This window comes from Pseudomonas sp. NPDC087358 (assembly GCF_044900785.1).
Classification (GTDB): domain Bacteria; phylum Pseudomonadota; class Gammaproteobacteria; order Pseudomonadales; family Pseudomonadaceae; genus Aquipseudomonas.
This window is the reverse complement of sequence record NZ_JBJDOA010000005.1, coordinates 115520-227137: the sequence shown is the minus strand read 5'-3', so window position 1 is coordinate 227137 and position 111618 is coordinate 115520. Positions and strand designations below refer to the sequence as shown.

At 59.1% G+C, this 111618-nt stretch carries 113 protein-coding genes, 1 tRNA gene and 1 pseudogene (1 of these 115 running past the window's edge); 44 read left to right on the top strand and 71 right to left on the bottom strand.

Annotated elements, in window-relative coordinates; all coding sequences use genetic code 11:
- The 3 genes from ACI2KS_RS13980 to ACI2KS_RS13970 form a co-directional block, all read left to right on the top strand.
- A protein-coding gene (locus ACI2KS_RS13980) for a GNAT family N-acetyltransferase (protein ID WP_404621124.1) crosses the window boundary here: on the top strand, window positions 1-415 show its 3' portion. Its footprint begins 191 nt before the window's first position; the window shows 415 of its 606 coding nt (coding positions 192-606); its start codon lies beyond the left edge, outside the window; it ends in the stop codon at window positions 413-415.
- A 105-nt stretch (window positions 416-520) separates the two neighbouring features.
- Window positions 521-1735, top strand: coding sequence for an MFS transporter (locus ACI2KS_RS13975; RefSeq protein WP_404621122.1), 1215 nt, complete (start codon window positions 521-523; stop codon window positions 1733-1735).
- A gap of 30 nt (window positions 1736-1765) precedes the next feature.
- On the top strand, window positions 1766-2347 hold the full coding sequence (locus tag ACI2KS_RS13970; protein ID WP_404621120.1) for a MarR family winged helix-turn-helix transcriptional regulator: 582 nt from the start codon (window positions 1766-1768) through the stop codon (window positions 2345-2347).
- Window positions 2348-2388: 41 nt separating this feature from the next.
- Here the strand turns inward: ACI2KS_RS13970 and ACI2KS_RS13965 are convergent, their stop codons facing one another.
- Together ACI2KS_RS13965 and ACI2KS_RS13960 are read right to left on the bottom strand one after the other, a co-directional pair.
- Window positions 2389-2595: a DUF2934 domain-containing protein gene (locus ACI2KS_RS13965; protein ID WP_404621118.1), complete on the bottom strand. Its 207-nt coding sequence runs from the start codon at window positions 2593-2595 to the stop codon at window positions 2389-2391.
- 220 nt (window positions 2596-2815) lie between these two features.
- Entirely contained in the window at window positions 2816-3205 is a 390-nt protein-coding gene (locus ACI2KS_RS13960) for a hypothetical protein (RefSeq protein ID WP_404621116.1), read from the bottom strand.
- A 117-nt stretch (window positions 3206-3322) separates the two neighbouring features.
- On the opposite strand from ACI2KS_RS13960, the gene pseH reads away from it, so the two are divergent.
- Window positions 3323-3886, top strand: a complete 564-nt coding sequence (gene pseH, locus ACI2KS_RS13955) for a UDP-4-amino-4,6-dideoxy-N-acetyl-beta-L-altrosamine N-acetyltransferase (protein ID WP_404621114.1) — start codon at window positions 3323-3325, stop codon at window positions 3884-3886.
- 18 nt (window positions 3887-3904) lie between these two features.
- On the opposite strand, the gene ACI2KS_RS13950 is transcribed toward pseH, so the two are convergent.
- Together ACI2KS_RS13950 and ACI2KS_RS13945 are read right to left on the bottom strand one after the other, a co-directional pair.
- Window positions 3905-4429, bottom strand: coding sequence for a sugar O-acetyltransferase (locus ACI2KS_RS13950; protein WP_404621112.1), 525 nt, complete (start codon window positions 4427-4429; stop codon window positions 3905-3907).
- 198 nt (window positions 4430-4627) lie between these two features.
- Window positions 4628-4942 (bottom strand): DUF6021 family protein, encoded by a 315-nt coding sequence (locus ACI2KS_RS13945; RefSeq protein ID WP_404621110.1) that lies wholly within the window; start codon window positions 4940-4942, stop codon window positions 4628-4630.
- A 424-nt stretch (window positions 4943-5366) separates the two neighbouring features.
- Here ACI2KS_RS13945 and ACI2KS_RS13940 point away from each other — a divergent pair, with 424 nt between their 5' ends.
- Window positions 5367-5615 (top strand): hypothetical protein, encoded by a 249-nt coding sequence (locus tag ACI2KS_RS13940; RefSeq protein ID WP_404621108.1) that lies wholly within the window; start codon window positions 5367-5369, stop codon window positions 5613-5615.
- On the opposite strand, the gene ACI2KS_RS13935 is transcribed toward ACI2KS_RS13940, so the two are convergent.
- Window positions 5605-6060, bottom strand: coding sequence for a hypothetical protein (locus ACI2KS_RS13935; protein ID WP_404621106.1), 456 nt, complete (start codon window positions 6058-6060; stop codon window positions 5605-5607). The genes ACI2KS_RS13940 and ACI2KS_RS13935 overlap by 11 nt on opposite strands.
- 283 nt (window positions 6061-6343) lie before the next feature.
- Between ACI2KS_RS13935 and ACI2KS_RS13930 the strand changes: the two genes are divergently transcribed.
- A complete protein-coding gene (locus ACI2KS_RS13930; RefSeq protein ID WP_404621104.1) occupies window positions 6344-7306 on the top strand; it encodes an AraC family transcriptional regulator in 963 nt (320 codons plus the stop codon).
- Window positions 7307-7397: 91 nt separating this feature from the next.
- Here ACI2KS_RS13930 and ACI2KS_RS13925 read toward each other — a convergent pair whose 3' ends face one another.
- The 3 genes from ACI2KS_RS13925 to ACI2KS_RS13915 form a co-directional block, all read right to left on the bottom strand.
- Complete coding sequence (locus tag ACI2KS_RS13925; RefSeq protein ID WP_404621102.1) at window positions 7398-7937, bottom strand: carbonic anhydrase; 540 nt, start codon at window positions 7935-7937, stop codon at window positions 7398-7400.
- A gap of 26 nt (window positions 7938-7963) precedes the next feature.
- Complete coding sequence (locus ACI2KS_RS13920) at window positions 7964-8707, bottom strand: SDR family NAD(P)-dependent oxidoreductase (RefSeq protein ID WP_404621100.1); 744 nt, start codon at window positions 8705-8707, stop codon at window positions 7964-7966.
- Window positions 8708-9174: 467 nt separating this feature from the next.
- Window positions 9175-9612, bottom strand: coding sequence for a winged helix-turn-helix transcriptional regulator (locus ACI2KS_RS13915; RefSeq protein WP_404621098.1), 438 nt, complete (start codon window positions 9610-9612; stop codon window positions 9175-9177).
- A 127-nt stretch (window positions 9613-9739) separates the two neighbouring features.
- On the opposite strand from ACI2KS_RS13915, the gene ACI2KS_RS13910 reads away from it, so the two are divergent.
- On the top strand, window positions 9740-10498 hold the full coding sequence (locus tag ACI2KS_RS13910; protein WP_404621611.1) for an SDR family oxidoreductase: 759 nt from the start codon (window positions 9740-9742) through the stop codon (window positions 10496-10498).
- Between the two features lie 91 nt (window positions 10499-10589).
- Here the strand turns inward: ACI2KS_RS13910 and ACI2KS_RS13905 are convergent, their stop codons facing one another.
- On the bottom strand, window positions 10590-11411 hold the full coding sequence (locus ACI2KS_RS13905; RefSeq protein ID WP_404621097.1) for a helix-turn-helix domain-containing protein: 822 nt from the start codon (window positions 11409-11411) through the stop codon (window positions 10590-10592).
- A gap of 140 nt (window positions 11412-11551) precedes the next feature.
- Between ACI2KS_RS13905 and ACI2KS_RS13900 the strand changes: the two genes are divergently transcribed.
- Window positions 11552-12280: a cysteine hydrolase family protein gene (locus ACI2KS_RS13900; protein ID WP_404621095.1), complete on the top strand. Its 729-nt coding sequence runs from the start codon at window positions 11552-11554 to the stop codon at window positions 12278-12280.
- Between the two features lie 197 nt (window positions 12281-12477).
- Here ACI2KS_RS13900 and ACI2KS_RS13895 read toward each other — a convergent pair whose 3' ends face one another.
- Window positions 12478-13413: a GlxA family transcriptional regulator gene (locus ACI2KS_RS13895; RefSeq protein ID WP_404621093.1), complete on the bottom strand. Its 936-nt coding sequence runs from the start codon at window positions 13411-13413 to the stop codon at window positions 12478-12480.
- Between the two features lie 102 nt (window positions 13414-13515).
- Here ACI2KS_RS13895 and ACI2KS_RS13890 point away from each other — a divergent pair, with 102 nt between their 5' ends.
- The gene (locus ACI2KS_RS13890) at window positions 13516-15051 is read left to right on the top strand and encodes an MFS transporter (RefSeq protein WP_404621091.1); all 1536 of its coding nucleotides are present in this window, start codon (window positions 13516-13518) and stop codon (window positions 15049-15051) included.
- Between the two features lie 544 nt (window positions 15052-15595).
- On the opposite strand, the gene ACI2KS_RS13885 is transcribed toward ACI2KS_RS13890, so the two are convergent.
- From ACI2KS_RS13885 to ACI2KS_RS13875, 3 genes are all read right to left on the bottom strand, one after another.
- On the bottom strand, window positions 15596-16528 hold the full coding sequence (locus ACI2KS_RS13885) for a GlxA family transcriptional regulator (protein ID WP_404621089.1): 933 nt from the start codon (window positions 16526-16528) through the stop codon (window positions 15596-15598).
- Window positions 16529-16602: 74 nt separating this feature from the next.
- On the bottom strand, window positions 16603-16890 hold the full coding sequence (locus ACI2KS_RS13880; protein WP_404621087.1) for a LysR family transcriptional regulator: 288 nt from the start codon (window positions 16888-16890) through the stop codon (window positions 16603-16605).
- A gap of 153 nt (window positions 16891-17043) precedes the next feature.
- Window positions 17044-18021 carry a nitrilase-related carbon-nitrogen hydrolase gene (locus ACI2KS_RS13875; protein WP_404621085.1) on the bottom strand — a complete coding sequence of 326 codons (978 nt, stop codon included), beginning with the start codon at window positions 18019-18021 and terminating at the stop codon, window positions 17044-17046.
- 235 nt (window positions 18022-18256) lie between these two features.
- On the opposite strand from ACI2KS_RS13875, the gene ACI2KS_RS13870 reads away from it, so the two are divergent.
- Together ACI2KS_RS13870 and ACI2KS_RS13865 are read left to right on the top strand one after the other, a co-directional pair.
- Entirely contained in the window at window positions 18257-18541 is a 285-nt protein-coding gene (locus ACI2KS_RS13870; RefSeq protein ID WP_404621083.1) for a PhzF family phenazine biosynthesis protein, read from the top strand.
- A gap of 88 nt (window positions 18542-18629) precedes the next feature.
- The gene (locus tag ACI2KS_RS13865) at window positions 18630-19175 is read left to right on the top strand and encodes an RBBP9/YdeN family alpha/beta hydrolase (RefSeq protein WP_404621081.1); all 546 of its coding nucleotides are present in this window, start codon (window positions 18630-18632) and stop codon (window positions 19173-19175) included.
- Between the two features lie 83 nt (window positions 19176-19258).
- Here ACI2KS_RS13865 and ACI2KS_RS13860 read toward each other — a convergent pair whose 3' ends face one another.
- Window positions 19259-19480: a hypothetical protein gene (locus tag ACI2KS_RS13860; RefSeq protein ID WP_404621079.1), complete on the bottom strand. Its 222-nt coding sequence runs from the start codon at window positions 19478-19480 to the stop codon at window positions 19259-19261.
- Window positions 19481-20071: 591 nt separating this feature from the next.
- Here ACI2KS_RS13860 and ACI2KS_RS13855 point away from each other — a divergent pair.
- Window positions 20072-20980 (top strand): NAD(P)H-binding protein, encoded by a 909-nt coding sequence (locus tag ACI2KS_RS13855; protein WP_404621077.1) that lies wholly within the window; start codon window positions 20072-20074, stop codon window positions 20978-20980.
- Between the two features lie 62 nt (window positions 20981-21042).
- Here ACI2KS_RS13855 and ACI2KS_RS13850 read toward each other — a convergent pair whose 3' ends face one another.
- The 3 genes from ACI2KS_RS13850 to ACI2KS_RS13840 all read right to left on the bottom strand — a co-directional run bounded on the left by ACI2KS_RS13850 (window position 21043) and on the right by ACI2KS_RS13840 (window position 23308).
- Window positions 21043-21552 (bottom strand): DUF1993 family protein, encoded by a 510-nt coding sequence (locus ACI2KS_RS13850; RefSeq protein WP_404621076.1) that lies wholly within the window; start codon window positions 21550-21552, stop codon window positions 21043-21045.
- A gap of 155 nt (window positions 21553-21707) precedes the next feature.
- The gene (locus ACI2KS_RS13845) at window positions 21708-22226 is read right to left on the bottom strand and encodes a carboxymuconolactone decarboxylase family protein (protein ID WP_404621074.1); all 519 of its coding nucleotides are present in this window, start codon (window positions 22224-22226) and stop codon (window positions 21708-21710) included.
- Between the two features lie 95 nt (window positions 22227-22321).
- Complete coding sequence (locus ACI2KS_RS13840; RefSeq protein WP_404621073.1) at window positions 22322-23308, bottom strand: nitrilase-related carbon-nitrogen hydrolase; 987 nt, start codon at window positions 23306-23308, stop codon at window positions 22322-22324.
- Between the two features lie 1452 nt (window positions 23309-24760).
- Between ACI2KS_RS13840 and ACI2KS_RS13835 the strand changes: the two genes are divergently transcribed.
- The 4 genes from ACI2KS_RS13835 to ACI2KS_RS13820 all read left to right on the top strand — a co-directional run bounded on the left by ACI2KS_RS13835 (window position 24761) and on the right by ACI2KS_RS13820 (window position 28720).
- Window positions 24761-25690 carry an AraC family transcriptional regulator gene (locus tag ACI2KS_RS13835; protein ID WP_404621071.1) on the top strand — a complete coding sequence of 310 codons (930 nt, stop codon included), beginning with the start codon at window positions 24761-24763 and terminating at the stop codon, window positions 25688-25690.
- Between the two features lie 167 nt (window positions 25691-25857).
- Window positions 25858-26169: a hypothetical protein gene (locus ACI2KS_RS13830; RefSeq protein WP_404621069.1), complete on the top strand. Its 312-nt coding sequence runs from the start codon at window positions 25858-25860 to the stop codon at window positions 26167-26169.
- A 173-nt stretch (window positions 26170-26342) separates the two neighbouring features.
- Window positions 26343-27437 (top strand): M10 family metallopeptidase C-terminal domain-containing protein, encoded by a 1095-nt coding sequence (locus tag ACI2KS_RS13825; RefSeq protein ID WP_404621067.1) that lies wholly within the window; start codon window positions 26343-26345, stop codon window positions 27435-27437.
- Window positions 27438-27622: 185 nt separating this feature from the next.
- Window positions 27623-28720 carry a lysozyme inhibitor LprI family protein gene (locus tag ACI2KS_RS13820; RefSeq protein WP_404621065.1) on the top strand — a complete coding sequence of 366 codons (1098 nt, stop codon included), beginning with the start codon at window positions 27623-27625 and terminating at the stop codon, window positions 28718-28720.
- 278 nt (window positions 28721-28998) lie between these two features.
- Here ACI2KS_RS13820 and ACI2KS_RS13815 read toward each other — a convergent pair whose 3' ends face one another.
- Window positions 28999-29256, bottom strand: coding sequence for a DUF1353 domain-containing protein (locus ACI2KS_RS13815; RefSeq protein WP_404621063.1), 258 nt, complete (start codon window positions 29254-29256; stop codon window positions 28999-29001).
- 56 nt (window positions 29257-29312) lie between these two features.
- On the opposite strand from ACI2KS_RS13815, the pseudogene ACI2KS_RS13810 reads away from it, so the two are divergent.
- Window positions 29313-29558, top strand: a pseudogene (locus tag ACI2KS_RS13810) (integrase); the annotation flags it as partial.
- Window positions 29559-29646: 88 nt separating this feature from the next.
- On the opposite strand, the gene ACI2KS_RS13805 reads toward ACI2KS_RS13810, so the two are convergent.
- The 9 genes from ACI2KS_RS13805 to thrS all read right to left on the bottom strand — a co-directional run bounded on the left by ACI2KS_RS13805 (window position 29647) and on the right by thrS (window position 37150).
- A tRNA-Pro gene (locus tag ACI2KS_RS13805) sits at window positions 29647-29723 on the bottom strand.
- Between the two features lie 84 nt (window positions 29724-29807).
- Window positions 29808-30164, bottom strand: a complete 357-nt coding sequence (locus ACI2KS_RS13800; RefSeq protein ID WP_404621061.1) for a MerR family transcriptional regulator — start codon at window positions 30162-30164, stop codon at window positions 29808-29810.
- Window positions 30145-30447, bottom strand: a complete 303-nt coding sequence (gene ihfA / locus ACI2KS_RS13795; protein WP_002553164.1) for an integration host factor subunit alpha — start codon at window positions 30445-30447, stop codon at window positions 30145-30147. The genes ACI2KS_RS13800 and ihfA overlap by 20 nt, the downstream gene beginning before the upstream one ends.
- Before the next feature lie 3 nt (window positions 30448-30450).
- Window positions 30451-32832: a phenylalanine--tRNA ligase subunit beta gene (pheT, locus tag ACI2KS_RS13790; protein WP_404621058.1), complete on the bottom strand. Its 2382-nt coding sequence runs from the start codon at window positions 32830-32832 to the stop codon at window positions 30451-30453.
- 83 nt (window positions 32833-32915) lie between these two features.
- Window positions 32916-33932 (bottom strand): phenylalanine--tRNA ligase subunit alpha, encoded by a 1017-nt coding sequence (pheS, locus tag ACI2KS_RS13785; RefSeq protein WP_404621056.1) that lies wholly within the window; start codon window positions 33930-33932, stop codon window positions 32916-32918.
- Between the two features lie 104 nt (window positions 33933-34036).
- Window positions 34037-34393, bottom strand: a complete 357-nt coding sequence (gene rplT / locus ACI2KS_RS13780; RefSeq protein WP_404621054.1) for a 50S ribosomal protein L20 — start codon at window positions 34391-34393, stop codon at window positions 34037-34039.
- A gap of 28 nt (window positions 34394-34421) precedes the next feature.
- Window positions 34422-34616: a 50S ribosomal protein L35 gene (gene rpmI / locus ACI2KS_RS13775; RefSeq protein WP_002553160.1), complete on the bottom strand. Its 195-nt coding sequence runs from the start codon at window positions 34614-34616 to the stop codon at window positions 34422-34424.
- Window positions 34617-34676: 60 nt separating this feature from the next.
- A complete protein-coding gene (gene infC / locus ACI2KS_RS13770; protein ID WP_404621609.1) occupies window positions 34677-35228 on the bottom strand; it encodes a translation initiation factor IF-3 in 552 nt (183 codons plus the stop codon).
- The gene (gene thrS, locus ACI2KS_RS13765; protein WP_404621052.1) at window positions 35228-37150 is read right to left on the bottom strand and encodes a threonine--tRNA ligase; all 1923 of its coding nucleotides are present in this window, start codon (window positions 37148-37150) and stop codon (window positions 35228-35230) included. Before thrS ends, infC begins: the two co-directional genes overlap by 1 nt.
- A gap of 396 nt (window positions 37151-37546) precedes the next feature.
- On the opposite strand from thrS, the gene ACI2KS_RS13760 reads away from it, so the two are divergent.
- Window positions 37547-37861, top strand: coding sequence for a hypothetical protein (locus ACI2KS_RS13760; RefSeq protein WP_404621050.1), 315 nt, complete (start codon window positions 37547-37549; stop codon window positions 37859-37861).
- A gap of 297 nt (window positions 37862-38158) precedes the next feature.
- Window positions 38159-38371 carry a cold-shock protein gene (locus ACI2KS_RS13755; protein WP_007905882.1) on the top strand — a complete coding sequence of 71 codons (213 nt, stop codon included), beginning with the start codon at window positions 38159-38161 and terminating at the stop codon, window positions 38369-38371.
- 61 nt (window positions 38372-38432) lie between these two features.
- Here the strand turns inward: ACI2KS_RS13755 and ACI2KS_RS13750 are convergent, their stop codons facing one another.
- Together ACI2KS_RS13750 and ACI2KS_RS13745 are read right to left on the bottom strand one after the other, a co-directional pair.
- Complete coding sequence (locus ACI2KS_RS13750; RefSeq protein ID WP_404621048.1) at window positions 38433-38756, bottom strand: I78 family peptidase inhibitor; 324 nt, start codon at window positions 38754-38756, stop codon at window positions 38433-38435.
- Window positions 38757-38944: 188 nt separating this feature from the next.
- Complete coding sequence (locus ACI2KS_RS13745; RefSeq protein WP_404621046.1) at window positions 38945-39250, bottom strand: hypothetical protein; 306 nt, start codon at window positions 39248-39250, stop codon at window positions 38945-38947.
- A 164-nt stretch (window positions 39251-39414) separates the two neighbouring features.
- On the opposite strand from ACI2KS_RS13745, the gene ACI2KS_RS13740 reads away from it, so the two are divergent.
- Window positions 39415-39612, top strand: coding sequence for a hypothetical protein (locus ACI2KS_RS13740; RefSeq protein WP_404621044.1), 198 nt, complete (start codon window positions 39415-39417; stop codon window positions 39610-39612).
- 6 nt (window positions 39613-39618) lie between these two features.
- On the opposite strand, the gene ACI2KS_RS13735 is transcribed toward ACI2KS_RS13740, so the two are convergent.
- The 8 genes from ACI2KS_RS13735 to ACI2KS_RS13700 all read right to left on the bottom strand — a co-directional run bounded on the left by ACI2KS_RS13735 (window position 39619) and on the right by ACI2KS_RS13700 (window position 47131).
- A complete protein-coding gene (locus tag ACI2KS_RS13735; protein ID WP_404621042.1) occupies window positions 39619-40647 on the bottom strand; it encodes a nucleoside hydrolase in 1029 nt (342 codons plus the stop codon).
- Between the two features lie 37 nt (window positions 40648-40684).
- Window positions 40685-41089 (bottom strand): D-ribose pyranase, encoded by a 405-nt coding sequence (rbsD, locus tag ACI2KS_RS13730; protein WP_404621040.1) that lies wholly within the window; start codon window positions 41087-41089, stop codon window positions 40685-40687.
- On the bottom strand, window positions 41086-42003 hold the full coding sequence (gene rbsK / locus ACI2KS_RS13725) for a ribokinase (RefSeq protein WP_404621038.1): 918 nt from the start codon (window positions 42001-42003) through the stop codon (window positions 41086-41088). Before rbsK ends, rbsD begins: the two co-directional genes overlap by 4 nt.
- Before the next feature lie 37 nt (window positions 42004-42040).
- Window positions 42041-43063 carry a LacI family DNA-binding transcriptional regulator gene (locus tag ACI2KS_RS13720; protein WP_404621036.1) on the bottom strand — a complete coding sequence of 341 codons (1023 nt, stop codon included), beginning with the start codon at window positions 43061-43063 and terminating at the stop codon, window positions 42041-42043.
- Window position 43064: 1 nt separating this feature from the next.
- Entirely contained in the window at window positions 43065-44060 is a 996-nt protein-coding gene (locus ACI2KS_RS13715) for an ABC transporter permease (protein ID WP_404621034.1), read from the bottom strand.
- Window positions 44057-45610, bottom strand: coding sequence for a sugar ABC transporter ATP-binding protein (locus tag ACI2KS_RS13710; RefSeq protein WP_404621032.1), 1554 nt, complete (start codon window positions 45608-45610; stop codon window positions 44057-44059). The genes ACI2KS_RS13715 and ACI2KS_RS13710 overlap by 4 nt, the downstream gene beginning before the upstream one ends.
- A gap of 63 nt (window positions 45611-45673) precedes the next feature.
- The gene (locus ACI2KS_RS13705) at window positions 45674-46633 is read right to left on the bottom strand and encodes a sugar ABC transporter substrate-binding protein (RefSeq protein ID WP_404621031.1); all 960 of its coding nucleotides are present in this window, start codon (window positions 46631-46633) and stop codon (window positions 45674-45676) included.
- Between the two features lie 273 nt (window positions 46634-46906).
- Complete coding sequence (locus ACI2KS_RS13700) at window positions 46907-47131, bottom strand: YgdI/YgdR family lipoprotein (RefSeq protein ID WP_404621029.1); 225 nt, start codon at window positions 47129-47131, stop codon at window positions 46907-46909.
- A gap of 171 nt (window positions 47132-47302) precedes the next feature.
- Between ACI2KS_RS13700 and ACI2KS_RS13695 the strand changes: the two genes are divergently transcribed.
- Complete coding sequence (locus ACI2KS_RS13695) at window positions 47303-47587, top strand: DUF1654 domain-containing protein (protein ID WP_404621607.1); 285 nt, start codon at window positions 47303-47305, stop codon at window positions 47585-47587.
- Between the two features lie 114 nt (window positions 47588-47701).
- The gene (locus ACI2KS_RS13690) at window positions 47702-48766 is read left to right on the top strand and encodes an endonuclease/exonuclease/phosphatase family protein (RefSeq protein ID WP_404621027.1); all 1065 of its coding nucleotides are present in this window, start codon (window positions 47702-47704) and stop codon (window positions 48764-48766) included.
- Between the two features lie 104 nt (window positions 48767-48870).
- Here ACI2KS_RS13690 and ACI2KS_RS13685 read toward each other — a convergent pair whose 3' ends face one another.
- The gene (locus ACI2KS_RS13685) at window positions 48871-49200 is read right to left on the bottom strand and encodes a hypothetical protein (protein WP_404621025.1); all 330 of its coding nucleotides are present in this window, start codon (window positions 49198-49200) and stop codon (window positions 48871-48873) included.
- A gap of 484 nt (window positions 49201-49684) precedes the next feature.
- Between ACI2KS_RS13685 and ACI2KS_RS13680 the strand changes: the two genes are divergently transcribed.
- Both ACI2KS_RS13680 and ACI2KS_RS13675 read left to right on the top strand, forming a co-directional pair.
- Window positions 49685-49909, top strand: a complete 225-nt coding sequence (locus ACI2KS_RS13680) for a DUF6555 family protein (RefSeq protein ID WP_404621023.1) — start codon at window positions 49685-49687, stop codon at window positions 49907-49909.
- Between the two features lie 81 nt (window positions 49910-49990).
- Window positions 49991-50245 (top strand): hypothetical protein, encoded by a 255-nt coding sequence (locus tag ACI2KS_RS13675; protein ID WP_404621021.1) that lies wholly within the window; start codon window positions 49991-49993, stop codon window positions 50243-50245.
- Window positions 50246-50440: 195 nt separating this feature from the next.
- Here ACI2KS_RS13675 and map read toward each other — a convergent pair whose 3' ends face one another.
- The 3 genes from map to ACI2KS_RS13660 all read right to left on the bottom strand — a co-directional run bounded on the left by map (window position 50441) and on the right by ACI2KS_RS13660 (window position 51902).
- The gene (gene map, locus ACI2KS_RS13670) at window positions 50441-51226 is read right to left on the bottom strand and encodes a type I methionyl aminopeptidase (protein WP_404621019.1); all 786 of its coding nucleotides are present in this window, start codon (window positions 51224-51226) and stop codon (window positions 50441-50443) included.
- Window positions 51223-51477 carry a ParD-like family protein gene (locus ACI2KS_RS13665; RefSeq protein ID WP_404621017.1) on the bottom strand — a complete coding sequence of 85 codons (255 nt, stop codon included), beginning with the start codon at window positions 51475-51477 and terminating at the stop codon, window positions 51223-51225. Before ACI2KS_RS13665 ends, map begins: the two co-directional genes overlap by 4 nt.
- Window positions 51478-51551: 74 nt before the next feature.
- Window positions 51552-51902, bottom strand: coding sequence for a helix-turn-helix domain-containing protein (locus ACI2KS_RS13660; RefSeq protein ID WP_404621015.1), 351 nt, complete (start codon window positions 51900-51902; stop codon window positions 51552-51554).
- Window positions 51903-52036: 134 nt separating this feature from the next.
- Between ACI2KS_RS13660 and ACI2KS_RS13655 the strand changes: the two genes are divergently transcribed.
- Complete coding sequence (locus ACI2KS_RS13655) at window positions 52037-52249, top strand: hypothetical protein (RefSeq protein ID WP_404621013.1); 213 nt, start codon at window positions 52037-52039, stop codon at window positions 52247-52249.
- Between the two features lie 72 nt (window positions 52250-52321).
- Here ACI2KS_RS13655 and ACI2KS_RS13650 read toward each other — a convergent pair whose 3' ends face one another.
- Window positions 52322-52519, bottom strand: coding sequence for a hypothetical protein (locus ACI2KS_RS13650; RefSeq protein WP_404621011.1), 198 nt, complete (start codon window positions 52517-52519; stop codon window positions 52322-52324).
- Window positions 52520-52700: 181 nt separating this feature from the next.
- Window positions 52701-53732 carry an Ldh family oxidoreductase gene (locus tag ACI2KS_RS13645; RefSeq protein WP_404621009.1) on the bottom strand — a complete coding sequence of 344 codons (1032 nt, stop codon included), beginning with the start codon at window positions 53730-53732 and terminating at the stop codon, window positions 52701-52703.
- A 130-nt stretch (window positions 53733-53862) separates the two neighbouring features.
- Between ACI2KS_RS13645 and ACI2KS_RS13640 the strand changes: the two genes are divergently transcribed.
- On the top strand, window positions 53863-55101 hold the full coding sequence (locus ACI2KS_RS13640) for an NAD(P)/FAD-dependent oxidoreductase (RefSeq protein ID WP_404621007.1): 1239 nt from the start codon (window positions 53863-53865) through the stop codon (window positions 55099-55101).
- A gap of 36 nt (window positions 55102-55137) precedes the next feature.
- Here ACI2KS_RS13640 and ACI2KS_RS13635 read toward each other — a convergent pair whose 3' ends face one another.
- From ACI2KS_RS13635 to ACI2KS_RS13625, 3 genes are all read right to left on the bottom strand, one after another.
- Complete coding sequence (locus ACI2KS_RS13635; protein WP_404621005.1) at window positions 55138-55575, bottom strand: GNAT family N-acetyltransferase; 438 nt, start codon at window positions 55573-55575, stop codon at window positions 55138-55140.
- Window positions 55576-55713: 138 nt separating this feature from the next.
- The gene (locus tag ACI2KS_RS13630) at window positions 55714-55980 is read right to left on the bottom strand and encodes a PepSY domain-containing protein (protein WP_404621003.1); all 267 of its coding nucleotides are present in this window, start codon (window positions 55978-55980) and stop codon (window positions 55714-55716) included.
- Between the two features lie 201 nt (window positions 55981-56181).
- A complete protein-coding gene (locus ACI2KS_RS13625; RefSeq protein ID WP_404621001.1) occupies window positions 56182-56370 on the bottom strand; it encodes a hypothetical protein in 189 nt (62 codons plus the stop codon).
- A gap of 209 nt (window positions 56371-56579) precedes the next feature.
- On the opposite strand from ACI2KS_RS13625, the gene ACI2KS_RS13620 reads away from it, so the two are divergent.
- Complete coding sequence (locus ACI2KS_RS13620) at window positions 56580-58397, top strand: monovalent cation:proton antiporter-2 (CPA2) family protein (protein ID WP_404620999.1); 1818 nt, start codon at window positions 56580-56582, stop codon at window positions 58395-58397.
- Here the strand turns inward: ACI2KS_RS13620 and ACI2KS_RS13615 are convergent, their stop codons facing one another.
- Window positions 58398-59273 carry a LysR family transcriptional regulator gene (locus ACI2KS_RS13615; RefSeq protein WP_404620997.1) on the bottom strand — a complete coding sequence of 292 codons (876 nt, stop codon included), beginning with the start codon at window positions 59271-59273 and terminating at the stop codon, window positions 58398-58400.
- A gap of 238 nt (window positions 59274-59511) precedes the next feature.
- Between ACI2KS_RS13615 and ACI2KS_RS13610 the strand changes: the two genes are divergently transcribed.
- The gene (locus ACI2KS_RS13610; RefSeq protein ID WP_404620995.1) at window positions 59512-61041 is read left to right on the top strand and encodes an MFS transporter; all 1530 of its coding nucleotides are present in this window, start codon (window positions 59512-59514) and stop codon (window positions 61039-61041) included.
- Here ACI2KS_RS13610 and ACI2KS_RS13605 read toward each other — a convergent pair whose 3' ends face one another.
- Window positions 61042-63936: an EAL domain-containing protein gene (locus ACI2KS_RS13605; protein ID WP_404620993.1), complete on the bottom strand. Its 2895-nt coding sequence runs from the start codon at window positions 63934-63936 to the stop codon at window positions 61042-61044.
- A gap of 296 nt (window positions 63937-64232) precedes the next feature.
- Between ACI2KS_RS13605 and ACI2KS_RS13600 the strand changes: the two genes are divergently transcribed.
- From ACI2KS_RS13600 to ACI2KS_RS13585, 4 genes are all read left to right on the top strand, one after another.
- Window positions 64233-65297 (top strand): NAD(P)-dependent alcohol dehydrogenase, encoded by a 1065-nt coding sequence (locus ACI2KS_RS13600; protein ID WP_404620991.1) that lies wholly within the window; start codon window positions 64233-64235, stop codon window positions 65295-65297.
- A gap of 360 nt (window positions 65298-65657) precedes the next feature.
- Window positions 65658-66320, top strand: coding sequence for a 2Fe-2S iron-sulfur cluster-binding protein (locus tag ACI2KS_RS13595; protein ID WP_404620989.1), 663 nt, complete (start codon window positions 65658-65660; stop codon window positions 66318-66320).
- Window positions 66320-67315 carry an FAD binding domain-containing protein gene (locus ACI2KS_RS13590; RefSeq protein ID WP_404620987.1) on the top strand — a complete coding sequence of 332 codons (996 nt, stop codon included), beginning with the start codon at window positions 66320-66322 and terminating at the stop codon, window positions 67313-67315. Before ACI2KS_RS13595 ends, ACI2KS_RS13590 begins: the two co-directional genes overlap by 1 nt.
- Window positions 67316-67330: 15 nt before the next feature.
- Window positions 67331-69565, top strand: a complete 2235-nt coding sequence (locus ACI2KS_RS13585) for a xanthine dehydrogenase family protein molybdopterin-binding subunit (protein ID WP_404620985.1) — start codon at window positions 67331-67333, stop codon at window positions 69563-69565.
- A gap of 556 nt (window positions 69566-70121) precedes the next feature.
- Here the strand turns inward: ACI2KS_RS13585 and ACI2KS_RS13580 are convergent.
- On the bottom strand, window positions 70122-72131 hold the full coding sequence (locus ACI2KS_RS13580; protein WP_404620983.1) for a diguanylate cyclase: 2010 nt from the start codon (window positions 72129-72131) through the stop codon (window positions 70122-70124).
- A gap of 159 nt (window positions 72132-72290) precedes the next feature.
- Entirely contained in the window at window positions 72291-74561 is a 2271-nt protein-coding gene (gene rlmKL / locus ACI2KS_RS13575) for a bifunctional 23S rRNA (guanine(2069)-N(7))-methyltransferase RlmK/23S rRNA (guanine(2445)-N(2))-methyltransferase RlmL (protein ID WP_404620981.1), read from the bottom strand.
- Window positions 74562-75135: 574 nt separating this feature from the next.
- On the opposite strand from rlmKL, the gene rmf reads away from it, so the two are divergent.
- On the top strand, window positions 75136-75351 hold the full coding sequence (gene rmf, locus ACI2KS_RS13570) for a ribosome modulation factor (protein ID WP_404620979.1): 216 nt from the start codon (window positions 75136-75138) through the stop codon (window positions 75349-75351).
- 145 nt (window positions 75352-75496) lie between these two features.
- Here the strand turns inward: rmf and ACI2KS_RS13565 are convergent, their stop codons facing one another.
- Window positions 75497-76519: a quinone-dependent dihydroorotate dehydrogenase gene (locus ACI2KS_RS13565; RefSeq protein ID WP_404620977.1), complete on the bottom strand. Its 1023-nt coding sequence runs from the start codon at window positions 76517-76519 to the stop codon at window positions 75497-75499.
- 272 nt (window positions 76520-76791) lie between these two features.
- Between ACI2KS_RS13565 and ACI2KS_RS13560 the strand changes: the two genes are divergently transcribed.
- From ACI2KS_RS13560 to ACI2KS_RS13545, 4 genes are all read left to right on the top strand, one after another.
- The gene (locus ACI2KS_RS13560; RefSeq protein ID WP_404620975.1) at window positions 76792-78000 is read left to right on the top strand and encodes a CmpA/NrtA family ABC transporter substrate-binding protein; all 1209 of its coding nucleotides are present in this window, start codon (window positions 76792-76794) and stop codon (window positions 77998-78000) included.
- Between the two features lie 11 nt (window positions 78001-78011).
- On the top strand, window positions 78012-78587 hold the full coding sequence (locus ACI2KS_RS13555; protein WP_404620973.1) for an ANTAR domain-containing response regulator: 576 nt from the start codon (window positions 78012-78014) through the stop codon (window positions 78585-78587).
- Between the two features lie 385 nt (window positions 78588-78972).
- Entirely contained in the window at window positions 78973-80184 is a 1212-nt protein-coding gene (locus tag ACI2KS_RS13550) for a nitrate/nitrite transporter (protein WP_404620971.1), read from the top strand.
- A 7-nt stretch (window positions 80185-80191) separates the two neighbouring features.
- Window positions 80192-81886 (top strand): protein kinase, encoded by a 1695-nt coding sequence (locus tag ACI2KS_RS13545; protein ID WP_404620969.1) that lies wholly within the window; start codon window positions 80192-80194, stop codon window positions 81884-81886.
- Between the two features lie 180 nt (window positions 81887-82066).
- Here the strand turns inward: ACI2KS_RS13545 and ACI2KS_RS13540 are convergent, their stop codons facing one another.
- The 8 genes from ACI2KS_RS13540 to ppsA all read right to left on the bottom strand — a co-directional run bounded on the left by ACI2KS_RS13540 (window position 82067) and on the right by ppsA (window position 90357).
- On the bottom strand, window positions 82067-83101 hold the full coding sequence (locus ACI2KS_RS13540; protein ID WP_404620967.1) for an OmpA family protein: 1035 nt from the start codon (window positions 83099-83101) through the stop codon (window positions 82067-82069).
- 107 nt (window positions 83102-83208) lie between these two features.
- Window positions 83209-83799: an RNA polymerase sigma factor SigX gene (sigX, locus tag ACI2KS_RS13535; RefSeq protein WP_404620965.1), complete on the bottom strand. Its 591-nt coding sequence runs from the start codon at window positions 83797-83799 to the stop codon at window positions 83209-83211.
- Window positions 83800-83888: 89 nt separating this feature from the next.
- Window positions 83889-84713: a mechanosensitive ion channel domain-containing protein gene (locus ACI2KS_RS13530; RefSeq protein ID WP_404620963.1), complete on the bottom strand. Its 825-nt coding sequence runs from the start codon at window positions 84711-84713 to the stop codon at window positions 83889-83891.
- A 2-nt stretch (window positions 84714-84715) separates the two neighbouring features.
- Entirely contained in the window at window positions 84716-84979 is a 264-nt protein-coding gene (locus ACI2KS_RS13525; RefSeq protein WP_404620961.1) for a CrfX protein, read from the bottom strand.
- Between the two features lie 87 nt (window positions 84980-85066).
- Window positions 85067-86062, bottom strand: a complete 996-nt coding sequence (locus ACI2KS_RS13520) for a zinc transporter ZntB (RefSeq protein WP_404620959.1) — start codon at window positions 86060-86062, stop codon at window positions 85067-85069.
- A 43-nt stretch (window positions 86063-86105) separates the two neighbouring features.
- A complete protein-coding gene (gene rraA / locus ACI2KS_RS13515; protein WP_404620957.1) occupies window positions 86106-86594 on the bottom strand; it encodes a ribonuclease E activity regulator RraA in 489 nt (162 codons plus the stop codon).
- Window positions 86595-86816: 222 nt separating this feature from the next.
- Complete coding sequence (locus ACI2KS_RS13510) at window positions 86817-87809, bottom strand: alpha/beta fold hydrolase (RefSeq protein ID WP_404620955.1); 993 nt, start codon at window positions 87807-87809, stop codon at window positions 86817-86819.
- A 172-nt stretch (window positions 87810-87981) separates the two neighbouring features.
- On the bottom strand, window positions 87982-90357 hold the full coding sequence (gene ppsA / locus ACI2KS_RS13505; RefSeq protein WP_404620953.1) for a phosphoenolpyruvate synthase: 2376 nt from the start codon (window positions 90355-90357) through the stop codon (window positions 87982-87984).
- A 196-nt stretch (window positions 90358-90553) separates the two neighbouring features.
- Between ppsA and ACI2KS_RS13500 the strand changes: the two genes are divergently transcribed.
- Complete coding sequence (locus ACI2KS_RS13500) at window positions 90554-91372, top strand: pyruvate, water dikinase regulatory protein (protein ID WP_404620951.1); 819 nt, start codon at window positions 90554-90556, stop codon at window positions 91370-91372.
- A 114-nt stretch (window positions 91373-91486) separates the two neighbouring features.
- Here ACI2KS_RS13500 and prpF read toward each other — a convergent pair whose 3' ends face one another.
- From prpF to ACI2KS_RS13475, 5 genes are all read right to left on the bottom strand, one after another.
- A complete protein-coding gene (gene prpF, locus ACI2KS_RS13495; RefSeq protein WP_404620949.1) occupies window positions 91487-92677 on the bottom strand; it encodes a 2-methylaconitate cis-trans isomerase PrpF in 1191 nt (396 codons plus the stop codon).
- A gap of 165 nt (window positions 92678-92842) precedes the next feature.
- The gene (gene acnD / locus ACI2KS_RS13490; RefSeq protein WP_404621605.1) at window positions 92843-95434 is read right to left on the bottom strand and encodes a Fe/S-dependent 2-methylisocitrate dehydratase AcnD; all 2592 of its coding nucleotides are present in this window, start codon (window positions 95432-95434) and stop codon (window positions 92843-92845) included.
- Window positions 95435-95641: 207 nt separating this feature from the next.
- A complete protein-coding gene (gene prpC, locus ACI2KS_RS13485; RefSeq protein WP_404620947.1) occupies window positions 95642-96769 on the bottom strand; it encodes a 2-methylcitrate synthase in 1128 nt (375 codons plus the stop codon).
- Window positions 96770-96938: 169 nt separating this feature from the next.
- Window positions 96939-97829, bottom strand: a complete 891-nt coding sequence (gene prpB, locus ACI2KS_RS13480; protein WP_404620945.1) for a methylisocitrate lyase — start codon at window positions 97827-97829, stop codon at window positions 96939-96941.
- Complete coding sequence (locus tag ACI2KS_RS13475) at window positions 97826-98548, bottom strand: GntR family transcriptional regulator (RefSeq protein ID WP_404620943.1); 723 nt, start codon at window positions 98546-98548, stop codon at window positions 97826-97828. Before ACI2KS_RS13475 ends, prpB begins: the two co-directional genes overlap by 4 nt.
- A 297-nt stretch (window positions 98549-98845) precedes the next feature.
- Here ACI2KS_RS13475 and ACI2KS_RS13470 point away from each other — a divergent pair, with 297 nt between their 5' ends.
- The 4 genes from ACI2KS_RS13470 to pabB all read left to right on the top strand — a co-directional run bounded on the left by ACI2KS_RS13470 (window position 98846) and on the right by pabB (window position 103379).
- A complete protein-coding gene (locus ACI2KS_RS13470; RefSeq protein ID WP_404620941.1) occupies window positions 98846-99391 on the top strand; it encodes an ATP-dependent zinc protease in 546 nt (181 codons plus the stop codon).
- A gap of 4 nt (window positions 99392-99395) precedes the next feature.
- The gene (locus tag ACI2KS_RS13465) at window positions 99396-100946 is read left to right on the top strand and encodes an inactive transglutaminase family protein (RefSeq protein WP_404620939.1); all 1551 of its coding nucleotides are present in this window, start codon (window positions 99396-99398) and stop codon (window positions 100944-100946) included.
- A complete protein-coding gene (locus ACI2KS_RS13460; protein WP_404621603.1) occupies window positions 100946-101914 on the top strand; it encodes an alpha-L-glutamate ligase-like protein in 969 nt (322 codons plus the stop codon). Before ACI2KS_RS13465 ends, ACI2KS_RS13460 begins: the two co-directional genes overlap by 1 nt.
- Window positions 101915-102035: 121 nt before the next feature.
- Entirely contained in the window at window positions 102036-103379 is a 1344-nt protein-coding gene (gene pabB / locus ACI2KS_RS13455; RefSeq protein ID WP_404620937.1) for an aminodeoxychorismate synthase component I, read from the top strand.
- A 121-nt stretch (window positions 103380-103500) separates the two neighbouring features.
- Here the strand turns inward: pabB and thrH are convergent, their stop codons facing one another.
- Window positions 103501-104118, bottom strand: a complete 618-nt coding sequence (gene thrH / locus ACI2KS_RS13450) for a bifunctional phosphoserine phosphatase/homoserine phosphotransferase ThrH (protein WP_404620935.1) — start codon at window positions 104116-104118, stop codon at window positions 103501-103503.
- 216 nt (window positions 104119-104334) lie between these two features.
- Between thrH and ACI2KS_RS13445 the strand changes: the two genes are divergently transcribed.
- On the top strand, window positions 104335-105069 hold the full coding sequence (locus tag ACI2KS_RS13445; protein WP_404620933.1) for a phosphoadenylyl-sulfate reductase: 735 nt from the start codon (window positions 104335-104337) through the stop codon (window positions 105067-105069).
- Window positions 105070-105481: 412 nt separating this feature from the next.
- Here the strand turns inward: ACI2KS_RS13445 and cysB are convergent, their stop codons facing one another.
- From cysB to ACI2KS_RS13420, 5 genes are all read right to left on the bottom strand, one after another.
- Window positions 105482-106456 (bottom strand): HTH-type transcriptional regulator CysB, encoded by a 975-nt coding sequence (gene cysB, locus ACI2KS_RS13440; protein WP_404620931.1) that lies wholly within the window; start codon window positions 106454-106456, stop codon window positions 105482-105484.
- 151 nt (window positions 106457-106607) lie between these two features.
- On the bottom strand, window positions 106608-107102 hold the full coding sequence (locus ACI2KS_RS13435; RefSeq protein WP_404620929.1) for a universal stress protein: 495 nt from the start codon (window positions 107100-107102) through the stop codon (window positions 106608-106610).
- A 96-nt stretch (window positions 107103-107198) separates the two neighbouring features.
- Complete coding sequence (locus ACI2KS_RS13430; protein ID WP_404621601.1) at window positions 107199-108101, bottom strand: 5'-nucleotidase; 903 nt, start codon at window positions 108099-108101, stop codon at window positions 107199-107201.
- A gap of 93 nt (window positions 108102-108194) precedes the next feature.
- Entirely contained in the window at window positions 108195-109151 is a 957-nt protein-coding gene (locus ACI2KS_RS13425; protein WP_404620927.1) for a putative 2-dehydropantoate 2-reductase, read from the bottom strand.
- 26 nt (window positions 109152-109177) lie between these two features.
- Window positions 109178-109513: a thioredoxin family protein gene (locus ACI2KS_RS13420; protein WP_404620925.1), complete on the bottom strand. Its 336-nt coding sequence runs from the start codon at window positions 109511-109513 to the stop codon at window positions 109178-109180.
- A gap of 257 nt (window positions 109514-109770) precedes the next feature.
- On the opposite strand from ACI2KS_RS13420, the gene ACI2KS_RS13415 reads away from it, so the two are divergent.
- Complete coding sequence (locus tag ACI2KS_RS13415; RefSeq protein WP_404620923.1) at window positions 109771-110847, top strand: 3-deoxy-7-phosphoheptulonate synthase; 1077 nt, start codon at window positions 109771-109773, stop codon at window positions 110845-110847.
- Window positions 110848-110927: 80 nt separating this feature from the next.
- Here the strand turns inward: ACI2KS_RS13415 and ACI2KS_RS13410 are convergent, their stop codons facing one another.
- Complete coding sequence (locus ACI2KS_RS13410; protein WP_404620921.1) at window positions 110928-111209, bottom strand: GNAT family N-acetyltransferase; 282 nt, start codon at window positions 111207-111209, stop codon at window positions 110928-110930.
- Window positions 111210-111618: the final 409 nt, after the last annotated feature.

The window sequence follows — 111618 nt, the reverse complement described above, 5'->3', positions numbered from 1 at the left end:
CCGACTGTCGGGCAGCATGCTGCCCTTTGCCATCGTGCGGCGCGACACCGGTCAGATCGTCGGTAGCACGCGGTTCTGGAAGATCGATCGCAAGAACCGCAAGCTGGAAATCGGCCACACCTGGCTGAGCCAGTCGGTCCAGCGCTCCGGCCTGAACACCGAAATGAAGTACCTGCTGCTGTGCCACGCCTTTGAGGTGATGCAGTGCGTGCGGGTGCAGTTCACCACTGATGAACTCAATGAAAAGTCCCGCGCAGCGATCCTGCGTATCGGTGCGAAACAGGAAGGCATCGTGCGCCACGAGCGGATCATGCCCGACGGGCGTAAACGCAATTCGGTGCGATTCAGCATCATTGATGATGAGTGGCCACAGGTGAAGGCCATGCTGGTGGAGAAACTGGCTCGCACAGATTGAGCAATACGACGTCGGGCGATCTCTGATTCCGGTTTCGGGTTGATCTGAAACCGGTTTCAGGTATAACAGGAGGCTTGTCCTCAAAAGCGCCTTTGTACCTCTGTGATGAATACCACTTGCGATACTTCCCACGATTTCCACATGGGCTGGCTGCTGTTTGCGCTGGCCATGGGCGCGTTTGCCATCGGCACCACCGAGTTCGCCTCGATGACCCTGCTGCCGTTCATCGCCAGTGACTTTCACAGTACCCAGCCGTTGGCCGGGCATGCCATCAGCGCCTATGCGCTAGGGGTGGTAGTCGGCTCCCCGGTGATCATGGTGCTGGGTGTCAGGCTGCCGCGCCGGGCGCTGCTGGTGGGGCTGGCAGCCTTCATCGGTATCGCCAACGCCCTGAGCGCCGTCGCGCCAAGCCTGCCGTGGCTGGTGTTCTTTCGCTTTCTCAGCGGCTTTCCTCACGGTGCCTACTTTGGCGTCGCCATGCTACTGGCAGCCTCCCTTGTGCCGAAAAACCAGCGTGCCCAGGCGATTTCCCGGGTGTTCATGGGGCTGACCATCGCCACCATCATCGGCGTGCCGTTTGCCACCTGGATCGGGCAAACCATTGGCTGGCGGTGGGGCATGGCCATCGTCGCGGTATTGGCTGCCATCACTGCCGTGTTGATTCGCCTGCTGGCCCCGGCCTCCCCTGCACAGGCGGATGCCAGCCCGCTGCGCGAACTTGGGGCGCTGCGATCGCGTCAGGTGTGGCTGACCCTGGGCATTGCCGGCATCGGTTTTGGCGGTATTTTCTGCGTCTACACCTATCTGGCCGCAACGCTGATCGAGGTCACTCGTGCATCGGACTTCATGATCCCGGTGATCATGGCGGTCTTTGGCCTGGGCACCACGGTGGGCAATCTGGTGTGCGGCTGGGCGGCAGATCGCGCGACCATGCGCGCCGCTGGCATCTCACTGGGCTTCAGTGCACTCATGCTGGCGCTGTATCCGTCTGCCACGCAGAATTTATGGTTGCTGGCGCCGCTGGTGTTTTTCATTGGTTGCGGCGTCGGGCTCGCGTCGATCCTGCAAACGCGCCTGATGGACGTCGCACCGCACGCACAGTCATTGGCCGGAGCCTTGGTGCAGAGCGCGTTCAACCTGGCAAACGCCATCGGTCCCTGGGTCGGCGGGATGGTGATTGCCGCAGGCCTGGGCTTGCCGGCCACAGGCTATGCGGCCGCAGTCCTGACCCTGGGCGGCCTTGGCATGTGGTATTGGGCGATCACCGATGCTCGTCGCGCCGAGCAGCGCTTTGCCGGACAGTCCACCGGCCAGGCCTGATTGAGCGGGCCTACGCCGGCCTGCGTCACCGTGTCACCGCACAGACAGGCCGAAAAGCCTTGTCCGAACTGCTCGGGCAGGCATAATCGGCCCTGTCTTTTGCCAGCAGTGAGCCTTGCGGCTGTGAAACATGCAACGTCCTGCGCGGATCCGGCCGTGCCCAGCAGCTGCGCCAACGGGTCTGTGCGCCGCGCGTCCCGTCGCCTGGGGCAGATCTACGATGAAGCTTTCGTCACCTGCGGCCTCAAAGCCACCCAGTACTCGTTGCTTTCGCAAATCGCCCGCAGCGGTCAGCCCAAGATGCGCGACCTGGCCCAGGCATTGGTCATGGACCTCTCCGCTTTGGGGCACACCCTCAAACCGCTGGTGCGTGACGGACTGGTCGAATTGCAGGTGGATGAATCGGATCGCCGCAGCCGACGCGTATTGCTCACAGAGGCCGGCCAGCAAAAATATCAGCAGGCGCGCAAAATTTCTGAACGCGTCTCCCAGGTGTTCGACAAAACCTTCGGCGCGCAGGAGACGCTGAAGCTGCGTCAGGCGCTGGATTTCATCGCTTCAGAAGGCTTTGCCCGGTCGCTGCTTGAAGAGTTGAAGTCCAGCCAGTCGTGAGCCCAACAGGCCGCAACCGAAGTCGATCTCACCTGAAACGGCTATCTATCCTCGGATTTTTCATCAGGTGCGGGAAACAGCGTGCTGGTTGTTCTATGCCGGTGTGAGGTCCGCACCGGCGCCATGGCCGCAGACTCCGCAAGTTTGGTCGCCATTTCCCAGTGCCGCGCCTCTTGCCCTTCGGGCTGGCCTTCGGTTTCCCAAATCAGTTGCGCAAGTTGACGAACTGCTTCTTCGTCCACATTCATGCATGCCCCCCTTCCATATCTCTGCAGAACGGCAGCGGGTGTCAGATAGACACTCAGACCACCGTCCGTAGCGATGCCCGGTAAGCCGCCTATCAGACGGTACCGAATATCGGACACGCGCATGGACCCGCAACGCTTATGCGTACTCGACAGCGAGAAACGCCCCCCCGGGCCCCTGCGCATCATTGCAATACCGCGACCGCGCACCACGACGCCAGCCTCAGCGCCGGTTGCGAGCGACCAGCAAGCTGACCGCAAGGCCCAGGCTTGCCGCCGCCCCAACCGCTGCCCAAGGATGGGCGGTGACGTAACCCTTCGCTGTCGCCAGCGCGCGAGTCACAGGCGGCACGTCGGGTGCCCTCTCCACCCGGACCGCTGCGACCGCCGCTCCTTTCAAGAACTCCGTCAGCCGCTCACGCGCCAGGCCGGTCCGGTCTTCATGCAAGGCGTCACCTGCAGCAAGCAAGGCGTTGGTTTCGTCGATGAAAGTGTTCAATTGCGCACGGGTTCTCTCGTACAGATCATCGCTCAAGGTTTCGGCGACGTCGCTGATGGTCTGGCTCATATGAAATACCGTGATCGGGTTGTCGAAACCGGTTGACCAACCCATGCGTCAATTCGTTCCGGACAACCGAGCAACGGCTGAGAAAGTCAGCCATGGCGCTCGATCAAGGCGCCAGGTACCGCTAGGATGGAGGCATGCCTCAACCATCCTTCAGGGACCTGCATGAAATTCGTGCCCATTCTCGAGCTGCCCCCCGCCACCCAGGCTGCGGTTCGGCACCTGCGCAATCAACCGGATGTGCGCAAATTCATGTACACCTCCCACCCAATCAGTGAAGCCGAACATGCACAATGGCTGCAATCGCTGGCCGGCAATCCACGGCAATCGGTCTACGTTGTGCTGGAGGGAGAAACAGCTGTCGGCGTGGTTTCCCTGAGCGCCATCAACAGGGCGCAACAAACCGCGGACTGGGCGTTTTATCTCGATTCGGCGCAACAAGGCAAGGGGTTGGGCAGCCGCGTCGAGTGCTGGCTGCTCGACCGCGCTTTCGGTGCCGAACAGCTGCAAAAGCTCAACTGCGAAGTGCTGCAGAGCAACCAGGCAGTGATCAAAATGCATCAGAAGTTCGGTTTTGTCATCGAAGGTGTCCGCCGCCAGAACATTCTCAAGGACGGCGAGCGGATCGATGTAGTGCTGTTGGGTATCACCCATGATGAATGGCAGGCACAGCGCCCCAGGATGATCGGCATCATCGAACGGCTCGGCGGAGTAAAACCGCCTGTTTGAGCGGCAATCCGCGACAATTCATTCGACCGCTGCGCGCCCGTCCAGCCACTTTTTGAAACGCGCCGGCGTGCCCGCATAAACCGCGTTGGCCGGAACATCGGCGGTCACCACGCTGTTGGCGCCAATCACGCTGTTTTCACCGATCGTGACCCCCGGCAACACCACGGCGCCCGCGCCGATCCAGGCGTTGGCACCAATGGTTATCGGCATTGATCGGGTATGGCTATGGCGTTTCTCAGGGTCCAGGTCGTGGGTCGTGGTGCAGAGACGGACCTGCGGGCCCAGCAGGGCGCCGTCGCCGATGGTGATTGCGGCTTGATCCAGGAAGATGCATCCCGAATTGATCAGGACATTGCGGCCCAATGTCATTCGCCCCCGCTCAAAGTAAAACGGCGGCCGAATCACAGCGTTACCCTCGGTCACCACACCGGTCTTGCGCAGCAACCGATTGCTCTTTTTCTTGCCCAGATCAAATGTATCCAGCAGGCGTATGTACTCGGCAGGTTTTATGGTTTTTTTCAGTTCATACAACCACAGCATCATAGATCAGTCGCTTTTGAGGGGTGAACGGGGCAAGCCGCAGTTTGCCTGATTTCACCGGGCGCCACGTGGCTGGATCAAACGGGCGCGTCAAGGCTGCTGCCTGCTTCTTGTCGGCGCTGAAGATGCCAAACCTTCACCTGCAGCAGGCGCAATAAAAAACCCGACTCAATGGCCGGGTTCATGCAGTCCTGCAATCGGCTAAATGCCGGTGCCTCCAGACGATGGCAGCCCGTCATCATCAACCGTGCGCTTGCCCTTCGGGATCGGATCATTCTCGGTCCGGGCCGGATGCAGCGGATCGACCTGCGGGTCGCTAACATCCGGCGAGTCCGGATCAAACCCCAGTTCCTTATCCACACCACCCTGCTCCGCAGCCCCGCCACTCGCGACCGGTTGTGCTTGTTTCGCACGCTCTTGCGCGCCGGTGGCGTGGGAATCAAACCCGGTCTCGTTGTCCGTCTGGCTATTGACGCCTTTCTGTGAAATGTTCCCTGGTGCGTTGGGATTTTCCATCTCGATACTCCCTCCTCGTTGCGTGGGGTATCCACACATAGAATTGGGATGCCCCAACCGATCAGGAGTGCCCGGCGGTTGACGAGCGGTTGTTGAGCGACTGCTTGCTGGGATAGTTGTGCGCAGGGAATAGCCCGAGTTGAGGGTTGGGCTATGGGCACGCCAAACCCAACGAAGCTGCCCTGCGCCCCGCAAGCGCTAACCTAAGAAATGACGCCGCTCGCAGCCCAAGTGGCAAATAAACGGCAAGATGCAAGACCCCGGATCGGTCGTTGGACTCAACAACGGACGTCAGCCAGAGCAAGCGTTAACTCTGCACCGCGATTATGCTGCCAAGAGCGCTGCTGAATTAGCAGACCCTTTGCTAGAGCAGTGAGCCAAGCACTGACCCAAAGCCAAGAAAGCATCCACGAGGTAAAGAACAATGAAACACAACTATCGTTTCCTGCTAGATACCGAGCGCGAAGTCGCCAGCATCGAGACCGAAGGTGCAATGCCTCACATCGCTGTTGGAGTACATATCGACCTGATCGCCGAGGGTTATCAGCAACCTCCACAAACTCACCTCTTGGTTGAAGAGATCACAGTCATCCTGCATCAGATGAGCGGGCAGGTCGTGAGAAACGACGTCATGGTGAAGTGCTCGGAAGCCCCTGGTCGAGCTAGCTGGTAACAATCGGGCTGTCGCTCCGGAATGTGGGGGAAACTTCGACGCTGCTTTTCAGACTAGCCGACAAGCCGGTAGCCCTTACGCTCAGCCTTCGCATGGAGCAGCACATGAAAAACCCAGGATTTGCGGTTATTGCAACCATCAGCATCGCCGCGCTATCGGGATGTACCACAGCACAGAAGATCAGCCGCCCCATGGCACGACTGAATATCAAATCGCCTGCGGGGCGGCGGTGGGCTGGGGTGTGTGCTACAGCCGCGCAGAAGAGCTCTGCCCAGACGGTTATCAAACCGTGAACGAAGATCAGGGTTTCAATAGGAAAGAGCTTCGAATCAGTTGCGGCAAAGCTAAACAGTGAGCCAGTGAGCGAAGTCGCCGGATAGTTTTGCGGCAGTTTGTGAGCAGGTGTGATGTCTGGCACCACAAGGTGCGGGCTGTGCGTATCCATCCTGGGATCCACCACTCTCCTCACAACCAATACAGGTGCATTTACCGTTTGCAAACGCAGCCGCCAGCAATTCATTGAAAGCAGCTACCGGCCTCAAAGTCAGCCGCTTGTCATCGTCGAACAGATCCATCTTCTATCCCTTTGCTACCGTTCGTGGAATCGCAAGCTAAGCTGGGCGTGCATTCTGCCTCTAACGATGCTAAGCCTGATGCAGCACCGCGAACGAACGGCCACCGCCATCCCGTAACTCGCTACCGCGCATTTCCCGTCAACTGGAAACGCTATGAACGACGCTGATCATTGGTTGAATTACCTGGTTTCGGAAGACGTCGTGCTTGCCCGGTCAAGGGTCAAGGGCAATTGGGGCATACGGCTAGAACAGACAGCAGGTGCGTACTTCCATTTCATCGGTGAAGGCACCGCTTACGTCCAAATCGACGGAGGTCCGGAAATCTCGCTCGGGCCAGGTGACATCGTGGTTTTTCCTCAGGGGTCGTCACACCATCTACGCGGTACATTGACCAGCGAGGTTGTACCGCTCAGCCAATTCCTTCGGGACAGCGAGACGCGAAGCAATCCTGATGCAGGCGCAACGACTTTACTCTGCGGCTCGTTTGGCATTGCGCGGTATCTGATCATGTCGGCAATCAAGTCACTGCCCAAACTCATGCATTTAAAGGCACCAGTCAATGGTTCCAATTCCCCTTTTGCCGAGACCCTGCGACAGCTTTGTATTGAAGTCGAAAACGTAAAAATGGGTAGCGACACTGTGGTCAGGCACCTCCTTTCCACCCTTTTCATATACGTCCTCCGTCAATGGTCGCAAAGCCAGCACACACAGGCAGGTACATGGTTCTCCTCGCTCCAGAATCAGCACGTTGCCAAGGCACTGGCATGCATTCATAACTTTCCCACAACTAATTGGACTATCGAAACGCTGGCGCACGAAGCCGGCCTATCCCGATCCCTGTTCGCCAAGCAGTTCCACGAAGCAGTCGGCGAGACACCACATCTGTATTTGACACGGTGGCGACTCGGTATTGCTGATCAGTTACTGAGCCAGACAGACATCAGCGTCGGCGAGCTTGCTATGAAGATCGGGTACAACTCCGAGTACTCATTTGCCCGCGCCTTCAAGCAATCGCGAGGGACGACGCCAAACCAGCACAGACTCGCAAGACGCAAAGCCGAGATTAGCCAAGGGGAGGCATGTGGATTGACAGGCCAACTGCTGGCTAATTTGTGAAGACGCCGAACCGTTGCTCCAACCATTGTTGGGTTGAGACTTGGTTGGGGTTGGGAGTGGATGAGCGAAGGAATTTGCCCAGCGGGTACTTCTACTCCGGCCGTAACAGGCTGGTAGGTACAACAGTTTCGATAAGGCCGGTTGCCATGTCGTAAACGAGCCCGGTCACTGTAAAGCCCGCCGAGATATCTGGATTGGCTCGCAGCGCCATTACATCAATTGCCACAGCTTCATAAGGATCGTTGATTGCCAATGCGTCCAGATCTTCGGTCGGCACACCCAGGTATTTTGCCAACAACCCTGGATCATTGTGGTAGCAGCCTCTGATTCCGCATTCGGTGTGCTGCAACACCACCAGGTTCCATCCTTGACCAAGCTCCGAACCACCCAAGCGAGAAACGGTGCGAAGTACTGCCAGCGTTTCAAACAGCGCGGGATTCACGCGGCCACCAACGTTGCGGATGATCGCGGCCTCACCTGGCTCAAGCTTGAGCACATCCATAGGGTCGACCCGAGGGTCGACACAACCGATGATCATCGTTTTGCGTGAAGGAATGATTTTCAGCTCAGCCGAATACCCGTCCTTCGCGAACTCCGCGTTGCGCTGAGTCAGCGTCTCGATAAAGTTCATGATTACCTCAATCGTCAGGTTGGATATCAAGCGCGTTTTGGCAGACGGGTCAGCATCATCGCCTGGATTTTCTGAGGGTCAGCAGTGAACGCCTGGTAGATGCCACGCGACTGGCCACCTGCAACGACTTCGTCGTTGGTCCCCGCTTCCAGCGCGTCCAACGTGTCGGTCACAACTTCAACCGGGCTGAGGCGTGGTTCTGGCAGCTTGGCGCCCATGGCGGTGTCGGTCTGGACGGCGAGTACACCGATGACCTGAGTACCCTGTGCACCCAGCTCGGCACGAATGCTGCGATTGAGCGAAAGGCCAGCTGCTTTCGATGCGGCGTAGGTGCCCGCCATCGGGAGACTGATTAAGGAGAGCATCGACAGCATGTTGATGATGCCGCCACCGGTTTTAGCGAGGATTGGGGCGAAGGTCCGAGTCAGGGCCAATGGACCGAAGTAGTTCACTTCCATCTCAGTGCGTGCGTCGTCCATCGTTGGAGCGGAGATCGCACCGTCGAACGCGGCAAAACCAGCGTTATTGATCAGCAGAGTGACATCAGTAGCGACAGTCGCAGCCGCTGCAACCTGGTAGGGGTCGGTAACGTCCAACGGCAGGGGAACCAGACGGCGATCACCACTTTTCAGCAGGTCAGCCACAGCGGCGGTGTCACGAGCAGCAACGTAGATTTTTGCAGCGCCACGCTTTAGCAGCTCTTCGACGAAGGTACGGCCGATACCACGGTTAGCGCCGGTCACCAGTACTACAGAGTTTTCGATTTTCATGGGGGATTGCTCAAGGGGATTAGAAATTGATATCTGTCAGGAGAAGCGGCTGCCTCGCCTTCGATGGATCAAATATCTGCCCTTTCAAATTCACCCGGTAGTCGTCCAAACCGTCTAAGATTTATAACAAATCTGCATAGACACTTAGCACGGCACCTGTCTCGCCAGCTCAACCTGGCAAATCCCCATCACGCGACTTACGGCAAGATGTCGGCCGAGGCTCTTGAAATTCGACACGCTCACCTGAGAAACGACCTCTCGTGCGCTTACTCTCGCAGGCTGGTTTTCACTTCCCTCAAGAGGCGCAACCATGGCGCTTTTACACCCATAAGGTAATCGCCCACATGGGCTGATGGCTAAACGTGAGGTGAATCCTAAAGCATGCGCTACAGGCTAAATGTGACGGGAATTTCGTTCCGCCCTCTTAGCTCACCTGGGCACCACCGATGGCCCGCCCTCGCTGCTCGTCACGCCGGTTCGATAGCAACCACGTCATCAGGACGCAATATGCGACCGTCCTGGGACATCAGCTCTACTCGCCGCAAAGGCTGAAGATTTTTTGCGTCCAAAAGCTTTGTACCTTCCGCGTCCCAGACGGTGTGCTCCTCCCCCCACTGAGCCAAAGTGACCAGCACTGGTAGCAATGCCTTGCCCTTTGCCGTCAGAAAATACTGGCCATGCCCGCCCTCAGCCTCAGAAACCACGGTGAAGATCCTCTGTTCAACGAGAGCTTTGAGACGGGTGGCGAGGATATTTTTGGCGATGTCCAAGTGTTTTTGGAATTCACCGAATCGCGTTGCTCCTCCCACCGCATCCCGAATGATCAGCAAGGTCCACCAATCCCCGACCACGTCCAACGAACGCGCAATCGGGCATTGGTCCTCATCCAGACATTTACGTTTCACGGTGCACTCTCCAGGCGATACGGAAAAATATTTAATTTCTAGGTTGCATCATAAAACCAAAACACCTAATCTGACCACGGTTTAATCATGCAACCAAAAAATCATCCATCATTTCGAACGTCCCTTGATGCTGAGCACATGCGCACCGCGACGAGAACTTCGGACAACCATGCTAGGAAAAATTATGAATATTCGTGGAAAGGTCGTACTGGTCACCGGTGCAAATCGCGGTCTTGGCAAAGCATTTGTTGCCGCTCTTCTGGAGGGTGGCGCAGCCAAGGTTTATGCCGCTGCTCGTGACGTTTCGAAACTGAGCATCCCTGGCGCCATTGCAGTCGAGCTGGATATCACCAACCTCGCCAGCGTTCAGAAGGCAGCAGGCCAGTGCTCCGACGTCGAGATCCTGATCAACAACGCCGGCTTCATGCACACCAGCCCCCTTCTGTCGGAAGGCAGCGTTGACAGCCTGCGTGAGCACTTCGAAATCAATACCGTTGGTACTCTGCTGATGACCCGTGCCTTTGCACCGGTTCTGCAAAAACAAGGCGGCGGCGCGATCGTCAATATCGTCTCCGTACTGAGCTGGTTGAACATTCCCGAGTCGGGCGCCTACAGCGCTTCGAAAGCTGCCCAATGGTCCCTGACCAACGGCCTGCGCAACGAACTGGTTGGCCAGAATACTTTCGTGATGGCTGTGCACCCAGGCTATATCGACACCGACATGGCTGCCGGCGTTGAGACGGCAAAAACCAGCCCACAGGACGTGGTTAAAATCACGTTGAACGCGCTGTTGGAAGGCCAGAAAGAAGTGACTCTGGATGACGCTGGTCGCTGGGTTAAATCGACTCTCTCCAACGTCGACGCTGCTTACCTGTCGCCACTGTAAAGATCATTGATTGAAGGCCCCAAGCGGCATAAACCGCCGCTTGGACGTCTTCCTTGCGTGTATTCAAACTGATATCCCAGGCCTCAGATCACTAGTCCTGTCGCTTCAACCATTCCCCCGGTGGCAAGCCCATCTCCTGAACAAACGCCCGCGTTAGGGCGGCCTGCGAGCTGTAGCCTACGGACGCCGCGACGATCTTCAGCTTCACGCCCTGCTTCATCAAATCCCGCGCCAGCTTTAAACGCCAGGCTGCGAGATAAGCGATTGGCGATACCCCCACCACTTTAAGAAATTGCGCAGAAAATTTAGAGCGCGACATGCAAGCCAGGTCTGCCAGTTGCTTAACGCTCCAGTCCTGCTCAGGCTTGAGATGAATTTGGCTAATGGCCTTTCCCAGGTGTGGATCGAGGATCGCGGACAGCCCACCTCTAGCAATCATCCCTTCACTGATTGCCCTGCGGACCAGCACTATCAGGATGTATTCGAAAAGGACGCTAAGGCCCTTGCGATGCCCCGCTTCCCGCCCCCGATACTCCGCTAGAAGAGCCTCTATCACCGGTACCACTGGATCGATATTTTCGAATGGGAAAACCAAAGTATCGGTCACGCCCAACGGAAACGAGCGCCCCATGCTCACGCCGAACTCGAAGGTGGCACAGATGATGTCCGCACCCGTTTCCGTGGTCGGCTCCAGCTTGTAACGGCAGGTACTTGGGCAAAGCAGAACCGTTGGTCCATCAAGCACGATGCGAGGATGACCTGGACGAATGAGGTCCAGGCCACCCTTCTCGACAATATGAACAAAAGCAGTGCCATCGGGCTTGTTGATATCGAGCGTGTCGTACACCTTCCCCGCATAGAACAAGCGGCCAGTCATCTGGATGCGTTCGAAAAACTCGGATAAAGCGTCCATTAGGTCTCTCGGCTAAAGAAGTAGGACGCCGGGGAAAAACTGTTGCGGCGTTAAGGGGGAAGATAGCCCTACTTGCAGGCCACTCCGGCGCCGTGTCGACAGCGCCCGCAAGAGGTTATTCCAATCTGAGGAGCCTCACAATGAGCACTGAATCAAGCAAGACCGGCAACACGAATCCGAAGTATCAAGATCCTGCGAACCCCGCCCTGCCAAATACTGGCTTTAAGCTGGACCTTGCACGCGCAGCACTGGTTGTCATCGATCCTCAAGTAGATTTCTTGAGCGAGAAAGGCGTCTCCTGGTCGCTAGTGGGCGACAGCGTGACTGAAAACGGTGTGGTCGATCACCTTGGGCAACTGTTCGAAGCCGCGAAGAATGCCGGCATCGAAGTCGCTGTTTCGCCGCATTACTACTACCCATGCGACCACAGTTGGGAGCACGGTGGTCCGCTCGAAAAAATGATGCATGACATCGGCATGTTCGACCGTAATTCACCTTTGGACCTGAGCGGCTTTGATGGTTCCGGCGCCGACTTCATGCCGCAATTCAAGCCTTACATTTTGGACGGCAAAACCATCATCTGTTCGCCCCACAAGGTATACGGCCCGCAGACCAACGATCTCACCCTGCAACTGCGCAAGAAAGGCGTGTCTCAGGTGATCCTTGCAGGCATGGCAGCCAACCTTTGTGTCGAGTCACACCTGCGTGACTTGGTCGAGCAAGGCTTTGAAGTGGTCGTCGTACGTGACGCAACCGCAGCGCCTCAGATCCCTGAAGGTGACGGCTATCATGCGGCGTTGATCAACTATCGTTTCATCGCTAATGCGTTGTGGACTACTGAGCAAGTGCTGGAACAACTGGGGCAGTAAGTTCTGCCGGGTACCAACACCTCAGCCGGGACGTTCGGTACCGAAATGGTCTGGCAGCAAATGTTATGTGCACAGGGCCGCCTTGCAGGAAATTGCAGGGCGGCTTTCGCGTTGAGGCACAAGTAATCGGCTCTGAAAACGCATGCCACAGTGCGTGACGCTGGTTGGACGGGGCGCGTTCGGACGTGGAGAAACTGTTAGCTACTACGCAATGACCTTCGAAAAGCCTGCGGCGGCTGCCCGGTAATTCGGATGAATGCACGACGCATACGCTCCTGATCACCGAAGCCAGTTTCCGTTGAGACGGTATCGATAGAATGATTGGCCGTTTCCATCATTAGCCTTGCTGATTCAACCCGAAGACGCTCGATTGCTTTGGCAGGTGACTCTCCAGTCTCTGACTGAAAAACGCGACTGAACTGCCTGGCGCTCATGTTCGCGACAAAGGCCAGGCTCTCTACATTAAGGTCAGTTTTCAAATGCTGGCGAGCAAACGTCAAAGCGGCCTGGATACGATCTGTTTTGGGATCCAGGTCATTCATGACCGAGAACTGAGACTGCCCCCCTGCCCGCCTGTGATAGACCACGAGATGTCTTGATACCTTCCGAGCCAGCTCATGACCGAGATCGTTCTCGACCAATGCGAGGGAAAGATCGAGACATGCACTCATGCCCGCAGCGGTCCAGATAGGGCCGTCATTAATGAAAATTCGATCCGAATCCACCCTGAGACTGGGATAGGTCGCCTGCAAATCCGGCGCATGCTCCCAATGGGTCGTTACTCGTCGATTGTCGAGCAAACCCGCTTGCGCTAAAGCGGCAGAACCGGTGCAAATCGAACAGACACGCCTCGTCATCGAGCTTGATTCGACAAGGTAATCAACCAGTCCTGCCGATGCCGGGCGAACGACGTTGTCACCAAGAACCATCAGCGTGTCGAAACGACGATCATCGAACGCCTCAGTCTCCACACAGAACCCAGCTGAGGTCTTAACCATGCCGCCATGCTCAGATAGCAGCGTGATGCCGTACACATCCTTCCCAGCGAATTGATTGGCGACTTCGAACGTAGCCGACATGGACAGGCCCAACACCTGGAAACCGGGGTAGAGGATCATTCCAACATTCAACATCGCTTTAACACCTGACTTTAAAGGAGGGGTATACGACATACGGGTCTCTGATTTCGGTTGTACGCTCATCCTCAATCCAATGCACCTACAGGATGACCCTTCATGCAATCCTCAGACGCCTCTCCCAGTGGCATGCATCGACTGCTAATTCTGCTATGCGTTTCTATCCCATCATTCATGATCAACCTGGACTCGAATATCGTCGCGGTCTCGTTGCCATCGATTGCTCATTCGATGGACGCAAACTTTGCTGACATCGAATGGGTGATTAGCGCTTATACCTTAAGTTTCGCGTCATTTCTGCTACCGGCAGGCGCACTCGCCGACAGGTTCGGCCGCAAAAAAATGCTGGCTTGGGGCCTGGCGATCTTCACCCTCGCGTCTCTGATCTGCGGGGCCGCGCCTAACGTCGACGTGCTGAATCTTGCACGGGGTCTTCAGGGTATCGGCGCCGCTCTTCAACTGAGCGCGGCGCTTGCAACATTGTCCCAAGTATTCAGGGGAGCGGCCCGAGCAAGTGCCTTCGCATTCTGGGGCGCAGTGATTGGTATCGCGGTCTCCCTCGGCCCGGTGATCGGCGGATTCATCACTGAACACTTTGGCTGGGAGTGGGCTTTCTACATTAATATTCCCATCGGCGTGGTGATGGTTGCTACGGTGCTGAAGACGCTTGATGAGTCCAGTGATCCAGACGCTCGCAAGCTCGACATCCTCGGTGCAGTCACATTCAGCAGCAGCCTCTTTCTCGTCACACTCGCGCTCATTTCCGGCAATCACGAAGGTTGGGGAAGTCTGCCTGTTATCGTGGAGTTTGCGGCGTCTGCGGTATTGTTCATCGTGTTTCTGCTCGCGGAGATTTACCAAAAACGGCCGATGCTGGACCTGAGCTTTTTTCGCAGTTCAACGTATGTCGGTGCCAGCATCGCGACCTTGGTTTTTGCAGGAGCGCTTCTGACCATGCTCAGCTACCTGCCCATTTTCTTTCAGAGCGGCCTCGGCTACAGCCCACAAGGCGCCGGCTTGCTCATGCTGCCAATAGCTGTCCCTTTGTTCATCGTGCCACGCTTGGTAGCAGCGCATCTGATCCACCGCTACAGCGGCCGCGCACTGCTGGTTCTCGGGCTCTTGATCGTGAGCGCAGGCCTGTTGTGGGTCGGTGCCGAGATCACCGACTTGAGTTTTACGAAGCTGCTGGGAGGCATGCTGCTGATGGGTATCGGCGCTGGCATCCTCAATGGAGAAACGGCAAAGGTCAGCATGTCGGCTATCCCCCCGGAGCGTGCGGGGATGGCTTCGGGTGTGTCAGGCACCATCCGGTTCAGCGGCATCGTTTTGGGCTTCGCCGTACTCGGGGCGCTGTTGGTGAATCGCATTGGGTCCTACGTTGCAGCCAACCTGCCCGGCTCTGCCGAAGACGTAAACACCCTGGTGCGTGCGATAGCTTCGGGTGACCTTTCTGGCGGCGGATCAGCCTCGGTCCGCGAGATAGCTCTGCAAAGCTTCAGCCACGGCTATCAACTGATTCTGCTCGGTGCCGGGGGCTTCGCTCTACTCGCCGCTTTACTAACTTGGGTACTGGTCCGATCCGAAGATACAGCACCAAGCAGCGCCCATGCGGCGCATGCGCCGGTAGAGTAAAACTCGCCACACTGAGCCCGAAACCTTGCCTACCTACAACACCCGGCCGTGCGTTTGGATTGGCTATAAATGGTCAAGCCAATAAACTATTCCGACCCTTTCGGCGCCTCTTCTGTTCGCTCCACAAAGCGCCACCTGAAGTGGTCAGATATCATGCGCGAGGCCACACTTTCGGGGGGCTATGGCTCGTGAATGTTCAAGAACTTACGATAGGTTGGATGTACTCTTTCACCAAATCGTCTCCAGCCAAACTGAGGTATCGCTGTTGGACTCTTGATATCGCTTAAGTGACGCCTCACTATCAGCAGGAATGAAGGCCTTAAGTTCAACCCCTACAGTAGGAATTTTACCTAATACACGGGAAAGCAATCCTCCCATGAGGTTCCTGTTCTTTATCCGTTCAAGCTCCGCAGGTTCAACCATTGACATTTCTTCGCTTGACCACGCTAAGCTTAAACGAGAGCCAATCTCCATGATTATTCGCTTACAGGTTATTTTCTTCCAATAGTTCTCTAGACAGGAATGATCGCTACCAGAGTGGTAGCTAGACCCGGTTTGCTCTGCGAATGGTTTGTGGCGGGTGACCGAATGCTCGTATAAACGCCCTTCGCATTCTCTCGCTATCACCAAAGCCTGCGTCTATCGCCACACTGTCGACAGACACTCGTCCCTCTTCCATCATGATTCGCGCGGCTTCAACCCTCAGGTTTTCAATCGCTTTCGCCGGAGACTGACCCGTTTCCATCTGAAAGACCCGGCTGAATTGGCGAGGACTCAAATTCGCGATATCAGCAAGGCTGTTGACGGACAAATTAGCCTTTAAATTCTCTTTTGCGTAAACCAGTGCTGCGTGAATACGATCAGACTGGGGCTCCAGGTCTTGCATGACAGAAAACTGTGATTGCCCGCCTGCTCGTCGGTGGTAAATAACCAACTGCTTCGCGACCAACCGTGCAACCTCAATGCCTAAGTCTTTTTCCACCAGTGCGAGAGCCAGGTCCACGCAGGCGCTCATACCGGCCGAGGTCCAGACTTTCCCGTCGTTGATGAAGATCCTGTCTTCTTCGACTTTGACGTTCGGAAACGCCCGCTGGAAATCACGTGCTCGGTACCAATGCGTGGTCGCGCGCTTCCCGTCCAGGAGCCCCGCCTCTGCTAGTACGTAGGCACCGGTGCAGATCGAGCCAATTCGACGCGTTGTCGCATCCGCCTGTTTTACAAACTCTACAAGCGCGGGTGACGTCTGGGTCACAGTGTTGTCGCCCATCACGATCAACGTATCAAACTGGCGCTCGTTCAAAGCTTCGGTTTGCACGCTGAACCCGGCTGACGCTTTAACAAACCCGCCGTTCTCTGAGAGCAAGCTGATCGTGTAGACGTCTCTGCCGACAACCACGTTTGCCAGTTCAAAGGCCGTACTCATCGACAAACCGAGAACCTGAAATTCCGGATATAAGATCAAACCTATATGTTGCATTTTAAAACACCGTCAGTGAGGCGCTCCCGTTGACGGGCGAGCCAAAAATAAATGAGCCAGCTGCGGTAAAACGATCAGATTACTTTCCAATCAATGACTTGTTGGATGGTGCTCATCGCCGGTAAAAGCATCTGCGCGATCCTTCTCGCCTTCGGCGTAGGTCGCACACCCTTACTGCCTGCGCTAACAAAAAGTCGGTCTTCAAACTGCTTCCTCAAACGCACCAGCGAACCACTGATTGCAGGTTGCTGTACGGTGAGGCAGGCAGCGGCCTTCGAGAGACTTTGCTCTCTGTACACCACCATAAAAACCAAGAGCAAATTGAGATTTGCCCCGATGAACTTACGTTCGTCGATATTCATTATAAAAACCGTCAACCCAGTGGCTGCTGACACGAGCGTTATCTGTCAGAACATTCCAGATCGCCATATCACGATATGTTACTAATAAGCGAAGCTTAGGATTAATCTCACTCCCGAAACTGTCCGAGAGTGAGATTCACAAGCTGAGTTGCCTTACTTAGCGCTTGCGTCTTCCTGCACTTCGCGGGCTTCAACGACTGGACGGTCGTTGCGCTCGTAGACGTGACGGTGAGGCGTACGGTCGATGTTCAGGCTCAGCAGTTCTGGACGGCTGTAGTGACCACGGGAATCCATCTGACGCTTGCGGATCTCGATCTGGAACAGGTCGATATCAACAATCACTTCGCCCTCGCCCTCAGTCAGCTCGCCCAAGACTTCGCCCTGTGGATCGATGATCGCGGTGTAGCAGCCACCCGAGATCGGGCCGATGTCGCAGCCGGTGTCGGCCATGATTTGCGCTTGCTGCTCTGGGTACAGCCAGGCGGTGGAGTTGACCACGAAGCAAGCCGATTCCAGCGCGTGCATGCGGATGCTCACTTCCATCTGACGAGTGAACAGGTCACCAGCGAACGAGCCTGGGTACATCGAAGCATGGATCTGCTCACCATCTTCGATCAGCGCATAGCGGATCAGCGGGTTGTAGTGTTCCCAGCAGGCCAGTTGGCCGATGCGGCCGACTTTACTGTCAATAGCGCGCAGGCCGGACGCATCGCCCATGCCCCAGATCATGCGTTCGTGATAAGTCGGGTTCAGCTTGCGGCGGGCCTGGATCAGGGTGCCGTCGGCATCGAACAGCAGCTGCGTGTTGTACAAGGTGCTGCCATCGCGTTCGTTGACGCCGATGGAGACAACCATGTTTGCAGCCTTGGCGGCCTTGCCGATTTCATCAGTGGTGGCCGATGGCACAACTACGGCGTTTTCCAACAATTTGTAGTGCTCGCTGCCCATTTCGAACGGGGTCTGCACGAACGAGAAGTAGGGGTAGTACGGAACGATGGTTTCCGGAAAAACAGCAAACTCAACGCCCTTCTCACCGAGTTCCTTGATCTTGTCGACGATCTTGGCAACGGTGCCTTCACGGCTGTAGAGCACTGGGGCGATCTGCACAGCGGCTGCTTTAACAATGGTCATTTCTAGTTCCTCACTGATGGTGGGTTGTTGATTCAGTGAGATTCAGATTACAGACCAAATCCTATGGCGGTATGTCGAAGCTCCCTCCTTTTCGGTCATTTTGGTGCTTTTTGATGCTTGATTTCCCCATATTCAGGGCCTGAAGACCCTCCTCCGCTATTGCCCGGCAATCTACTCCAACCATAGGATTAATATCGAAATATTAATGAAGACAAGGGCCTGGAATGAGACGTCAATGCGTCACGGCAGACGTGTTACGAGCAGTCGTTTTGAAGGTCACCCTGTCGCTGTAGTGCTCGAAGCTGATGAGCTTTCGACACAACAAATGCAGAACGTCGCGAATGAGTTCTCGTACGCCGGTACTGCTTTGGTAATTTCGACAACAGCACCCGAAGCCTCTGTTCAGATCCGCATCTTCACCCCCACCTGCGATTTCCCAAAGAACAAACCGCAAGAAAGCATGAAGCTATCCTCGTTGAGGCAGGCCGGCTTTTTCGCGAAAACGGTTTCCACGGCGTAAGCGCCAGCGAGATCCTGGATCACGTCAAGTCAGCGTACCAATAACGTCAGCGACAGAGTCGTGACAACCCAAAGGTTCAGGAGATGCGATGACTGAAACTATTCTGATACTGCCAGGCTATGGCAATTCTGGTCCTGGCCACTGGCAATCACTTTGGCAAAACGCCGATCCTTCGATGGTACGCATTGAGGGCCAGGATTGGGAAAACGCGGTCTGCGAAGAATGGGTTTTGAATCTGGAAGCCACCCTCAGACAATTGGGCCCAGAAACCATCATCGTCGCCCATAGCCTGGGCTGCTTGCAGGTCGCGCACTGGGCACTTGGCAGCAGTACACCGATCAGAGCCGCGCTGCTGGTCGCCGTGCCCGAACCGGGGGTTGTCGAGGTACCAGGAATGGCCACAGGATTTGATCCGCTTGCGCTTCAGCGCTTTGCATTTCCCAGCATTGTAGTTGCCAGCACCGATGACCCATACGGCAGGTCCTCCTATGCAAAGCGATGCGCCGATGCATGGGGAAGCCAGTTCGTGGACATCGGTAATAGGGGGCACATCAACGGTAATAGCGGTTTGTCCAGCTGGGACGAAGGTCGTCAGTTACTGGAGCAACTCAAGAACCAAAAAAGCACTGGCTGAGATCAACTCGTTTCTCCAAACGCCGAACCGAGCTCTGCACTCGGCCGGCCTCTGCGTGACTCAAACCATCATCCGCGCTCGAATCAATTCAAGACACTGCGGGGCTTGATCACATACGCTTCCATAGTCATCAACGGTCGACCGATGATCGAGGTTCTGTTGTTGTCCTGTCCGCAGAGCAACCCCTCACGCTGATCGATCATCACTGACTGGAAATGATCGCGTCTTTCCACGTGCCCAGGAATCCCAAGCGACGCCAGGAACTCGTTGACGCTGACATTTTCGAATTTCAGCTCTTTGCCCAACGTGTTCCCGATCAATGCCGCTAGCTCAGTGTGACTGTATTCAACGGGACCATGGATTGGATAAGCAAGACCGCCGTGCACGCCAGGATTCAGGAGGATCCCAGCGATAATCGCTCCAATGTCACTGCTCGCGATTGGCGCAAAGCGACTGTCTCCATCCACTGTTCATTGGGTAGCAGAAATAAGCCAGGCTACCTGTCAATCAGCAGCGTGAGCTGGATGCGAGATCGATCTATCCAAGCTACAGGACGTGCGATATAGAGCCTTAAACCGAGGACTACCCGGCGCAACCCTTGCGCGGCGACATAAACGCGGACCTTGTTGAGGAAAAGGCTGTCCCCCGTTTCATGGGTTAACCAACTGAGGAAAAGAAGGATTTACCAAGAAGGCGAGACAGATTCTCCGTTTCCCACCTTCTAGGCCATTGCGGGAGGATGTGAACGGTTTCACTGGATTCCTGATGCAGGCTTCACGGCTTCCCCTAACCTTGTTAGCGAAAAACCATTGCAACGAACCAATAGTATTACGGTCGAAATCCATTGCTGCCGGATTGGTTAATTCGCGCGTAAACCATCAAACGGAGAATGAATCATGAGCACCGAAAAGCCCATTCTTGTAACAGGCGCAGGCGGCAGCATTGGCGCAGTCGGCAACACGATCACATCACTGCTGCTCAAGAAAGGGCACATGGTCCGGGCGATGGTTCACCGAGAAGATGAGCGCGCTCAAGCGCTTCGGGACAAAGGCGCTGAGGTGGTAGTCGGCGATCTCTTGGATCTCGACGACATGCATCGGATCATCGAAGGCTGCGGTACGGTCTACTTCGGCATGTCAGTGTCCGACGACTATCTGGCCGCAACCGTAAATGTTGCAGCAGTGGCGAAGCATCACAACGTCGACGCCTTTGTGAACATGTCCCAGATGACTGTTTCCCAGATGAGCATTACCGAGACCACTACCAGCCCGCAGCAGAAGTTTCACTGGCTCGGCGAGCAGGTGCTCAACTGGTCTGGCTTGCCCGTGATTCATGTCCGGCCAACTGTTTTCATGGATGGTTTCTTTCTTAAATTTTCAGCAGCGTCCATCAAGCAGCACAGCGAAATTCGAGTACCTTTTGGCAAAGGCGAAACCTCGCCAATCGCCGCCACAGATGTGGCCCGGGCCGTTGCAGCCATCCTTTCTGATCCTGCCCCACACATCGGTGCTGTTTATCATCTGACAGGACCTGAATGTAAAGACATGGACCACTTTGCTCAGGAATTTACCGAAGCCCTCGGCAGGCCCATCGGTTATGTAGACGTTACGGTCGACAAGTGGAGGGAGGCGATGGCAAATGTGGGGCTTTCAAAACACTTACTCGACCACCTGTCCACCATGGGCGATCTACACCGTGCTGGACGATACGCGCGCATGACCCATGACTTTGCCAAGCTAACCGGTACCCAGCCAATTACCGCCAGGGAATTCATCAAGAAGCACGCGGCAGCATTTCAAAAATAGCGAAGTTTGCCGGAGGAGTCAGGGTATCCAGCTTGATCGCTGAATACTCTGAAACCCAGTCATCAGTCTTGTGTGTCCAGGACTCCGAGGTAGTCCATCTTACCTAGGGGCACGCCTTTGTGACGCAGAATGTCGTACGCCGTGGTCAGGTGAAAGTAGAAATTCGGCAACGCAAATTGAGTTAAGAATTCGAGAGTCGAGAATCTCAGTACTCCCTGCTTCAGGACAACCGTGATTTCGGCGTTGGCGTTTGCCTCGAACTGCTCGGCCGTTAATGAATTCAAGAACTCCACTGTTTTTGTGATCCTCAGCCTTAGGTCCGAGAACGTTACTTCGTCATCTTCAAAGCGGGGTGCGCCCGCCCCACTTAGACGTGCAGCACAGGACTTAGCCATGTCGCTAGCGACCTGAATTTGCCCAGCCAGGTTGAACATGTCAGGAGCTAAGCTCGCCTCAACCAAATTCGGAACATCGGGGTTGGATGCCGCAAACTCTTGAGCCTTGTCCAGCCACTTGGTCAGGTTTTTGAAGCCCTTTAAGAATACCGGGACCGAAACATCGTAATTATTCATGCGGTGGTTTCCGATGATGTGCGCAGACAGCACAAGCCTTTTTTAGGCGTTTCGAAAGTCGCCTCAACTGCTTGGGAGCGCCAGAAAGACGTGGTTGGAAGCACGTGATCGACACGGTCGTGGTGTCTCGATCACGGTGTGTGTCGCGTCGTCGCTTACATCTTGACTGGCGGGAAATCCACAGTGGTCTTCGCGACATTGTTCAGCAGGTTGGTGAAGGTCAACAGAGTTACCTGGGTGATGACGTCCACAATCGCAGCATCGGACAGACCGTCTGCACGGGCAGTGGCGATTACAGCATCGCTCACTTGGCCGCGGGTTGCAGTGACTTCACGAGCAAATCTTGCATAAGCATCGAGGCTGCCATCGCGAGCAGCATGGACCTGCTCAGGTGTCAGGCCAACTTTTCCACCGATCATGGAGTGGACGGCGGTGCAGTACTCACAAGCGTTGAACTGCGAGGTAGCCAGTGCCACAACCTCGCGTTGCTGCGCGGTCAGCGAGCTGGCCTCGTTGGCTTGGTTGAACTGCAAATAGGTGTTCAACGACGCTGGCGAGTGAGCCAGCACCTTGAAGACGTTAGGCACCATGCCAAAAGCTTTTTTCACACGATCAAGCATTGGGCGCGAGGCTTCTGGAGTCTTTTCATCGGTAAGCACTTCAATACGAGACATGCATACGTTTCCTAATTGGGGCGGCAAGGGCATCGGAACAGCTCCTCGATGAATAATTTCACGTGGAGCAGTTGCGACGGTGGTGCTGACTGGCGTCAGGCCTCAGAGGCGGACTTCTTGTCGGCGAGTTTCGCGGCTTCAGCCACTTTCGGATGCGAAGTGCGCTCGTGGACGTGACGGTGAGGCGTACGGTCGATGTTCAGGCTCAGCAGTTCTGGACGGCTGTAGTGATCACGGGAATCCATCTGACGCTTGCGGATCTCGATCTGGAACAGGTCGATATCAACAATCACTTCGCCCTCGCCCTCAGTCAGCTCGCCCAGGACTTCGCCCTGAGGGTCGATGATCGCCGTGTAGCAGCCGCCGGAGATCGGGCCGATGTCACAGCCAGTGTCGGCGATGATCTGTGCTTGTTGCTCGGGGTACAGCCAGGCGGTGGAGTTGACCACGAAGCAAGCCGACTCCAGCGCGTGCATGCGGATGCTCACTTCCATCTGGCGGGTGAACAGGTCACCAGCGAACGAGCCTGGGTACATCGAAGCGTGGATCTGCTCGCCATCTTCAATCAGCGCATAGCGGATCAGCGGGTTGTAGTGTTCCCAGCAGGCCAGTTGGCCAATGCGGCCGACTTTACTGTCGACAGCGCGCAGGCCGGACGCATCGCCCATGCCCCAGATCATGCGTTCGTGGTAAGTCGGGTTCAGCTTGCGGCGGGCCTGAATCAGGGTGCCGTCGGCATCGAACAGCAGCTGCGTGTTGTACAAGGTGCTGCCATCACGTTCGTTGACGCCGATGGAGACAACCATGTTTGCAGCCTTGGCGGCCTTGCCGATTTCATCAGTGGTGGCCGATGGCACAACGACCGCATTTTCCAGCAATTTGTAGTGCTCGCTGCCCATTTCGAACGGGGTCTGCACGAACGAGAAGTAGGGGTAGTACGGAACGATGGTTTCCGGAAAAACAGCAAACTCAACGCCCTTCTCACCGAGTTCCTTGATCTTGTCGACGATCTTGGCAACGGTGCCTTCACGGCTGTAGAGCACGGGAGCAATTTGGACGGCGGCAGCTTTGACGATAGTCATTTTGGATGTTCCTCAAAGGTGTTTATGCGGTTGACGAGAAAAGATTACATTTCTAACTCTCCGGCCATATGTCGAAGTTCCCTCCTTTTCGGTCATTTTGAATTTTTACGAGATTCTCTAAACCACGAGCAAATGACGCCGCCCCGTCGTTTGCATGCGAGGAGCGATCTTCTCCATTGAGTGCTCACCCAAATCTGCGGATCGACTCGATCACCCCACCTATAAATTTACATCTACCGTTGTCAGTGATAACTGAATAAGCCTGGTACTTTTACGAAACACATCAGTGTTGATCTGTTCAGGAAGAAGCCATAGGATCCCGCCGAACATTACTCGTCGAAAAAGCCAGGATGAATCGCAACTATCTGACAACTGGCGTATTTACCAGCACGCCATTCGAAGGCGAAGACTTAACTCTCCTGATCGCACAGAGAGTGATATCGGCCGTCCAGGTTTACTGAAGACAGCAGTACAGACCGCCCCAGCGGGAATTTGTAAAGCTGGGAGGTCATTGTGTGAGCATGATGGAAGGCTGATTCGACCAAGCCAACGAGGATGAATAATTTCCCAGAGGTTTGAAGGCGGCCCGTGTGTTATTGCGGCCTTTAGTTGCTCTGGATGGCGTGGACTTTCCTGTTTTGGCAAGAATAATCGAGAGCATCTATTGGACTGTCTGAACATCGGGTTCGGCATGCTACCGCCAATGCGCTACGGATATTCGCAGCACAACGTTTTCTGTTATTAGCAGCTACGTGGATGAAACCGCGGGGCTGCTGAGGGTAAAATGCCAAATCTAACTCCTGGTTTTTTAACGTCGACCAGCAGACCTAAACGCCGTCGGAGAAACGTTAAACAAGATCGTGGGCTGAGACAATTCATTGAAGACCATATTCGAGCCAGAATATCTTCTTTAGCTTACCGTGTAGCTATACATAAGCACTTGTGCGAGTTTTTACTGGTTGAACTTGGAACACTCTCGGGGGTGATACCAACATGACTGTCCCTGAGAGCCGCCAGACAAGAAACTCGAAGCGAAAGCGCAAACAACCGAGACCCCACGGGAATTATGCGATCAACGGCTAGCCCGATAGACGTGCCCATTAGTTTGCATACCGAACTCTGTGAAGTTTCGCCCAGTACAGTACCACCGTTTAAATTGGATTTTACGTGGGCGCCGGTGCTGGGCAAGGCGCAACGTCTCATGTGCACACGCATGCGCCTGTCGGAACAGAACTGAGCTTCCACTGCCACATACATCGTGCAGCAGCTGGATGACCAAGTCCTGGGACGATCCGCGTATCGACGGATCGCGACCACGCTTTTTCGTAAGCTAAGGGCAGCGTAAGCTCGCAAGGACTGAGCTGACTGACCTTGAGCCTAGACGCGCCCAGAAGGCAGAGCAATGCCAAAAAATCCTTAAATAAGGGCGATTCGTCTTCACCGGAGATGTCTATGAAGGCCGACCAATGGTTGGATTACATCGTCGCAGAAGGCCAAGTGGTATCCCATATTCATGTGAAGGGTGACTGGGGTATTCAAATGGAGGGCGCCAACTCCACCTACTTCCATTTCGTTGCCCAGGGAGAGGTCTGCTTCTCCGTGGATGGGCTGAATGAGGTGCAGCTCGCACCAGGCGACATCATCGTTTTGCCTCATGGAAACTCACATAAGCTCAAGCGTTTTTCAGACAGTGAAGCCGTTTCACTCGGTCAGCTCCTCAAGAAAGCAGGCGGCACGCTGGGCCGATCCCCCGACGAGACAAGCGTGGTGTGCGGGTCTTTTGGGATCAACCAAAATATGTGTCTACCCGCGCTAAAAGCCCTTCCCAAATCGCTGCATCTGAAAGCCGATTCTGGAGGCATTCCAACGGTCATATCGGAGACGCTTAAGCAACTCCGTGTGGAAGTCGAGGACATGAAAATTGGCAGTCAGATTGTCATCCGACACCTGCTCTCAACCCTCTTTATCTACGTCTTGAGAGAGTGGTCCGAAAACGAGTCAGCCGAAGCAGGTAATTGGTTTTCCGCAATGCAAAGCCCTCACGTTGCCCGGGCGCTTGCATGCATACATGAGAAGCCCACACAGAACTGGACCGTTGACGATTTGGCGCAGGAGGCTGGCTTGTCCCGCTCCGCGTTCGCCCGGCAGTTTCGCGAATCGGTCGGCGAAACGCCGCATTCGTACTTGAACAAATGGCGGCTTGGCACCGCCGCAAAACTACTCACCCAGACAAACTTGAGCATCAACGTAATTGCCCACAAGGTGGGCTACACATCTGAGCACTCTTTCAATAGAGCCTTCAAAGCTGTGAGAGGAATCACCGCGACGAAGGAACGCGAAAAAAAGCAGCCTTCCCCGCTCCCTCAAACCGATCCGCTTTAACCTTCCTCATTCAGGCCTCTTCCTCGCTGCGCGCAGAAAACCGGTTCAGCCGACTGCTTCACCGATCCCACATGCACCTATGCCTTACTCGACGCCGGCTGGCAGGTGAATTCACCTGGGAGGAAATGCTCGAGCAGCAGTCTCCTCTGCTCACTGAGGAATGCCACATGCTCCAGAAGGAGCTGAGCCGGTATCGCAAGAATATGGCCAAGCTCATTGATATGCACAACGATGCAGCCGCTGAGCGTGACGAGCTGCGCATAGAATTGAAGCGAACGGCAGCAAGGCTATCCAGCACCCTCGTGGAAAATACTGCCTTGGGCAACCGCAACCGAGGCCTTGAAACCTGTCGTGAGCAACTCGAGGCGATTAACAAACCCGGCGAGAGCGCTCGGCTATCTCCCCTTCCGCTGCTCAGGACTGACCGATGTTCAAGAACGAATCGACACACTGGGGCTACCGAAGGCGCTGTACAGTGAACTGAATGATTTGAGCGACAGGCGGCAGTCCTCGCGCTTGCGCATGATGCTATTTCAACCAGACTGCTGGCAGCACCCACGCAGTCTGTTCGCTAAACCGACACGCGCCCGCAGTTGCTAACCGGTAAGTTGGTGAATGAGAAACCTCACACAGCCTCGACCGGAGCTATCCCATGACCTCAGTCCACAGCGTATCCGCCCATGAGCCACAAGTTACATCGATCCATACCCCATTCACTCCGTATGGTCCCATAGTCTACGGCTCTCGCTTTTCTGACGTACTCACCGGCGGCAAGGGTGACGACAGCATTTTCGGCGGTGCCGGGAACGACACATTGAACGGTAAGGCAGGTGATGATGCGCTGGTAGGAGGCCACGGTATAGATACGCTTACCGGTGGTGCCGGAAACGACATTTTCCGATTCGCCGAAGTAACTGACAGCTATCGGACGTCAACCCAATCATTCGCGGATGTCATCACCGATTTTGATGTTTCCAGAGACAAGATCGACGTTGTGTCGAGTAGGTCACTGCTATCCGGGGTTCTTGGCGACGGACACGACGGTACATTGTTGCTTGCCTATAACTCGGCAAAGAACCTGACGTATCTTAAAAATCTCGACTATGACGACCAAGGCAACCGGTTCGAGGTGGTACTGAAAGGCAACTACCTTCATACGTTCACCAACGCGAACCTGATGCATTGCATAAGCGGTACCGACGGAAACGATGTATTAAGCGGCACCAGAGCCAGCGAGACAATCCTGGGCGGGCCGGGACAGGACAAACTGAACGGCGGTGCCGGCGACGACCGCTTGAATGGCGGACCAGGCGGGGACGTGCTGACTGGCGGAACGGGAGCGGACACTTTCGTTTTTGGCAACTCTCGCGACAGTGCTCAGTACTCTGGGCCCGCGCTGCGCGATACCATTACTGATTTCAGTGAGCAACAGCACGACAGAATTGATCTGTCGGGTATCGGTTTTTCGGGCTTGGGCAACGGGTTAAATGGCACATTGAAGATCGTCCTGGACTCAACGGGCACGAAGACCGCCATCAAATCATTGAGTCTTGAGCAAGACGGCTCGCACTTTGAAATCTTGGTGCTGGGAAATCACCTGCACACGCTCACTATGGAGAACGTGATCTTCAATCATTTTTCGGGTACCACGCCAGTCGGACAAGCTCAGGATTCCACGGTGACTGCTATTTCCTTAGCGGGCATTCAGACTGATGCGCCCGAGCTAACTCTAACTGGCTCCGTCTGATATAGCGGGTCTCTGCGAAGCTGCGAGGGTACCGCCGGCTGCCTGTATACCGCGCCAGTAGATCCTCTAGTGTGTGCTCGCGCTGGTCTTGGGCCGGAACGATGTTTCCAAAGACATCTTAAAGTTAACCCTGCAGAGGCCGAAAACCTTGAAATCGCTATTCACGGTTTCACGGAGATCTACCGATGCTAGGGCGTTTTCTTTTTCTGGGCCTGCTTCTCGTTTCGGCTGCAGTGCCTGCGGCGAGCTTCGATTGCACCAAAGCCACAACTTTCGCGGAAAAAGAAATCTGTCGGGATGGGTATCTGTCCGGAATGGACAAGATTCTGTCTGATGAGTACAAGAAGGCGATGAACGACGCTGAAGACAAACCGGCCTTGAAAGCATCGCAACTGGAATGGATTCAAACGCGCGACGCTTGCACGGTTCAAAAATGCGTCGACAGAGCTATGTCGGAACGAATCGCGCTGTTAAGAAACTATCCGCAAAACGAACCTAGAGCGGCCACGGTCGTCGCGCTCCCGGCGGCGACTGCATCGACACCCCAGCCGGCTGTCCGCCCCCATAGCAACCAGATTGAGGCGGCGCCTACCACCCCGGTTGCCCAGGTGCCCCGTCCCTCCGTCCCCCCAACCAAGCCAGTTCCCACTTCCAATAGCTATTCGAAAGAATTTACTGGCCCCAGCGCCAGCCTGCCTGCCACTAAGGCCCAAGTGAAGGCCCCAGGGTTTTGGGACGGACCGCTATGGAAATACATCGCCATAGGACTGTTGTGTGTAACCGGTGCCTCAATGGTTCTTCACCACAAAGGACAGCTCTCGATCTACACGAACTATACCGATGCCTTGATCACAAACTCACTGCCGCTTGCTGCAGGTGCCGCTTATGGACTCATGGCTTGGCTAGAACTGCCCGATGCCCTGACTATCTCGGTCGTGCTCGGGCTAGGCATCGTGTGGGTAGCATTCTCAGGCTTCACAGCTTTTGTAATAAACGATTCGGCGTGGAAAGTCCTCATTTCCATGATCTCCAAGCTCGTATTGGTCAGCCTTTTCTACGTAGTTGTCGCCGTTCTAATCGCTTCTTTGGTCTCCACAAAATACAAAGATGAGACACGAGCTCAGGCCGCAGCCCGAAATAAACGCGGAAACCGAGAAACAGTTGCTTATCTTGCAGGATTTGCGACCGGTTATTCTTTCATGACGAGATGGCTCTGCCGGGACGGACGGTTCACGTCTGTCGCCGAATGCCTTGGGATAGCGCAGCTGTCGTCGGATCATTAGTTTCTCAGCCTGCCAGTCGCCAGTTCGTCGAGCACCTAATGCGTGGCAACTTCGACTTGGCCAAGGCCGCCGCTGATGGCTTTTCTACTATCGCTCATGCCTGACTGCCGCCAGCCGCCCGGTCGCGCGCCAGCAGATCGTCGAGCTTGTGCTCGCGCTGCCCATAACCAGCACCTGGCAAACTCGGCCAAATGTTCAAAACCTTGTCAACGCGGTGGCAACGCGGCCGACGATGATGTCCGCCAGCGCGCCGCGCTCACGGATCTGCTGGATGGCGACTATGTCCTGACTGATCGGTGAGAAGTCTCTAAGAGCCAGGCCCGCCATCGGGCAACGCTCTCAGCGCGCAGCGCGCGGTACAACACGGCATCGGCATCCTTTGGGCTTACCCCGCCAGTCGTGTACAGCCAGTCGTGCACGGTCGCCGCGTAGTTGCCGTAGCCAGACACCAGCGCGAACAGCACGAACACCACGAACAGGAAGGCGTTGTGCAGCACCTTGATGCTGGCAAAGTCGGTGGTGAAACCGGCAGGCACGATGATCGTCGTCGGCCATCACCAGGTCAGCCAGTAGGACGTGGGTCCACTTGCCGACCAAAGCGTTCAAGGAGGCCAAAGAGGCGGCGGATTGTTACAAGGGCTGGAAGGAAGAAGAGATGCCGGGCTTCCACGAAGTCAGGGCGCTGTCGTTGCACCTGTACAAGAAAGCCGGAAAAGATGGGCAAAAGATCGCCGGGCACGCCAGCGAGGAGATGACGAAAAACTATCAGAAGGAGCATGCGGAGGTGGTCTGGTCAGACGCCGTTCCGGACCTCGATATCAGCGAAATCGCCGGTTAGTTTTGCGCCAGTTTTGCGCGGCTGTTGCGCAAGCCGGAAATGAAAAAGGGAATCAAACCTGTAAGTGGCTGATTCCCTTTACAAAATATGGTCGGGACGGAGTGATTCGAACACTCGACCCCTAGCACCCCATGCTAGTGCGCTACCGGACTGCGCTACGCCCCGACTAGGCGTGATCTGCTTCTTGTGAAAGCGTCGAGAAATATACCCTAAGCGTTTGAATGATGGAAGTATTTTGATTGAGATGCGTTATTTGCGCAGCACAATCAGCACGTCTTCCAGCTCGGCAATCATCTGCCGGATCAGCTGCTTGTATTGCAGGGAATCGTCCTTGACCTCATCGCTGGACATGCGCAATCGCGCGCCACCGATGGTGAAGCCTTGGTCGTACAGCAGCGCGCGGATCTGTCGGATCATCAGCACGTCCTGGCGCTGATAATATCGACGGTTTCCGCGGCGCTTGACCGGGTTGAGTTGAGGAAATTCCTGTTCCCAATAACGCAGAACGTGCGGTTTGACCGCGCAGAGCTCGCTGACTTCACCAATGGTGAAGTAGCGTTTGCCGGGAATGGGCGGTAGCTCGTCGTTATGACTTGGTTCCAGCATAAGCCTCAACTCGGGCCTTCAATTTCTGCCCTGGGCGAAAGGTGACCACACGGCGAGCTGTAATCGGAATTTCTTCCCCTGTCTTGGGATTTCGACCCGGTCGCTGGCGTTTATCTCGCAAATCAAAATTGCCGAATCCGGACAATTTGACCTGCTCGTTATCTTCCAGAGCGTGCCTGATTTCCTCAAAGAACAGCTCAACCAGTTCCTTGGCTTCTCGTTTATTCAGGCCTAGCTCTTCGTACAGACGTTCGGCCATCTCAGCTTTCGTCAGAGCCCCCATACGCTACTTCCTTAACGTGGCGTTTAACCTTTCCTCTAGCGAGGTGAGAATTTGCTGCGTCGAAGCGTTTACCTCATCGTCAGTAAGAGTGCGCGATGGATGTTGCCAGGTCAAGCCAACCGCAAGGCTTTTTCTATGAGGATCAATGCCTTTACCCTGATAAACATCAAATAGCCTGAGGTCTGTGAGCCATTCCCCTGCATTTTCACGGATAACGTCCAGTACCGCAGTGGCTGCGACCTCCAGATCCGCCAGCAATGCCAGGTCACGACGAACCTCCGGGAAGCGCGACAACTCGTGGAACTTGGGCAAGCGACCTTTGGCGACGTCCGCCAGAACCAGCTCGAAAACGAACACCGGACGATCCAGACCCAGGGTCTTGGCCAGCTCCGGGTGCAGCGCGCCGAGATAGCCGACTTCACGACCGTCACGTTCGATCAAGGCAGTCTGGCCTGGATGCAGCGCCGGGTGCTGGCCGGGGGCGAAACGGAAATCATCCAGTGCACCCGCGAAACCCAGGACGGCTTCCACGTCGGCCTTGACGTCGAAGAAGTCCACCGCATCACGCCCTTGCGCCCAACCTTCAGGCAAGCGACTGCCGCAGATCACACCTGCCAGCATAGGCTCTTGTTTCAAACCTTCCAGTTGGCCGACAAAGCGCAAACCACTTTCGAACAGACGTACGCGGTCCTGTTGACGATTGAGGTTGTGCTGCAGCGCCTTGACCAGACCTGGCCACAACGAAGAACGCATGGCTGACATGTCGGCGGAAATCGGGTTCGCCAGCAGCAGCGGCTCGACGCCAGGGCTGAACAGTTCAAACCACTTCTGATCGATGAAGCTGTAGGTAATCGCCTCCTGATAACCCCGCGCGACCAGCAACCGGCGCAGCGCGGGCAAATCGCTCTGAGCTTCGGTACGCGCTTGTGGCGCCAGACGCGCTTGCGGGTAACGAACCGGCAGGCGGTTGTAGCCGTACAGTCGCGCCAGCTCTTCAATCAGGTCGACTTCCAGGGAAATGTCGAAACGATGGCTTGGCACCTCGACCTGCCACTGACCGGCCGCTTGCGAGGAGACATTCAGACCCAGCCCGGTGAGCAAACGCTCGACTTCGGCCGAATCCATTTTCATGCCAAGCATCTGCTCGATACGATCGGCACGCAGGGTGACGGGTGCAATCGACGGCAGGTGTTGCTCGCTGACAGTTTCGATGATCGGACCGGCTTCGCCGCCGGTGATCTCCAGCAGCAGGCCGGTCGCACGCTCCATGGCTTCGCGGGCCAGTTGCCAGTCCACGCCTCGCTCGTAGCGGTGCGAAGCGTCGGTATGCAGGCCATAGGAACGCGCCTTTCCCGCAACCGCGATCTGGTCGAAGAAGGCACTTTCCAGGAATAGGTCGCGGGTGGTCGCAGTGTTGACGCCGCTGTGCTCACCGCCCATGACACCGGCGATGGCCAAGGCGCGCTGGTGGTCGGCAATGACCAGGGTATCGGCACGCAGGCTGACTTCCTGGCCGTCGAGCAGAACCAGCTTCTCGCCCTCTTCTGCCATGCGCACGCGGATGCCGCCGTTGATTTCGGCAAGATCGAAGGCATGCAGCGGCTGGCCAAGCTCAAGCATCACGTAGTTGGTGATGTCGACGGCAGCGTCGATGCTGCGCACGTCGGAACGACGCAGGCGCTCGACCATCCATAAAGGCGTCGGGCGCGACAGATCAACGTTACGAATGACGCGACCCAGATAACGTGGGCACGCAGCCGAAGCCAATACTTCGACGCTGCGGACTTCATCATGGACGGCCGGAACGACGCTGACCTGCGGGCGCACGACCTTGGCGTCGTAGAGTGCGCCGACCTCGCGCGCCAGACCGGCGACGGACAGGCAGTCGCCACGGTTCGGGGTCAGGTCGACTTCGATGCTGGCGTCATCGAGCTCCAGATAGACACGCAGATCGGTCCCTACTGGGGCATCGGCCGGCAGTTCCATCAAGCCGTCATTGCCCTCGCCAACCTGCAACTCCGCCTGGGAACACAGCATGCCGTTGGACTCGGCCCCACGCAGCTTGGCTTTCTTGATCTTGAAGTCGCCAGGCAGTTCGGCACCGATCATGGCGAACGGAATCTTCAGACCCGGGCGCACGTTCGGCGCGCCACAGACCACCTGAAAGGTTTCCGAGCCATTGCTGACCTGACAAACGCGCAGCTTGTCAGCGTCCGGGTGCTGCTCAGTGCTCAACACTTCGCCGACCACCACCCCGCTGAAAATACCGGCAGCCGGGGTCACGCTATCGACCTCAAGGCCGGCCATCGACAGACGAGCGACCAGCTCGTCACGGGAGACTTGCGGGCTTACCCAGCCGCGCAACCACTGTTCACTGAATTTCATCCTGCTCTCCTAAATCTATTCGTCACGGACCTACGACCCGGTTGCTGCGCGACACCTGCCTGTTGGCGGTTCGCACGGTGTCCCTAGCGAAACTGCGCGAGGAACCGCAAGTCGTTGTCGAAGAACAGGCGCAAATCATTGACGCCGTAACGCAGCATGGCCAGACGTTCTGCGCCCATGCCGAAGGCAAAGCCCTGGAACTCTTCCGGATCGATGCCGGACATGCGCAACACATTGGGGTGAACCATGCCGCAGCCCATGACTTCCAGCCAGCCGGTCTGTTTGCAGACACGACAGCCTTTGCCGCTGCACATCACGCATTCCATGTCGACTTCGGCCGAGGGCTCGGTGAACGGGAAGTAGGATGGGCGGAAACGCACTGCCAGCTCTTTTTCAAAGAACACGCGCAGGAACTCTTCGATGGTGCCCTTGAGGTCGGCGAAATTGATATCGCGGTCGACCAGCAGGCCTTCGACCTGATGGAACATCGGAGAGTGAGTAATATCGGAGTCACTACGGTACACGCGGCCTGGGCAGACAATCCGGATAGGCGGCTTGTTCGATTCCATGGTGCGAACCTGAACCGGAGAGGTATGGGTGCGCAGCAGCATGTTTGCGTTGAAATAGAAGGTGTCGTGCATCGACCGGGCCGGGTGGTGGCCTGGGATGTTGAGCGCCTCGAAGTTGTGGTAATCGTCTTCGACCTCTGGACCTTCGGCGATGCCGTAGCCGATGTGGGTGAAGAACTGTTCGATACGTTCCAGAGTCCGGGTGACCGGATGCAGACCGCCTGTGGTCTGTCCGCGGCCAGGCAAGGTCACGTCAATCGACTCGGCGGCGAGTTTGGCGGCAAGGTCCGCCTGCTCAAACGACGCCTTGCGAGCATTGAGAACCTCTGTGACACGCTCCTTGGCAACGTTGATCAGCGCCCCGACCTGCGGACGCTCTTCAGCCGGCAAATTCCCCAGGGTCTTCATCACCTGAGTCAATTCACCCTTCTTGCCGAGGTAGTGAACCCGGATTTGCTCCAGGGCGTTGATATCTTCGGCGCTTTGCACAGCCTCAAGTGCTTGAGAGACCAGCGCGTCCAGGTTTTCCATGTACAGACTCCAGATACGAAATAGGGGAAGAGCTTAAAAGGCTCTTCCCCTATTTATGACGTTTAACACCGAACCCCGAGCGGGGTCCGGTGATTGCCGGGGACTTAGGCCAGAGTGGCTTTAGCTTTCTCGACAATCGCAGCAAACGCCGCTTTTTCGTTCACTGCCAGATCAGCCAGAACCTTACGGTCGATTTCGATCGACGCTTTTTTCAGGCCAGCGATGAAACGGCTGTAAGACAGACCGTTGATACGCGCACCAGCGTTGATACGAGCGATCCACAGAGCGCGGAACTGACGTTTTTTCTGACGACGGTCACGGTAGGCGTATTGGCCTGCATTGTTTACAGCTTGCTTGGCAACACGGAATACGCGTGAACGCGCGCCGTAGTAGCCTTTAGCAAGTTTCAGAATTTTTTTGTGACGCTTACGGGCAATGACGCCACGCTTTACACGAGCCATGAGTTACTTCCTCTATTCTTGATCAAAATTAACGAAGGCGCAGCATGCGCTCGACTTTTGCGACGTCGGACGGATGCAGCAGGCTGCTTCCGCGCAGTTGACGCTTACGCTTGGTCGACATTTTGGTCAGAATGTGGCTCTTGAAAGCGTGTTTGTGCTTGATGCCATTCGCGGTTTTCAGAAACCGCTTAGCTGCACCACTTTTAGTCTTCATCTTTGGCATGTTCGGATACTCCGCATTCAGTTGATAAACATAACCGCAAGGCCTGCCGTGCCCTGGTGGTTATTTCTTCTTTTTCGGGGCGATGACCATGATCAGCTGGCGTCCTTCCATCTTAGGATGCTGCTCGACGGCGCCGTATTCTAGCAGGTCGGCTTCAACCCGCTTCAACAGCTCCATCCCCAGCTCCTGGTGGGCCATCTCACGGCCGCGGAATCTCAAGGATACCTTGGCCCTGTCCCCGTCACTCAGGAAACGTACCAGGTTGCGTAGTTTTACCTGGTAATCCCCTTCCTCCGTCCCTGGACGAAACTTGATTTCTTTAACCTGAATCTGCTTCTGGTTCTTCTTCGCCGCAGCAACCTGCTTCTTCTTCTCGAAGATCGACTTACCGTAGTCCATCACACGACAGACCGGCGGTACTGCGTCGGCAGAGATCTCTACCAGATCAAGCTTGGCTTCTTCAGCAATACGAAGCGCTTCATCAATCGAGACGATGCCAACCTGCTCGCCGTCAGCGCCAATTAACCGAACCTCGCGTGCCGAGATATTCTCGTTGATCGGGGCCTTCGGTGCAGCTCGTTTATCTTGTCTCATTTCACGCTTAATAATAATTACTCCGAATCTTGGCGACCACGCCGGGAAACCGCTTGTGCGAGGAACTCGGAAAATTGGGCGACCGGCATCGAGCCAAGGTCTGCGCCTTCACGGGTACGCACAGCGACAGTTTGCGTTTCAACCTCCCGATCTCCGATAACGAGGAGATAGGGAACCTTGAGCAAAGTATGCTCGCGGATTTTAAAGCCGATCTTTTCATTTCTCAAGTCGGACTTGGCACGAAATCCGCTTTCTGCCAGTGTTTTTTCCACCTCAAGGGCAAATTCTGCCTGCTTATCAGTGATATTCATGATCACTGCCTGAGTTGGAGCCAGCCACGCAGGGAATGCACCTTCGTAGTGCTCGATCAGAATTCCGATGAAACGCTCGAAAGAACCGAGAATTGCACGGTGCAACATGACCGGATGCTTGCGCCCGTTGTCTTCCGTAACAAATTCGGCACCCAAACGGATTGGCAGGTTGAAATCGAGCTGCAATGTACCGCATTGCCACACGCGACCCAAGCAATCCTTGAGGGAAAATTCGATTTTCGGACCGTAGAACGCGCCTTCGCCCGGCTGCAGATCATACGGCAGGCCTGCGCTATCAAGTGCTGCGGCCAGCGCAGATTCCGCGCGATCCCACAGATCATCGGAGCCGACGCGCTTTTCAGGGCGAGTCGACAGCTTCATTTCGATGTCCTTGAAGCCGAAGTCGGCGTAGACATCCATGGTCAGCTTGATGAAAGCGGCGGATTCAGCCTGCATCTGCTCTTCGGTGCAGAAGATGTGAGCGTCGTCCTGAGTAAAGGCACGCACGCGCATGATGCCGTGCAACGCACCCGACGGCTCGTTGCGATGGCACGCACCGAACTCGGCCAGACGCATCGGCAGCTCGCGGTAGCTCTTCAGGCCTTGATTGAACACCTGCACATGGCACGGGCAGTTCATCGGCTTGATGGCGTAATCGCGGCTCTCCGACTCAGTGGTGAACATGTTTTCGGCGTAGTTCGCCCAGTGCCCGGACTTTTCCCACAACGAGCGGTCGACCACCTGGGGAGTCTTGATCTCCAGATAACCGTTTTCGCGCTGCACCTTGCGCATGTACTGCTCAAGCACTTGATACAGGGTCCAGCCGTTGGGGTGCCAGAACACCATGCCCGGCGCTTCTTCCTGGGTGTGGAACAAGCCCAGACGCTTGCCGATCTTGCGGTGATCGCGTTTCTCGGCCTCTTCGATGCGCTGGATATACGCCGCCAGCTGCTTCTTGTCGGCCCAGGCAGTCCCGTACACACGTTGCAACTGTTCGTTTTTCGCGTCGCCACGCCAGTAGGCGCCGGACAGCTTGGTCAGCTTGAAGGACTTGAGAAAGCGAGTATTGGGCACGTGCGGACCACGGCACATGTCGACGTATTCTTCGTGATAGTAAAGGCCCATGGCCTTTTCATTCGGCATGTCCTCGACCAGGCGCAGCTTGTAGTCCTCGCCGCGGGCCTTGAACACTTCGATCACTTCGGCGCGCGGAGTGACTTTCTTGATGACGTCGTAATCTTTTTCGATCAGCTGCTGCATGCGCTGCTCGATCGCCGCCATGTCATCAGGCGTGAACGGGCGCTCGTAGGCGATATCGTAATAGAAGCCGTCATCGATGACCGGACCGATGACCATCTTCGCAGTCGGGTACAGCTGCTTGACCGCATGGCCGACCAAGTGCGCGCAGGAGTGACGAATGATCTCCAGGCCGTCCTGATCCTTGGGGGTGATGATTTGCAGGCTCGCGTCGGCGTCAATGATGTCACTGGCATCGACCAGTTGACCGTTGACCTTGCCGGCCACCGTGGCTTTTGCCAGGCCAGCACCAATGGAAAGTGCAACCTCGGCTACGGAAACCGGGTGATCGAAAGAACGTTGACTGCCATCGGGAAGAGTAATAGTTGGCATGGCGCCTCCTCTCCTAGTGGTGACCCCTACCAAAGGTCACGTGGGTTGGGATAGAGCCAGTACGCGATTCGGTGGTGTACCCGCCTCACAGTGGCAGGAGCCCGAAGGCCAACCGTTTGACCGAACCAGAGTGACTGGAATTTACAAAAACGAAAGATAGTGCACCGGGCAAAAACCAGGCCCGCGAGACGCGAGAGAATCTGCAGGACGCGCATCCTAGCACAGCTGAACGGCTCTACGTCAGGCAACCTGCAACCTCTGCCCAATAAAGCCGGGGACCATTGCAGCGGGAATCGTACAGACACTGAACTGGCACATCCCTGCGTCGTCAGATAATCGGAAACCTGCGATCAAGGCCCGCTCATGGCGGGCCCCACCGACAAGAAGGAAACCACCATGAAACTTCTACGTGTTGCCGCCCTCCTCGCCCCGCTGGCGTTGGCGCTTCCGATCAGCGCACATGCCGCCATGGATGCAAAAACCAAAACGTCCTACATGAGCGAATGCAGCGCTGCGGCGGTGCAGAAAAATCCCGGGATGGATGCCGCCGCTGTAAAAGCTCATTGCGAGTGCGGCGCTCAACAGATCAACAAGAATTTTTCAGACAAGGAAATCGCGACGTTGAATGACAAAGCGACGCCTCCGAGTGCCGAAATGACCTCTCGCCTGCAAAAAGCAGTGGGCGAAAATTGCCTGAAGGGCAAAAAATAAAAAATTTACATTCCGCTCCCCAGGGGACGCGGCAGCTCATATCAGGGCCTGCGGCGTCACCACTGAAGCCCGCGTAATTCGCGGGTTTCGACGGCTCGACAGGAGTGTCTGCAGCGCCTTTCGAACGCAGCAAAAGGACCGCCAGCGGCTCATTTGCGGTCAAATATTTGCGGCACTGGTGCAAAGTTCTTACTGAAAAAGTCCAGCATTCGCACAATTCGACTATGATAGCCCCCGTGTGCCCAGTTGGCCTGAGCAGCACAGCACTACTGAAAATTATGTTTCTGGAGATACACCATGTCTAATCGCCAAACCGGCACCGTAAAATGGTTCAACGATGAAAAAGGCTTCGGCTTTATCACTCCACAGGGTGGCGGTGACGACCTGTTCGTACACTTCAAGGCTATCGAATCCGACGGTTTCAAAAGCCTGAAAGAAGGCCAGACTGTTTCCTTCGTGGCTGAGAAAGGCCAAAAGGGCATGCAAGCCGCTCAGGTTCGCGCGGAGTAATCCGAGCGTACTGAAAGAACCCCGTCATTGACGGGGTTTTTTTATGCCTGCAGAAAAGTGATCAGCCGCAGTTGACGCGATTCACCGTGGCGGCCTGGTCGGTATTGAGATTCAAGCGATCAGAACGGTACTCAAGGGTGACCATGTCATTTGGACCCAGCACCCTGGCCGTTTGAGCACCCGACTTGACGCGGGCCTGTTCCAGCAGGGCTGGCGAGGCCGGTTTGCCGACTGCAAATTGTGCAGCGGCGGCATCACAACGGGACTGACCGGTATCGGTCGCCGCAGCGCTCTCGGCCGACGTCGACGATTCGGGTGTGCTGCTGCAACCGGCCAGCAATGCCGCGACCAGAACCAGAGCCGATGATGCGTATTTCCAGGGCATACAGCCTCCTTTGTTAAACGTGAACCAGAACCTCTGCGACAGCGGTTGACCGGCTTGGTTTCGCCACCAGCAGGCAAAGTTCGGCGATCGTGCGTTGTCGAAAGCCCAGGAGTCTGCCCGAGCGCCTATCCCTCAGGGCAGAGAAATCGTCACAAAACGTTTGGAAACACCGTCTGAGCAGTACCTGGCTAGTAGATATCCACATAATCGGAACGTGGATGGGTCCAGTTGTCCCGCAGTGCGTTGTAGATCTGCATGACCCACACCGCGTCGCTGGCTGCCACAGGCCCGACACAACCGGAGCCTGCGGCCCAGGTCTCGAGACGGAACAGCACACCATCGATGTCGACGCCTCCCACAGCATGGGTGGATAGCCAGGCCTTGCCCTCGCGGCTGACTCGCAGCTGGTTGTGCACATTGTCGTTGGCACCTGCGATCATCTGTCGCACGGCGTCGAGGGTGAAGGATTGAGGCTCGGTCAGGTCGATAGACACGGAAGTGGTCCTGAATGTGGGCCGGCAATTCTGGCATGGGTGCGTCGTGATGCCTAAGTAGCAGTGCGAAAAACCGGACAAGATGCTTTACTGCGCCCTGCCCGGAGGCTCAAACACGGGTATCGATGCCAGGATCAGCAATTTTCTGAGGGGAAACAACAGTCATGTCAATCGTATCCATCGATGCCGACATCAAGGCCAAGTGGCCACAGGGGCATTGCGCTCATAGCCCCGGCAGCGCCGAGGAACTGGCCATCATCGCGATCGACTTGCTGGTCAAGGAACTGGGCACCAAAGGCGCCCAGAGTTTCATGGAGCAGGTCTTTGTGCGTTACTGGACCGAGACACTGAGCAGCGCCTGAGGGGATTTACTTCAAGCGCGCCAGGCGTTGCGTCAGCAGGTCGAAGAAGCCCTGGGCATCGCCGCTCTCGACCCAGAAGACGTTTTTGTTCTGACCCAGCGTGTCGTACCAGTCAGCGATGGTCTGCCCCATGCCCGGCCCCTCGCGATTGTCGATCACCAGATTGACCTGCTTGCCGCTGAACAGCCCCGGGTTGAGCAGCCAGGCAATCACGCTGGCATCATGCACAGGACCACCCGGCAGCCCGTACTGGATCATGTCCGCCTTGACGTATTCATTCAGGATTGAGCTCACCAGCCTGCCGGCCTGATTGTTCAGCGCCTCGATCTGCTTGATGCGTTGATCGCTGGTCAGCACCTTGTGAGTGACGTCCAGCGGCACATAGGTCAGCCTGACTCCACTGGCCAGTACCACCTTGGCCGCATCAGGATCGGCATAGAGATTGAATTCAGCGACCGGGGTGATGTTACCGCCGTTGAAATGCGCCCCGCCCATGACCACCACTTCCTTGATGCCTTGAGTGATCTCAGGCGCCTGAATCAGTGCCAGCGCCAGGTTGGTCTGCGGCCCGAGCATGGCGATGGTGATGCTGTGCGGCGCCGCCTTGCTCAGCGTATCGACCAGATACTGCACCGCACTGCCCTTGGCCAGTCCCTGGGAGGGCTCATGCACTTCAACGCCCGGCAACCCTTCCTTACCGTGGATGTTCTCGGCATAAATCGGGGTGCGCACCAGCGGCTTGCCGGCACCGGCATACACCGGGACGTCTTCGCGCCCTGCCCATTCCCGAGCCAGACGAGCATTGCGCGAGGTCTTGTCGATTCGCACATTGCCTGCCACGGTGGTGATGGCCATGACGTTCAGCTCTTCAGGAGACGCCAGCGCGAGCAACAGCGCCACCACGTCATCTGCGCCCGGATCGGTGTCGATGATCAGGTCGCGTTTTTCGGCTGCCTGGGCCGCCGTCGCGGAAAAAATGGCCAACAGTGCAATGCTCCTGATCAGGTGAACGACGAAATGGCGGCATGACTGCATAGGAAACTCCCTGTCTCGTGGGTAAGGCGCGCTGTGATCAGAAAACCACACCTGCTACCAGCGCGATGTTGGTGTAGGGCTGACACTCGCCCGTGCGCACAATCGCCCGGGCGCTGCGGCTCAGTTGCTTCAAGGCTTCATGACTGAGCAGACGCTGGCTGCCAAGACTGCCGGCAGCGTTAAGCTGGTCGAGCACGGCCAGCGCCGGAGGCTGTCTATCGCGCATCTCGTCCGCCAGTACGTGGCTCTCCACCTGCATTTCGGCCAGCACGGTGTTCAGCACCCCGACAAAGTCCGGGATGCCATGGGTCACGGCCAGATCGATAAGCTCCACGCCCGAGGGCACAGGCATACCGGCGTCAACGATCATCAGAATGTCGCCATGGCCCAGAGAGGCAATGACGCGAGACAAGGCGATGTTGAGCAGAGGAGTTTTTTTCATGGCTGATAGCTCTGAACTTCATTGACGGTCGGAATGGACGGCTGAGCGCCGGAACGAGTGACAGACAGCGCCGCGGCGATCTGCCCGAAACGGATGGCTTCAGACTCTGACTTGCCTTGTGCCAGGGCCGCAGCGAAGCCGCCGACGAACGTGTCGCCCGCAGCCGTGGTGTCCACAGGTTTGACTGTCGGGGCCGGGAAATGCTCGGACCGGGCCTGGCTGGCGAACAAGGCGCCCTGCTCACCCAGGGTCACGATGACTTTGCCGACACCGGCGCCCAGCAGCACGGTGGCTGCGGCGTCGGCGCTTGCCACGCTGTCGACCGGCAGCCCTGTCAGCGCAGTGGCTTCGCTTTCATTAGGAATCAGGTAATCGATCCAGGCATGCCACTGGGCCGGTAATGGATGGCTGGCGGGGGCCGGATTGAGAATGACCGTCTTGCCCAGTTCATGGCCGCGCTTGAGCACATGGCCGACGGTGTCCATCGGCACTTCCAGCTGACAGATGATGACTTCGGCCTGACTGAGCAGCGCATCGAAGCTGTCCACCACGCTGGAACTGACGTGGCCGTTACCGCCAGCGACGATGACGATAGCGTTCTGACTGCTGTCATCGACCACGATCAGCGCAACGCCCGTGGATTCTCCCGAAACAGTGGTCACTGCCTGGCAATCAATGCCCTCGGCCTCCAGCGCCGAGCGCAGTTGCTGCCCGTAGGCATCATCACCGACGCAGCCGATCATGGCGACACTGGCACCCAGACGCGCCGCCGCCACCGCCTGGTTGGCGCCCTTGCCGCCCGGAACGGTCACGAACGATTGCCCGGCCAGTGTCTCGCCGGCCCGTGGCAGGCGCGGCGCACGCGTCACCAGATCCATGTTCAGGCTGCCCACTATCACTACTTTTGCTTGCATGACGTCTGTACTCTTCAGTCCGACCCCCAGGGCCGGTTCAGCGAAACTCGTTGAATGCGTTGGTCGGCGGCGCGGTGGATTCGCGCAGCACGATACTCGGGGCGACGATCAACTGTTGCACCGGGCCGTCACCGCGCGACGAAATCCGCCGCAGCAGGACCTCGGCCGCACGTTCGCCCAGTTGCAGGATCGACTGCCCCACGGTGGTCAGCGCAGGATAAACGTACTGACTCATTTGAATATCATCGAAACCGATAACCGAGAGATCGGCAGGCACTCGTACATTTCGCTCGGCGGCGGCGCGCAGTACGCCGATACCGACCATGTCGTTGGCCGCGAAAATCGCTGTCGGGCGCTGGTTCTCCAACAGTTTGACCGCTGCCTGATAGCCACTTGGACCGGTAAAGTCGCTTTCCACGATCCAGCTGTCAGGCACCTCGATGGCCGCTTGCTGCATCGCCCGCCGATAGCCGGCAAGGCGCATGCGCGCCACGCTGGTCTGAGCTGGACCGCAGATGCAGGCAATGTGACGATGCCCCAGCTCCAGCAGGTGGGACGTTGCCAGATAAGCGCCCAGTTCATGGTCGATGCGCACCAGGTCAGCGGTGATGTTTTCCAGATCACGGTCGACGATGACCATCGGCGTGCGCACCGCCATCAGGCTCTCGACCAGATCGTCACCACCGCCTACCGAGGACACGATCAGACCGTCCACGCGCTTTTCCAGCAACACGCGCAGGTAGTTGCGTTGCTTGTCCAGGTTGTCGTCGGAGTTGCAGAGAATCACGCAGAAACCGTTACGCTCGCAATAGTCCTCGATGCCTCGGGCCAGTTCGGCGAAGTAGGGGTTGATGCCGTTGGGGATCAATAGCCCGATGGTTGCCGTGGATTTTGCCTTCAGCGAACGCGCCACGGCGCTGGGGACGTAGTCTAGCTGAGCGATTGCAGCCTCGACTTTCTTGCGCACCTCGTCACTTACCGGTCGTGTCCTGTTCAGAACATGCGACACCGTGGTGTAGGAAATTCCTGCAATGGCGGCGACGTCTTTGATGGTGGCCATATCAGCCGCGCCGCCTTGCACGATTGCTGCGGTAGGTGTCGAGGACAACCGCAACGACGATCACCGCGCCCGTGATGATGCGTTTGGTCGGCTCGGTCGCGCCGATCTGCGCCAGGCCCGCTGCCAGTACCGAGATGATCAAGACGCCGAAGAAGGTGCTGATCACCGAACCGCGCCCGCCCATCAGGCTGGTACCACCGATCACGACAGCGGCGATGACCTGCAGCTCCAGACCGGAGCCGGCGTTGGGGTCGGCCGCTTCCAGACGGGAGATCTGGAACAGCGCAGCAACGCCGGCCAGCAACCCCATCAGCGAAAACACCAGGATCTTGTAGGGCTTTGGATTGATCCCTGCCAGACGCACCGCTTCTTCGTTGGTGCCGATGCCGATCAGGTAACGACCGAACACGGTGCGGGTGAGCACCGCTTGAGCGGCGAAGATCACCAGAAGCGCAATGACGAACGACGGCGAAATGCCAAAGGCGAAGGGATTGGACAGCCAGGCGTAGGAGTCACCGATGTACGCGGTGCGCGAATCGGTCAGTTGATACGCCACACCGCGGGCCATCTCCAGAACGCCCAGCGAGACGATGAATGACGGGATCCGCCAGGCCACGGTAATCGAGCCGGTCAGGGTGCCCGCTGCCGTCGCGCAGGCCATGCCCAGCAGCGCCGAGGGCAGTACGCCCCAGCCCCAACCGAGCATTGCCACGCTGACCGCCGATGCCGCCAGCGCCAATACCGAACCCACGGACAGGTCGATACCGCCAATGATCAGGATGAAGGTCATGCCCACGGCCAGCACCATCAGATCGGGGATCTGGTTGGCCAGGGTGCTGAAGGTTTCATAGGACAGAAAGTGGTCACTGAGCAGCGAGAACAGCACGATCATCGCCAGCAAGGCGCCTGCCAGGCCAAGGTAGGTTCCCAGGCCAAAATAGTTGCCGCCGCGTTTGCCCGGCGAAGGCAGCGCGGCAGGAGAAGTAGAGGTTTTCATTGGTCGTTCCTGGGCGCGGCGTCAGACAGCAGCGCGTCACGTTTTTGATAGCCGGCGAAGGCTGCGGCAAGCAACTCGTCCTGAGTCCAGTTATCACGTTCAAAGGTGTCGATCAGACGCCCGGCGGAGAGCACCCCGATGCGGTCGCAGATCAGCATCAATTCGCGCAGGTCACTGGAGACCACCACCAGCGCCCTGCCCTGACGGGTCAGTTCGCCAAGCAGTGCATAGATATCGAATTTGGCCCCGACGTCGATGCCACGAGTCGGTTCGTCGAACAGCATCACCTGGCAGTCGCGTTCCAGCCAGCGGCCTATGACCACCTTCTGCTGGTTACCGCCGGACAACTCCGACACCAGCTGCGTAGGGCTTGAGCTGCGAATGCGCATGGCATCGACCTGGCGTCTAGCCAACGCCATTTGCGCTGTGCCATCGACCACGCCGGCATGGGAAATCGCCGCCATGTTGCCCAAGGCGATATTGGCGCTGATCGACTGGGATAACAGCAGGCCTTCACCCTTGCGATCCTCGGTGATCAAGGCAATGCCATGGCCCACCGCATCCACTGGCGAATTGATTCGCACAGCGCGCAACGGGCTGCCGACCTCGATGGAACCGCTGTCAGCGGCATCGGCACCGTAGATCAGGCGCAGCAGCTCGGTGCGGCCGGCGCCGATAAGACCGGAAATACCAAAGATCTCGCCGGCACGTACATCAAATGACACATCGCGCACCTTGTCCGAACGGCTCAAGCCTTTGACAGACAAGGCGACGCTGCCTATCCGGCGCTCGCCCAGATCGATCTGTTCGCCCAGTTCGCGGCCGACCATCAGCGTCACCAGTTGCTCGCTGTTGTAGTTGGCCATGGCGTCGACGCACACCAGCTTGCCGTCACGCAGCACGGCAATGCGCTGAGCGACGCGGGCCAGCTCTTCCAGGCGGTGGGAGATATAAATGATGGACACGCCGCGAGCCTGCAGACGGGTGATCTGCTCGAACAGCATTTCCACTTCCCGGGCCGTCAGCATGGCCGTGGGCTCGTCGAGAATCAAAACGTGGCAATCGCCGATCAGGTTGCGGGCGATTTCGACCATCTGTTGATGACCGATTCCCAACTCGCTGACCAGGGTGTCCGGATCAATGGCCTCCAGCCCGACCTGAGCCATGGCCTTGATTGCGTCCGCTCGCAGCTTTTTGCGGTTGATGAAACCGGCGCGGCTGGGCAGGTTATCGAGGAACAGATTTTCGGCCACCGACAGCGTCGGCAGCAGATTCAGCTCCTGCATGACCATCCGCACGCCGAGCTTTTCAGCCTGGGTACGACTGGCTGGTGTATACGGCTGGCCGTGAAACTGCATCTGGCCGGTGGTGGCTGTCACCAACCCGCCGATGATTTTGGACAAAGTGCTTTTACCCGCGCCGTTTTCACCGGTCAGCGCCAACACTTCCCCACGCATCAGCGTCAGGTCGATGTCACCGAGAACAGGTTGGGCGTAGGTTTTGCCGATGCCGCTGACAGATAGAACAGCGGCCTGAGCAGACGCTGACATAACGCTCTCCACGCGCCTGCCCTTGCGGGCAGGCGGTCTATACGGGTGCTAGGAAAACCGGGGTTATTGCGGTTTGGTGACCAGTTCGACCGGGGTCTCGATCACACCGTCCTTGATGTCGAGCTTGTCGCCCTTGACCATCTTCAGCGCGGTATCGATGCCGAACACTGCCTGCCTGGCAGCAAACTGGTCAGCGGTCGCGAGCACGCGGCCGTCCTTGAGCATCGGCTTGATGGCATTGATGTTGTCGTAACCGACGACCTGCACTTTGCCTGCCTTACCCGCAGCGCGCACGGCCGATACAGCGCCCAGCGCCATGCTGTCGTTACCGGCCAGCAGCGCTTTGAGATTCGGGTATTCGTTGAGCATGGCCGACGCTACAGCGTTGCCCTTGTCGATTTCCCAGTTACCAGATTGAGTGGAGACGATTTTCATCTGCGCGCCGTCCATCGCATCCTTGAAACCGGCAGTGCGCTGTTGGGCGTTGGTGGTGGTCGGCACGCCTTCAATGATGCCGACCTGATCGCCCGCAGTCAGTTGCTTGGCCAGATAGTCACCGACAAGTTTGGCGCCCTTGCGATTATTCGGGCCTACGAACGGCACTTCCATATTCTTGCTCTTCAGGACGTCGACATCGAGCTGGTTGTCGATATTGACGACCTTGATGCCTGCATCCATCGCTTTTTTGATGACCGATGCCAGCGCCTTGGAATCGGCGGGAGCGATGACCAGCGCATCGACTTTCTTGACGATCATCTGGTTGACGATGTCGATCTGCGCGGCGGTGTCCGACTCGTTCTTGATGCCGTTGGAGATCAGATCGAAGTCAGCGGAATGTTGTTTCTGGTAGTCCTTGGCGCCGTCTTCCATAGTCAGGAAGAACTCGTTGGCCAGGGACTTCATCACCAGCGCAACGACAGGTTTCTTGGCATCGTCGGCATAGGCAGAAGAGAGAGGCAGGGATACAGCGCCAGCGGTAAGCATGGCAACAGCAAGAAGGCGTGCAGCGAATGGCAGCTTCATGAAATCACTCCGACATTATGATTATTGTATCGGCACCGAATGCGCATCGAGATGACAGCCCTCGACAATCGCAAACGTTTGCGTGAACCAAACTATGCGAATCGTCGAGCCTTTTGTCAACAGCCTGGCCCTGCTGATTGTCATTTGCGATGGAGGTCATCCCCCCTTGTGGGCCGCAGTGCACATCACGCGCTACCCATACCTGGGCGTTGAACGAGCACACGCCCACCCCCGTCAGCCTGAACGGCGGGCAACCGGTCAGGCTGATGAAACTCAGTCTTCCTTCTTGACCGTCGCTACCTCGTCGGCACGTACCCTGACGGTTTTACCGGAAATGTCTTCGAACTCATAAAAGCCATCTTTGCTTTTGGTCTTCGGCGCATCCTTGGTCACGTACTGCGTACCGTTTTGCAGGGTAACCACGGTGGCCGTCGAGCATCCGGCCAGTAGCGCGCAGCAAACCAGCGTCGCCGCAAGGCCCAACCCTTTGATATTCATGCCGACTCCTTTTTTTCGATCATCGCGAACCGATTCGCCCACAACGAATCTGATCGACTCAAATGACTTTGGTTCGTTGATGCAAAATTGCTCGGAAATATCAACGAGTTGAACGCTCTTTCGGATCTGCCCTACTGCAGAGTTGCGAAAGGTCTCACAGTCAAATACTGTATGCGCATACAGCTAAAACAAGGGATCACTTTCGTGTCTAAAAACGCCGCTTCAGCCCCTGCCCTGCCCAGTCCCTATGAACGCATGGGCATTCGCATCCAAAAGATCATCAACTCGCCTGCCGCGCAGAAGTCGCGCTCGGCGTTGATCTTTCGCCTGCCCGATGAGCTTGAAGATGACTGGGCACAAATGCTTGAAGAGATCGCCGAAAACGACAATGTCACCCTGGCGTGGCGAGATGATGGCGGCGTTCAGATTTTCTGGACCGTTCCCAGGGAAGACTGATTCGACCCGCCCGTCGCTCCAAGGCTCGGTACGCGCTTGCCCTGTAAAACCCACCCTGCCAGCGAGGCCGAACCGTGCCTTGCTGCGCTTCAACCTGCCCGTAGTTGGAAAACAATGCTCAGATTTTTTGCTTCATTGCTGTTGGTCTTATCTTTCCTGCAAAACGCTTCGGCGGACGTCAACATCGGTACCTGGAACCTCGAGCACTTGAGCGTCAGACCCAACAAGGATTTTCAGGGCATCGCCAAGGTGGCACAGAAAGTCGACTTCCTTGCCGTGCAGGAGTTGATGAACGAAGACGCCTTGCAGGCGCTGGCCAAGGAACTGACCAGGCAGACCGGCAAACACTGGAGCTCAATGGCCTCGCACGCTGTCGGTCGATCGTCCTACAAGGAAATGTACGGATTTGTCTGGCGTGATGATGCCGTGGCCTACGAAGACGGCGCAGTGACGTACCTGGACCGCAACGACACGTTTGAGCGCGAACCCTATTCTGCGCGCTTCAAGTCACTCAAGGACGGCACCACGTTCGTGGTCGCCACGGTGCATATCCTGTACGGCAAAAGCCAGGCTGACCGCGCTTCGGAAATCACCGCCCTGTCCAGCTACTGGGCCTGGCTGAAAGAGACTTACCCTGGCAATAACCAGATCATGTTGATGGGTGACTTCAACACGCCCCCGACATCGCCCGCCTGGGACAATCTGGACGCCAGCGCAAAACCGCTGGTACTCACCGGGGCCAGCACGCTGTCGGCCACGGACGGCAAGTTCGCCAACCTTTACGACAATATTTTCGTCAGCAAAAACACGGCGATCGGCGTCAGCAATGTCCAGGTGTTCGACTATCCCAAATACCTGGGCATGACCCACGCGCAGGCGCGCGACAGCGTGTCCGACCATGCGCCGGTTTTTATCCGCGCCAGCTTCGGCGCAGGTAGCCAGACCGTTGCCTCGGCTCCGGTCACGAGCACGCTGCCCAATCCGATGAAACCACCGGCTGCCAATCACGACAGCGGTAAAAACCTGACCGTGGCCATTCGTGGCAACAAAAAAACCATGGTTTACCATCGACCGGATTGCCCGTCCTATAACGCTGTCTCGGAAAAGAACCGGGTGGAGTTCGATAACGCCGCTGCCGCCGAAGCAGAGCATTATCGTCTTGCCGGCAACTGCCACTGACCGCCGCGCAAATCGATCAAGGTTCAAGCGCCCCGCGAGCCGGTAAAGCGACTCATCGGCAGGCGCCTGAAGCATGGCCCCTGCTGGGAGCTCCAGGGGCAGTCTTACTTGCGCGCCAGATCGTGCTGGATGCAACCCTGGTAATACGTCTGCCGGACCGCAGCAGGCTTCAGCCGCGAGGGGCTGTGGTAAGTCTGTTCGGTAATACCCACCGCCATCTTGCGCATCCACGGCTGAGAAAACTTACGGGCCTGCAGGTGCTTGCGCGCGCTGTACAAAGTGGTGCCGGACAGCTTCGATTGTTGCGCCGCGCCAGCCATGCCAGCGCCCCATTTGCAGACCTGCTGATCGTTCTTGCTGATGGCCCTGGCCTGGACCGGCAGCGCCGCCATCAACATCACCATTGCCGCTACGCTTAACGCTACTCTGCGCATATGTCCTCGTTCGGAATTACCTGAAAAAGAAGCATTTTTTCAGAAAAACACGTTCAAGCGGGCCATCAGATCGCCCCTTTACAATAAAACCTTTCCAGCGCCGAACTTCAACGTCTTCAGCGCCCGCAATTGTCCGGCTGATCCACTCGAAAACGTGATCTTTGCAAACGACTCAGGACTTCGGATTATCGGCTCCATCCAAACAGATGTGGCACATTGCCGCTCATCGGCGCGCAGTTCAAATCGTCATCAAACAATGCAATTCTCTAGCGGTCGATGGCCCTTCGCAGCCCGCTGTGAGGGAGCAGTTTGAGGCAGAGAAAAACGGCGTCACGGTTCCAGGCCATCGGCTTGCCCAAGCCTGTACCGATGCCGATATGAAGTGACAGCACTGTCGATGCATTGGGCGATCAGCCTGTCAGGTAGATAAGGAAGAAGCACTCAACTCCAGAGCGGCGTGCACGACGCCCACAGGCCAATGACGATGAATGACTCTAAGGATTTTGAAATTCATTACCGCTTCCTAGGTGAGCTCCGGCACTTTTCCCACCACGCACGACACCTCTGCGAAAGCGAGGCGTTGCATTTCGCGACGCTGCACGCAGGCGTCGGTAACCTTGACGGCAGCGTTGCCGCCTGCCCTCTGCGCCTGGCCATGCTCTACGCCGAAGGGCTGGGCGTGACTCAGGTGCAGTGGAAGCGCACCTGAAACGATAAAAGTGCAAACAAACCTCATCTGCAGTGGTCGGTATTTACAAGCAGCGCTCAAAACCAGCAAAGCGAGGAAAATATGACCATTGATAACGCGCTTAAAACAGAAGTCCTGACCCGCCTGTTGCATGCTCACCCGGCCGGCCTGGGAAAAGAGGTACTGGACAATTATCGGGGGGAGAAGGCTGTAGCTGAAATGCTCGAACATTTACAGACCGCGGGCCTGATCCACCACGGTTGCATTGACAGCCCTGCCAACGGTGAGGCCTCGGTCAAATATCCGGTCAAGCTCAGCTCGGCGGGGGTCGAGGCTGCAAAAGCCAATAAATCCTAGAGCTGGATGCACACGTGAAAAAACCGGCCATGGCCGGTTTTTTTTGGATTGGTGTTCTCCCCAAGTGCTGCCGGTCTGATCATCCATGAGCCGGTCAGACAGCAGCACTTCAGGGGAACGGAAGAAGCCTACAAGCTCAGTCGGCTTTTCGTCACTTCCGCAATTGTGTCTTTATTCTTCCGCCTTTGACGCTCCTCAGACCGCCGGATAGTCACCGGTGCCGTCCGGCCATGGGGTCAACAACTCGAAGCCGGTCTCCGTCACGGCCACCATGTGCTCCCATTGCGCGGAAAGCGACTGATCGCGGGTGAGTACCGTCCAGCCATCACTGAGCACGTGGGTGCCGGGTTTACCGGCATTGATCATCGGCTCGATGGTGAAGACCATGCCGGTCTTGAGCCTCAGTCCTTTGCCTGCCGCGCCGTAGTGCAACACCTGCGGCTCTTCATGGTATTTGCGACCGATGCCATGCCCGCAGTATTCGCGCACCACGCTGAAGCCTTCTCGATAGGCCACGGTCTGTATCGCGTGGCCGATGTCGCCAAGCGTGGCGCCAGGCCTGACGGCATGAATGCCGGCCAGGGTCGCCTCATAGGTGGTCTCCACCAGACGCCGGGCCAGCGGGCTGACTTGTCCGACGTAATACATGCGGCTGGTGTCGCCATGCCAGCCATCCTTGATCACCGCGACATCGATATTGACGATGTCGCCTTCCTTGAGAATGTCTTCTGCGCACGGAATGCCATGACAAACCACCGTGTTCGGCGAAATGCAGGTGGTCTTGGTGAAACCGTGGTATCCGACGTTGGCGGGAATGACCTTCAGCTCGTTGACGATGTAATCATTGCAGATGTCATCCAGGGCCTGGGTGCTGATACCCGGTTTGACGTGCGATGCAATCATCGCCAACACGTCGGCAGCCAGGCGGCCGGCAACTCTGAGCCCAACCAGGTCGGACTCGGTCTTGATGCTGACGCTCATACGGACACCGCCCGGGACTGAGAGTGGAGGGAAACAGTCTCATGTGACTGAGCGCTCGACAGAGAGTCGCCGGATGCTTCGGCCTGCAGGAGCACTCGGCAGATGTCGGTGTAATTCAGAGCCGGATTGAGCTCGGCGAGCATGCCGACGCGCATCCAGTGTTCAGCCTGAGCGTTGATGGAACGGCTCAGCGCTGCACTGGCCGAACGAATATCGGCGTGCATGTGTTCGGAAATCTTGACCAGTCCCATAATCGACCTCGCGTTGGATATACGAAGCATATATGTTTCATATACTCAATCGCAAGATGGCTGACCCGTCGCGCTCACGCAGAGGTATGAGCGCCGGCATCGGTGGCGCACTCAGACAATGAGTTGGCCAACTGCGAAATAGCCTCTTGGTCATCCCCGCTCAAGGCGCGGTAGTGGGTGATGATCGCCTGTTCGGCTTCATTCAAGGTGTCGGCGGACAAAGGCGTTCGCTTGCCCGAGAGGACGTAAAGAATGTCGACACCTTTTTTGCCCAACGCCGCGAGGTAGTCGGAACGAGGAATGCGCTCTCCGCTTTCATATTTCCCCTGGGCATTGGCCTCAACCCCACCAATGGCACCGAAGTCCTGTTGCGAGAGCCCGAGGCGTTTGCGTTCTTCCTTCAAGCGTTTACCGAGATCTTTCATAAACATGCGCCTCGAGGTTGACTATGTTTAAAGCAAGACCCCATTGGTCCGGGGGAGTTGCGATTCACCCGACAATTGTTCAAGCTGCGCGCTTTTCGGCCTCAGGAAATGCCCGAGACGGCCGATAGATTCGGATGGACAGCTTGTCATTTTTCATGGCAACCCGATTTTTGATGTTCGGAGAACCAGACGTGATCACATTTTTGCTGGGTTGGTGCGCGTTGTCGCTCGTGGGAACCTTGATCGCGCTTAGCCTGATCAGGTCCGGCAAACGCCGCCAGCCCGAAGCCGACACCACCTCGGCGCATCCGGTCGCCGTCAATGCAACCGCACCGCACAAGCGCTGAGTTCATTCCAGCGATCCTGTTACAACCATAGCCCTGTCGAAACCTTGTCGGGGGAATTCATTTTCCCGCCGGTTACGCGTGCTCGACTGAATAAGGCCTGTCTGCGGGAATGAACGCGATGTCGTCCTGGCTGACGCTCAGCTTTCGCACGCCGGCAGCCAGCGCGAGAAAGTCCTCGCGCTGCATCTCGCTGCCCCACACGCTGCTGAATGAAGGCTCTGTTGCCTGAGTGCTGAATGCGATGCTGGTTTCGGCTTGATTCACTTGCATGGTCGACCCCTCATTTCTTCATACTGTTTATACATACAGTATTTTTATCGACCTGCAAAAGCAAGCCATGATTGGACGAGCGGTCATCCCCTCACTCTGCCATCCAGCGAGACGATGAACCCTGCAAGGTCGCCGACCTGCGAGTCTGCGCAGACATCGGGCCAGCCGCGCAGACGCAGATTCAGGCCCGGGCCAGATCCTTCAAACGGGCCAGGTCACCGGCCGACACCACAATGCCTTCAGCCAGCGACTTTTCGCGCTGACGATAGCGACGATCGCCAGGCATGCGTTGCTGGCCGACATCGTGCATCTGTCTTACCAGCTCTTCACTGCGCGCTGCAAAAGCCTGCCCGCTACCTTTGTCCGGATCGATGACGATGATCGTCTGGCCAGTCCAGGGTGTATGTGCCCCGGGTTTGCTGGACAGATCGAATTCGAAGGAGAAATTGCCGCCGGTAAGCGCAGCCGACAGCAACTCGACCATCATCGACAATGCCGAGCCCTTATAGCCGCCGAACGGCAGCAGTGCGCCGCCATCGAGAATCGCCTTGGGGTCCTCGGTGGGCTGACCGGCGCGGTCCACACCCACGCCCGGTGGCAACATGCGCCCCTCTCTGGCGGCAATCTGCACATCGCCGTGGGCGATGGCGCTGGTGGCCATGTCGAAGACGATTGGCTCACCGCCTGCACGAGGTGCCGCGAATGCGATCGGATTGGTCCCGAACAGCGGCTTGTGGGCGTCATGAGGCACCACACAAGTCATGCTGTTGACCACACTCAAGGCCACCAGTCCCTGCTGCGCGAAGGGTTCGACATCCGGCCATAACGCCGCGAAATGGTGCGAATTGCGGATCGCCAGGATGGCAATACCGGCGCTGCGGGCTTTTTCAATCAGTAGCGCTTTGGCAGCCTGCATCGCGGGCTGGGCAAAGCCGCCGCCGGCGTCCACCCGCACAAATCCGGCGCCGACATCCTCGACTTTGGGCACCACCTGACCGTCGACCCAGCCTGCGGCCAATGACGACAGGTAACCCTTGATGCGGAAGATGCCGTGGCTGTGCGAGCCATCGCGCTCGGCGCTGGCGCAGTTCTCTGCAAGCACCCCTGCGACGTCCGCCGAGGTGCCGTGGCGCAGGAAAATCTGGCGCAGCAGTTCGGTCAGGTCGGCGAAGGAAATCGTCTGGGTCTCTACGGATTCGCGGGGTGAAGACATCTGAAGCTCCGGTGTGATTATTGGAAGAGGAAGCCGAACAGAGCGCAAGCAAGGGTCTGGAGAGTACTGCGCGCCGACAAATGGGTAAACTGCGCGCCTGCTTCTTGCGCCAACCGATTAAGGATCGATCATGGATTGTGACACCCTCGTTCTCGGCGCCGGCATTGTCGGCGTTTGCACTGCCCTGCACCTGCAAGCGGCAGGCCAGCGCGTGGTGCTGCTCGATCGCGATGAGCCTGGCCGTGGCACCAGCCATGGCAACGCCGGGCTGATCGAGCGTTCCAGCATCATTCCTTACGCCTTTCCCCGAGACTGGTCGCGCCTGCTGCGCTACGGCCTCAACCGGCAATCGGCCATGCGCTTCAGCCCGATCTTTCTGCCGCGCCTGGCGCCATGGCTGCTCGAATACTGGCGGCAATCCTCGCCAGTGAATCTGGCCGGCGCCAGCCGAGACATGCAACCGTTGATAGAGCGCTGTGTCAGTGAACACGACGCGCTGGCGCAAGCCGCAGGCATGACCGGGCTGATCCAGGCCAAGGGCTGGATCGAGTTCTATCGTGACCAGGCGCAGTTCGACATCGCCGCCGCCGACGCCAGGAGCCATGAGCAGTACGGCCTGCGCTACGAGATTCTCGATGCCGTTCAATTACGCAAGCGTGAACCTCACCTCAGCTCGGTGGTTGGCGGCATTCACTGGCTCGATCCAAAAAGCGTGAGCGATCCCGGTGCGCTGGTGCGCGGCTACGCAGACCTGTTCGTGCAGCGCGGCGGGTTGTCGCTCAGAGGCGATGCGCGCAGCTTGCGTCAGCACGCGGACGCCTGGCAGGCAGACAGTGTCGAGGGGGTGGTCAATGCGCAGCAAGTGGTGGTGGCCCTGGGGCCGCAGTCAGCCGAGGTGTTCTCAGGCCTGGGCTATCGTATCCCGCTGGCGATCAAGCGTGGCTATCACATGCACTACGCCTCACAACCGGGCGCGAAGCTGGAACATTCGGTGATCGACGCGCAGGCCGGTTATGTCCTGGCACCCATGGCCCGCGGCATCCGCCTGACCACCGGGGTCGAGTTCGCAGCCACCGATGCAGCGCCCAATGAAATACAGCTGCGTCGCTGTGAAGCCATCGCTCGCAGGCTTTATCCGCTGGGCGAACGCCTGGATGCTGAACCCTGGCTGGGCCGCCGCCCTTGTCTGCCGGACATGCGGCCGGTCATAGGGCCTGCACGCAGGCATAAAGGCCTGTGGTTCAACTTCGGTCACGCCCATCACGGTCTGACCCTGGGCCCGGTGACCGGCCGTTTGCTGGCGCAGATGATGACCGGCGCTGCGACTTTCACCGATCCTGCGCCCTACAGCCCTGACCGTTTTCACTGAGACCGGGTCCGACAAGACGCAGGAGCTTGCGCGCGATTACTCCGCCAGCGGCTGCAGGCGTTTTTGAAAGAACAGGCGCTGATGGCCCGGGGGATAGTCGTCAAGCCGGCCGAACTGCTCATAGCCGTGCTTGCGGTAGAAGTCCGGCGCCTGGAAATCAAAGGTGTCAAGCCAGACCCCGATGCAGTCTCTCTCACGGGCGAAGGTTTCGGCCATGTCCATCAACCGACTGCCCAGACGCTGCCCGCGCGTCTGCTCCGGGACCACCAGCAACTCGATGAACAGCCAGCGGTACAGGATGCGCCCGTGCAGGCCACCGAGTACGGCATCGCTGTTTTCGTCCCGTATGAACAAGGCGAACTTCTCTGACAGCCCGTCGCCTGCCTGAGCGGCGTTATAGGCTCGGAGAGGGTCGAGGATCTGCAGACGTTCGTCTTCGCCGGGGTTGCTCTTGAATTCGATCCGCACACTCATGCGTCGCTTCCTGCTGACGTGAAATTGGACGGCAAGGGTGTCGGATTCAACGCCATGAGTAAAGAGCCGGCGTGGTGGTGGGAGCAACCGGGCGGCGCTCCCACGGGTAGGTCTTGAGGCTGCTGAACAGCTTATGGATCAGTCTTTCTGATCGCGAAGAATGTTGCCGGAGGTACCGTCGATGCGGAATTCGTAGGTGACGCTGTCAGCCTTGCGGCCTTCACCTTCCCAATAGCCTTTGTCATCAGCCTCGATCTTGTAGATCTCGGTGTAACCCGCCGACTTGGCCTTTTCGATCGCCTTCTCGATGGTGATCCAGCCTGCGCCTGGCTTGTCCGCCAGCGCAAACTGGGCGGTGGTCAGCGCTGCAGTGGCGAGGACGGCGGCGGTCAGTTTCTTGATCATTTTGAACTCCATATCCCTTTGCGGGCTTCATGACTTGCGAGTTTTTTGGAGTTCGCGGGGGAAAAAATAGTTCAGCCGGCAGCTTGTAACGAAGTGATACGCAGGTACTGCACTGAAGCTCATGGCAGCATGGCTTACGGGCGTGTCGTCCTGGCAAGACCTACCGCCGGCAAGCCGGACTGCTGTGAGTCAGGGGAATGATCAGTGCTTGACCTTGCGGCGCATGAAGCCATTGAGCACCACCACAACGACCGCCACAGAGATCGCAATGTACTGGAAGGTCTTTTCGCTGAGCACGCCGATGCTCTGCAGGTGCGACAGGCCGAGCATGATGGCCAGCACGCTCAGGGCGATGATGATCGAGTAAATCAGACGCTGCTTATTGGTCATTACGAAATTCCTGGAAACGGGTCGAGAGCGTTGGCGCGGCGCAAACGCGCCCGCCATATTACGCCGTCGCGACGCCGCTGGCACGCCGCAGCACCCCGCTTGCCTGCGGCGAAGCGTCTCGGCCGCTGATCCGCGCCACTTCGACGTGGTTTAATACGCGCCATTCACATCTTGTAAACACTTTCCCTGGCGTTCGAAGGAGTCCCCCAATGCCCCATGAAGGCAGCCTGTTGCAGGCCGCAGTCGTGTTTCTTTTCGCCGCCGTTCTCACGGTTCCCCTGGCCAAGCGCCTGCAACTGGGGGCGGTGATCGGCTACCTGATTGCAGGCGTGATCATCGGTCCTTCCGTCCTGGGCCTGATCGGCAACCCGCAAAGCGTCGCGCATATCTCTGAGTTGGGCGTGGTCCTGCTTCTGTTCATCATCGGCCTTGAACTGTCGCCCAAACGGCTGTGGGTCATGCGCAAATCGGTGTTCGGCGTCGGGCTGGCGCAGGTGTTGCTCACCGGCCTGGTCATCGGCACAGTGGCGCTGCTGGGTTTCGGTCAACCGCTCAACAGCGCCGTGGTGCTGGGTCTGGGCCTGGCGCTGTCGTCCACCGCCTTCGGCCTGCAAAGCCTGGCCGAACGCAAGGAACTGAATGCGCCCCATGGTCGCCTGGCATTCGCCATTCTGCTGTTCCAGGACATCGCGGCCATCCCGCTGATTGCCCTGGTGCCCATGCTCGCCGGTGGCGCTCACGACTCAAGCTCCAGCGAGTCCCTGCGTCATGGCCTGCAGGTGCTCGGCGGCATCGCGGTGGTGGTGGTCGGGGGTCGATATCTGCTGCGTCCGGTGTTCCGCATCGTCGCCAAGACCAAGCTGCAGGAGGTGTCCACCGCCACGGCGCTGCTGGTGGTCATCGGCACCGCGTGGCTGATGGATCTGGTGGGTGTATCCATGGCGCTGGGGGCATTTCTCGCCGGTCTGCTGCTCGCCGACTCAGAGTACCGACATGAACTGGAATCGCAGATCGAACCCTTCAAGGGGCTGCTGTTGGGGCTGTTTTTCATCAGTGTCGGCATGGGCGCCAATATCGGCCTGCTGTTCAGTTCGCCAGTCACGGTACTGGCCCTGACCCTGCTGCTGATCGGACTCAAGCTGCCGCTGCTGTTTGTCGTCGGGCGTCTGGCCGGCGGGCTGGGCAAACAGAGTGCGCTGCGCCTTGGCCTGGTGCTGGCGGCCGGTGGTGAATTTGCCTTCGTGGTGTTCAAGATCGGGCGCGATGAGGGCCTGTTCGATGCCAATCTGTACGACACGCTGGTGCTGACCATTACCCTGTCCATGGCCCTGACCCCGCTGCTGTTGCTGCTCATGGCGCGCTGGCTCAAACCCAAGCCGGTGGTCAAGGAGGTGCCCGAAGAGTACCGGGACATCGATTCCGATAATCCCCGCGTGGTGATTGCCGGCATGGGCCGTATGGGGCAGATCGTGGCGCGTATCCTGCGCGCGCAGAACATCCCGTTCATTGCTCTGGACACCTCGGTGGAAATGATCGAGTTCACCCGCAGCTTCGGCAACGTGCCAGTGTTCTACGGCGATCCGCTGCGCCCGGAAATCCTGCGTGCGGCCAAGGTCGACCAGGCTGAATATTTCGTTATCGCCACCGACGATCCGGACACCAACATCAAGACCGCCGAACTGGTGCGCAAGCTGTATCCGCACCTGAAGATCATTGCCCGGGCGCGTAACCGCCAGCACGTTCATCGCCTGATGGATCTGGATGCACAGGCCGTGCGCGAAACGTTTTACTCAAGCCTGGAAATGACCCGTCGCACGCTCATCGGTTTGGGATTAAGCGAAGCGCAGGCCGCAGCACGGATCAACCGTTTCAAGCGTCACGACGAACAGGTGCTCAATCGTCAACATGTGATCTACGACGACGCCGCCAAGGTCATGCAAAGCGCGCTGGAAGCCAGGACCGAACTGGCCGAACTGTTCGAATCCGACCGCATGGACGAGGAAGCGGAACAGGCCGCCAAAGGCTGATCATGCTTCACGCGACAGCTTCACATGCTCGATGAATCGCGTGACCGCCGGGGCCTTTTCGTAGCGCCGGTGGATCAGCGACAGGTAGGAGGTGGGCTGACAGTCGTCGATGCGCCGATACAGCACATTGGGCAGCTTGATGTGATCAACGACTGATTCGGGCACCACCGCCACGCCCTGCCCCAGGCTGACCAGGGCGATCACCGATACCAAACCGCCTGGCTGCGGGCCCAGAATCGGCGCGAAACCGCCCTGAGCGGCCACCTCCAGGGTTCCGGAGATCTGCTCGGGAAGGATAAAGGTCTCGTTCTGCAAATGCATGGCGTTGATCTGTTTGAGCTTGCACAGCCAGCAGCTGTCCGGCAGCGCCAGGGCAAAACCTTCGGTCAGCAGTTTCACCGCACTGAGCGACTCCGGCAGGCTCATGGGCGAGCGGATGAAACCGACGTCCAGGCGCCCTTCTTCGATCATCCGCGGCAAGCTCGGCATCAGGTATTCGGTGAGGGTGAAGTCGACATCGGCGTAACGATCGCGGAACTGACTCACTTGCTGTTGCAGCACCCCGGAAAAGACCGCCGAGGCCACATAACCCAGTTCGATTTTCCCCGCTTCGCCGCGGCCTGCGCGTTGCACGTTGTACTGCGCGGTCTCGAATTGTCGCACCGCCAGTTCGGCTTCGATCTGCAACGCCTTGCCGGCATCGGTGAGCCGTACCTCACGCTGCTCGCGGACGAACAATCGGGTCCCCAGAGCGTTTTCAAGGTCCTGGATCTGGCGGGTCAGGGTCGGCGGCGCAATCCCCAACTGCTCGGCCGCCCGGGTGAAATGCCGGTGTCTGGCAACGGCGAGAAAATAACGAAAATGACGAATTTCCATGGATCGTTACCTGACAGGTAATGAAAACGATTGGCGCAGGTAACAAAGCATAAGCCAGATCCGAATAGTCTGTGCATCTCTGCCTGCCCTTGTAGGGGTGAGCTTGCTCGCGATATCGCTTGGTCAACGAATAGGGGTATTGGTTGAGCCTACGCTATCGCGAGCAAGCTCACTCCTATCCGTGGAAGATAATTCAGCCGCGTCATTAGCCCAAACCTAACAGCCGTCGGAGCCAACCATGCCGTCACCCAGCCCTCGCATGACCTTGCTCACCGCCTCCGGCGTCTGCGCGCTGATCGTGCTCGACACCAACATCGTCGCCGTCACCCTGCCCAGCATCGCTCGTGATCTGGGGGCCGGGTTCGCCGACATCGAGTGGGTGGTCAGCGCCTACATGCTGGCCTTCGCCGCACTGCTGCTGCCCGCCGGCAGCCTGGCCGACCGCTTCGGTCGCAAGAAGATGCTGCTCACCGGCCTGGCGCTGTTCATCCTGGCGTCGGTGGGCTGCGGTGCGGCGCCAAACATTCTATTGCTGGACATCGCCCGGGCCGTCAAGGGGGTTGGCGCCGCACTGCTGTTGACCTCGGCACTGGCGACCATCGGCCATGTCTTCCACGATGAAACCGAAAGGGCCAAAGCCTGGGCGTTCTGGGGCGCGTGCATGGGTGTGGCAATGACCGCAGCGCCAACCGTTGGCGGCCTGATCGCGGAGCTGGCCGGCTGGCGCTGGATCTTCTACCTCAACCTGCCGGTGGGCCTGGCGCTGATGGGCCTGGTGGTGCGCAATATCGGTGAGTCGCGCAATGAGCAATCCGCGCGGCTGGACCCTTGGGGCAGCCTGTTTTTCAGCGCCAGTCTGCTGAGCCTGATCTGGGGCCTGATCGAAGCCAACCGCATTGGCTGGGACAGTCCGTTGACCTTCGCCCGGCTTTTCGGCGGGGCCGTATTGTTGGGGCTGTTCGTGCTTGCCGAGCGTCTGCAGAGTCGACCCATGATCGACCTGCAATTGTTCAGGCACCCACGTTTCATTGGTGCCCTGCTGGGCATGTTCGCCTATGCCGGGTGCGCTCAGGTGATGATGACCCTGCTGCCGTTTTACCTGCAGAACGGCCTGGGCTTCAGCGCGATCGATTCGGGGCTGGGTATGTTGCCGTTCGCCATCACCATGCTGCTGTGTCCGCGCCTGGGCCCCGGTTTGTCACGCCACCTCTCCCCGGCTGCGATGATGGCCTTGGGGCTGACCCTGGTCAGTGTCGGCAACCTGCTGTGTGCTTGGGCGACCTCCATCGGCGGCTATCGCGCCTTTGCTCTGGCCATGGCGGTGACCGGTGCGGGTGCTGGCCTGCTCAACGGCGACACGCAGAAAAACATCATGGCCTGCGTGCCCCGCGAGCGCACCGGCATGGCCTCGGGGATGAGCACCACCATGCGTTTCAGCGCGATCATGCTGGCGGTCGGTGTCTACGGCGCCTTGCTCGCCAGTCATACCCTGAACGCACTCGATCAAAGCCTGCAAAGCGCAGCGCCCGACTGGCTCGACCAGGCGCAATACATGGCCTCCCGAGTAGTCGCTGGCGACATGAGCGCAGCATTGCACCTGCTCGATGACAGCGCTCGCGCAACCGTCCAGCCGCTGGCACAGCAGGCGTTCGTTACAGGTTTTGGCTGGGTGTTGTGGGTGGCCGGTTGCGTGGGTCTGTTTGCCGCGCTGCTGGTCGGCACGCTGATGCGCAAACCCATCCCGACCCTGCAAATGAAGGTTGCCTGATCAATCGGTGCACACCAACGCACTCAAATCCAGTTTGTCCTGCGGCACCGGTACCGAGAAGTAATAACCCTGCGCCTGACCCGCGCCCATCTCCCGTAGCAGTTGCAGGGTTGCCGCATCTTCGACGCCTTCAGCCACCACCGTCAGGCTCAGGGATTCGGCCATGCGCACGATTGCCCGGACGATGGCGCGGCTGCGCGAGCTGGTGGTCAGTTCGAGCGTGAACGACTTGTCGATCTTCAGACCGCTGAAATGATACTGGTGCACGTAACTGAGCGACGAGAACCCCGCGCCGAAGTCATCCAGCACCACCGACACGCCGTTGTCGGCCAGATGCTTCATGGCCTGGCGCGCAAGCTCCGGTTCAGCCACCAGGGCGCCTTCAGTCAGCTCCAGACAGATTCTGGACGGCGCCAGCCCATGCTGGCTGAGCAAAGCCAGCACCTCGGCAGAGAATTCCGGCCGGCTGATGCTGTAGCTCGAACAATTCACATGCACGGTCGGCCAGTGCGCATGGCTAGGTTGCGCGAGCATGCTCACCACCTGTTGCAGCATGTAGAAGTCCAGCCTGCCGATCAGCCGCAGACCTTCAAGCGCTGGCAGGAAATGCCCCGGTGCGATCACCCGGCCGTCGGCCTGACGCCAGCGAATCAGCGCTTCGAGCGCGAGAATCTTGCCGCTGGCCACATCGATGATCGGCTGGAAATACGGCAACAGTTCGTCGGTGCGTTTGAGCGCGTTGCGCAGCGCGCTTTCCTGCTCCATCTGATCGGACACCTCGCGGCGCACTTCCTGGCTGAATACCGCGTAACTGTCGCGCCCGGCGTTCTTGACCCGGTACATCGCCGTGTCGGCGTCACGCAGCAGGTCCGCAGGCTCCTTGTGAAACTGCAAATCGGCGCCGACCACACCAATGCTGCAGGAGGAAAACACCGCATGACCGTCGATATAGAACGGCACGTCGAAGGCCAGCAGAATGCGCTCGGCGATCGCCACGGTCATGTCCGGCGGCGCGGCATAGGCCAGCACCGCGAATTCATCGCCCCCCAGACGCGCCAGCAGGTCACTTTCGCGCATGCAACTGCGCAGGCGATCGGCTGCCTGAATCAACAGCAGATCGCCTGAATGATGGCCCAGGCTGTCGTTGACCATCTTGAAACGGTCCAGATCGATGAACATCACCACCAGCTCCTGACCGTGGTCGCAAAACTGCTCCCAGGCGACCTGCAGGCGCTGCTGCAGATGACTGCGGTTGGGCAGCCCGGTCAGGGCGTCGTGGGCATTTTCATGCTGCAGCTTGGCGTTGGCGTAATCGAGCTCGCGGGTGCGATCCTGAACCCGCGCTTCCAGGCGCAGGTTGGCGCTATGGATGGCCTCGGCGGCACTGCGTCGCGACAACGCGGTATCGATGTGGCGGGAGACGAACGTCAGCAGTTCCTGATCGCGCAGCGAATAGCTGACGTGTGATGAATAGCTCTGCACCGCCAGCACGCCGCGGACCACGTCACCGTCGAACAGTGGAATGCCCAGCCAGGAACAGGAGCGGTTGATGTCGTTCTGGATCGTGATGTCGCCGGTACCTTCCAGGCGCCTGGCCTCGGCGCTGTCGATCAGGCACGGGCGACGCTGGCGGATCACGTACTCGGTGAACCCGCGCTCACCGCGCCGCGGATCCGGGCGCCGGGTCAGGCGCTCGTCCACGTAATAGGGAAAGGTCACCTCGCCGGTGGCATCGTCGAACAACGCGATGTAGAAGTTCAGCGCGAACAACAGCTCGCCGACAATGCCGTGCAGGCTCTTGAACAGATCCGCCATGTCGCCCGGCTGGCTGGACAGTTCGGTGATCTGGAACAGCGCGCTCTGCAGGTGCTCGGCCCGCTCGCGGTCGGCAACTTCGCTTCGCAGCGCATCGTTCAGGCGCGACAGCTCGAGGGTCCGCCGGGCCACGGTTTCTTCCAGGTGCACACGGTGCAGAATCCGGTCCAGGGCCATTGCCACATGGCGCGCCACGACCAGAAACAGCTCCTGATCCTCGACGCTGTAGACCCGCGACACGTCATACACCTGCATGGCCAGCATGCCGAACACGTCATCGGAAGCATTCTTCAGTGGCGCGCCCATCCAGAACTCGGGCCGGTGGCCAACGCAGTAGAAACGCTCCAGCGCCTGGGCCCGCTCGATGCCTGCGGCGTCGACGAACATCGGCTGCTCGGTGGTCAGCACATAACCGGTCATGGACAGCCGTTGCGGGTCGAGGAACTCGTAGGTCTCGGCCTCCAGGGCATCTACGTCGGTTATGTCGATGTAATAGGGGTAGGTGATCTTGCCGCTGTGGCTCTCGAACAGCGCCAGGTAGAAGTTTTCCGCATCGATCAAGGTCGACAGCTGCTGGTGCACGCCATGCAGGAAGGTGGAGCGATCACGGGTAGAGCTGGCAAGGTAGGTGATTTCGTACAGAACCCGCTGCGTCGCCTGGGCGCGGGTCAGGGCGTCGGTCTGCAGACGCAGCCCGAGCCGGCTGGCCAGGGTGACCAGAAACGGATTGCCCGACTCCCGCTCGGGGGTCAGCAGCCAACCCAGCGCCGATTCGCCTTGACCTGTGACCCAGCGCTGCAGGCCATGGTCGCGGCAGAACGCATCGAAGCCTTCGCGGGCGATGTGTCTGGGCCACTCGGTGGAGGCATCGCCCTGCCCCAGCAGATGCATATGCTGGTTGGCTCGATAGGCGGCCCAGCTCAGACCGGGCGCGGCGAGCCTGGCCGCCCGCAGCAGGGTTTCAAGCGAGCTTTCGTCGATGTTCAAAGACTCCAGGCCCGTCCCGTCGTCATCGTGTTGCGACGCCTGTTCGTCGACAAGTGACTGACGCTGGTCAGGGTTAGAAACATGAGAATTCATAGGCGCTCCATTGCCAGCGTGGGACTGGGCTATCTTCATGGGGTCTGACAGATGGTTGCAAGCGCCATATTCGTTTTTGCTGCCTATTAACGACGGAAAATCGGGTTTTCACGACATTTCACGTGACTGCCCCCGGTTTATCGGCAGACTGGCACTCAAATGTAAGACTTTCCGCGCACGCTGATCGAATCGAGCGTTACCGCCTGGCTACGCAAAAGCGTATTGACCTTCTAGCGCCCACGCCTGTCTCTGAATGCTCACCGTAGCTTTTTTGCCCAACTGGAGATGATCGCACCATGATCAAGACTTACAGCTATGCCGCGCAAAAATCCACCGACAAACTGGCGCCGTTCCCGATCGAGCGCCGCGATCCGGGCGCCGACGACGTGCAGATCGACATTCTGTTCTGTGGCGTGTGTCACTCGGACCTGCACACCGCGCGCAACGAATGGAACAACACCCTGTACCCCTCGGTACCCGGCCATGAAATCGTCGGCAAAGTCACTGCCGTCGGCGCCAACGTGACCCACTTCAAGGTCGGCGATCTGGCTGGCGTCGGCTGCATGGTCGACAGCTGTCAGCACTGTGCATCCTGCGCCGAGGGCGATGAGCAATACTGCGAAAACGGTTTCACCGGCACCTACAACGGGCCGGTGTTTGGCGGCGAAAACACGTTCGGGGGTTACTCCGACAAGATCGTGGTCAAAGAGAAGTTCGTGCTCAAGATCTCCCACAGCGACAATCTGGCGGCTGTCGCGCCGTTGCTGTGCGCCGGCATCACCACCTACTCGCCGCTGCATCACTGGAAAGTCGGCCCCGGCAAGAAAGTCGGCGTGGTCGGCCTTGGCGGCCTGGGGCACATGGCGGTGAAGATCGCCCACGCCATGGGTGCCCACGTGGTGCTGTTCACCACTTCGCCGAACAAGCGTGAAGACGGTCTGCGCCTGGGCGCCGATGAAGTCATCGTTTCGAAAAATCCGGACGAGATGGCCACGCAGGCCAACAAACTGGACTTCATCCTCAACACCGTCGCCGCGCCCCACGACCTGGATGCGTTCCTCAACCTGCTCAAGCGCGACGGCACCATGACCCTGGTCGGGGCACCGGACCATCCGCATCCCTCGCCATCGGTGTTCAACCTGATCTTCAAGCGCCGCAGTCTCGCAGGTTCCTTGATCGGGGGTATCAAGGAGACCCAGGAAATGCTCGATTTCTGTGCCCGACACGGCATCGTTTCGGACATTGAAATGATCCACATGAAAGACATCAACGAGGCCTATGAGCGCATGCTCAAGGGCGATGTGAAATACCGTTTCGTCATCGACATGGCCACGTTGAAAGAGCAGGCGTCGGCGGCGTAATCAATAACAGCGACCGGGCTGATCGGCTGCACGCCGATCGACCCAGCGCTTGGTAACAATCTGTGTGCCCGGCGCCGCAGAATTTGCGCAACCATTGCCCCGACCGCAGGTCACACCCTTTGCGGCGGCGCTGTGCAGCTCGCGCAATCCCTCACCGCCCACAAGACACCTGCGCTGACTGCGACGGGTGCGTCGCGGATTCGAGAGAAAGATTCAATAGCCTATGTACTTATTCAAATGAATGCTCACGCCGCGCATTGATTATCGTTGTCGGCTTGACCCTTCTACTGCCGTACATGCTTGCGCGCCCGCCCACCGTCGGTTGCCAGGCTTGACTCAATGCTGACGAGGAACCTGTCCATGACCGATCAGCCTGATAAGACCCAAGCGCAATCCGACCTCACGGCCTTCACCGTGCCCTCGCGTCGAAACTTCCTTAAATCCATTGGCGTTTCCAGCCTCGCTGCGGCCACCGCGCCGATCTGGACCCAGGCCCTGGAAGCCCAGGCCGCCGTGCCTGACGACACCGACCCACCGGCCAAAGACGAGCGGCGCATGACCCTCAAGGTCAACGGCCAGGCCCATACGCTGAACCTTCCCGCCAATGCCGCACTGCTGGATGTGCTGCGCGATCGGCTGCAACTGACCGGCACCAAGAAAGGCTGCGACCACGGCCAGTGCGGCGCCTGCACCGTGCACGTCAATGGCAGCTCGATCAATTCGTGTCTGTCGCTGGCGGCGATGCACGAGGGCGATGAGATCACCACCATCGAAGGCCTGGCCAAGGACGGCAAACTGCACCCGGTGCAGGAAGCGTTCTGGGAACACGACGCCTATCAGTGCGGCTACTGCACCAGCGGTCAGATCATGAGTGCTGTGGCCATGCTCCAGGACAAGCACATCGGCAGCGACGACCACAGCGTGCGTGAAGCCATGAGCGGCAATATCTGCCGCTGCGGCGCCTACAAGAACATTCTCACCGCGATTCAGTCGGCGCGAATCAAGTTGCAGGAGGTGACCTGATGAGAGCCCTGGATTACGTGCGCCCCGGCAGCATCGAGCAGGCGGTCAGCACCCACTCGAAGAGCCCCTCGGCGTTTTACCTGGCGGGCGGCACCACGCTGCTGGACCTGGTCAAGCTCGACGTGATGCCGGCCGACCAGGTGATCGACGTCAATCACCTGGCCCTCAAGCAGGTCGAGGTGCAGAAAGACGGCAGCGTGCGCATCGGTGCGCTGGTGACCAATACCGAGCTGGCCCATCACGATTACATCGTCGAGCATTACCCGGTGCTGTCACAGGCGTTGTTGTCCGGCGCCACCACGCAGCTGCGCAACAAGGCCACCACCGCCGGCAACGTCATGCAGCGCGTGCGTTGCAATTATTTTCGCGACGGCTACTCAGCGTGCAACAAGCGCGAACCGGGCTCCGGTTGCGCCGCCATCGACGGCCATAACCGCAGCGTGCACGCGGTGCTGGGTACCAGTGAGCAGTGCATCGCCACCCACCCCTCGGACATGTGCGTGGCGATGGCAGCCATCGGCGCCAGGGTCGAGGTCCAGGGCGCAGGCCAGGGTGCAGCGGGCAAGCGCAGCATCGATTTTCTCGATTTCCACCTGCTGCCAGGCGCCACCCCGTGGAAGGAACACGCCCTCAAGGACGATGAGCTGATCACCCACGTCGTGCTGGATGCGCCATTGGCCGGGAGCAAATCGGGTTACCTGAAACTGCGTGACCGGGCCTCCTACCAGTTCGCGCTGGCCTCAAGCGCAGTGATTGTGCAGATGGACGGCGACACCGTGCGCGAAGTTCGTATCGCCATGGGCGGCGTCGGCACCAAGCCCTGGCGGGCGCTGGAAGCCGAGCGCGCGCTCAAGGGCGCAACGCTGACCCCTCAGAACATGGACAAGGCCGCCGCCCTCGCAATGCAGGGCGCCCGACCCTACAGCCACAACGCCTACAAGATTGCCCTCGGGCAACAGGCGATCGTGCGCAACCTTGCGACCCTGCAGGCCTGACCGGAGGACATGTAAATGACAGACTCAAGCATGATCGGCGCAGCGCCCCGCCGGATCGACGGCCGACGCAAGGTCACAGGTGCCGCGATGTACGCCTCTGACCATCACCTGCAAAACATGGCTTACGGTTATGGGGTGTTCAGCACCGTGGCCAGCGGCAAGATCACCGCCCTGGAACTGGACGCTGCGCGCAAATCCCCGGGTGTGCTGGAAATCTTCCACCACGACAACTTCCCCCAGCTTTATCACAACTCCGCGTTGCCAATGTCCTTCGCGCAGATCCTCAAGGCCGCCAAGTCCGACGAAAGCCGTTTGCCGTTCGAGGACGACACGATTTATTACGCCGGCCAGTTCGTCGCACTGGTGGTGGCCGACACCTTCGAACACGCACGCGCCGCGGCCTACAAAATCAAGGTCAGCTACAGCAAGAGCGCCGCGGTGGCCAATCTGGAACAAGGCCTGCAAGCCGGCAAACCGCAGGACGGCAGCCCCAACCACAGCCGCGGCGATGCCGGCGCGGCCTTCGACAGTGCCGGGCACAGCATCGATGCGACATACACCACGCCGGTGGAAACCCACAACCCGATGGAGATGCACGCCACGGTCGCCAGTTGGGAAGACGGCCGCTTGATCGTCTATGAAGCCACTCAGGGTGTGGTCGCCCATCGCAACTCACTGGCGAAGATCTTTGGCCTGATCCCGGAGAAGGTCGAAGTTCGCGCCCCCTTCATCGGCTCCGGGTTCGGTAGCAAACTGTGGATCTGGCCACATTCGGTGGCTGCCTGCGGCGCCGCCAAGGTCCTCGATCGGCCGGTGCAACTGGTGGTCCCGCGCCAGCAGATGTTCACCACTACCGGCCATCGTCCGGAAACCCGGCAACGCATGCGCCTGGCCACCGATGACAAGGGCAAGCTGGTGTCGGTACGGCATGAGTCGATCAACACCACCTCGTTCACCGACCCCTACAAGGAAAACTGCGGCACTTCGACCAAGAGCCTCTACAGCTGCGCCAATGTGCTGGTGACGCACAAGACCATCGAGGTCAACCGAGGGACGCCGACCTCCATGCGCGCCCCGGGCGCAGCGCCCGGGCTGTTCGCGCTGGAGTCAGCCATGGACGAGATGGCCGACAGGATCGGCATGGACCCGCTCGCGTTCCGCAAGCTCAATGTCTCCGAGCGGGACGAAAGCCAGAACCTGCCGTGGTCCAGCAATCATTTGCAGGAGTGTATCGACCAGGCCGCTGAACGCTTCGGCTGGAGCAAGCGCAACCCCAAGCCGGGCTCGATGAAGGACGGCAACGAAATCATCGGTTATGGCATGGCCGCCTGTAACTGGGATGCCTACCGCACCCCTGCCGAAGCCCAGGTCTCGTTGCGCGCCGATGGCAGCGCCTATGCGATCTGCGGCGTGCAGGACATCGGCACCGGGACCTACACCATCGTCGCGCAGGTGGTCAGCAGCATCACCGGCATCCCCTTGGACAAGGTCGAGGTGGAGCTGGGTAATTCCTCGTTCCCGCCGGCACCGGTCTCGGGTGGTTCCTGGGCCACGGCCAGCGTATTGCCGGCCATCGCCGAGGCCACGCGCCAGGCGATCGAGCAACTCAAGGCCTTCTCCACCGCGCCCAAGGGCGTGTTTGCCGGAACCAAGGCCGACCAGGTCAGCTTCGAACAAGGTCGACTGAAAAGCGGTGAAAAATCATTCGCTATCGCCGAGGTGCTCAAGGCCCAGAAACAGTCCAGCGCCTTCGGTGAAGCAAAAACCGGGATGAACGACACCAGCAAGCATTCGTTTCGCTCCTTCGGCGTGCATTTTGTCGAGGTGCGTTGGGATCCCGGCATTTCGCGCCTGAGGGTGGCGCGGGTGGTCAGCGCCATCGATGTTGGCAAGGTGATCAACCACAAGACCTCGCTCAATCAGGTCGAGGGGGCGATTGTCATGGGCGTTGGCATGGCGTTGTTCGAAGCCACCGATTTCGATGAACGCAACGGCATGCCGGTCAACAACAACTACGCCGAGTACGTGGTGCCGGTGCATGCCGACCAGCCGGAGATCGACGTGATCCTGCTGGACTACCCCGACTATGAACTCAACGAGTTCGGCGCCCGGGGCATTGGTGAAATCGGCATCACCGGGCTGGCGGCGGCGGTGGCCAACGCGGTGTCCCACGCCACCGGCAAACGGATCCGCGACTTGCCGATTACCCTCGACAAACTCATGGAACTGCCGCCGACCATGAGTGCTTGAGGGCCATGGCGCGTCCGTTGTAGCAGTCCGGCTGGCCGGCGGTAGCGATCTCCAGAACGCCACCGCCGGCCAGCCGGACTGCTACAACGGTGCTTGTGCGTTCAGCCGATCATGCGGAGCGGGCCCACCGCATTGGCTGCCTTGGTAGCCTCGGACGTCTCTGGCAGGTTGTCCAGCGGGACTGGAATCTGCTTCTGGCCGCAGGCCGTGGGAGATTCTATGGTTTCAAACAAGCTCCTCAAGCAGCTTCGGACTATTGCGCCGCCTGCTTTTGATTCTGGCCGAAGGCCGTGGGAGCGGGCTTGCCTCTGGGCCGCATCCGGACGAGCTGCCGGGCACCGGCAGTAGAATCAGACGGCTCGGTAGGTCAGGCGCATAGCGTTCACAGGGTTTGCTGGCGCCTCGCGCCAGATCGTCGGCAAGCCGGACTCCCACGCCCTCCGGGCAGAGGCAACGACATCTGTCGCCGCATGCTTTGATTCTGGCCGCAGGCCGTGGGAGCCGGCTTGCTGGCGAGTGCGCTGGTGCATGGGACATCCCTGCCTCTGCGTCAATGCTAGACCAACTCCGGCTCGATCCGGTCGCGGCCAGCCAGTTTGGCGGCATAGACCCCGGAGTCTGCCCGCAACAGCAACGCATCGGCGCCCTCGCCCTTGCGCCAGCTGGCGATGCCGAAACTGGCGGTCACTCGCCCTACTCCATCGATCGGCCCGGCGCGCAGGGCCGCCCAGAGTTCGGTCGCCAGGCCATGGGCCTGAGCGCCATTGGTGTCCGGACACAGCACCATGAACTCTTCCCCGCCCAGACGGCAGAACACATCGCTGCGGCGCAAACGATGGCAGAGGCGCTCGCAGATCGCCTGCAGCACATGATCACCGACGGCGTGTCCCAACCGATCGTTGATGCCTTTGAAATGGTCGATGTCGAGCATCACCACCGCAAAGATGCCGCCCTGGCGTTCGACACGCAACAGCTCGGCCTGCAAGCGCTCCTGAAAATAGCGGCGGTTGTAGACCCCGGTCAGCGCGTCAGTCACCGACATGGTGCGCAGCTCTTCTTCGACGCGCTTGCGTTCGGTGATGTCCAGACACACCGCCAGATAGCCAATCCACTGGTCATGCTCATCGAGTACCGGGCTGACCTGCATGTTGACCCTCAGATGGCTGCCATCGCGCCGCACGAACGTCCAGTCGTGGGTCTGATGACCATGTTCCTCCATCGCTTCGACCAGCATCGCTTCAGCGGTCTTGATCGAGCGTCCGTAGCGTTGGGTCAGCTCACAGACGTGCTCGGCAAGCTCGTCAGGCACATGCAACTGGCGCAGGGTCAGCGTTGCGCAGACCTGAGCGCTGCTGTAGCCGAGCATCTTCTCCGCCCCGATATTGAAGGTGGTGATCAGCCCGTCGAGATCGGTGGCGATGATCGCCACCTGCGTCGCGGCGTTCAATACGTTGCGTAGCTGACCGTGGGCACTGCGCAACTGCTGCTCGCGCTGGCGCAGTTGCACGGTGCGTTGATCGACCAGGCGCAAGGCCCGCTGGCGTTGACTGATCAAGGCATAAAGCAAGGCACTGAGCATGAAACTGAGCAAGGCGCCGAGTATCACGACGCTGTCGGTGCTCGAGGGGTTGGCACCGATAAACGCAGCCGTAGGGCGAATCTCCAGCGAGTAACGGCGGTCAACGAACCCCAGCGACGTGATCATCTGCAGGTCACTGGACGTGGCGCTGGCGACGGATGCATAGAGCAGGTCGGGCTGCTGCGGCGCGGTCTGGTCATACAGACGCAGGGCCAGGTTGTCCTGATCCTGCTGTGGCAGCCCTTCGGCCATCAACTTGCGCAAGCTGATCACCGCCATCACATAACCCTCCAGCGTCCCCGGGTGACTGGCGCCCACCCGGTCACGGGACAGCACGGGAGCCACCAGCAATACGCCGTTGCGGTTCTCGGCCTCCAGGCCGACCAGGTCCATGCGCGGTGATGCAGCCATGGCCCCCGATTGCCGGGCACGCTGCAGCGTCAGGTGACGATTGGCTTCGGAGTCCACGTCAAAGCCGGTGGGCAAAGGCAGGGTGCTGCGGCTCTGGGTGTAGCGAACCGGAAAGTACGTGGCGCGATGATCGGCGGCAATCAGGTCGCCCGCTTCGTCCATTTCGCGCACGACATAACCACCCAGCCCGTCCGCTCGCGCCTGGCTTTCAAAGCGCTGGCGTTCGGCATCCGTCACCCTTGGCGCCCAGGAATAGGCCTGGGTCCAAATGAGCATCGGATTGGCAAAACCGTTGAATTCGTCTTGAGACACCTCGTCCGAATAGACGAAGAAACGCCGCAGGCTGTCCAGCCGCTGCAGCTGGCCATCGAGCCGTTCCTGAATACGACTGACACGTTCGTTGGCCAACAGCTCGAATCGCTGATGCAACTGACGCTGGTAGAGCTGTACGTTGGTCAGTGCCAACAAGGCAGTCAGCACCACGCCCGCGCAGAACACGAGTGTAGCCACCACCCATGAGGAGGTGTCTTCACTGATCAGGCCAAGGATCTTGGCACTTGCATGCTCTGACGACATACGCAGAACTCATGACGCCACCGTGTTGCGGCGACACGTGGCCAGAGCTCACTTATAGCTATTCGCCATTAGTTTGCCTAGTGCTATGTGTCGCTGTATTCATAACCGGCCCGAACACCCTGGAGCGGTGCCCGGTACCGGCTGCGACAGCTTGCTCGCTCAGCGCGCGGTGATCTTCCAGGCGCGGTGGATTTTGCCGTTACGGGCGAAATCCGGATCGATGGTCTGCTGAGTGATTTCCTCGACGGCATAGCGCTCGCAAAGGTTCTCCTCCAGCTGGAACTTGCGGAAGTTGTTGGAGAAATACAACACCCCGCCGCTGGCCAGGCGGGCCATGGCCAGATCGATCAGCTGCACCTGGTCGCGCTGCACGTCGAACACCCCTTCCATGCGCTTGGAGTTGGAGAAGGTCGGCGGATCAATGAAAATCAGGTCGTACTCGTCACGACTGGCCTCAAGCCAGGCCATCACATCACCCTGCTCCAGACGGTTCTTGTCGGAAAAGCCGTTGAGCGACAGGTTGCGTCGTGCCCAGTCCAGGTAGGTTTTCGACAGATCGACGCTGGTGGTGCTGCGCGCGCCGCCCTTGGCCGCGTGCACACTGGCGGTCGCGGTATAGGCGAACAGGTTGAGGAAACGCTTGCCCGCCGCTTCACGCTGAATGCGCATGCGCATTGGCCGGTGATCGAGGAACAGCCCGGTGTCCAAGTAGTCGGTGAGATTCACCAGCAGCTTGACGCCGCCTTCGTTGACCTCGTTGAACTTGCCTTGGGCGCTCTGGCGTTCGTACTGTTTGGTACCGCTCTGGCGCTCGCGGCGCTTGACCACGACGCGGCTCTTGTCGATGTTCAGTGCCTGGGGAATGGCCGCCAGGGCGTCGAACATGCGGATCGAAGCCTTTTCCGGATCAATGGACTTGGGCGCGACATACTCCTGGACGTGGACCCAGTCGTGATACAGGTCGATGGCCATGGCGTATTCGGGCATGTCGGCATCGTAGACACGGTAGCAGTCGATGCCTTCACGTTTGACCCACTTGCCCATCGCCTTGAGGTTCTTCTGCAGGCGGTTGGCGAACATCTGCCCGCCTTCACTCAAGCGCGGTTGCTCGACCACAGGCGCCGGTGCCGGCGTCGGCTTGATCGGGTTGCCGTTCTTGTTGAACTGACGTTCCTGCGGCTCGTCCGGGGTCTGATCGTAGGCAGCTTGCTCACGCTCGGCCTGACGCTGTTCCGGGGTACGGCGTTCGCCCGTGACGAACTGATCCGGCAACACCTTGATCAGCAGCAGTTTGCACGGCAAGGCACCGTTCCAGAAGGCGTACTGCTTGTGGCTGCGAATGCCCATGCGCTTGCCCAGGTCCGGTGCGCCGGTGAACACCGCCGCCTCCCAGTTCAGGCAAGCCTGACGCAGACGTTCGCCCAGGTTCTGATAGAGGTACAGCAAGCTCGCCTCGTCGCCCAGACGCTCGCCGTACGGCGGGTTGCAGATCACCAGGCCTTTCTGGTTCTGGTCCGGGCGCGGTTCGAACGTGGCGACTTCACCTTGGTAGATCTTGATCCACTCGGACAGACCGGCGCGCTCGACGTTGTTGCGGCCGGGCTGAATCAGGCGCGGATCGGCTTCATAACCACGAATCCACAACGGCGGCTTGGCAAGGCCTGCTTCGGCGCGGGCCAGGGCTTCGTCGTGCAGCTTGCGCCACAGGGCCGGGACGTGCCCCAGCCAGGCAGAAAAGCCCCAGCGCTCGCGCCTCAGATTGGGCGCGATGTCGGCGGCGATCATGGCCGCTTCCACCAGAAAGGTACCGACGCCGCACATCGGGTCAGCCAGCGCGCCACCCTCGGCGGCGATGCGCGGCCAGCCGGAGCGAATGAGGATCGCAGCCGCCAGGTTTTCCTTGAGCGGGGCTGCACCCTGCTGCAGGCGATAGCCACGCTGATGCAGGCTGTGCCCGGACAGGTCGAGGGAGAGAATGGCCTCGCCACGGTCCAGCCGCAGGTGCACGCGCAGATCGGGATTGAGTTTGTCGATGGATGGACGCGCGCCATCTGCCGTACGCAGCCGGTCGACGATGGCGTCCTTGACCTTCAAGGCGCCGAAATGGGTGTTGTCGATACCCGAGCCGTGGCCACTGAACTCGACGGCCAGGGTGCCTTCGGCTTGCAGGTGATCGGCCCATTCGATGTCGTGGACGCCGTGGTAAAGGTCTTCGGCGTCCTTCATCGGGAAGCGCTTGAGCACCAGTAGCACACGGTTGGCCAAGCGCGACCACAGACACAGCCGGTAGGCGGTTTCCATGTCGGCGGTGCCACGGATGGTCGAGGTGTGTTCGCGGGTTTCCTGGAGGCCAAGGGCAGTGGCTTCCTCAGCGAGCAGGCCTTCAAGGCCTTTGGGGCAGGTGAGGAAAAGTTCGTAACGGTCCGACATGAGGATTCCAGAGCCCTTGGGCTTTGAGCGGCAGGACAACGCATTGTCCGGCCCGATTCAAACAGACGTCTTTCGTGGAGAACGCCTGCGTGGCACACAAGTTGTGCCCATCCACCGCAACGATACATTTCGACTGCGGCAGTCTGTCAGGCAGGTTACGCCTGACATTTTGATATTAAAAAACCACTATTGAGCATGACAACGGCTGCAATAAAAAGTCACATCGCTGACCCTTCGTCGTTTTACCGCTGACTGCAATCGGCCAGCATTTGTACATGAGAAACACTATCAATATTCATGCAAAGCCACGGTACAGGCGGCTCGCGAAAAAAAGCCAGCGCCAAACGGGTTGCCGCTTATGGTCTTTATGCCTCAGGCATGACGTTCTTATGACAAAACGATCATTCACAGCGTCCCATCCATTGGTTAGAAATCAACACAGGTTGTCGCCGCAACGACGACAGCACCATGCCCGCGACGCCGGCAGCGGGCATTAAAAAGGCAGAAGCTTTTTGCCTGGCCTCAACCTGAGGCTTCCAGGGACATTACAGTCAACAAACGAGGGCAACACCCTATGAGAAGACTTAAGCGTGATCCGTCGGAAAGAGCATTTTTGCGCGGATATCAATACGGCGTAACTGGTAAATCCCGTGAGCTTTGCCCATTTACTCTACCGTCAGTGCGTCAAGCCTGGATCAATGGCTGGCGAGAAGGACGCGGCGACAACTGGGACGGTATGACTGGCACTGCGGGTATACACAGACTCAACGAACTTCACGCGGTCGGCTGACTCTCTTCAATCAAAGGTACATTTCGATTCATCGTTTCTTCGACAATCAGAATTGACTTCAAATAACCATGCACGCCCCATCCGGGCGGCGGGCTAAAGCCCAAGAGGGGTTCCTTGTCGGAACCCCTCTTTTTGTTTCAGCCGCTTAGCGGGGCATGGCCGCGATGGCGTCCACCGCCTCGCGAATCAACGCCGGGCCCTTATAGATGAAGCCAGAATAAATCTGCACCAGACTTGCACCTGCGGCGATCTTCTCGGCAGCGTGTCGGCCCTGGGTGATGCCACCGGCGGCAATGATCGGCAACTTGCCGGCCAGCTCGCCCGCCAGCACCTTGACGATATGGGTGCTCTGTTCACGCACTGGCGCGCCGGACAGGCCACCCGCTTCGTCGGCATGAGGCAAACCTTCGACGCCCTGGCGACTGAGGGTGGTGTTGGTCGCGATCACCGCATCCATGCCCGACTCCAGAAGTGCACTGGCCACCAGAACGGTTTCCTCGTCGCTCATGTCCGGCGCGATCTTGATCGCCAACGGTACATGCTTGCCGTGGGTCAGGGTCAGTGCCCGCTGACGTACGCTCAACGCTTCGAGCAACTGCTTGAGCGAATCGCCAAACTGCAGGCTGCGCAGCCCCGGCGTGTTCGGCGAGCTGACGTTGACCGTGATATAGCTGGCGTGGGCATACACCTTGTCCAGGCAGATCAGGTAGTCATCCACCGCGCGCTCGACCGGCGTATCGAAGTTCTTGCCGATGTTGATACCCAGCACGCCAGTGTATTTGGCTGCCTGCACACGGCTGAGCAGATGATCGACCCCCAGATTATTGAAACCCATCCGGTTGATGATGGCTTCGGCGTGGGGCAGGCGGAAGATACGCGGCTTGGGGTTGCCCGGCTGCGGACGCGGGGTCACCGTACCGATTTCAACGAAGCCGAAACCCAACTGAGCGAAACCGTCGATGGCCGCGCCGTTCTTGTCCAGGCCAGCGGCCAGGCCGACCGGATTGGGAAACTGCAAGCCCATGACGGTAACCGGCAGCCGCGCGGGCGCCTTGCTCAACATGCCATTGAGCCCCAGTCGACCGCCTGCGCCGATCAGGTCGATGGACAGATCGTGAGAGGTTTCCGGGGAGAGTTTGAACAGTAACTGGCGGGCCAGGTTATACATGGGCGGGCGCGGCTCGTTTGCGGCTTAAGTCAGCGGGCGATTATAGACGGGCGCGAGGGTGGAGCGCGAGGCATGTCGCGAACTTTACGCAGGCCTGCCCTGCCGCTGGCATATGGCTTGCTTGAGTGTGTGAATCGGACTCGATCCAACGGCGGATCGACTCTTCGGCAATGGCGTCGTTTTCGTCCAGGCTCAGCGCTTGTGCGTAACGGCGTTTTTTTATGGAAGATCGTCAGCGCCCGGGCGCTACGTCTTCAGGTGGAACCGAAACTATGAATGAGACCTTCAACACCTCCCTGGCCTGGGTCGATGGCAGCGACGCGCCGGAGCTGGGCACTGTCGATGTCGGCTTCATGGCCCTCACCGACAGCGCCTCGCTGATCGTCGCCGCCACTCAGGGCTTTGCCCAGCCCTATGGGCTGAACATCAACCTGCATCGCCAGCCATCCTGGGCCAACCTGCGCGACAAGCTGGTCAACGGCGAGCTGCATGCCGCCCACAGTCTGTATGGCCTGATTTACGCCGCGCAGTTGGGGATTGGCGGGCCGGCCACGGACATGGCGGTGCTCATGGGCCTGAACCAGAACGGTCAAAGCATCAATCTGTCACGCGACCTGCAAGTGGCCGGAGTGACCACTCCTGAGGCACTGGATCGGCGCACGCACCAAAGCGATACAAAACTGACCTTTGCCCAGACCTTTCCCACCGGCAATCACGCCATGTGGTTGTATTACTGGCTTGCCAGCCAGGGGATTCACCCGTTGCAAGACGTCGACAGCGTGGTGGTGCCGCCGCCGCAGATGGTCGAACACCTCAGGGCCGGACGCATCGACGGCTTTTGTGTCGGCGAACCCTGGGGCGCCAGCGCCGTGAGTCAGGACCTGGGCTTTACCCTGGCAACCACCCAGGCGATCTGGCCGGATCACCCGGAAAAGGTACTGGGCTGCAGCCTGGAGTTCGTTCGCCAGTATCCCAATACTGCGCGAGCGCTGGTCATGGCGGTGCTGGAGGCCAGCCGGTTCATCGAACAGAGCCAGGACAACCGCCGCAGCACCGCACAAATGCTCAGCGGCGAGGCGTACGTAAATGCGCCTGTCGAGGACATCCAGGCCCGTCTGCTGGGCGAGTATGTCGACGGTCTGGGCAATCACTGGCACGACCACCATGCGATCAGTTTTCACCGCAACGGCGAGGTCAACATGCCCTGGCTGTCCGATGGCATGTGGTTCATGACTCAGTTTCGTCGCTGGGGCCTGTTGCGTGATGACCCGGATTACCTCGCCGTGGCGCGCCAGGTACAGCAACTTGCGCTGTACCGCCAAGCGGCCCAAGCGCTGAATATCACCGTACCGGCCTCGCCCATGCGCAGCAGTCAGTTGATTGATGGAAAGGTCTGGGACGGCAGCGATCCGGTCGGCTATGCGCATGGCTTCAAATTGCATGCGCTGGCTGCGGCGGCGCCTGTCGTCGCTGATCGCTGAGGGGCCTGACCATGCTGCGAATCCTGCTGATCAACGACACACCGAAAAAGGTCGGACGCCTGAAAGCTGCGCTCACCGAAGCCGGGTTCGAGGTGATCGACGAATCAGGCCTGATCATCGACCTGCCCGCACGGGTGCAAGCGGTGCGTCCGGACGTGATTCTCATCGACACCGAATCGCCGGGGCGCGACGTGATGGAGCAGGTGGTACTGGTCACTCGCGACCTGCCGCGGCCAATCGTGATGTTTACCGACGAACATGATCCGGGCGTCATGCGTCAGGCCATCAAGTCCGGCGTCAGCGCCTACATCGTCGAAGGCATTCACGCCCAGCGCCTGCAACCGATTCTCGATGTGGCCATGGCTCGCTTCGAAAGCGACCAGGACCTGCGTGCACAGCTGCACGCCCGCGACCAGCAGTTGGCCGAGCGCAAGCGCATCGAGACCGCCAAGGGACTGCTGATGAAAATGAAAAACTGCAACGAAGAAGAGGCCTACACGCTCATGCGCCGCCAGGCCATGAGTCGACAGCAGAAGCTGGTGCAGGTGGCTGAGCAGATCATTGCCATGAGTGAACTGTTGGGGTGATGGGCGCGGTGGACCCGTGTGCTCTGCAAGCCTGGAAAACACCCGCTATCTCTAGCCGTCCGGCTCGCCGGCGGTGGTGTTCGACAACGGCCACCGCCGACGAGCCGGACGGCTGCACGGCATCACCTTGGGTTTAGCACCCGCATTCATGGCCCACGTTTTGCTAGATGACTGATACAGGTAACCAACGGCGGTTGCCCCACTTTCGACAAAGACGTCGCACACCCCTTCGCCAGGCGCGGACAGGGTTGCGACGTTTTTTCGTTTTGGCCCCGGAAAACGGGCCGGGTGGAGCGCCGGGTTGGTGCTTCACCTGCACGACCTGACCCGTGACGGTGCGACCGCTACCGGCACCGGCAACGATTTCCTGCAGATGAGGTGTTAGATGAATACAAGCTTCTGGAAAGCCGGCCACAAACCTACGCTGTTCGCCGCGTTTCTTTATTTTGACCTGAGCTTCATGGTCTGGTACCTGCTCGGTCCGCTCGCCGTGCAGATCGCCGCCGACCTGCATCTGAGTACCCAGCAACGCGGCCTGATGGTCGCTACACCAATACTGGCAGGCGCTTTCCTGCGCTTGCTGATGGGCATGCTGGTCGACCGGCTATCACCCAAGACAGCGGGCATCATGGGTCAGATCATCGTGATCGTCGCCCTGCTTTGCGCCTGGCAACTGGGCGTGCACAGCTATGAACAAGCGCTGCTGCTCGGCGTTTTCCTGGGCATGGCCGGCGCCTCCTTTGCGGTGGCATTGCCGCTGGCCTCGCAATGGTATCCACCGCAGCATCAGGGTAAAGCCATGGGTATCGCCGGAGCCGGCAACTCCGGGACCGTGTTCGCGGCCCTGATCGCCCCGGTGCTCGCGGCAGGTTTTGGCTGGAGCAACGTGTTCGGCTTTGCCGTCGTGCCCCTGGTCTTGACCCTGATTGCCTTTTCACTGATGGCCCGCAACGCGCCGCAACGGCCCAAGGCCAAATCCATGACCGACTACTTCAAGGCGCTGGGCGACCGTGACAGTTGGTGGTTCATGTTCTTCTACAGCGTTACTTTTGGCGGGTTCATCGGGCTGGCCAGCGCCCTGCCCGGCTACTTCAATGACCAGTATGGCCTGAGCCCGGTGACCGCCGGTTACTACACCGCTGCGTGTGTATTCGGTGGCAGCCTGATGCGCCCTCTAGGCGGCGCACTGGCCGATCGTTTCGGTGGCATCCGCACCCTGTCCGGCATGTATGCGGTAGCGGCGATCTGCATCGCTGCGGTGGGTTTCAACCTGCCAAGCTCGTGGGCGGCGCTGGCATTGTTCGTCGCGGCCATGCTCGGCCTTGGCGCCGGTAATGGCGCGGTGTTTCAACTGGTGCCGCAGCGTTTTCGCAAGGAGATCGGGGTAATGACCGGGCTGATCGGCATGGCGGGCGGCATTGGCGGCTTCCTGCTGGCCGCAGGCCTTGGCGCGATCAAGCAGAACACCGGCGATTATCAACTGGGGCTGTGGCTGTTCGCCTTCCTCGGCGTGCTGGCCTGGTTCGGTCTGATGAACGTCAAGCGTCGCTGGAGAACCACTTGGGGTTCGGCGGCCGTGACCGCAGCCCGCGTCTGAACAGGCGATGAATCAGCCTTTGGCCTCGCAAGCGGCCTCCTCGCCCGGCCTGCAACTGCGCTTCGCCGAGTTCAGCGCCTGCGGGCCGCGGGCAGAGAATCAGGACGCCATGCGCCTGGTCACCCCCGCCCCGGCGCTGGCCGCCAGCAAGGGTTATCTGTTCGCACTGGCTGACGGGGTCAGCCAGTGCCTGGATGGCGGTCTCGCCTCACGTTCGACGCTTCAGGCCCTGGCGATGGATTACTATTCAACGCCCGAGACTTGGGGCGTGGCCCAGGCGCTGGACCGTCTGCTGCTGGCACAGAACCGCTGGCTGTCAGCCAACGGCCTGCTCACCACCCTGAGCGTGCTGGTGTTGCGTGGGCGCCGCTTCACCCTCGGCCATGTCGGCGACTCCCGCGTGTATCGCTGGTTCGGCGGCACGCTGCAGCGCATCAGCGAGGATCACGTCTGGGACCAGCCGGACATGCAACACGTGCTCAAACGCGCGCTGGGCCTGGATCAGTATGTGGTCATGGACTATCTGGACGGCGAGTTGCGCGAAGGCGAGCGTCTGCTGCTGGTCAGCGACGGCGTCTGGTCGACCCTGGACGATGCCAGCATTGGCTCGATCCTCAATGACCAGCATGATCTGGACGCCGCAGTGCGCACGCTGGTCGCTTCTGCGCACCTGGCCGGCAGTCAGGACAATGCCAGCGCACTGCTGATCCACGTCGATCAAGTGGGCAGCGACAGCCTGGCCGACACGTTGATTCAGCTGCAACAGTGGCCAGTGCCTCCCGCACTGAAGACCGGCCAGGCGTTTGAAGGCTGGCAGGTCGAGGAGCGTCTGGGCGACTCGCGACAATCGCTGCTATATCGAGTCCGCGACAGCCAGCAGCAAGCCTGGCTGCTCAAAACCTTGCCTGATGCACGCCGTGATGAAGCCGAGGCTGGTCAGGCACTGCTGCTGGAGGAGTGGTTTTTGCGTCGGGTGGCGGGACGTTTCTTCCCCGAACTGCACCCGCTGCCAGATCGCCAGCACCTGTACTACGTCATGCGCGAATACCCGGGAGCCACGCTGGCGCAGACCTTTGCCCGGCACGGCCCCATGGAACGGGGCCGCTGGATGAGCATGGCACAGGAGCTGATCGGCGCGATCGGCCTGCTGCACCGGCGCAATGTCGTGCATCGCGACATCAAGCCGGAGAATCTGCTGATCGATGATAGCGGCGCGTTGCGCGTGCTGGATTTCGGCCTGGCGTTCTGCCCGGGACTGTCCGCCGACCCAGCTGGCGACACACCCGGCACCCCCAGCTTCATCGCGCCTGAAGCGTTCGAAGGCTGTGCACCCGCCCCATCGATGGACCTGTACGCCGCAAGCGTCACCCTGTATTTCCTGCTGACCGGGCACTATCCCTATGGCGAAATCGAGGCGTTCCAGCATCGGCGCTTCGGCAATCCCGTCCCGCTGAGCCGCTACCGCCCGGATATCCCCGAATGGCTGGAGCGGCATCTGGATCAGGCACTGCAGGCTGATCCGGCCAGGCGCTTCGAGACTGCCGAGCAATGGTTGCTGCATCTGGAAAAAGGCGAGCTCGCCATGCTCGATACCCGAGCGCGACCGTTGCTGGAGCGCGAGCCGGTCAAGGTCTGGCGCACGGTGGCGCTGATCGCGCTCACACTGAACCTGGTGCTGGGGATCTGGTTGCTCAAGCACTGAAATTTGGGGGTTGGTCAGTCGATGCCCGCTAGATCAAGGACCAGTCGCAGCGCTGCCGACGTCCCTGCAGCCCAACTACGAACGCCATCAGGATCGCGCCATTGCAGCCTCGACCCACTGCCTGAAGGTAGAAAAAGAAAAACCCGGCCAAGGCCGGGTTTTCCGTGAAGCGAGGGCTAATTACTTAGCTTGAGCTTCTACTTGTGCTTCTACGCGACGGTTTACAGCGCGGCCAGCTTCAGTTGCGTTGTCAGCAACTGGGCGGGTTTCACCGTAGCCAACCGAGTTAACGCGGTTGGCGCCAACACCGTACTGGTTAACCAGAACTTGTTTAACGGCGCTTGCGCGACGCTCGGACAGTTTCTGGTTGTAAGCGTCAGGACCGACGGAGTCAGTGTGACCTTCAACAGTGGTGGTGGTCTGTGGGTACTGCTTCATGAAGTCAGCCAGGTTCTTGATGTCGCCGTAGCTGTTTGGCTTGACGACCGACTTGTCGAAGTCGAATTTCACGTCCAGCTCAACACGTACGACTTCAGCAACAGCTGGGCAACCATTGGCGTCAACGGTGACGTTGGCCGGGGTGTCCGGGCACTTGTCGACGTTGTCGCAAACGCCGTCGTTGTCGCTGTCGGAGCACACTTCAGCTACTGGAGCCGGTGCTGCTTCAACTTTCTTGGAGCCGCCACCGAAGTTTACGCCGATACCGACGCTAGGCGCCCACTCGGTGTCGCCCTGGTCGATGTTGTACTGAGCTTCAACGCCAGCACGAGCATAGAAGTTGTCGGTGAAGTACAGCTTGGCACCGCCGCCGATGTTGGCGAAGGTGGAGCGGTTACGACCGCCGCTGCCGTTCTGACCGATGCTCTGATCGGAGAAACCAGCCGAGACGTACGGACGCAGCATGTCGCCCGGGTTGTTGAAGTGGTACAGAGCGTCCAGAGCGGTGTTGGCGCCCTTGATGTTCTTGCCATCGTCGCTACGGACGTTGTGCACTTCGTCATAGCCCAGACGCAATTCAACGTCGTCGGTCAGGAAGTAGCCAACAGAACCGCCGAACAGGTTGCCGTCGTTTTTGAAATTACGAGCGCTGTCGAACTGTTCTTTCTTGGCGAAGCCTTCGATTTCGACTGCGCCTTGGCCTTGTGCCAGCGCGCCGAACGAAGTTGCGGCAACAATAGTACCAATGGCCAAGCCCAAGGTGTTTTTCAGTTTCATCCGTTAAATCCCCATCTGGTGATTGTAAAGCAGTCCCACTTATCGAGGGACAACTCATCGGCAAGTCTATCAGAACTTGCCTGCCCGTTAGAGATATTTGCTCCGAGTTAAGTTTCGGTAACGCCTGCAAATTTCTCACGTAATTTATCAAGTGCCCGCTTGTACCGCATTTTCGTTGCACTCAGGCCCATGTGCATTATGTCTGCGATCTCCTGAAATTCCAGCTCTGCAACAAAACGAAGCACCAGAATCTCCCGGTCAATCGGGTTCACATACACAAGCCAGCGATCAAGTCCACCCTTTTCTTCTGGTTTCGGCGCCTTTTCTTCAGACGCTTCCTCTAGGGGGTCCAGACTCAACGCGTCCATCAACCGACGCTTTCGCCGCTCCTTTCTGTACTGCGTAATGCATTCGTTGTACGTGATGCTGTAGAGCCAGGTTTTGAATTTCGATTTTCCCTCGAAATTTTTCAAGCCATACAACACCTTAAGCATCACTTCCTGACAGACATCGTCAGCATCGCGATCGTTCCCTAAATAACGTGCACAGACGTTAAAAAGTGTTCGCTGGTAGCGACGCATCAGCTCCTCGTACGCACGAGTCACATGAAAAAGCTCAGCGTGCGCGCGCGCAACCAACTCCTCATCAGAGAGCTCGCGGGGGTCGTAACGCAGTGAGAGCGATTGGGGTTTATTCAAAACAAATCGTGCCGACAGTCAGATAAATGTCCGCCAGCACCCGGGCTCTCCGGGATTTCGCGGCGGCATACATTAGCAGATTTGCCGGTTCAGCGGCTGCTCACTCGCTGCTCGAGAAGGATTCGGTTCGACAACGATACCAATTCTCCTTCGTCGGTCAGCAGGGTGGTTTTCACCGTGCCAATCTCTTCGATCTGCCCTTCGACCTCTCCAATACGCACTTGTTGCCCTACCTGATACAACTCCCGCACATAAATTCCGGCCAGGATCTGGCTCGCGATTTCGCGGCTGCCCAGGCCCATGGCCAGCGCAACTGCCAGACCAACGGTAATCAACGCGATCACGATCACGTGGTTGAGCAGGTCGGTCTTTACTTCCAGCTGGCTGATCGCCACCGAAATGCTGATGATGATGACCAGCCACTGGGCGATCCGACCCAGCCCTGCCGCGTAATCCAGCCCGACGCCTTCGGCCGCGCCGCGCACGATCCCGTTGACCAGTTGCGCCAATAGCACACCTACCAGCAGCACCAGCGCGGCGCCGAACACCTTCGGCAGGTACAGGGCAAGCATGTCCAGCGTTGCCGAGACTCGCTCAAGGCCGAGGGATTCTGCCGCCGACACCAGGAAAATCAAAAGCACAAACCAATACACGATCTTTCCGATCAGCGTCGAAATCGGGACTTGAACCCCGGCGCGACTGATCAGTTTGGTCAGACCGGTGCCGCCCATCAAACGGTCCAGTCCCAGCTTTGCCAACAGCTTGGATAACAGGGTATCGAGCAGCTTGGCCACCACGAAACCGAGCAGAACAACCACCAGAGCGCCGAACAGATTCGGGATGAAGTTCGCGACTTTGGTCCACAACGCAGTCATTGCGGTGACCAGGCTCTGTGTCCAGAGATCCAATTCCATATTCAATCAGCCTTGTTTTGAGCACCGGGAACAGTCGTACCGGCCATCGTTGCCTTGCGGCGGGAAACAGGTGAAACGTGAGCCGAGCCGTTGTTCACGGCAATCATCAATGCTTGCGTACAACGGCCGAGCAGACCAAACAGGTCGCCCGCGCCGACCTGGCGGTTGGCCGTCTTCAGCACACGCCCCAGGGCAGCATCATCATCCCGGCTGGAGGACGAAGAATTGAGCATGTCGCGCAGTGATTCTTCAAACGGGTCGTGCATAGGCACCTCACGCAATGTCACTGAAAGACGCAGGCAATTTTGCATGAGTCACAAAGCGCCTCCCGATACGGCGCGTTTTTTTGCCCATCAGACCCACCGCAGACGCTTGAACACCCACAATTGCCCCAGCGCAACCACCACCATCAACGCACATGCCACGAGAAAACCGTACGGGCTGCTGGAGCCGGGTATACCTCCGACATTGATGCCCAGCAGACCGGTGAGAAAGCTCATCGGCAGGAAGATCCCGGTGATGATGCCGAACCGGTACATGGTACGGTTCATCCGTTCGGAGAGGCGTCTGTCTTCGGCCTCAAGCACCAGCCCTACACGCTCTCGGGTCAGTTCCAGCTCTTCCAGATAACGCGTCAGACTGTTGTTCAACTCGTTCCAGTAGTCAGCATCGTCTTCCACGAACCACGGCATCTTGCTGCGGGTCAACTGAGCGTAGATTTCCCGCTGCGGCGCCAGAAAACGACGAAGCCCGGCCGCCCTTCTGCGGATATGCACCATGTTGCCGTGCTCGGGCATGTACCGTTCGTCGGCGTCTATGCGTTCTTCCATGTCATCGACCAGTTCAGTGAGCTCACTGACCACTGCCTGGACCTTGTCGGTGAGTAACTGGGCCAGAAACAACAGCAGCTCCGACGCCGTCTTCGGACCTTTGCCGGCGTTCAGCAGCTCGATCAATTCGTCGGTTGCCCGCAAGGAACGCAGGCGCAGGGAAATCACCTGCTGGGCGGCGGCGAAGATCCGCACCGACACCATATCTTCAGGCTCTGCACCGGGATTGAGATTGACCCCACGCAAAAACAGCAGCAGCTCATCGTCTGGCAGCGACAGCAGCCGCGGCCGGGTGTTTTCTTCAAGCATCAGGTCGCAGACGAACTCACTCAGGCCACTGGCGCTGCGCAACCACGTCTGTGTCTGCGGATGACTTCGGTCCCAATGCAGCCACACGCTTTGTTGGGGTTCGAGCTGCAGGCAATCAAGCTCGGTTCGAGGGATCGAACGCGCCCCGCCCTTGCCGTCCAGCACCAGGGCGTGTACCAGCCCCCACTGGGCGTTTGTTTCGTCGAACATTCAGTGTCCTTGCTGTACCGCATGAGCTGGAAGAGAAAGCCGCTCAGCCCGGCATTGTCAAAAGCGATGGCGACACGATGATGCCGTTGTTGTCCGCATACACGTATTCGCCCGGGCGAAAGGTAACGCCGCCGAAGGTCACCGCCACGTTCAGGTCACCCAGGCCGCGCTTGTCGGTCTTGAGCGGGTGACTGGCCAACGCCTGCACACCGAGATCGGTCTGCGCCAGCACATCGACGTCACGCACGCAGCCGTAGATGATCATCCCTTCCCAGCCGTTACCGGCGGCTTTTTCCGCCAGCAAATCACCGAGCAGCGCACAGCGCAGCGAACCTCCGCCATCGACCACCAGCACCTTGCCCTTGCCGTTCTCAGCCGCCTGGTCACGCACCAGCGAATTGTCTTCGAAGCACTTGAGGGTGACGATCTCTCCGCCGAAGGAATCGCGGCCACCAAAGTTGCTGAACATTGGCTCGACCACCTGAACCTTTTCAGGGTAGGCGTCGCACAAATCCGGAGTGATGTAGTGCATGGGTAACTCCTGTCAGTGAAGGCTTGGCTTACAAGGATAAACCCGCTGCGGCAGGTTCGGGTGTCACGCACGTCTGACCGCGCCAGTGATCACAATACTTCCTTATATAGAACAAAAGCCTGACCGACGAGTCTTGTGTACCCATCCAGGCGGCACGACCACTCAATCGAGGGGTAGCTTAGCGTCAAGCGCTCCGCGAGGAAATCCTTGAACCAGCTTGAATCAAGGAGTTACCAACGTGTTCAGCGTTGATTCAGCATTAACGCTATGAATTCGACGATTCAACCAGTCAGCGATCCTCGGCCAGACCTGCGTCTGCGCGGCCTTGCTGACCAGCATCTGGACATGGCCGAAATCTTCACTCAAGCCCTGATCGCGACCCAGGCACATGAACTCCTTGTCGATGGAGCCGAACTGCTCGAAGAGCTCGCGACAGGCCCAGGCCGGGTCTTGATGATCCCCTCCCCCCGCAACGCACAGCACCGGGACCCGGACCTGGGCCAGCCCCGACCACCAGTCATCCTTTTTGTCGCCAAAGCGGCCGAACAGACCGTGCCAGCGCATGGCTTCAAGGACGATGCCCATTGGCTCATCCTCGGGCCCGCGCTTGAAACGCGGGCCGGACACGTGTTCGAAGCGCTTGAGCAGCAATCGCGTGCTCCACTGTAAAGGGGGCACCTTCAACGGCCAGTAGTTGCGCGTGATCTGGCTGCCGAACAACGCGGCTGACGCCACTTGCTCATGGCCCAGGTAATGCCCGCCAAGGGCCGCAGCCAGGGTGGTGCCGCCCAGCGAGTGACCGATCCAGTGCGGCACCTGCCCACTCTGCTCGATGACGAATGCTGCAATGGCCGGCAGATCATAACGGGCATAATCGGCAACGCGGTTGTGCCGGAACGCCTCATTGCGCGCCGACAGCCCATGACCGCGCATTTCCGGAATCCACACATCGAACCCGGCACGGGCCAGAAACGCGCCCAGGCCGATGCCTTTGGGCGAGTACCAGAAACGTCGATTGGAAAAGCTGCCATGCAGCAGGATCACCGGAACGCCGCGCACGTCGGGCGTAGCCACACGACCCAGGCGGGTCACCGCCAATTCGACGGTGAAGTCCAGGCTGTTGCCGGGTTTGAGGCGGTATACGTCCTCGATCAGATCGCCACGTCGCTCGGCACTGATCAAGGCCACAGGAAATAGATGGCTGCTGCTTTGCATATTGCTCTTGCTTGACTCTGAAATGGCGCATCGCCTGGATAGCACGCCGGGGCTGTCCCGGCGCTGAACCCTGGTATGAAAAAGTCGCATAAAAAAGGGCGGACTCATCAAGACCGCCCTCCTTTCAGAACACCGGCCCATCGAAACGGGCCAGCATCTTACTCGATTTACCTTAAGTTGGAGCTTCCTCTTCGGACAGGAAGAACCAGGTCTCCAGCACCGAATCGGGGTTCAGCGAAACGCTTTCGATACCCTGTTCCATCAGCCAGCGCGCCAGATCCGGGTGATCGGACGGGCCCTGACCGCAGATGCCGATGTACTTGCCAGCCTTGTTGCACGCCTGAATGGCGTTGGACAGCAGCTTCTTGACCGCCGGGTTACGTTCGTCGAACAGATGCGCGATGATCCCCGAATCGCGATCCAGGCCCAGGGTCAACTGGGTCAGGTCGTTGGAGCCGATGGAGAAACCGTCGAAGAACTCCAGGAACTCCTCGGCCAGGATGGCGTTGGATGGCAGTTCGCACATCATGATCACGCGCAGGCCATTGTCGCCACGCGCCAGGCCGTTTTCCGCCAGCAGGTCGATCACCTGACTCGCCTCGCCCAGGGTGCGCACGAACGGCACCATGATTTCGACGTTGGTCAGACCCATCTCGTTGCGCACGCGCTTGAGGGCACGGCACTCGAGCTCGAAGCAGTCGCGGAAATTTTCGCTGATGTAACGCGAAGCACCACGGAAACCCAGCATCGGGTTTTCTTCTTCGGGCTCGTACAGCTTGCCGCCGATCAGGTTGGCGTATTCGTTGGACTTGAAGTCCGACAGACGCACGATGACTTTTTTCGGCGAAAACGCCGCGGCCAGGGTGCTGATGCCTTCTACCAGTTTCTCGACGTAGAAACCGACCGGATCGTCGTAACCGGCGATTCGCTTGTCAACGCTTTCCTTGATGTCCAGCGGCAGGTTCGGGTAGTTCAGCAGCGCCTTGGGGTGCACGCCGATCATGCGGTTGATGATGAACTCCAGGCGCGCCAGGCCGATACCGGCGTTGGGCAGCTGGGCGAAGTCGAACGCGCGATCGGGGTTGCCGACGTTCATCATGATCTTGAACGGCAGTTCCGGCATCGCGTCGACGGAGTTCTGCTTGATGTCGAAGCCCAGTTCGCCTTCGAAGATATAACCGGTATCGCCTTCGGCACAGGAAACCGTCACGCCTTGGCCATCTTTCAACAGCTCGGTCGCGTTGCCACAACCCACCACGGCCGGGATACCCAGCTCACGGGCGATGATCGCTGCGTGACAGGTACGGCCACCACGGTTGGTGACGATGGCACTGGCGCGCTTCATCACCGGTTCCCAGTCCGGGTCGGTCATGTCGGACACCAGCACGTCGCCGGCCTGGACCTTGTCCATCTCGGACACGTCCTTGATGATCCGCACCTTGCCGGCGCCGATGCGCTGACCGATGGCCCGACCTTCAGCCAGCACGGTGCCCTTCTCTTTAAGCAGGTAGCGTTCCATGACGTTGCCGGCGCTGCGGCTCTTCACGGTTTCAGGACGCGCCTGAACAATGTAGAGCTTGCCGTCGTCACCGTCCTTGGCCCATTCGATGTCCATCGGGCACTGGTAGTGCTTCTCGATGATCATCGCCTGACGCGCCAGGTTGCTGACTTCTTCGTCACTCAGGCAGAAACGCGCACGGTCGGCGGCTTCAACGTCGATCACTTTGACCGACTTGCCCGCCGTGGCCTCCTCGCCGTAAATCATCTTGATTGCCTTGCTGCCCAGGTTGCGGCGCAGGATCGCCGGGCGACCGGCTTCAAGGGTGTTTTTGTGGACGTAGAATTCGTCGGGGTTGACCGCGCCCTGCACGACGGTTTCGCCCAGGCCGTAGGCGCCGGTGATGAACACCACGTCACGGAAACCCGATTCGGTGTCCAGGGTGAACATCACCCCGGCGGTGCCGGTTTCGGAACGCACCATGCGCTGTACGCCAGCGGACAACGCCACCAGCTTGTGATCGAAGCCCTGGTGCACGCGGTACGAAATGGCGCGGTCATTGAACAGCGATGCGAAGACTTCCTTCGCTGCGCGAATCACGTTTTCCACGCCACGGATATTGAGGAAGGTTTCCTGCTGACCGGCGAAAGATGCATCGGGCAGGTCTTCAGCGGTGGCCGAAGAACGCACGGCAACGGCGATGTCCGGATTGCCGGCCGACAGCGTGGCGAAGGCGGTACGGATTTCGGCGTTGAGCTTCTCGGGAAATTGGGCCTCCATGATCCACTGACGAATCTGCGCTCCGGTTTTGGCCAGCGCGTTGACGTCGTCGACATCCAGGGCATCGAGTGCCGCATGTATCTGATCGTTCAGACCACTTTGCTCAAGAAAATCACGATAGGCCTGAGCTGTAGTGGCGAAGCCACCGGGTACGGACACGCCTGCGTCCGCCAGGTTGCTGATCATCTCGCCGAGGGATGCGTTCTTGCCCCCCACGTGCTCAACATCATGTTTGCCGAGCTTATCGAGGGAAACTACGTACTCTACCAAGGTGATCTCTCCACTAACCGATTTGTTGTTGGGAAAAGCTTTGGCGCTGGAACCGCAGGAAATACGGATTCTGCGCGCTTGTGGTCTGGATCCTGAAAATCTGCAACTTGAAAACAGCTAGAATGCAGCCAGTCATGGCGTGCAAGCGCGCCTATGATATCCAAGAATCGTCACCAGCTTAAGGCCCAGGGCGCAAATGAAACGATCTGCTTTTTTTATCTCCGACGGCACCGGCATCACCGCCGAAACCCTTGGCCAGAGCCTGCTAGCGCAGTTTGAAAACATAACGTTCAACAAGTTCACGAGGCCCTATATCGACAGCGTCGAAAAGGCCCGTGCCATGGTCCAGCAAATCAACAAGGCCGCCGAGAAGGACGAGGTGCGGCCGATCATCTTCGACACCATCGTCAACCAGGACATCCGCGAAATCCTGGCCACCTCCGACGGGTTCATGATCGACATTTTCTCGACCTTCCTGGCCCCGCTTGAGCAGGAGCTTAGTTCACACTCCTCCTACTCGGTGGGCAAATCACACTCCATCGGTCACAACTCCAACTACATGGAGCGCATCGAGGCAGTGAACTTCGCCCTGGACAACGACGACGGCGCCCGGACCCACTACTACGACAAGGCCGACATCATTCTGGTGGGCGTTTCGCGCTGTGGGAAGACGCCTACCTGTCTATACATGGCCATGCAATTTGGCATCCGTGCCGCCAACTACCCGCTGACCGAAGACGACATGGAGCGCCTGCAATTGCCGGCGGCGCTCAAGCAGCACCGCAACAAACTGTTCGGCCTGACCATCGACCCCGACCGGCTGACCGCCATCCGCCATGAGCGCAAGCCCAATAGCCGCTATTCGAGCTTCGCCCAGTGCGAATTCGAAGTGCGCGAGGTAGAAAGCCTGTTTCGCCGCGAGAACATCCCGAACATCAACTCCACCCATTTTTCGGTCGAAGAAATTTCAGCCAAAGTGCTGGTGGAGAAAGGCGTGGAGCGGCGCTTCAAATAAACGGCGAGGTTGCCCATTGTAGGAGTGAGCTTGCTCGTGATTGCTTCGCATCCCCCCCGATGGGTCGGATACCACCGAATCGCGAGCAAGCTCACTCCTACACAATGGCGCAGCCTAGAAACAATCGCCCGGCACCCGCACCCAGCCTTCCATCAGCACTCGTGCGCTACGGCTCATGATGGCTTTCCTGACTTGCCATTGGCCATCGAGCAAAACCGCCTCTGCGCCCACCCGCAAGGTGCCCGACGGGTGGCCGAAGCGCACCGCACTGCGCTCGCCGCCACCGGCTGCCAGATTGACCAGGGTGCCCGGAATCGCCGCCGCCGTGCCGATCGCCACCGCTGCGGTGCCCATCATGGCGTGGTGCAGCTTGCCCATGGACATGGCGCGCACCAGCAAATCGGTGTCCTGGGCTGTTACCCGCTTGCCGCTCGATGAGGTGTACTCAACCGGCGCTGCGACGAACGCCACTTTTGGCGTGTGCTGACGCCTGGCCACCTCGTCGACATTCGAGATCAAGCCCATGCGCACGGCGCCGTAGGCCCGAATGGTTTCGAACCGGTTGAGCGCCGCCGGATCGCCGTTGATCACGTCCTGCAACTCAGTGCCGGTGTAGCCGATGTCGCCGGCGTTGACGAAAATCGTCGGGATGCCCGCGTTGATCAGGGTCACCTTGAGTGTGCCGACACCCGGCACCTCCAGTTCATCCACCAGATTGCCGGTGGGGAACATCGAACCACCGGCGCCCTCCTCTTCGGCGGCCGGGTCCATGAACTCCAGCCGCACCTCGGCCGCAGGAAAGGTCACACCGTCCAGCTCGAAGTCGCCGGTTTCCTGGACCGCGCCGTCCGTGATGGGCACGTGGGCGATGATGGTCTTGCCGATGTTGGCCTGCCAGATCCGGATCACCGCGACGCCGTTGTGCGGCACACGCGCGGCATCGACCAGGCCGTTGCTGATAGCGAATGGCCCGACCGCTGCGGACAGGTTGCCGCAGTTGCCGCTCCAGTCGACAAAGGGTTTGTCGATGGACACCTGGCCGAAGAGGTAATCAACATCGTGATCGGCCTTGATGCTCTTGGACAGAATCACCGTCTTGCTGGTACTCGATGTCGCGCCGCCCATGCCGTCGATCTGTTTGGCGTAAGGGTCAGGGCTGCCGATGACCCGCAGCAACAGGGCATCACGGGCAGGACCGGGCACTTGCGCCGCCTCGGGCAGGTCCTGCAGGCGGAAAAACACGCCCTTGCTGGTGCCGCCGCGCATATAGGTCGCGGGAATCTTGATTTGCGCTGTATGAGCCATGAATCGCTTTCCTTTTATAGAACAGGCGCCCAGCGTCAGCACGCAGCGCCACTGGAGGGTCAGCACCTGTAGCAGCCCGGCTTGCCGGCGGTAGCGATCTCACATCCGCCAGCGCCGGCAAGCGGCAGTGTTACTGGTGCAGGCAACCCTTCTGATCATTCAACATCAAGCCACCGAGGACTCCAGGAAGTCCTGGGCGAATCGCTGCAGCACACCGCCAGCTTCATAGATCGACAGCTCCTCACCGGTATCCAGACGGCAGGTGACCGGCACCTGCACGCGTTCGCCATTCTTGCGCACGATCACCAGCGTCAATGTCGCGCGCGGCGTACGCTCGCCAATCACGTCGAAAGTCTCGGTGCCGTCGATGCCCAGCGTCAGGCGCGTGGTGCCGGGCTTGAACTCCAGCGGCAATACGCCCATCCCCACCAGGTTGGTGCGGTGGATGCGCTCGAAACCTTCCGCGACGATGGCTTCCACACCCGCCAGGCGCACGCCCTTGGCTGCCCAGTCGCGAGACGACCCCTGACCGTAATCGGCACCGGCCACGATGATCAGCGGCTGTTTACGCTCCATGTAAGTCTCGATGGCTTCCCACATGCGGGCGACCTTGCCTTCCGGCTCGATTCGCGCCAGCGAGCCCTGTTTGACCTTGCCGTTTTCTACCACCATTTCGTTGAACAGCTTGGGGTTGGCGAAGGTCGCCCGTTGCGCCGTCAAGTGATCGCCCCGATGGGTCGCGTAAGAATTGAAGTCCTCCTCCGGCAGGCCCATTTTCGCCAGGTATTCGCCTGCCGCGCTGTCGAGCATGATGGCGTTGGAAGGCGACAGGTGATCGGTGGTGATGTTGTCCGGCAGCACCGCCAGCGGGCGCATGCCCTTGAGGGTACGTTCGCCGGCCAGTGCGCCTTCCCAATAGGGCGGTCGGCGAATGTAGGTGCTCATCGCCCGCCAGTCGTACAACGGCTCGACTTTCGGGCCGGTGTCTTCATGGATGGCGAACATCGGGATGTAGACCTGGCGGAACTGCTCCGGCTTCACCGACGCCTTGACCACTGCGTCGATTTCCTCGTCAGTCGGCCAGATGTCTTTCAAGCGTATTGGCTGACCGTCTGCGCCGATGCCCAGCACGTCTTTCTCGATGTCGAAGCGAATCGTGCCGGCGATGGCGTAGGCAACCACCAGCGGCGGCGAAGCCAGGAACGCCTGTTTGGCGTAGGGATGGATACGCCCGTCGAAGTTGCGGTTGCCCGAGAGTACGGCGGTGGCATACAGATCGCGGTCGATGATTTCCTGCTGGATCACCGGGTCCAGCGCGCCGGACATACCGTTGCAGGTGGTGCAGGCGAAACCCACCACGCCAAACCCCAGTTGCTCCAGCTCGCTGGTCAGCCCGGCTTCATCCAGGTACAGCGCCACCGTCTTGGAGCCTGGCGCCAGCGAGGACTTGACCCACGGCTTGCGGGTCAGGCCATGCGCGTTGGCGTTGCGCGCCAGCAGACCCGCGGCGATGACGTTGCGCGGGTTGCTGGTGTTGGTGCAGCTGGTAATGGCGGCGATGATCACCGCGCCATCGGGCATCAGGCCCGGCGTGTCTTGCCAGGCGCCGGCGATGCCCCTGGCCGCCAGTTCGGAGGTCGCGACTCGGGCATGCGGATTCGAAGGTCCGGCCATGTTGCGCACCACGCTGGACAGATCGAAGCTGAGCACACGCTCGTACTCGGCGCTGACCAGCGTGTCTGCCCACAGCCCGGTTTCCCGGGCGAAGGTTTCCACCAGCTTGACTTGCTGGTCTTCGCGGCCGGTGAGCTTGAGGTAGTCGATGGTTTGCTGGTCGATCGCGAACATCGCCGCCGTCGCGCCGTATTCCGGGGCCATGTTGGAGATGGTCGCGCGGTCGCCCAGGGTCAGCGCGCTGGCGCCTGCCCCATAGAACTCGAGCCACGCACCGACGACCTTCTGCTGGCGCAGGTATTCGGTCAGCGCCAGCACCACGTCGGTGGCGGTGATGCCTGGCTGCGGACGGCCGGAGAGCTCGACGCCAATGATGTCCGGCAGGCGCATCCAGGAGGCGCGGCCGAGCATGACGTTCTCCGCCTCCAGCCCACCCACGCCGATGGCGATCACACCCAGTGCATCAACGTGCGGCGTATGGCTGTCGGTGCCCACCAGGGTATCCGGGAACGCCACGCCATCGAGGGTCTGGATCACCGGCGACATCCGCTCCAGATTGATCTGGTGCATGATGCCGTTGCCCGGCGGAATCACTTCGACGTTCTTGAACGCCTGCTTGGTCCAGTTGATGAAATGAAAACGGTCTTCGTTGCGGCGGTCTTCGATGGCGCGGTTCTTGGTGAAGGCGTCAGGATCGAAGCCGCCGCACTCGACCGCCAGCGAATGGTCGACAATCAGTTGCACCGGCACCACGGGATTGACCTGCGCCGGGTCGCCACCCATGTCAGCGATCGCATCGCGCAGACCGGCAAGGTCCACCAGCGCGGTCTGGCCGAGAATGTCATGGCACACCACCCGCGCCGGGAACCACGGGAAGTCCAGATCGCGCTTGCGCTCGATCAGTTGCGTCAGCGACGCCTCGAGGGTTGCCGGATCGCAACGGCGCACCAGGTTTTCGGCCAGCACGCGGGAGGTATAAGGCAGTGTGGCGTACGCACCTGGCTTGATCGCATCGACCGCCTCGCGGGCGTCGAAGTAGTCCAGTGCGCTGCCTGGCAGCTTCTTGCGGTGTTGAGTGTTCATCATCAGGACTCGGTCACGGTTATGTTCAAAGGTGAGGCCTTGCACCGGGGCTGAACCGAAAACCGACCCTGTACTCCAGGAGTGAGCTTGTTCGCGATAGCGCAGGCCAGTCGACATAGATGTCGCATGTGACTGTGTATCGCGAGCAAGCTCACTCCTACGGGGGTCTGCGTCTTACCCGGCGGCCGGTGCAAAATTCCCCACCATTCAGCGCTGTTCGATTGGCACGAACTTGCGCTGCTCGACGCCGATGTATTCGGCGCTCGGACGGATGATGCGGTTATTGGCACGCTGCTCGAACACGTGGGATGCCCAGCCGGTCAGGCGCGAGCAGACGAAAATCGGCGTGAACAGCTTGGTCGGGATGCCCATGAAGTGGTACGCCGAGGCGTGGTAGAAATCGGCGTTGGGGAACAGCTTCTTCTGCTCCCACATGGTCTTGTCGATGGCCTGGGAAACCGGGAAAAGCACCGTATCACCCACCTCATCAGCGAGTTTTTTCGACCAGCCCTTGATCACCTCGTTGCGCGGATCGTTGTCCTTATAGATCGCGTGGCCGAAGCCCATGATCTTGTCCTTGCGCTCAAGCATGGCCAAGGTGCCCTGGGTCGCCTCTTCGGCGGACGAAAACTTCTGGATCATCTCCATCGCCGCTTCGTTGGCGCCGCCGTGCAGCGGTCCGCGCAAGGTGCCGATGGCGGCAGTGATGCAGGAGTACAGATCCGAAAGCGTCGAGGCGCACACCCGCGCCGTGAAAGTCGAGGCGTTGAACTCGTGCTCTGCATAGAGGATCAGCGACACGTCCATGACCTTGCGGTGCAGATCGCTCGGCGTCTTGTCCAGCAGCAGTTTGAGGAAGTGACCACCGATGGACACCTCATCGGTCACGCAGTCGATGCGCTTGCCGTCATGGCTGAAGCGATACCAGTAGCACATGATCGCCGGGAAGGCGGCCAGCAGCCGGTCAGTGGATTGGCCCTGTTGCTTGAAGCTGGCTTCCGGCTCCAGGTTGCCGAGCATCGAACAACCGGTGCGCATCACGTCCATCGGGTGGGCGTCGGCCGGGATGCGCTCGAGCACTTCCTTGAGCGCTTGCGGCAGGTCACGCAGGCCCTGAAGCTTGGTCAGATACCCATCGAGCTGCGACTGGGTCGGCAGCTCACCGTACAAGAGCAGATAAGCGACTTCTTCGAATCGGGCATCGGCGGCCAGTTCACGCACGTCATAACCACGATAAGTCAGCCCGGCACCGGCCTGACCTACGGTCGACAGGGCGGTCTGTCCGGCGACCTGACCACGCAGGCCAGCCCCACTCAATACTTTTGCTTCAGCCATTGCTGTCTCCAATCTTGAAATTTTTAGGGAATCGGCAATTCAGTTGCAGACATTCTCAGAGCAATCACGGTGCCCGTCGCGAACATCATCTGTAGCAGCACGGCTTGCCGGCGGTGGCGTATTCAAGGTCGCTACCGCCGGCAAGCTGGACTGCAACAGACGTTCATTGTCAGCCCTTCTTCTGCGCGAACAGCGCGTCGAGCTTCTGTTCGAATGCGTGGTAATCGATGCGCTCATACAACTCCATGCGCGTCTGCATGGTGTCGACCACGTTCTTCTGGGTGCCATCACGACGGATCGCGTTGTACACGTTCTCGGCAGCCTTGTTCATCGCGCGGAAGGCCGACAGCGGGTACAGCACCAGCGCCACCTCGGCCGATTTCAACTCCTCGGTGGTGAACAGCGGCGTGGCACCGAATTCGGTAATGTTGGCCAGGATCGGCGCCTTCACTCGCGAGGCGAACAGCTTGTACATTTCAAGCTCGGTGATGGCCTCAGGGAAGACCATGTCCGCGCCTGCTTCAATGCAGGCAGCAGCGCGATCGAGTGCCGATTCCAGGCCTTCGACCGCCAGTGCATCGGTCCGCGCCATGATCACGAAACTGTCATCGGTCCGGGCATCCACCGCCGCCTTGATACGGTCGACCATTTCCTGCTGCGACACGATCTCCTTGCCGGGGCGGTGGCCGCAGCGCTTGGCGCCGACCTGATCCTCGATGTGCATGGCCGCAGCGCCAAACTTGATCATCGATCTGACGGTGCGCGCCACGTTGAACGCCGAGGCGCCAAAACCGGTGTCCACGTCTACCAGCAGCGGCAGCTCGCACACGTCGGTGATGCGCCGCACGTCGGTCAGCACATCGTCCAGGCCGGTAATGCCCAGGTCGGGAACCCCCAGGGAGCCTGCCGCAACACCGCCACCGGACAGATAAATGGCCTTGAACCCGGCACGCTGTGCGAGCAAGGCATGGTTGGCGTTGATGGCGCCGACCACCTGCAACGGATGTTCGCTGGCCACCGCGTCGCGGAAGCGTTGGCCGGGAGTCGTTCTTGAAGTCATTGTTCACCTCGGGCAGTAGAAGCTTGATGATCCTGTTCTTGATAGCGCTGTTCGATGTTGCGTTTGGATGCACCGATATGGCGGCGCATCAACAATTCGGCCAGTTCGCCGTCACGGTCGGCGATGGCATCGAGAATACGGTGGTGCTCGGTGAAGGCCTGGCGCGGGCGATTGGGCGTGGTCGAGAACTGGATGCGGTACATGCGCACCAGCTGGTAGAGCTCGCCGCAGAGCATCTGGGTCAGGGTGCTGTTGCGCGCGCCCTGGATAATCCGGTAATGAAAGTCGAAGTCGCCTTCCTGCTGGTAGTAACCCACGCCGGCCTGAAACGCCGTGTCCCGCTCGTGGGTCTCGAGCACCCGGCGCAACTCGTCCACCTCCTCGGCCGTCATGCGTTCTGCCGCAAGGCGACAGGCCATGCCCTCCAGCGACTCCCGGATTTCGTAGAGTTCCACCAGTTCGGCGTGACTGAGCGACACCACTCGGGCGCCGACGTGAGGCACGCGCACCAACAGGCGCTGGCCCTCGAGGCGGTGGATGGCTTCCCGCAGCGGGCCGCGACTGATGCCATAGGTGCGCGCCAGCTCCGGCTCCGAGATCTTGCTGCCGGGGGCTATCTCACCTTTGACAATGGCCGCCTGGATCCGCCGAAACACGTTTTCGGACAGGGTTTCCGAATCAACCTGCGGGTGGGGCGTGTTTTCGACGACATCTAACATTGTCGACACCTTGTGAGTTAATGCGCCTGAATCTAGCGCTATCGGCCCTATACGTCAAAGTAATTTTATGGATTGTCGACAATCATCCAGCCACCCCACACAATCAGAAAACTCCTACAGCCCCTGTCCTTACCGGGCCTTACTGGCGCCACAAAAGCTTCATGCTAGAATGCCGCCCGCATCTGCCTGGCATCCCGGGCAGCCTGGACGTCCTTACTGGCCGCGGCCGCAACCCCATCCAGGACGCCGAGCCGACGTCAATCCGGCTCCCGGTTTCCATCCAACACGCCAGGACCTATGAGCCGCCATCCACTCCTTCCTTTTTGCCTGTTCGTGCCTGGCCTGTTCATCAGTGCTGCGTGCCTGGCCGCTGACAAGGCCGTGTATGGCTTGAACGAGTACGCCGAGCTGACAGGCATCGACCTGCAGGTGGCGGCAAAGCTCGATACCGGGGCGAAAACCGCCTCGCTCAGCGCACGCGACATCAAGCGCTTCAAGCGCGACGGCGAATCCTGGGTACGCTTTTACCTGGCCATCGACGATGCCCACGAACACCCCATCGAACGGCCCCTGGCGCGGGTCAGCAAGATCAAGCGGCGAGCCGGCGATGTCGATCCCGATGACGAAAAGAAATACACCTCAAGACCGGTAATCAGCCTCAATGTATGCATGGGCACCGCCTCACGAACCATAGAAGTGAACTTGACCGACCGAAGTGCATTCCAATACCCGCTTTTGATTGGCTCCGAGGCCCTCAAGCGCTTCGACGCCCTGGTCGACCCAAGCCTTAAATATGCAGCGGGCAAACCTGCCTGCGTCACTGATGCTCAAACCGCAGAGTAATGACATGCGCGCTCTTACCCTCCATCTGAAAATCCTGATCACGGCCCTGGTGGCACTGGGGATCGCGATCACGGCGTATCAGATATTGGTGCTCGGCATCCCGGTGACCGAAGATGAAACCGACGATTTGTGGAACATCGACGCCAAGGTCGAGTTCGTCGCCAACCCCAAGGACTCGGTCAAGGTGCAGATGTATGTGCCGCCGCTCTCACGTGACTACATCAGCCTCAACGAAAGCTTCATTTCCAACAACTACGGGGTCAACGTCAACCGCGCCGACGGCAACCGCAAAGTCACCTGGTCGGCCCGCCGCGCCAACGGCAACCAGACCCTCTATTACCGTCTGGTGCTGACCAAACGCTACAGCGGTGAAAAGGCCAAGATCAAAGGCCCGATCTTTCGCGACAGCATTGCCGTCGAGGGCCCGGAAAAGATTGCCGCTGACGCCCTGCTCGCCCCCATCCGCCAGCATTCGGCCGACGTCGAGACGTTCGTCACCGAGGCCATCAAGCGTGTCAACAATCTGAGTGACGACAACGTCAAGCTGCTGCTGGCCGGCGACACCTCGGTACAGAACAAGGCACGCATCACTGAAATCCTGCTGTCCATCGCCCACGTGCCGGTGGAAAAGGTGCACACCATTCGCCTGGTCGCCGATCAACCGCAGACCCCGGAACTGTGGCTGCGCAGCTTCAACGGCAAGGACTGGCTTTATTTCAATCCCGAGAACGGCGAGGCCGGCCTGCCCCAGGACCGGCTGTTGTGGTGGATCGGTGACGACAATCTGATAACGGTCGAAGGCGGCAAGAAGGCCACGGTCAACTTCAGCTTGAACAACAGCGAGATGAACGCCATCCGGCTGGCCAAGCTGACCGACGAAAGCACCGACGCCGACTTCCTCGAGTACTCGCTTTACGGCTTGCCGCTACAAACCCAGCAGACCTTCATGATCATGGTCATGATCCCCATCGGCGTGCTGGTCATCCTGATCCTGCGCAACCTGATCGGCCTGCAGACCCTGGGCACCTTCACCCCGGTGCTGATTGCCCTGGCGTTCCGCGAGACCCAGCTAGGCTTCGGCATCGTGCTGTTCACCATCATCACGGCGCTGGGGTTGTCGCTGCGCTCCTACCTTGAGCATCTGAAGCTGCAGATGCTTCCCAGGTTGTCGGTGGTGCTGACCTTCGTGGTGGTGCTGATCGCCGCCATCAGCCTGTTCAGCCACAAACTGGGGCTCGAACGCGGCCTGTCCGTGGCCCTGTTCCCAATGGTGATCCTGACCATGACCATCGAACGCCTGTCGATCACCTGGGAAGAACGCGGTGCCAGCCACGCCATGAAAGTCGCCGTCGGCACGCTGTTCGCAGCCTCCCTGGCGCACATCATCATGAGCGTGCCGGAGTTCATCTATTTCGTCTTCACCTTCCCGGCCATCCTCCTGATTCTGGTGGGCTTCATGCTGGCCATGGGTCGCTATCGCGGCTACCGCCTGACCGAGCTGATCCGCTTCAAGGCGTTCGTCAAGGAAGACGCCGAACAGGAAAACGCCAAATGATCGGCTGGTGGAAAACCTGGAAAGCCCTGGAGGCCAAAGGGATCATGGGCATCAACCGGCGCAACGCCGACTACGTGCTCAAGTACAACAAGCGCAGCCTGTACCCCATCGTCGATGACAAGATCATCACCAAGGAGCGGGCCATCGCCGCCGGCATTCACGTGCCGGAAATGTACGGGGTGATTTCCACCGAGAAAGAAATCGAAAAGCTCGATGACATCATCGGCGGTCGCAGCGACTTCGTGATCAAGCCCGCTCAGGGCGCTGGCGGCGACGGCATCCTGGTCATCGCTGACCGCTTCGAGGAGCGCTTTCGCACGATTTCCGGGCGCATCATCAGCCATGACGAAATCGAGCACCAGATCTCCAGCATCCTCACCGGCCTGTATTCACTGGGCGGCCATCGCGACCGGGCGCTGATCGAGTACCGGGTGACCCCGGACCAGATCTTCAAAAGCATCAGCTACGAAGGCGTTCCGGACATTCGCATCATCGTCCTGATGGGCTACCCGGTGATGGCGATGTTGCGTTTGCCTACCCGCCAGTCCGGCGGCAAGGCCAATCTGCACCAAGGCGCGATCGGCGTGGGCGTGGATCTGGCCACGGGCCTGACCCTGCGCGGCACCTGGCTGAACAACATCATCAGCAAACACCCCGACACCACCAACGCGGTGGACGGCGTTCAGCTACCCAACTGGGACGGTTTCATGAAGCTGGCCGCCCAGTGCTATGAGCTATGTGGCCTGGGCTATATCGGCGTGGACATGGTGCTCGATCAGGACCGCGGTCCGTTGATCCTCGAACTCAATGCCCGGCCCGGACTGAACATTCAGATCGCCAACGACTGCGGCCTGACCCATCGCACTCTGGCGGTGGAGCAGCGACTCGAGGCGCTGGCAGCTGACGGCACGCACGACAGCCCCGAAGAACGGGTGAAATTCGTCCAGGAGTTGTTCGGCCACGTCTGACCGGCTCATCCATTAGCGCTGAAGAACGGCGCCCAACCCGCCGCCCCCGACACTGCCTCTAGGAGCTGGCTCGCAGCAGGACTACAATCGCCCTCCGCGCGCCATGACTGATCTGCCTCGCATGCCTACCTGTTCCGTACATCCGATTCCCTATCACGCCGACCCCAGCGGGTATTTTTCAATCATCGGTCATGCCCCTGGCGCAGTCCTGCTGGACAGCGGCCGTCCCGAGGCAGACCGCGGCCGTTACGACATCCTCAGCGGTTGGCCGCTGGACACGCTGGTGCCTGGTCCGGATGAACACGGCGCAGCGTTTCTCCAGCGGCTGCGCGCAGCCCTGGCTGGCCTGGGGCAAGCCCAGCTGCCGGATGGCCTGACGCTACCGTTCGCCGGTGGTCTGATCGGGTATCTGGCGTATGACTTCGCTCGTTTGCTCGAGCCGCTGCCAAGCCAGGCGACCGACGACCTGCATCTGCCATCGGCGCGCCTGGGTCTCTACGCCTGGGCGCTGATCAGCGACCACCATGAACGCAGTAGCCAGCTGGTGTTTCACCCTGCCCTCGACGAGGGTGAACGGCAACGGCTGATCGGGCTATTTGCGCAAGTCCCAGCCAAGGATGAGGCATCGTTCAAGCTGACCGGGCCCTTCACCTGCGACATCGATGCCGAGCGATATCGACAGGCAATCGCACGGATCCATGCCTATATCCAGGCCGGCGACTGCTATCAGGTGAACTTCGCCCAGCGCTTTCGCGCCCACTACACGGGTGCTCCATGGGGCGCTTATCAGGCTTTGCGCGCGGCTTGCCCGACCCCGTTTGCCGGTTACCTGAGCCTGCCGGACGGCGATGCAGTGCTGAGCCTGTCGCCAGAGCGCTTCGTAAAAGTCAGTCAGGGCCAGGTCGAAACCCGGCCGATCAAGGGCACCCGCCCGCGCGGCAAGGATGCAAGCGAAGACGCGGCCTACGCCGCCGAGCTGCTGGCCAGCGACAAGGACCGCGCGGAAAACCTGATGATCGTCGACCTGCTGCGCAACGATCTGGGACGTACCTGCCGCATCGGCTCGGTGAAAGTCCCGCAATTGTTCAGCCTGGAGAGCTATCCCAATGTCCATCACCTGGTCAGCGTGGTCACCGGCGAGCTGGCACCCGGCAAGGACGCGCTCAACCTGATCGGTGGCAGCTTCCCCGGCGGCTCGATTACCGGTGCACCGAAGATCCGTTCGATGCAGATCATCGATGAGCTGGAACCCAGTCGCCGGGCGCTGTATTGCGGCTCGTTGCTGTACCTGGACGTACGCGGGGAGATGGACAGTTCGATCGCCATCCGCAGCCTGCTGGCCAAGGACCGCCAGATTGCCTGCTGGGGCGGCGGCGGCATCGTCGCCGATTCGCAGTGGGAGGCGGAGTATCAGGAAACCTTTACCAAGGTTCGGGTACTGATGCGCACGCTGGAGGGATTGTGACCCGGCTTACCGAGCCTGCCTCTGTAGCAGTCCGGTTTGCTGGCGGAGGCAATATCTCCACCGCCGGCACGCCGGACTGCTACGGGTTTCGCACCTGGCGACAACTGAACATCGCCAGCTGTTACAGGCTCAATTCCCGATTCGACGCCTTGATGAACTCGCGCTTGAGCGCCTCGAAGGTGTGCACTGCCGCGAACTGCGGGAACTCGCGAATGACGTTATCGGGGGCATGGAACAGGATGCCGACGTCCGCTTCGCCCAGCATCGTGGTGTCATTGTATGAGTCACCGGCAGCGATCACCCGGTAGTACAGGCTCTTGAAGGCCAGCACTGACTGACGCTTCGGATCCTTCTGACGCAGTTGATAGCTGACCACCCGATCATGTTCATCCGTGATCAAGCGGTGGCAGAGCAAGGTCGGGAAACCCAGTTGACGCATCAAAGGCTGGGAAAACTCATAGAAGGTGTCCGAGAGAATCACCACCTGAAAGCGTTCCCGCAGCCAGTTGACGAACTCCACCGCCCCCTCCAGCGGCTTGAGACTGTCGATCACGCCCTGGATGTCCGCAAGCTTGAGCCCGTGCTCATCGAGGATGCGCAGGCGCTGCTTCATCAGCACGTCGTAGTCGGGGATGTCACGGGTGGTCGCGCGCAGCGACTCGATACCGGTCTTTTGCGCGAATGCGATCCAGATTTCCGGTACCAGCACACCTTCCAGGTCAAGACAGGCAATTTCCACAGATCACTCCTTGTGTATTTCAGTCGCGTATCGCTTGGCAAGCGCTGCACTCTAACCACTGGCAGGGCCGCTGCGCAAACGCAGGTTTGCGGCAAATCGACAGCGGTTTTTTGTTACCATCTGCGCCATTACCAGCCCCCGGGTGTCGCCCTTAACGCGCCTGCGTGCCGCATTATTATGAGCGCCTACGCGCCACCACAATTAGGAAGCCGCCTGATGAGCCACCCTTTCGACGTAGACGACATTGCCGCCAGCTACGCCAACAAATCCGCCCAGGACATTCTCAAATTCGCGTTCCAGCATTTCGGCGACGAGTTGTGGATCTCCTTCAGTGGCGCTGAAGACGTGGTGTTGGTCGACATGGCCTGGAAAATCAACAAGAACGTCAAGGTCTTCAGCCTGGATACCGGTCGCCTGCACCCACAAACCTACCGTTTCATCGATCAGGTCCGCGAACAGTACAAGATCGCCATCGACATCGTCTCTCCCGACCGGGAAAAGCTCGAACCCATGGTCAGGGAAAAAGGCCTGTTCAGCTTCTATAAGGATGGCCATGGCGAGTGCTGCGGCATCCGCAAGATCGAGCCACTGCGCCGCAAGCTGACCGACGTCAAGGCTTGGGCCACTGGCCAGCGCCGCGATCAGAGCCCGAGCACGCGCAATAATGTGGCGGTGGTGGAGATCGACAGTGCTTTCTCGACGCCGGAGCGCACCCTGTACAAATTCAACCCGCTGGCACAGATGAGCAGCGCCGAGGTGTGGAATTACATCCGCATGCTGGAGCTGCCTTTCAACAGCCTGCACGAGCGTGGCTTCATCAGCATCGGTTGCGAACCCTGCACCCGCCCTGTGCTGCCCAATCAGCACGAGCGCGAAGGTCGCTGGTGGTGGGAAGAGGCAACCCAGAAGGAATGCGGGCTGCACTCGGGGAATCTGATCACTAAGGCTTGAGTGCAGCGACGTTACCGCGTCTGCAGGCGTGAGCTTGCTCGCGATGGCCATGTGATCGCCTCTGCAGGAGTGAGCTTGCTCGCGATAGCCATGTGATCGCCTCTGTAGGCGTGAGCTTGCTCGCGATAGCCATGTGATCGCCTCTGTAGGCGTGAGCTTGCTCGCGATGGCCATGTGATCGCCTCTGCAGGAGTGAGCTTGCTTGCGATGGCCATGTGATCGCCTCTGTAGGAGTGAGCTTGCTCGCGATAGCCATGTGATCGCCTCTGTAGGAGTGAGCTTGCTCGCGATGGCCTTGTGATCGCCTCTGCAGGAGTGAGCTTGCTCGCGATGGCGGCGTGTCAGCCGCTATCGCAGCGTCCGAACCATGGCATCGCGAGCATGCCCACGCCTACAGGTTCGCCCCAGCAAATCAGTGCTCCGGCAGCACCACCGCGCTGAATAGGTCTTCCAGTTCCTGCTTGTTATGGCATTGAATGGCCTTGGCCATGACATCCCGGGTCAGGTGCGGGGCGAACTTCTCGATGAAGTCGCACATGAAACCGCGCAGGAAAGTGCCGCGACGGAAGCCGATCTTGGTGATGCTGGCCTCGAACAGTTCACTGGCATCCAGTACCACCAGATCGCTGTCCAGCTTGGGATCCACCGCCATCTTGGCCACGATGCCCACGCCCAGGCCCAACCGCACATAGGTCTTGATCACGTCCGCGTCAGCGGCGGTGAACACCACTTTTGGCGTCAGGCCGCGGTGACTGAAGGCTTCGTCGAGCTTGGAACGCCCGGTGAAACCGAAGACATAGGTCACGATCGGGTATTCGGCGAGGATTTCCAGCGTCAGCTTGGGCAGTTTGGTCAGCGGATGCCCCTGAGGCACCACCACGCAGCGGTTCCACGTGTAGCACGGCATCATCACCAGGTCGCCGAACAGCTCCAGCGCCTCGGTGGCAATGGCAAAATCCACGGTGCCGTCAGCGGCCATTTCGGCGATTTGCATCGGCGAGCCCTGGTGCATGTGCAGCGCAACGTCAGGGTACTGCTTGATGAAATTGCTGATCACCGGCGGCAACGCGTAACGCGCCTGGGTGTGAGTGGTTGCGATCGACAGCGTGCCCTTTTTCTCGTTGGAGAATTCCTGGGCGATCTGCTTGATGCTTTCGACCTTGCGCAGGATCTCGCCTGCGGTGGTGATGATTCGCTCGCCCGCCGGCGTCACCCGAGTCAGGTGTTTGCCGCTGCGCGCGAAGACCTCCACCCCCAGCTCGTCTTCCAACAGGCGGATCTGCTTGCTGATACCCGGTTGCGAGGTATAGAGGCTTTGCGCCGTCGCCGAAACGTTGAGGTCGTGGTGCGCCACTTCCCAGATGTAGCGCAATTGTTGAAGCTTCATATGTATCCCTCAAAGCCGGCAGATGCCCCAGGCATCAGCAACGGTATATAACTGGATTAATGGTCAGGAAGGCAAAGATAGAACTTTTTATCACTTTTAAACGGTAATGGCACGCTGCATTTTCGCGCGCTTCGCGTTTCCCCCTCCGCCCCTAGACTGCAGAACGGTTCTGCACCATGGGCACCATGTACACCGGCACCTCGGAAAGCTGCAGAACCCGCGCCGCAGTGCGACCGATGGGTGTCTCCCCCTGCGCCCCGTGACTGTGGCTGCCGACTACCAGCAAATCGACTTGCAGCATCGCTGCCTGTTCGAGTATCACGTTGGATGGATCGCCCTGGACCACCCGTACACTGCGGATCAGCTCCAGGTCCTTGTTGTCCTCCCCCAGCTCATCGCGAAAACTGGCCAGCACCCGCGACTCGATCCCCTCGATCACCGTGTTGACCCCCTCGTTGTGCAACTCACGCAGTACATCCTCGGCCAGGTAGCTTTGCAGCACCGATTCGGCAAACAGCCCCATGGGTTCGACGACGTGGATCACATGCAGCTCGGCGTTGAAGGTTCTGGCCAGGGCCAGCGCATGCTGCAGGACGTAAGGCGCATAAAGACCGAGGTCCGTGGCATACAGCATCGAGCGAATCATGTGACCTCCAGGCAGCCATGACAGGCGGAGTCACAAATCAGCGTAGCAGCGCGCGGACGAATTGGCGGGTTTGATACTGCTTTCCGGTCTAAAGGTTCACGGTTTTAGCTCATTGCTGATGCCGTGCGGAACATGGCCGGTGGCCACGACTTCACGCGCCTTCTCGCAATGTCCGGGCTGATCGTCAAAGAACACATCGGCGGCGAACGCCTCAAGGAACGCCGACTTTTCCAGCCCGCCGAGAAACAGCGACTCATCCAGACGGATATCCCATTCGCGCAGGGTGCGGATGACTCGCTCGTGAGCAGGCGCTGAGCGCGCCGTGACCAAGGCTGTGCGAATCGGACACGACGCTTCGGGAAATTCACGCTGAAGCAGATTCAACGCCGCCAGAAACGGTTTGAACGGGCCGCCCGGCAGCGGCTGACGCGCCGCCTCTCGCTCGCTGGCCTGAAACGCCTGCAGCCCCCCGGCTTGGTACACGCGCTCGGACTCATCGGAAAACAGCACCGCATCGCCGTCAAACGCGATGCGTAGCTCGGCACTGGCCGCCCGCCGGGCGCCGCCGGAGAGAATCGTCGCTGCGGCGAAACCTGCGTCAAGTGCACTGCGCACGTCTTCGGCATGAGTGGAAAGAAACAGATGGCTGCCAAACGCGGCCAGGTACGGAAATGGGCTACGACCGCCGACGAACGCGGCGCGAGAGATGTCCAGGCCGTAGTGCTGGATCGAGTTAAACACCCGCAGCCCGGTATCGGCGCTGTTGCGCGACACCAGAATCACCTCCACCCGTGACTGGGTCAGGCTGGCGTTGAGGCTCAGCAGCTTTTCCACCAACAGGAAAGCATCGCCGGGCTCCAGCACTTCGTCTTCGTGATCGATCTGATACTGGCGGTAGGCAGCAACGCCATCGGCCATGTAGATCGCGTGGCTTTCACGCAGGTCGAACAAGGCCCGTGATGAAATCGCCAGCACCAGCTTGTTGCCTGCGCTTTTCATGGTCAGATCGGTGCTCATCGGCTATCCCCCAAAACAACGCAATCACATTGGCACCCCGGCACTGACGCCCTGGCGCCAGGCTGTCGCTGGTTTTCAGCGATTGTTGCGATCGATGAACGCCAGCGCGTGGTACAGCGCGCGAATTTTCGGCATGTCGCAGCCCGCCGCCAGCGCAGCGGCCAGAGGCCTGGCGTAGATGGCTTCAAGCTCCAGCGCGCGCTTCTCGGCAAAATCATGATGCATGCTGGGACGGTAGTCCGGCATGTGCCCGGTGACCTTGAACAGTTGCTGCGCATAATCCGGCGCCAATGCATGCCCGCAAGCCTGGGCGCCCTGGACCACTTCGTCCATCAGGCCCTGAATCAACTCCCGGCTGTCAGGATCGGCCATCAGCGGCGTAGTGCTGGCATCGAGCAGCACTGACAGGCCGTTGTACGGCACGTTCCACACCAGCTTTTGCCAGCGCGCCTTGTCCAGATTGTCCATGGCCACTGATTCGATCCCGGCCGCCTGAAACAGCGCCGCACCCTGCTCGACAATCTCCATGCGGGCACTGCCTTGGCCAGCGGGTCCGCTGTGATAACCGATGTTCACCGCGCCGAAGGCCTGATGGGTGATCTGCCCGGGTCCGGTCCGATGGACGCAGATGAAACACAAACCGCCCAATAGATGCAGGGAGTCAGGCAACAGGGCGCGCAGTTGATCTTCCACGCCCAGGCCGTTCTGCAGCAACAGCACCTTGGCGCCCGGTGCCGCAGCCTGAATGATTGCCGGGCCCACACCGCCGTTGCCGGTGGTCTTGGCGCCGACCAGCAGCCAGTCACACGGCGGCATATCGGCCGCCGAACAATAGGCCTGCACGTTGTCCAGGCTCAGCAACCCGTGCACCTGGCTGTCCACGCGCAGACCGTTCTGCGACACCGCGCTGAACTCACTGCGCAGCAAAAAGTGCACATCCAGGCCTGCCCGCGCCAGCATCAATCCGTAAAAGCCGCCGATGGCACCGGTGCCGATAATGCCAACGCGTGGTGTCTGTCTGTCTTGGCTCATGCTTTCCCCATGCTCGGCGATCGGCTTCAAGGTAATTCGTCAGGCTGGCGCTCGAGCGCCTCATCGAGTCCGGCGCTGAGGGCGTGCGCGGTCAGCTTGCTACGCAGCTCGCCCTGGAACTGCCCATCGCGCACGACGAACAGCGACGGCAGATGAAAAACCCCATAGCGCTCAACGGCGCCTCCGTTCTCCTCGGCATCGATCCAGCACAGGCGGTCCACCGGCAGCGCCTGCTCTGGCAGATGATGTCGCGCCCAGCGGCAGCTGGAACAGCCAACGCTGGTGAATATAAGCAGCGAAATGCCGGGCAGCGACAGTAATTGTTGATCGACGTCGAAATCCGTCAGGTGTAACTGGTCCACGCCGCTCTCCACACATATCGGCTGCACACTATATCCGCACCCGGGACGCAGATTACAGACTTCAGGCGCTCTACCTGCCCATGGCAATGACAAATGCCATGAACAATGCCCAGACGGTTGGTCGAAAGCCACGTTTACCCATTGTCGAACGACCGGCTAACGCGCTAAGGTTCGGCTCCCCGTTTGCGCTCAATAATGCTCGGCTCCGCCGCACGGGGACGTTGGCGGCCAGCATCCGTGACCTGATGAGTAACACGATGGCTGATTTACCGATTGACGACCTCAACGTTGCCTCCAACGAGACACTGATCACTCCGGATCAGCTCAAGCGCGAGATTCCCCTCACTGCCGCCGCCCAGGCCACCGTGAGCACGGGTCGCGAAGTTATCCGCAACATTCTCGATGGCAAGGACCACCGCCTGTTCATCGTGATCGGGCCGTGCTCGATCCACGACATCAAGGCTGCCCACGAGTACGCCGATCGCCTCAAGGCGCTGGCCGCCGAAGTGTCCGACACTCTTTATCTGGTCATGCGCGTGTACTTCGAAAAACCGCGCACCACCGTGGGCTGGAAGGGCTTGATCAACGACCCGTACCTGGACGACTCCTTCAAGATTCAGGACGGTCTGCACATTGGTCGTCAACTGCTTCTGGATCTGGCTGAAAAAGGCCTGCCCACCGCCACCGAAGCGCTGGACCCGATCTCTCCGCAGTACTTGCAGGACCTGATCAGCTGGTCGGCCATCGGTGCGCGCACCACCGAATCCCAGACCCACCGTGAGATGGCTTCGGGCCTGTCCTCGGCAGTCGGTTTCAAGAACGGCACTGACGGCGGCCTGACCGTGGCCATCAACGCGCTGCAGTCGGTGTCCAGCCCTCACCGCTTTCTGGGTATCAACCAGGAAGGCGGCGTCTCCATCGTCACCACCAAAGGCAATGCCTACGGTCACGTGGTGCTGCGCGGCGGCAATGGCAAGCCCAACTACGACTCGGTCAGCGTCGCGCTGTGCGAGCAGGCGCTGAACAAGGCCAAAATCAAGCCGAACATCATGGTCGACGCCAGCCACGCCAACTCCAACAAGGATCCGGCGCTGCAACCGTTGGTCATGGAAAACGTCGCCAACCAGATCCTGGAAGGCAATGAGTCGATCATCGGCCTGATGGTCGAGAGTCATCTGAACTGGGGTGCCCAGTCCATTCCCAAGGACCTGGCCGACCTGCAGTACGGCGTTTCCATCACCGACGCCTGCATCGACTGGGAAAGCACCGAGAAGACCTTGCGCGGCATGCATGCCAAGCTCAAGGACGTGCTGCCCAAGCGCAAACGCGACTGATCTGCGCTGTAGAAACGACAACGCCGAGCAAATGCTCGGCGTTTTTCATTCTGTTGTAGCGTTTTATTCACACGGGTCGATCAGATCTGCGCAGCTTGACGCTGGTTGCGCTCCATGTAGCGTTCGACGTAGGAGCAGGAAGGAATGACGGTGTAGCCCATGCCGTCGGCATAATCGAGCGCCCTCTCGGTCAAGGCTGCGGCTATGCCCCGCCCGCGCAACGCGTTGGGCACAAAGGTGCGGTAGATATCCAGGGTCTGCTTCCCCAGATCCATATACGTCAGATACGCACGATGACCGTCGATGTTGATTTCGAACTGGTGACCGGCCTCGTCATGGTGGATGGACAACGCCTCGCTCATCATTACTCCTCGCGGGTCTTGGATTTTGACCCCTACCTTACCCATCTTTGTCCGGCGAAGGAACCTCAACAGGCAGCTTGATCACTGCTGTGCTCGGCAATGGGGCATTAAACACAGAAGCAGACGCTCATTTGGAGCACCGAAGTTCGACGCGAACCCGAACCCTTGTTCTGTTATTGCCTTGCATTGCTTTGCTCGCTACGTTTTCACACCGCCTTCTACGCCACCCTGTGCCTGTCTTGGACACCGAGAAGAGCCTTGCTGTTCTCAAACCCATGAGCACTTGGCAAATAGTAGGCGCCATTGTCGAATATGCTCAAGTGAATCCACAGGAAAATGCATTGCCGCACATCCGGCGGTTAATGCAGTGGAACCTGACGTCACCGGCGAATGTCAATTAAGACGCCGA

Excerpts from the sequence above, each read along its gene's own strand:
- ACI2KS_RS13975 (WP_404621122.1), top strand. The coding sequence starts at position 521 with ATGAATACCACTTGCGATACTTCCCACGATTTCCACATGGGCTGGCTG.
- ACI2KS_RS13965 (WP_404621118.1), bottom strand. The coding sequence starts at position 2,595 with ATGAATGTGGACGAAGAAGCAGTTCGTCAACTTGCGCAACTGATTTGG.
- ACI2KS_RS13960 (WP_404621116.1), bottom strand. The coding sequence starts at position 3,205 with ATGGGTTGGTCAACCGGTTTCGACAACCCGATCACGGTATTTCATATG.
- pseH (WP_404621114.1), top strand. The coding sequence starts at position 3,323 with ATGAAATTCGTGCCCATTCTCGAGCTGCCCCCCGCCACCCAGGCTGCG.
- ACI2KS_RS13950 (WP_404621112.1), bottom strand. The coding sequence starts at position 4,429 with ATGATGCTGTGGTTGTATGAACTGAAAAAAACCATAAAACCTGCCGAG.
- ACI2KS_RS13945 (WP_404621110.1), bottom strand. The coding sequence starts at position 4,942 with ATGGAAAATCCCAACGCACCAGGGAACATTTCACAGAAAGGCGTCAAT.
- ACI2KS_RS13940 (WP_404621108.1), top strand. The coding sequence starts at position 5,367 with ATGAAACACAACTATCGTTTCCTGCTAGATACCGAGCGCGAAGTCGCC.
- ACI2KS_RS13935 (WP_404621106.1), bottom strand. The coding sequence starts at position 6,060 with ATGGATACGCACAGCCCGCACCTTGTGGTGCCAGACATCACACCTGCT.
- ACI2KS_RS13930 (WP_404621104.1), top strand. The coding sequence starts at position 6,344 with ATGAACGACGCTGATCATTGGTTGAATTACCTGGTTTCGGAAGACGTC.
- ACI2KS_RS13925 (WP_404621102.1), bottom strand. The coding sequence starts at position 7,937 with ATGAACTTTATCGAGACGCTGACTCAGCGCAACGCGGAGTTCGCGAAG.
- ACI2KS_RS13920 (WP_404621100.1), bottom strand. The coding sequence starts at position 8,707 with ATGAAAATCGAAAACTCTGTAGTACTGGTGACCGGCGCTAACCGTGGT.
- ACI2KS_RS13910 (WP_404621611.1), top strand. The coding sequence starts at position 9,740 with ATGCTGAGCACATGCGCACCGCGACGAGAACTTCGGACAACCATGCTA.
- ACI2KS_RS13905 (WP_404621097.1), bottom strand. The coding sequence starts at position 11,411 with ATGGACGCTTTATCCGAGTTTTTCGAACGCATCCAGATGACTGGCCGC.
- ACI2KS_RS13900 (WP_404621095.1), top strand. The coding sequence starts at position 11,552 with ATGAGCACTGAATCAAGCAAGACCGGCAACACGAATCCGAAGTATCAA.
- ACI2KS_RS13895 (WP_404621093.1), bottom strand. The coding sequence starts at position 13,413 with ATGTTGAATGTTGGAATGATCCTCTACCCCGGTTTCCAGGTGTTGGGC.
- ACI2KS_RS13890 (WP_404621091.1), top strand. The coding sequence starts at position 13,516 with ATGCAATCCTCAGACGCCTCTCCCAGTGGCATGCATCGACTGCTAATT.
- ACI2KS_RS13885 (WP_404621089.1), bottom strand. The coding sequence starts at position 16,528 with ATGCAACATATAGGTTTGATCTTATATCCGGAATTTCAGGTTCTCGGT.
- ACI2KS_RS13880 (WP_404621087.1), bottom strand. The coding sequence starts at position 16,890 with ATGAATATCGACGAACGTAAGTTCATCGGGGCAAATCTCAATTTGCTC.
- ACI2KS_RS13875 (WP_404621085.1), bottom strand. The coding sequence starts at position 18,021 with ATGACCATTGTTAAAGCAGCCGCTGTGCAGATCGCCCCAGTGCTCTAC.
- ACI2KS_RS13870 (WP_404621083.1), top strand. The coding sequence starts at position 18,257 with ATGCGTCACGGCAGACGTGTTACGAGCAGTCGTTTTGAAGGTCACCCT.
- ACI2KS_RS13865 (WP_404621081.1), top strand. The coding sequence starts at position 18,630 with ATGACTGAAACTATTCTGATACTGCCAGGCTATGGCAATTCTGGTCCT.
- ACI2KS_RS13855 (WP_404621077.1), top strand. The coding sequence starts at position 20,072 with ATGAGCACCGAAAAGCCCATTCTTGTAACAGGCGCAGGCGGCAGCATT.
- ACI2KS_RS13850 (WP_404621076.1), bottom strand. The coding sequence starts at position 21,552 with ATGAATAATTACGATGTTTCGGTCCCGGTATTCTTAAAGGGCTTCAAA.
- ACI2KS_RS13845 (WP_404621074.1), bottom strand. The coding sequence starts at position 22,226 with ATGTCTCGTATTGAAGTGCTTACCGATGAAAAGACTCCAGAAGCCTCG.
- ACI2KS_RS13840 (WP_404621073.1), bottom strand. The coding sequence starts at position 23,308 with ATGACTATCGTCAAAGCTGCCGCCGTCCAAATTGCTCCCGTGCTCTAC.
- ACI2KS_RS13835 (WP_404621071.1), top strand. The coding sequence starts at position 24,761 with ATGAAGGCCGACCAATGGTTGGATTACATCGTCGCAGAAGGCCAAGTG.
- ACI2KS_RS13830 (WP_404621069.1), top strand. The coding sequence starts at position 25,858 with ATGCTCCAGAAGGAGCTGAGCCGGTATCGCAAGAATATGGCCAAGCTC.
- ACI2KS_RS13825 (WP_404621067.1), top strand. The coding sequence starts at position 26,343 with ATGACCTCAGTCCACAGCGTATCCGCCCATGAGCCACAAGTTACATCG.
- ACI2KS_RS13820 (WP_404621065.1), top strand. The coding sequence starts at position 27,623 with ATGCTAGGGCGTTTTCTTTTTCTGGGCCTGCTTCTCGTTTCGGCTGCA.
- ACI2KS_RS13800 (WP_404621061.1), bottom strand. The coding sequence starts at position 30,164 with ATGCTGGAACCAAGTCATAACGACGAGCTACCGCCCATTCCCGGCAAA.
- ihfA (WP_002553164.1), bottom strand. The coding sequence starts at position 30,447 with ATGGGGGCTCTGACGAAAGCTGAGATGGCCGAACGTCTGTACGAAGAG.
- pheT (WP_404621058.1), bottom strand. The coding sequence starts at position 32,832 with ATGAAATTCAGTGAACAGTGGTTGCGCGGCTGGGTAAGCCCGCAAGTC.
- pheS (WP_404621056.1), bottom strand. The coding sequence starts at position 33,932 with ATGGAAAACCTGGACGCGCTGGTCTCTCAAGCACTTGAGGCTGTGCAA.
- rplT (WP_404621054.1), bottom strand. The coding sequence starts at position 34,393 with ATGGCTCGTGTAAAGCGTGGCGTCATTGCCCGTAAGCGTCACAAAAAA.
- rpmI (WP_002553160.1), bottom strand. The coding sequence starts at position 34,616 with ATGCCAAAGATGAAGACTAAAAGTGGTGCAGCTAAGCGGTTTCTGAAA.
- thrS (WP_404621052.1), bottom strand. The coding sequence starts at position 37,150 with ATGCCAACTATTACTCTTCCCGATGGCAGTCAACGTTCTTTCGATCAC.
- ACI2KS_RS13760 (WP_404621050.1), top strand. The coding sequence starts at position 37,547 with ATGAAACTTCTACGTGTTGCCGCCCTCCTCGCCCCGCTGGCGTTGGCG.
- ACI2KS_RS13755 (WP_007905882.1), top strand. The coding sequence starts at position 38,159 with ATGTCTAATCGCCAAACCGGCACCGTAAAATGGTTCAACGATGAAAAA.
- ACI2KS_RS13750 (WP_404621048.1), bottom strand. The coding sequence starts at position 38,756 with ATGCCCTGGAAATACGCATCATCGGCTCTGGTTCTGGTCGCGGCATTG.
- ACI2KS_RS13740 (WP_404621044.1), top strand. The coding sequence starts at position 39,415 with ATGTCAATCGTATCCATCGATGCCGACATCAAGGCCAAGTGGCCACAG.
- ACI2KS_RS13735 (WP_404621042.1), bottom strand. The coding sequence starts at position 40,647 with ATGCAGTCATGCCGCCATTTCGTCGTTCACCTGATCAGGAGCATTGCA.
- rbsD (WP_404621040.1), bottom strand. The coding sequence starts at position 41,089 with ATGAAAAAAACTCCTCTGCTCAACATCGCCTTGTCTCGCGTCATTGCC.
- rbsK (WP_404621038.1), bottom strand. The coding sequence starts at position 42,003 with ATGCAAGCAAAAGTAGTGATAGTGGGCAGCCTGAACATGGATCTGGTG.
- ACI2KS_RS13720 (WP_404621036.1), bottom strand. The coding sequence starts at position 43,063 with ATGGCCACCATCAAAGACGTCGCCGCCATTGCAGGAATTTCCTACACC.
- ACI2KS_RS13715 (WP_404621034.1), bottom strand. The coding sequence starts at position 44,060 with ATGAAAACCTCTACTTCTCCTGCCGCGCTGCCTTCGCCGGGCAAACGC.
- ACI2KS_RS13710 (WP_404621032.1), bottom strand. The coding sequence starts at position 45,610 with ATGTCAGCGTCTGCTCAGGCCGCTGTTCTATCTGTCAGCGGCATCGGC.
- ACI2KS_RS13705 (WP_404621031.1), bottom strand. The coding sequence starts at position 46,633 with ATGAAGCTGCCATTCGCTGCACGCCTTCTTGCTGTTGCCATGCTTACC.
- ACI2KS_RS13700 (WP_404621029.1), bottom strand. The coding sequence starts at position 47,131 with ATGAATATCAAAGGGTTGGGCCTTGCGGCGACGCTGGTTTGCTGCGCG.
- ACI2KS_RS13695 (WP_404621607.1), top strand. The coding sequence starts at position 47,303 with ATGCGCATACAGCTAAAACAAGGGATCACTTTCGTGTCTAAAAACGCC.
- ACI2KS_RS13690 (WP_404621027.1), top strand. The coding sequence starts at position 47,702 with ATGCTCAGATTTTTTGCTTCATTGCTGTTGGTCTTATCTTTCCTGCAA.
- ACI2KS_RS13685 (WP_404621025.1), bottom strand. The coding sequence starts at position 49,200 with ATGCGCAGAGTAGCGTTAAGCGTAGCGGCAATGGTGATGTTGATGGCG.
- ACI2KS_RS13680 (WP_404621023.1), top strand. The coding sequence starts at position 49,685 with ATGAATGACTCTAAGGATTTTGAAATTCATTACCGCTTCCTAGGTGAG.
- ACI2KS_RS13675 (WP_404621021.1), top strand. The coding sequence starts at position 49,991 with ATGACCATTGATAACGCGCTTAAAACAGAAGTCCTGACCCGCCTGTTG.
- map (WP_404621019.1), bottom strand. The coding sequence starts at position 51,226 with ATGAGCGTCAGCATCAAGACCGAGTCCGACCTGGTTGGGCTCAGAGTT.
- ACI2KS_RS13665 (WP_404621017.1), bottom strand. The coding sequence starts at position 51,477 with ATGGGACTGGTCAAGATTTCCGAACACATGCACGCCGATATTCGTTCG.
- ACI2KS_RS13660 (WP_404621015.1), bottom strand. The coding sequence starts at position 51,902 with ATGAAAGATCTCGGTAAACGCTTGAAGGAAGAACGCAAACGCCTCGGG.
- ACI2KS_RS13655 (WP_404621013.1), top strand. The coding sequence starts at position 52,037 with ATGGACAGCTTGTCATTTTTCATGGCAACCCGATTTTTGATGTTCGGA.
- ACI2KS_RS13650 (WP_404621011.1), bottom strand. The coding sequence starts at position 52,519 with ATGCAAGTGAATCAAGCCGAAACCAGCATCGCATTCAGCACTCAGGCA.
- ACI2KS_RS13645 (WP_404621009.1), bottom strand. The coding sequence starts at position 53,732 with ATGTCTTCACCCCGCGAATCCGTAGAGACCCAGACGATTTCCTTCGCC.
- ACI2KS_RS13640 (WP_404621007.1), top strand. The coding sequence starts at position 53,863 with ATGGATTGTGACACCCTCGTTCTCGGCGCCGGCATTGTCGGCGTTTGC.
- ACI2KS_RS13635 (WP_404621005.1), bottom strand. The coding sequence starts at position 55,575 with ATGAGTGTGCGGATCGAATTCAAGAGCAACCCCGGCGAAGACGAACGT.
- ACI2KS_RS13630 (WP_404621003.1), bottom strand. The coding sequence starts at position 55,980 with ATGATCAAGAAACTGACCGCCGCCGTCCTCGCCACTGCAGCGCTGACC.
- ACI2KS_RS13625 (WP_404621001.1), bottom strand. The coding sequence starts at position 56,370 with ATGACCAATAAGCAGCGTCTGATTTACTCGATCATCATCGCCCTGAGC.
- ACI2KS_RS13620 (WP_404620999.1), top strand. The coding sequence starts at position 56,580 with ATGCCCCATGAAGGCAGCCTGTTGCAGGCCGCAGTCGTGTTTCTTTTC.
- ACI2KS_RS13615 (WP_404620997.1), bottom strand. The coding sequence starts at position 59,273 with ATGGAAATTCGTCATTTTCGTTATTTTCTCGCCGTTGCCAGACACCGG.
- ACI2KS_RS13610 (WP_404620995.1), top strand. The coding sequence starts at position 59,512 with ATGCCGTCACCCAGCCCTCGCATGACCTTGCTCACCGCCTCCGGCGTC.
- ACI2KS_RS13605 (WP_404620993.1), bottom strand. The coding sequence starts at position 63,936 with ATGAATTCTCATGTTTCTAACCCTGACCAGCGTCAGTCACTTGTCGAC.
- ACI2KS_RS13600 (WP_404620991.1), top strand. The coding sequence starts at position 64,233 with ATGATCAAGACTTACAGCTATGCCGCGCAAAAATCCACCGACAAACTG.
- ACI2KS_RS13595 (WP_404620989.1), top strand. The coding sequence starts at position 65,658 with ATGACCGATCAGCCTGATAAGACCCAAGCGCAATCCGACCTCACGGCC.
- ACI2KS_RS13590 (WP_404620987.1), top strand. The coding sequence starts at position 66,320 with ATGAGAGCCCTGGATTACGTGCGCCCCGGCAGCATCGAGCAGGCGGTC.
- ACI2KS_RS13585 (WP_404620985.1), top strand. The coding sequence starts at position 67,331 with ATGACAGACTCAAGCATGATCGGCGCAGCGCCCCGCCGGATCGACGGC.
- ACI2KS_RS13580 (WP_404620983.1), bottom strand. The coding sequence starts at position 72,131 with ATGTCGTCAGAGCATGCAAGTGCCAAGATCCTTGGCCTGATCAGTGAA.
- rlmKL (WP_404620981.1), bottom strand. The coding sequence starts at position 74,561 with ATGTCGGACCGTTACGAACTTTTCCTCACCTGCCCCAAAGGCCTTGAA.
- rmf (WP_404620979.1), top strand. The coding sequence starts at position 75,136 with ATGAGAAGACTTAAGCGTGATCCGTCGGAAAGAGCATTTTTGCGCGGA.
- ACI2KS_RS13565 (WP_404620977.1), bottom strand. The coding sequence starts at position 76,519 with ATGTATAACCTGGCCCGCCAGTTACTGTTCAAACTCTCCCCGGAAACC.
- ACI2KS_RS13560 (WP_404620975.1), top strand. The coding sequence starts at position 76,792 with ATGAATGAGACCTTCAACACCTCCCTGGCCTGGGTCGATGGCAGCGAC.
- ACI2KS_RS13555 (WP_404620973.1), top strand. The coding sequence starts at position 78,012 with ATGCTGCGAATCCTGCTGATCAACGACACACCGAAAAAGGTCGGACGC.
- ACI2KS_RS13550 (WP_404620971.1), top strand. The coding sequence starts at position 78,973 with ATGAATACAAGCTTCTGGAAAGCCGGCCACAAACCTACGCTGTTCGCC.
- ACI2KS_RS13545 (WP_404620969.1), top strand. The coding sequence starts at position 80,192 with ATGAATCAGCCTTTGGCCTCGCAAGCGGCCTCCTCGCCCGGCCTGCAA.
- ACI2KS_RS13540 (WP_404620967.1), bottom strand. The coding sequence starts at position 83,101 with ATGAAACTGAAAAACACCTTGGGCTTGGCCATTGGTACTATTGTTGCC.
- ACI2KS_RS13530 (WP_404620963.1), bottom strand. The coding sequence starts at position 84,713 with ATGGAATTGGATCTCTGGACACAGAGCCTGGTCACCGCAATGACTGCG.
- ACI2KS_RS13525 (WP_404620961.1), bottom strand. The coding sequence starts at position 84,979 with ATGCACGACCCGTTTGAAGAATCACTGCGCGACATGCTCAATTCTTCG.
- ACI2KS_RS13520 (WP_404620959.1), bottom strand. The coding sequence starts at position 86,062 with ATGTTCGACGAAACAAACGCCCAGTGGGGGCTGGTACACGCCCTGGTG.
- rraA (WP_404620957.1), bottom strand. The coding sequence starts at position 86,594 with ATGCACTACATCACTCCGGATTTGTGCGACGCCTACCCTGAAAAGGTT.
- ACI2KS_RS13510 (WP_404620955.1), bottom strand. The coding sequence starts at position 87,809 with ATGCAAAGCAGCAGCCATCTATTTCCTGTGGCCTTGATCAGTGCCGAG.
- ACI2KS_RS13500 (WP_404620951.1), top strand. The coding sequence starts at position 90,554 with ATGAAACGATCTGCTTTTTTTATCTCCGACGGCACCGGCATCACCGCC.
- prpF (WP_404620949.1), bottom strand. The coding sequence starts at position 92,677 with ATGGCTCATACAGCGCAAATCAAGATTCCCGCGACCTATATGCGCGGC.
- acnD (WP_404621605.1), bottom strand. The coding sequence starts at position 95,434 with ATGAACACTCAACACCGCAAGAAGCTGCCAGGCAGCGCACTGGACTAC.
- prpC (WP_404620947.1), bottom strand. The coding sequence starts at position 96,769 with ATGGCTGAAGCAAAAGTATTGAGTGGGGCTGGCCTGCGTGGTCAGGTC.
- prpB (WP_404620945.1), bottom strand. The coding sequence starts at position 97,829 with ATGACTTCAAGAACGACTCCCGGCCAACGCTTCCGCGACGCGGTGGCC.
- ACI2KS_RS13475 (WP_404620943.1), bottom strand. The coding sequence starts at position 98,548 with ATGTTAGATGTCGTCGAAAACACGCCCCACCCGCAGGTTGATTCGGAA.
- ACI2KS_RS13470 (WP_404620941.1), top strand. The coding sequence starts at position 98,846 with ATGAGCCGCCATCCACTCCTTCCTTTTTGCCTGTTCGTGCCTGGCCTG.
- ACI2KS_RS13465 (WP_404620939.1), top strand. The coding sequence starts at position 99,396 with ATGCGCGCTCTTACCCTCCATCTGAAAATCCTGATCACGGCCCTGGTG.
- pabB (WP_404620937.1), top strand. The coding sequence starts at position 102,036 with ATGCCTACCTGTTCCGTACATCCGATTCCCTATCACGCCGACCCCAGC.
- ACI2KS_RS13445 (WP_404620933.1), top strand. The coding sequence starts at position 104,335 with ATGAGCCACCCTTTCGACGTAGACGACATTGCCGCCAGCTACGCCAAC.
- cysB (WP_404620931.1), bottom strand. The coding sequence starts at position 106,456 with ATGAAGCTTCAACAATTGCGCTACATCTGGGAAGTGGCGCACCACGAC.
- ACI2KS_RS13435 (WP_404620929.1), bottom strand. The coding sequence starts at position 107,102 with ATGATTCGCTCGATGCTGTATGCCACGGACCTCGGTCTTTATGCGCCT.
- ACI2KS_RS13430 (WP_404621601.1), bottom strand. The coding sequence starts at position 108,101 with ATGAAAAGCGCAGGCAACAAGCTGGTGCTGGCGATTTCATCACGGGCC.
- ACI2KS_RS13425 (WP_404620927.1), bottom strand. The coding sequence starts at position 109,151 with ATGAGCCAAGACAGACAGACACCACGCGTTGGCATTATCGGCACCGGT.
- ACI2KS_RS13415 (WP_404620923.1), top strand. The coding sequence starts at position 109,771 with ATGGCTGATTTACCGATTGACGACCTCAACGTTGCCTCCAACGAGACA.
- ACI2KS_RS13410 (WP_404620921.1), bottom strand. The coding sequence starts at position 111,209 with ATGAGCGAGGCGTTGTCCATCCACCATGACGAGGCCGGTCACCAGTTC.